The 113,473-nt window shown below is 60.8% G+C and carries 102 protein-coding genes, 1 other RNA gene and 2 pseudogenes (2 of these 105 cut by a window edge); 60 read left to right on the forward strand and 45 right to left on the reverse strand.

The features are described 5' to 3' along the window. From ACS5Q8_RS24845 to ACS5Q8_RS24870, 6 genes are all read left to right on the forward strand, one after another. Window positions 1–370 carry the 3' end of a LutB/LldF family L-lactate oxidation iron-sulfur protein gene (locus ACS5Q8_RS24845; protein ID WP_276194939.1) on the forward strand. The gene continues 1,085 nt to the left of window position 1, outside the view, so 370 of the gene's 1,455 nt are visible here — the last part of the coding sequence; its start codon lies off the left edge, out of view; it ends in the stop codon at window positions 368–370. Further along, window positions 370–1,041: a LutC/YkgG family protein gene (locus ACS5Q8_RS24850; RefSeq protein ID WP_276194940.1), complete on the forward strand. Its 672-nt coding sequence runs from the start codon at window positions 370–372 to the stop codon at window positions 1,039–1,041. The genes ACS5Q8_RS24845 and ACS5Q8_RS24850 overlap by 1 nt, the downstream gene beginning before the upstream one ends. Next, entirely contained in the window at window positions 1,038–3,848 is a 2,811-nt protein-coding gene (locus tag ACS5Q8_RS24855; protein WP_247395662.1) for an FAD-binding and (Fe-S)-binding domain-containing protein, read from the forward strand. Before ACS5Q8_RS24850 ends, ACS5Q8_RS24855 begins: the two co-directional genes overlap by 4 nt. 137 nt (window positions 3,849–3,985) lie before the next feature. Next, entirely contained in the window at window positions 3,986–4,270 is a 285-nt protein-coding gene (locus ACS5Q8_RS24860; protein WP_247395660.1) for a PA2433 domain-containing protein, read from the forward strand. A 102-nt stretch (window positions 4,271–4,372) separates the two neighbouring features. Beyond that, window positions 4,373–4,766, forward strand: a transfer-messenger RNA (tmRNA) gene (gene ssrA, locus ACS5Q8_RS24865). Window positions 4,767–4,939: 173 nt separating this feature from the next. Next, window positions 4,940–6,196: an integrase domain-containing protein gene (locus ACS5Q8_RS24870; protein WP_426100626.1), complete on the forward strand. Its 1,257-nt coding sequence runs from the start codon at window positions 4,940–4,942 to the stop codon at window positions 6,194–6,196. 122 nt (window positions 6,197–6,318) lie between these two features. On the opposite strand, the gene ACS5Q8_RS24875 is transcribed toward ACS5Q8_RS24870, so the two are convergent. Further along, window positions 6,319–6,618, reverse strand: a complete 300-nt coding sequence (locus tag ACS5Q8_RS24875; protein WP_465159532.1) for an MFS transporter — start codon at window positions 6,616–6,618, stop codon at window positions 6,319–6,321. Window positions 6,619–6,635: 17 nt separating this feature from the next. Then, window positions 6,636–7,009: pseudogene (locus ACS5Q8_RS24880) on the reverse strand (transposase); the annotation flags it as partial. 210 nt (window positions 7,010–7,219) lie between these two features. On the opposite strand from ACS5Q8_RS24880, the gene ACS5Q8_RS24885 reads away from it, so the two are divergent. From ACS5Q8_RS24885 to ACS5Q8_RS24895, 3 genes are all read left to right on the forward strand, one after another. Then, entirely contained in the window at window positions 7,220–7,996 is a 777-nt protein-coding gene (locus ACS5Q8_RS24885) for an AraC family transcriptional regulator (RefSeq protein WP_276194943.1), read from the forward strand. Window positions 7,997–8,098: 102 nt separating this feature from the next. Beyond that, window positions 8,099–9,004 carry an aromatic amino acid exporter YddG gene (yddG, locus tag ACS5Q8_RS24890; RefSeq protein WP_276194944.1) on the forward strand — a complete coding sequence of 302 codons (906 nt, stop codon included), beginning with the start codon at window positions 8,099–8,101 and terminating at the stop codon, window positions 9,002–9,004. 130 nt (window positions 9,005–9,134) lie between these two features. After that, window positions 9,135–10,832, forward strand: a complete 1,698-nt coding sequence (locus tag ACS5Q8_RS24895; protein ID WP_465159533.1) for a B12-binding domain-containing radical SAM protein — start codon at window positions 9,135–9,137, stop codon at window positions 10,830–10,832. Between the two features lie 176 nt (window positions 10,833–11,008). Here ACS5Q8_RS24895 and ACS5Q8_RS24900 read toward each other — a convergent pair whose 3' ends face one another. Continuing rightward, entirely contained in the window at window positions 11,009–11,344 is a 336-nt protein-coding gene (locus tag ACS5Q8_RS24900; RefSeq protein ID WP_465159534.1) for a restriction endonuclease, read from the reverse strand. Window positions 11,345–11,365: 21 nt separating this feature from the next. On the opposite strand from ACS5Q8_RS24900, the pseudogene ACS5Q8_RS24905 reads away from it, so the two are divergent. From ACS5Q8_RS24905 to ACS5Q8_RS24925, 5 genes and pseudogenes are all read left to right on the forward strand, one after another. After that, window positions 11,366–11,965, forward strand: a pseudogene (locus ACS5Q8_RS24905) (NAD(P)-dependent oxidoreductase); the annotation flags it as partial. A gap of 407 nt (window positions 11,966–12,372) precedes the next feature. Beyond that, window positions 12,373–13,305, forward strand: a complete 933-nt coding sequence (locus ACS5Q8_RS24910) for a chemotaxis protein CheV (RefSeq protein WP_276194947.1) — start codon at window positions 12,373–12,375, stop codon at window positions 13,303–13,305. 75 nt (window positions 13,306–13,380) lie between these two features. Further along, entirely contained in the window at window positions 13,381–14,520 is a 1,140-nt protein-coding gene (locus ACS5Q8_RS24915; protein ID WP_465159535.1) for an HD-GYP domain-containing protein, read from the forward strand. 129 nt (window positions 14,521–14,649) lie between these two features. Then, window positions 14,650–16,812 (forward strand): methyl-accepting chemotaxis protein, encoded by a 2,163-nt coding sequence (locus ACS5Q8_RS24920; protein ID WP_276194949.1) that lies wholly within the window; start codon window positions 14,650–14,652, stop codon window positions 16,810–16,812. A gap of 168 nt (window positions 16,813–16,980) precedes the next feature. After that, window positions 16,981–18,420, forward strand: a complete 1,440-nt coding sequence (locus tag ACS5Q8_RS24925) for an ArnT family glycosyltransferase (protein WP_465159536.1) — start codon at window positions 16,981–16,983, stop codon at window positions 18,418–18,420. A 15-nt stretch (window positions 18,421–18,435) separates the two neighbouring features. Here the strand turns inward: ACS5Q8_RS24925 and ACS5Q8_RS24930 are convergent, their stop codons facing one another. Then, window positions 18,436–18,924 carry a TIGR00645 family protein gene (locus tag ACS5Q8_RS24930; protein ID WP_276194951.1) on the reverse strand — a complete coding sequence of 163 codons (489 nt, stop codon included), beginning with the start codon at window positions 18,922–18,924 and terminating at the stop codon, window positions 18,436–18,438. A 163-nt stretch (window positions 18,925–19,087) separates the two neighbouring features. Here ACS5Q8_RS24930 and ACS5Q8_RS24935 point away from each other — a divergent pair, with 163 nt between their 5' ends. Then, window positions 19,088–20,911 (forward strand): hypothetical protein, encoded by a 1,824-nt coding sequence (locus ACS5Q8_RS24935; protein ID WP_426100612.1) that lies wholly within the window; start codon window positions 19,088–19,090, stop codon window positions 20,909–20,911. Between the two features lie 7 nt (window positions 20,912–20,918). On the opposite strand, the gene ACS5Q8_RS24940 is transcribed toward ACS5Q8_RS24935, so the two are convergent. Both ACS5Q8_RS24940 and ACS5Q8_RS24945 read right to left on the reverse strand, forming a co-directional pair. After that, window positions 20,919–21,236, reverse strand: coding sequence for a PA4575 family protein (locus ACS5Q8_RS24940; protein WP_276194953.1), 318 nt, complete (start codon window positions 21,234–21,236; stop codon window positions 20,919–20,921). Between the two features lie 179 nt (window positions 21,237–21,415). After that, on the reverse strand, window positions 21,416–23,854 hold the full coding sequence (locus ACS5Q8_RS24945; RefSeq protein WP_276194954.1) for a Lon protease family protein: 2,439 nt from the start codon (window positions 23,852–23,854) through the stop codon (window positions 21,416–21,418). Window positions 23,855–24,121: 267 nt separating this feature from the next. Here ACS5Q8_RS24945 and ACS5Q8_RS24950 point away from each other — a divergent pair, with 267 nt between their 5' ends. The 5 genes from ACS5Q8_RS24950 to ACS5Q8_RS24970 all read left to right on the forward strand — a co-directional run bounded on the left by ACS5Q8_RS24950 (window position 24,122) and on the right by ACS5Q8_RS24970 (window position 28,081). Then, window positions 24,122–24,610 (forward strand): DUF3015 domain-containing protein, encoded by a 489-nt coding sequence (locus ACS5Q8_RS24950; RefSeq protein ID WP_276194955.1) that lies wholly within the window; start codon window positions 24,122–24,124, stop codon window positions 24,608–24,610. Window positions 24,611–24,702: 92 nt separating this feature from the next. Then, entirely contained in the window at window positions 24,703–26,556 is a 1,854-nt protein-coding gene (locus tag ACS5Q8_RS24955) for an Lnb N-terminal periplasmic domain-containing protein (RefSeq protein WP_276194956.1), read from the forward strand. 137 nt (window positions 26,557–26,693) lie between these two features. Next, window positions 26,694–26,999, forward strand: coding sequence for a chorismate mutase (locus ACS5Q8_RS24960; RefSeq protein ID WP_443694726.1), 306 nt, complete (start codon window positions 26,694–26,696; stop codon window positions 26,997–26,999). 157 nt (window positions 27,000–27,156) lie between these two features. Next, window positions 27,157–27,513, forward strand: a complete 357-nt coding sequence (locus ACS5Q8_RS24965) for a hypothetical protein (RefSeq protein ID WP_276194957.1) — start codon at window positions 27,157–27,159, stop codon at window positions 27,511–27,513. Between the two features lie 70 nt (window positions 27,514–27,583). Further along, the gene (locus ACS5Q8_RS24970; RefSeq protein ID WP_247397071.1) at window positions 27,584–28,081 is read left to right on the forward strand and encodes a GreA/GreB family elongation factor; all 498 of its coding nucleotides are present in this window, start codon (window positions 27,584–27,586) and stop codon (window positions 28,079–28,081) included. On the opposite strand, the gene gdhA is transcribed toward ACS5Q8_RS24970, so the two are convergent. Together gdhA and ettA are read right to left on the reverse strand one after the other, a co-directional pair. Next, the gene (gdhA, locus tag ACS5Q8_RS24975; RefSeq protein WP_465159537.1) at window positions 28,078–29,415 is read right to left on the reverse strand and encodes an NADP-specific glutamate dehydrogenase; all 1,338 of its coding nucleotides are present in this window, start codon (window positions 29,413–29,415) and stop codon (window positions 28,078–28,080) included. The genes ACS5Q8_RS24970 and gdhA overlap by 4 nt on opposite strands. Before the next feature lie 315 nt (window positions 29,416–29,730). Beyond that, window positions 29,731–31,395 carry an energy-dependent translational throttle protein EttA gene (gene ettA, locus ACS5Q8_RS24980; protein ID WP_276194959.1) on the reverse strand — a complete coding sequence of 555 codons (1,665 nt, stop codon included), beginning with the start codon at window positions 31,393–31,395 and terminating at the stop codon, window positions 29,731–29,733. A gap of 285 nt (window positions 31,396–31,680) precedes the next feature. On the opposite strand from ettA, the gene ACS5Q8_RS24985 reads away from it, so the two are divergent. Together ACS5Q8_RS24985 and glyA are read left to right on the forward strand one after the other, a co-directional pair. After that, a complete protein-coding gene (locus tag ACS5Q8_RS24985; protein WP_426100606.1) occupies window positions 31,681–35,532 on the forward strand; it encodes a sensor domain-containing protein in 3,852 nt (1,283 codons plus the stop codon). A 231-nt stretch (window positions 35,533–35,763) separates the two neighbouring features. Further along, complete coding sequence (gene glyA / locus ACS5Q8_RS24990; RefSeq protein ID WP_426100604.1) at window positions 35,764–37,017, forward strand: serine hydroxymethyltransferase; 1,254 nt, start codon at window positions 35,764–35,766, stop codon at window positions 37,015–37,017. Between the two features lie 185 nt (window positions 37,018–37,202). Here the strand turns inward: glyA and yjiA are convergent, their stop codons facing one another. The 3 genes from yjiA to ACS5Q8_RS25005 all read right to left on the reverse strand — a co-directional run bounded on the left by yjiA (window position 37,203) and on the right by ACS5Q8_RS25005 (window position 40,591). Then, window positions 37,203–38,162 carry a GTPase gene (gene yjiA / locus ACS5Q8_RS24995; RefSeq protein WP_426100602.1) on the reverse strand — a complete coding sequence of 320 codons (960 nt, stop codon included), beginning with the start codon at window positions 38,160–38,162 and terminating at the stop codon, window positions 37,203–37,205. 149 nt (window positions 38,163–38,311) lie between these two features. Beyond that, window positions 38,312–38,509 carry a YbdD/YjiX family protein gene (locus ACS5Q8_RS25000; protein WP_003176208.1) on the reverse strand — a complete coding sequence of 66 codons (198 nt, stop codon included), beginning with the start codon at window positions 38,507–38,509 and terminating at the stop codon, window positions 38,312–38,314. 15 nt (window positions 38,510–38,524) lie between these two features. Next, window positions 38,525–40,591 (reverse strand): carbon starvation CstA family protein, encoded by a 2,067-nt coding sequence (locus ACS5Q8_RS25005; protein WP_443696212.1) that lies wholly within the window; start codon window positions 40,589–40,591, stop codon window positions 38,525–38,527. A 174-nt stretch (window positions 40,592–40,765) separates the two neighbouring features. On the opposite strand from ACS5Q8_RS25005, the gene ACS5Q8_RS25010 reads away from it, so the two are divergent. Beyond that, a complete protein-coding gene (locus tag ACS5Q8_RS25010) occupies window positions 40,766–41,134 on the forward strand; it encodes a PilZ domain-containing protein (RefSeq protein WP_247396566.1) in 369 nt (122 codons plus the stop codon). Window positions 41,135–41,278: 144 nt separating this feature from the next. Here ACS5Q8_RS25010 and radA read toward each other — a convergent pair whose 3' ends face one another. From radA to katB, 3 genes are all read right to left on the reverse strand, one after another. Continuing rightward, complete coding sequence (radA, locus tag ACS5Q8_RS25015; RefSeq protein WP_017848272.1) at window positions 41,279–42,646, reverse strand: DNA repair protein RadA; 1,368 nt, start codon at window positions 42,644–42,646, stop codon at window positions 41,279–41,281. Between the two features lie 35 nt (window positions 42,647–42,681). After that, window positions 42,682–43,221, reverse strand: coding sequence for an ankyrin repeat domain-containing protein (locus ACS5Q8_RS25020; protein WP_465159538.1), 540 nt, complete (start codon window positions 43,219–43,221; stop codon window positions 42,682–42,684). Window positions 43,222–43,296: 75 nt separating this feature from the next. Further along, the gene (gene katB, locus ACS5Q8_RS25025) at window positions 43,297–44,838 is read right to left on the reverse strand and encodes a catalase KatB (protein ID WP_465159539.1); all 1,542 of its coding nucleotides are present in this window, start codon (window positions 44,836–44,838) and stop codon (window positions 43,297–43,299) included. 287 nt (window positions 44,839–45,125) lie between these two features. On the opposite strand from katB, the gene mscL reads away from it, so the two are divergent. Beyond that, window positions 45,126–45,542 carry a large-conductance mechanosensitive channel protein MscL gene (gene mscL / locus ACS5Q8_RS25030; RefSeq protein WP_247396571.1) on the forward strand — a complete coding sequence of 139 codons (417 nt, stop codon included), beginning with the start codon at window positions 45,126–45,128 and terminating at the stop codon, window positions 45,540–45,542. 44 nt (window positions 45,543–45,586) lie between these two features. On the opposite strand, the gene ACS5Q8_RS25035 is transcribed toward mscL, so the two are convergent. Then, window positions 45,587–46,363 (reverse strand): ferredoxin--NADP reductase, encoded by a 777-nt coding sequence (locus tag ACS5Q8_RS25035; protein WP_247396573.1) that lies wholly within the window; start codon window positions 46,361–46,363, stop codon window positions 45,587–45,589. Window positions 46,364–46,763: 400 nt separating this feature from the next. On the opposite strand from ACS5Q8_RS25035, the gene ACS5Q8_RS25040 reads away from it, so the two are divergent. Together ACS5Q8_RS25040 and ACS5Q8_RS25045 are read left to right on the forward strand one after the other, a co-directional pair. Further along, a complete protein-coding gene (locus tag ACS5Q8_RS25040) occupies window positions 46,764–47,474 on the forward strand; it encodes a helix-turn-helix transcriptional regulator (RefSeq protein WP_276194964.1) in 711 nt (236 codons plus the stop codon). Between the two features lie 171 nt (window positions 47,475–47,645). After that, window positions 47,646–48,770 (forward strand): methyltransferase, encoded by a 1,125-nt coding sequence (locus tag ACS5Q8_RS25045; RefSeq protein WP_443696921.1) that lies wholly within the window; start codon window positions 47,646–47,648, stop codon window positions 48,768–48,770. 71 nt (window positions 48,771–48,841) lie between these two features. On the opposite strand, the gene ACS5Q8_RS25050 is transcribed toward ACS5Q8_RS25045, so the two are convergent. From ACS5Q8_RS25050 to ACS5Q8_RS25060, 3 genes are read right to left on the reverse strand one after another with little or no spacing between them, the layout of a single operon-like run. Next, the gene (locus tag ACS5Q8_RS25050; protein ID WP_247396582.1) at window positions 48,842–49,009 is read right to left on the reverse strand and encodes a DUF2474 domain-containing protein; all 168 of its coding nucleotides are present in this window, start codon (window positions 49,007–49,009) and stop codon (window positions 48,842–48,844) included. Window positions 49,010–49,021: 12 nt separating this feature from the next. After that, window positions 49,022–50,029 (reverse strand): cytochrome d ubiquinol oxidase subunit II, encoded by a 1,008-nt coding sequence (cydB, locus tag ACS5Q8_RS25055; protein ID WP_276194966.1) that lies wholly within the window; start codon window positions 50,027–50,029, stop codon window positions 49,022–49,024. Window position 50,030: 1 nt separating this feature from the next. Then, window positions 50,031–51,470, reverse strand: coding sequence for a cytochrome ubiquinol oxidase subunit I (locus ACS5Q8_RS25060; protein WP_276194967.1), 1,440 nt, complete (start codon window positions 51,468–51,470; stop codon window positions 50,031–50,033). A gap of 317 nt (window positions 51,471–51,787) precedes the next feature. Here ACS5Q8_RS25060 and ACS5Q8_RS25065 point away from each other — a divergent pair, with 317 nt between their 5' ends. Continuing rightward, a complete protein-coding gene (locus ACS5Q8_RS25065) occupies window positions 51,788–53,026 on the forward strand; it encodes an MFS transporter (protein ID WP_465159540.1) in 1,239 nt (412 codons plus the stop codon). A gap of 39 nt (window positions 53,027–53,065) precedes the next feature. Here ACS5Q8_RS25065 and ACS5Q8_RS25070 read toward each other — a convergent pair whose 3' ends face one another. Beyond that, window positions 53,066–53,512, reverse strand: coding sequence for a DUF4879 domain-containing protein (locus ACS5Q8_RS25070; RefSeq protein ID WP_276194969.1), 447 nt, complete (start codon window positions 53,510–53,512; stop codon window positions 53,066–53,068). A gap of 222 nt (window positions 53,513–53,734) precedes the next feature. On the opposite strand from ACS5Q8_RS25070, the gene ACS5Q8_RS25075 reads away from it, so the two are divergent. Next, the gene (locus tag ACS5Q8_RS25075; RefSeq protein WP_276194970.1) at window positions 53,735–55,030 is read left to right on the forward strand and encodes an NCS2 family permease; all 1,296 of its coding nucleotides are present in this window, start codon (window positions 53,735–53,737) and stop codon (window positions 55,028–55,030) included. Continuing rightward, entirely contained in the window at window positions 55,027–56,106 is a 1,080-nt protein-coding gene (gene trmA, locus ACS5Q8_RS25080) for a tRNA (uridine(54)-C5)-methyltransferase TrmA (protein ID WP_276194971.1), read from the forward strand. Before ACS5Q8_RS25075 ends, trmA begins: the two co-directional genes overlap by 4 nt. 6 nt (window positions 56,107–56,112) lie before the next feature. Here trmA and ACS5Q8_RS25085 read toward each other — a convergent pair whose 3' ends face one another. Further along, complete coding sequence (locus tag ACS5Q8_RS25085) at window positions 56,113–56,550, reverse strand: DUF2442 domain-containing protein (protein ID WP_276194972.1); 438 nt, start codon at window positions 56,548–56,550, stop codon at window positions 56,113–56,115. Further along, window positions 56,547–56,975, reverse strand: a complete 429-nt coding sequence (locus ACS5Q8_RS25090; protein ID WP_276194973.1) for a DUF4160 domain-containing protein — start codon at window positions 56,973–56,975, stop codon at window positions 56,547–56,549. The genes ACS5Q8_RS25085 and ACS5Q8_RS25090 overlap by 4 nt, the downstream gene beginning before the upstream one ends. A gap of 274 nt (window positions 56,976–57,249) precedes the next feature. Between ACS5Q8_RS25090 and aroQ the strand changes: the two genes are divergently transcribed. Next, entirely contained in the window at window positions 57,250–57,690 is a 441-nt protein-coding gene (aroQ, locus tag ACS5Q8_RS25095; protein ID WP_276194974.1) for a type II 3-dehydroquinate dehydratase, read from the forward strand. Window positions 57,691–57,695: 5 nt separating this feature from the next. Next, a complete protein-coding gene (locus ACS5Q8_RS25100) occupies window positions 57,696–58,544 on the forward strand; it encodes a shikimate dehydrogenase (RefSeq protein ID WP_276194975.1) in 849 nt (282 codons plus the stop codon). A 61-nt stretch (window positions 58,545–58,605) separates the two neighbouring features. Here the strand turns inward: ACS5Q8_RS25100 and ACS5Q8_RS25105 are convergent, their stop codons facing one another. Continuing rightward, window positions 58,606–59,271 carry a TetR/AcrR family transcriptional regulator gene (locus ACS5Q8_RS25105; protein ID WP_276194976.1) on the reverse strand — a complete coding sequence of 222 codons (666 nt, stop codon included), beginning with the start codon at window positions 59,269–59,271 and terminating at the stop codon, window positions 58,606–58,608. An 81-nt stretch (window positions 59,272–59,352) separates the two neighbouring features. Next, complete coding sequence (quiC, locus tag ACS5Q8_RS25110; RefSeq protein WP_276194977.1) at window positions 59,353–61,251, reverse strand: 3-dehydroshikimate dehydratase QuiC; 1,899 nt, start codon at window positions 61,249–61,251, stop codon at window positions 59,353–59,355. Window positions 61,252–61,474: 223 nt separating this feature from the next. On the opposite strand from quiC, the gene ACS5Q8_RS25115 reads away from it, so the two are divergent. Continuing rightward, on the forward strand, window positions 61,475–62,809 hold the full coding sequence (locus tag ACS5Q8_RS25115) for an MFS transporter (protein ID WP_321849096.1): 1,335 nt from the start codon (window positions 61,475–61,477) through the stop codon (window positions 62,807–62,809). A gap of 1 nt (window position 62,810) precedes the next feature. Here ACS5Q8_RS25115 and ACS5Q8_RS25120 read toward each other — a convergent pair whose 3' ends face one another. Next, window positions 62,811–63,689 carry a DMT family transporter gene (locus tag ACS5Q8_RS25120; RefSeq protein WP_426100586.1) on the reverse strand — a complete coding sequence of 293 codons (879 nt, stop codon included), beginning with the start codon at window positions 63,687–63,689 and terminating at the stop codon, window positions 62,811–62,813. 185 nt (window positions 63,690–63,874) lie between these two features. On the opposite strand from ACS5Q8_RS25120, the gene ACS5Q8_RS25125 reads away from it, so the two are divergent. The 4 genes from ACS5Q8_RS25125 to ACS5Q8_RS25140 all read left to right on the forward strand — a co-directional run bounded on the left by ACS5Q8_RS25125 (window position 63,875) and on the right by ACS5Q8_RS25140 (window position 67,714). Continuing rightward, on the forward strand, window positions 63,875–64,288 hold the full coding sequence (locus ACS5Q8_RS25125; RefSeq protein WP_276194980.1) for a lipoprotein: 414 nt from the start codon (window positions 63,875–63,877) through the stop codon (window positions 64,286–64,288). 44 nt (window positions 64,289–64,332) lie between these two features. Then, a complete protein-coding gene (gene ypfJ / locus ACS5Q8_RS25130) occupies window positions 64,333–65,223 on the forward strand; it encodes a KPN_02809 family neutral zinc metallopeptidase (protein WP_247396615.1) in 891 nt (296 codons plus the stop codon). Then, window positions 65,224–66,207, forward strand: coding sequence for an alpha/beta hydrolase family protein (locus tag ACS5Q8_RS25135; protein ID WP_276194982.1), 984 nt, complete (start codon window positions 65,224–65,226; stop codon window positions 66,205–66,207). It abuts the gene before it with no gap. Between the two features lie 131 nt (window positions 66,208–66,338). Then, window positions 66,339–67,714 (forward strand): IS3 family transposase gene (locus ACS5Q8_RS25140; RefSeq protein WP_465159541.1). Its coding sequence is split into 2 segments (ribosomal slippage): window positions 66,339–66,839 and window positions 66,842–67,714, totalling 1,374 coding nucleotides; the frame shifts between segments, so codons are not numbered across the junction. A gap of 71 nt (window positions 67,715–67,785) precedes the next feature. On the opposite strand, the gene ACS5Q8_RS25145 is transcribed toward ACS5Q8_RS25140, so the two are convergent. From ACS5Q8_RS25145 to ACS5Q8_RS25155, 3 genes are read right to left on the reverse strand one after another with little or no spacing between them, the layout of a single operon-like run. Then, the gene (locus tag ACS5Q8_RS25145; RefSeq protein ID WP_276194983.1) at window positions 67,786–68,385 is read right to left on the reverse strand and encodes an HAD family hydrolase; all 600 of its coding nucleotides are present in this window, start codon (window positions 68,383–68,385) and stop codon (window positions 67,786–67,788) included. Then, entirely contained in the window at window positions 68,382–69,251 is an 870-nt protein-coding gene (tesB, locus tag ACS5Q8_RS25150; protein WP_247396622.1) for an acyl-CoA thioesterase II, read from the reverse strand. Before tesB ends, ACS5Q8_RS25145 begins: the two co-directional genes overlap by 4 nt. 38 nt (window positions 69,252–69,289) lie before the next feature. After that, complete coding sequence (locus tag ACS5Q8_RS25155; RefSeq protein WP_276194984.1) at window positions 69,290–69,859, reverse strand: GNAT family N-acetyltransferase; 570 nt, start codon at window positions 69,857–69,859, stop codon at window positions 69,290–69,292. Between the two features lie 76 nt (window positions 69,860–69,935). On the opposite strand from ACS5Q8_RS25155, the gene ACS5Q8_RS25160 reads away from it, so the two are divergent. Both ACS5Q8_RS25160 and ACS5Q8_RS25165 read left to right on the forward strand, forming a co-directional pair. Beyond that, the gene (locus tag ACS5Q8_RS25160; RefSeq protein WP_276194985.1) at window positions 69,936–70,856 is read left to right on the forward strand and encodes a histone deacetylase family protein; all 921 of its coding nucleotides are present in this window, start codon (window positions 69,936–69,938) and stop codon (window positions 70,854–70,856) included. Window positions 70,857–71,027: 171 nt separating this feature from the next. Beyond that, entirely contained in the window at window positions 71,028–72,266 is a 1,239-nt protein-coding gene (locus ACS5Q8_RS25165; RefSeq protein WP_465159542.1) for a TIGR03862 family flavoprotein, read from the forward strand. A gap of 111 nt (window positions 72,267–72,377) precedes the next feature. On the opposite strand, the gene rhlE1 is transcribed toward ACS5Q8_RS25165, so the two are convergent. Both rhlE1 and yedA read right to left on the reverse strand, forming a co-directional pair. Further along, window positions 72,378–73,712: an RNA helicase RhlE1 gene (gene rhlE1, locus ACS5Q8_RS25170; RefSeq protein WP_126588946.1), complete on the reverse strand. Its 1,335-nt coding sequence runs from the start codon at window positions 73,710–73,712 to the stop codon at window positions 72,378–72,380. A 60-nt stretch (window positions 73,713–73,772) separates the two neighbouring features. Further along, complete coding sequence (yedA, locus tag ACS5Q8_RS25175) at window positions 73,773–74,669, reverse strand: drug/metabolite exporter YedA (RefSeq protein WP_276194988.1); 897 nt, start codon at window positions 74,667–74,669, stop codon at window positions 73,773–73,775. A gap of 160 nt (window positions 74,670–74,829) precedes the next feature. Here yedA and ACS5Q8_RS25180 point away from each other — a divergent pair, with 160 nt between their 5' ends. Next, complete coding sequence (locus ACS5Q8_RS25180) at window positions 74,830–75,291, forward strand: Lrp/AsnC family transcriptional regulator (protein ID WP_247405006.1); 462 nt, start codon at window positions 74,830–74,832, stop codon at window positions 75,289–75,291. 101 nt (window positions 75,292–75,392) lie between these two features. Here ACS5Q8_RS25180 and ACS5Q8_RS25185 read toward each other — a convergent pair whose 3' ends face one another. Both ACS5Q8_RS25185 and ACS5Q8_RS25190 read right to left on the reverse strand, forming a co-directional pair. Beyond that, window positions 75,393–75,665: an acyl carrier protein gene (locus ACS5Q8_RS25185; protein WP_276194989.1), complete on the reverse strand. Its 273-nt coding sequence runs from the start codon at window positions 75,663–75,665 to the stop codon at window positions 75,393–75,395. Window positions 75,666–75,882: 217 nt separating this feature from the next. After that, window positions 75,883–76,221 carry a hypothetical protein gene (locus ACS5Q8_RS25190; protein ID WP_276194990.1) on the reverse strand — a complete coding sequence of 113 codons (339 nt, stop codon included), beginning with the start codon at window positions 76,219–76,221 and terminating at the stop codon, window positions 75,883–75,885. A gap of 499 nt (window positions 76,222–76,720) precedes the next feature. On the opposite strand from ACS5Q8_RS25190, the gene ACS5Q8_RS25195 reads away from it, so the two are divergent. Further along, a complete protein-coding gene (locus ACS5Q8_RS25195) occupies window positions 76,721–77,017 on the forward strand; it encodes a DUF3077 domain-containing protein (protein WP_276194991.1) in 297 nt (98 codons plus the stop codon). A 37-nt stretch (window positions 77,018–77,054) separates the two neighbouring features. On the opposite strand, the gene ACS5Q8_RS25200 is transcribed toward ACS5Q8_RS25195, so the two are convergent. From ACS5Q8_RS25200 to ACS5Q8_RS25210, 3 genes are all read right to left on the reverse strand, one after another. Next, entirely contained in the window at window positions 77,055–77,666 is a 612-nt protein-coding gene (locus ACS5Q8_RS25200; RefSeq protein WP_276194992.1) for a 3'-5' exonuclease, read from the reverse strand. A 46-nt stretch (window positions 77,667–77,712) separates the two neighbouring features. After that, a complete protein-coding gene (locus ACS5Q8_RS25205; protein ID WP_017848308.1) occupies window positions 77,713–78,189 on the reverse strand; it encodes a LabA-like NYN domain-containing protein in 477 nt (158 codons plus the stop codon). Window positions 78,190–78,318: 129 nt separating this feature from the next. Next, window positions 78,319–79,071, reverse strand: coding sequence for a DUF2076 domain-containing protein (locus tag ACS5Q8_RS25210; protein WP_426100577.1), 753 nt, complete (start codon window positions 79,069–79,071; stop codon window positions 78,319–78,321). Between the two features lie 180 nt (window positions 79,072–79,251). Here ACS5Q8_RS25210 and ACS5Q8_RS25215 point away from each other — a divergent pair, with 180 nt between their 5' ends. Next, window positions 79,252–79,911, forward strand: coding sequence for a DUF7847 domain-containing protein (locus ACS5Q8_RS25215; RefSeq protein WP_276194994.1), 660 nt, complete (start codon window positions 79,252–79,254; stop codon window positions 79,909–79,911). Window positions 79,912–79,951: 40 nt separating this feature from the next. Next, window positions 79,952–81,040, forward strand: a complete 1,089-nt coding sequence (locus ACS5Q8_RS25220; RefSeq protein WP_276194995.1) for an endonuclease/exonuclease/phosphatase family protein — start codon at window positions 79,952–79,954, stop codon at window positions 81,038–81,040. 32 nt (window positions 81,041–81,072) lie between these two features. Here the strand turns inward: ACS5Q8_RS25220 and hrpB are convergent, their stop codons facing one another. After that, window positions 81,073–83,580 (reverse strand): ATP-dependent helicase HrpB, encoded by a 2,508-nt coding sequence (gene hrpB, locus ACS5Q8_RS25225; RefSeq protein ID WP_465159543.1) that lies wholly within the window; start codon window positions 83,578–83,580, stop codon window positions 81,073–81,075. 140 nt (window positions 83,581–83,720) lie between these two features. Here hrpB and ACS5Q8_RS25230 point away from each other — a divergent pair, with 140 nt between their 5' ends. Both ACS5Q8_RS25230 and ACS5Q8_RS25235 read left to right on the forward strand, forming a co-directional pair. After that, complete coding sequence (locus ACS5Q8_RS25230; protein WP_017848313.1) at window positions 83,721–84,140, forward strand: hypothetical protein; 420 nt, start codon at window positions 83,721–83,723, stop codon at window positions 84,138–84,140. A gap of 15 nt (window positions 84,141–84,155) precedes the next feature. Further along, window positions 84,156–85,049 (forward strand): cation diffusion facilitator family transporter, encoded by an 894-nt coding sequence (locus ACS5Q8_RS25235; RefSeq protein WP_443697355.1) that lies wholly within the window; start codon window positions 84,156–84,158, stop codon window positions 85,047–85,049. Here ACS5Q8_RS25235 and ACS5Q8_RS25240 read toward each other — a convergent pair. Further along, window positions 85,046–86,134 (reverse strand): DUF6515 family protein, encoded by a 1,089-nt coding sequence (locus tag ACS5Q8_RS25240; RefSeq protein ID WP_276194997.1) that lies wholly within the window; start codon window positions 86,132–86,134, stop codon window positions 85,046–85,048. The two genes, ACS5Q8_RS25235 and ACS5Q8_RS25240, sit on opposite strands and share 4 nt — an antisense overlap. Before the next feature lie 415 nt (window positions 86,135–86,549). On the opposite strand from ACS5Q8_RS25240, the gene ACS5Q8_RS25245 reads away from it, so the two are divergent. Together ACS5Q8_RS25245 and ACS5Q8_RS25250 are read left to right on the forward strand one after the other, a co-directional pair. Beyond that, complete coding sequence (locus ACS5Q8_RS25245; RefSeq protein ID WP_003194418.1) at window positions 86,550–87,029, forward strand: Lrp/AsnC family transcriptional regulator; 480 nt, start codon at window positions 86,550–86,552, stop codon at window positions 87,027–87,029. Window positions 87,030–87,232: 203 nt separating this feature from the next. Continuing rightward, on the forward strand, window positions 87,233–87,442 hold the full coding sequence (locus ACS5Q8_RS25250) for a DUF2788 domain-containing protein (RefSeq protein ID WP_276197999.1): 210 nt from the start codon (window positions 87,233–87,235) through the stop codon (window positions 87,440–87,442). Here the strand turns inward: ACS5Q8_RS25250 and ACS5Q8_RS25255 are convergent. The 4 genes from ACS5Q8_RS25255 to ACS5Q8_RS25270 all read right to left on the reverse strand — a co-directional run bounded on the left by ACS5Q8_RS25255 (window position 87,437) and on the right by ACS5Q8_RS25270 (window position 93,932). Then, entirely contained in the window at window positions 87,437–88,072 is a 636-nt protein-coding gene (locus tag ACS5Q8_RS25255; RefSeq protein WP_247406944.1) for a pseudouridine synthase, read from the reverse strand. The genes ACS5Q8_RS25250 and ACS5Q8_RS25255 overlap by 6 nt on opposite strands. Window positions 88,073–88,143: 71 nt before the next feature. Then, window positions 88,144–89,616, reverse strand: a complete 1,473-nt coding sequence (gene amn, locus ACS5Q8_RS25260; protein ID WP_164886999.1) for an AMP nucleosidase — start codon at window positions 89,614–89,616, stop codon at window positions 88,144–88,146. A gap of 198 nt (window positions 89,617–89,814) precedes the next feature. After that, entirely contained in the window at window positions 89,815–91,470 is a 1,656-nt protein-coding gene (locus tag ACS5Q8_RS25265; RefSeq protein ID WP_443694035.1) for an acyl-CoA dehydrogenase family protein, read from the reverse strand. Between the two features lie 68 nt (window positions 91,471–91,538). After that, window positions 91,539–93,932, reverse strand: a complete 2,394-nt coding sequence (locus tag ACS5Q8_RS25270) for a hybrid sensor histidine kinase/response regulator (RefSeq protein ID WP_426100564.1) — start codon at window positions 93,930–93,932, stop codon at window positions 91,539–91,541. 287 nt (window positions 93,933–94,219) lie between these two features. On the opposite strand from ACS5Q8_RS25270, the gene ACS5Q8_RS25275 reads away from it, so the two are divergent. The 4 genes from ACS5Q8_RS25275 to ACS5Q8_RS25290 all read left to right on the forward strand — a co-directional run bounded on the left by ACS5Q8_RS25275 (window position 94,220) and on the right by ACS5Q8_RS25290 (window position 97,739). Then, window positions 94,220–95,017 (forward strand): hydroxymethylpyrimidine/phosphomethylpyrimidine kinase, encoded by a 798-nt coding sequence (locus tag ACS5Q8_RS25275; RefSeq protein ID WP_276195000.1) that lies wholly within the window; start codon window positions 94,220–94,222, stop codon window positions 95,015–95,017. Window positions 95,018–95,035: 18 nt separating this feature from the next. Further along, a complete protein-coding gene (thiE, locus tag ACS5Q8_RS25280; protein WP_247403756.1) occupies window positions 95,036–95,665 on the forward strand; it encodes a thiamine phosphate synthase in 630 nt (209 codons plus the stop codon). A gap of 11 nt (window positions 95,666–95,676) precedes the next feature. Further along, window positions 95,677–96,960, forward strand: a complete 1,284-nt coding sequence (gene hemL, locus ACS5Q8_RS25285; protein WP_465159544.1) for a glutamate-1-semialdehyde 2,1-aminomutase — start codon at window positions 95,677–95,679, stop codon at window positions 96,958–96,960. 224 nt (window positions 96,961–97,184) lie between these two features. After that, on the forward strand, window positions 97,185–97,739 hold the full coding sequence (locus ACS5Q8_RS25290; RefSeq protein ID WP_247403760.1) for a tetratricopeptide repeat protein: 555 nt from the start codon (window positions 97,185–97,187) through the stop codon (window positions 97,737–97,739). A gap of 144 nt (window positions 97,740–97,883) precedes the next feature. Here the strand turns inward: ACS5Q8_RS25290 and ACS5Q8_RS25295 are convergent, their stop codons facing one another. Then, the gene (locus ACS5Q8_RS25295; RefSeq protein WP_003194436.1) at window positions 97,884–98,210 is read right to left on the reverse strand and encodes a DUF1820 family protein; all 327 of its coding nucleotides are present in this window, start codon (window positions 98,208–98,210) and stop codon (window positions 97,884–97,886) included. A gap of 131 nt (window positions 98,211–98,341) precedes the next feature. Here ACS5Q8_RS25295 and miaB point away from each other — a divergent pair, with 131 nt between their 5' ends. From miaB to lnt, 5 genes are all read left to right on the forward strand, one after another. Then, a complete protein-coding gene (gene miaB / locus ACS5Q8_RS25300; RefSeq protein WP_276195002.1) occupies window positions 98,342–99,667 on the forward strand; it encodes a tRNA (N6-isopentenyl adenosine(37)-C2)-methylthiotransferase MiaB in 1,326 nt (441 codons plus the stop codon). Between the two features lie 184 nt (window positions 99,668–99,851). After that, complete coding sequence (locus ACS5Q8_RS25305; protein WP_017848326.1) at window positions 99,852–100,853, forward strand: PhoH family protein; 1,002 nt, start codon at window positions 99,852–99,854, stop codon at window positions 100,851–100,853. Further along, window positions 100,846–101,304, forward strand: coding sequence for an rRNA maturation RNase YbeY (gene ybeY / locus ACS5Q8_RS25310; RefSeq protein WP_465159545.1), 459 nt, complete (start codon window positions 100,846–100,848; stop codon window positions 101,302–101,304). The genes ACS5Q8_RS25305 and ybeY overlap by 8 nt, the downstream gene beginning before the upstream one ends. A gap of 42 nt (window positions 101,305–101,346) precedes the next feature. Then, the gene (locus tag ACS5Q8_RS25315) at window positions 101,347–102,186 is read left to right on the forward strand and encodes a CorC family transporter (RefSeq protein WP_247403765.1); all 840 of its coding nucleotides are present in this window, start codon (window positions 101,347–101,349) and stop codon (window positions 102,184–102,186) included. Between the two features lie 8 nt (window positions 102,187–102,194). After that, the gene (lnt, locus tag ACS5Q8_RS25320) at window positions 102,195–103,718 is read left to right on the forward strand and encodes an apolipoprotein N-acyltransferase (RefSeq protein WP_276195005.1); all 1,524 of its coding nucleotides are present in this window, start codon (window positions 102,195–102,197) and stop codon (window positions 103,716–103,718) included. A 124-nt stretch (window positions 103,719–103,842) separates the two neighbouring features. On the opposite strand, the gene ACS5Q8_RS25325 is transcribed toward lnt, so the two are convergent. Continuing rightward, complete coding sequence (locus ACS5Q8_RS25325; protein WP_465159546.1) at window positions 103,843–104,604, reverse strand: YdcF family protein; 762 nt, start codon at window positions 104,602–104,604, stop codon at window positions 103,843–103,845. A gap of 108 nt (window positions 104,605–104,712) precedes the next feature. Further along, window positions 104,713–105,030 (reverse strand): hypothetical protein, encoded by a 318-nt coding sequence (locus tag ACS5Q8_RS25330; RefSeq protein ID WP_253399409.1) that lies wholly within the window; start codon window positions 105,028–105,030, stop codon window positions 104,713–104,715. 262 nt (window positions 105,031–105,292) lie between these two features. Here ACS5Q8_RS25330 and leuS point away from each other — a divergent pair, with 262 nt between their 5' ends. The 5 genes from leuS (at window position 105,293) to ACS5Q8_RS25355 (ending at window position 111,382) form a co-directional block, all read left to right on the forward strand. Beyond that, window positions 105,293–107,899, forward strand: coding sequence for a leucine--tRNA ligase (gene leuS / locus ACS5Q8_RS25335; RefSeq protein ID WP_276195007.1), 2,607 nt, complete (start codon window positions 105,293–105,295; stop codon window positions 107,897–107,899). Between the two features lie 89 nt (window positions 107,900–107,988). Further along, the gene (locus ACS5Q8_RS25340) at window positions 107,989–108,594 is read left to right on the forward strand and encodes an LPS-assembly lipoprotein LptE (protein WP_426100556.1); all 606 of its coding nucleotides are present in this window, start codon (window positions 107,989–107,991) and stop codon (window positions 108,592–108,594) included. 39 nt (window positions 108,595–108,633) lie between these two features. After that, complete coding sequence (holA, locus tag ACS5Q8_RS25345) at window positions 108,634–109,671, forward strand: DNA polymerase III subunit delta (protein WP_046381932.1); 1,038 nt, start codon at window positions 108,634–108,636, stop codon at window positions 109,669–109,671. Between the two features lie 159 nt (window positions 109,672–109,830). Continuing rightward, window positions 109,831–109,995 carry an alternative ribosome rescue factor ArfA gene (gene arfA, locus ACS5Q8_RS25350; RefSeq protein ID WP_276195010.1) on the forward strand — a complete coding sequence of 55 codons (165 nt, stop codon included), beginning with the start codon at window positions 109,831–109,833 and terminating at the stop codon, window positions 109,993–109,995. A gap of 61 nt (window positions 109,996–110,056) precedes the next feature. After that, entirely contained in the window at window positions 110,057–111,382 is a 1,326-nt protein-coding gene (locus ACS5Q8_RS25355) for a lytic murein transglycosylase (RefSeq protein ID WP_276195011.1), read from the forward strand. Between the two features lie 128 nt (window positions 111,383–111,510). Here the strand turns inward: ACS5Q8_RS25355 and ACS5Q8_RS25360 are convergent, their stop codons facing one another. Beyond that, on the reverse strand, window positions 111,511–112,431 hold the full coding sequence (locus ACS5Q8_RS25360) for a S66 peptidase family protein (RefSeq protein ID WP_443694038.1): 921 nt from the start codon (window positions 112,429–112,431) through the stop codon (window positions 111,511–111,513). Between the two features lie 151 nt (window positions 112,432–112,582). After that, window positions 112,583–113,473 carry the 3' portion of a lipoyl synthase gene (gene lipA / locus ACS5Q8_RS25365; RefSeq protein ID WP_276198000.1) on the reverse strand. 111 nt of this gene lie beyond the right edge of the window, so only the last 891 of its 1,002 coding nucleotides appear in the window; its start codon lies off the right edge, out of view — the gene reads right to left on this strand; it ends in the stop codon at window positions 112,583–112,585.

Below are 113,473 nucleotides of genomic sequence, written 5' to 3' on the forward strand. Positions count from 1 at the left end.
GCCGGACCACCCCAGTGCGTCTTCGTTGTGCGGTGCCTGTGGAGAAGTGTGCCCGGTAAAAATCCCGATCCCGGCCTTGCTGCGCCGTCTGCGGGAAGAGAACGTAAAAGCGCCGGATAGCCCACACCCCGTGATGCGCGGTCAAGGCAGCAAGTATTCGCGCCAGGAGCGGTTTGTCTGGAACGCCTGGGCCAAGCTCCACAGCTCACCGACGCTATACCGCGTGTTCACATTCGCCGCCACGCGCCTGCGCGCCCTCGTACCGAGCAATGTCGGGCCATGGACGCAAAACCATAGCGCGCCTAAACCCGCCGCCCGTTCGCTGCATGACCTGGCACGCGAGCATTTGGCCAAACAGGGAGCGCGTTGATGAGCGCCAAGCAAAATATCCTCGGCAAATTGCGCCACAGCCTGACGGGCACAACACCGGTGCCCGACAACTTCGATGAGACTCTGGTCACACAGATCTACACCTATCCGCCAGAGCAGCGCATCGCACAATTGCGCAAGCTGATGGAAGCGGTGCATACCGAGATCCACCTGACCCGCAGCGCCGAATGGCCGGCCTTGCTCGCGCAACTGCTGCAAAAGCGCGAACTGCCCAGCCTGCTCATCGCGCCGACAACCGAGCACGGTCGGCGCATCACCGAACACTGGTCGAACAACCCGCAATTGCCACGGCTCAAAGCCTATGACCGCCCAGTGGAAGAATGGAAAGCCGAGCTGTTTAATGACACACCGGCCAGCCTGACCACCACCCTCGGCGCCATCGCCGCCACCGGTAGCCTGATTCTGTGGCCCTCGCGGGAAGAACCGCGCCTGATGAGCCTGGTGCCACCGGTACATTTTGCACTGCTCAAGGCCAGTGAGATTTACGACAACTTTTATCAGGTCCAGCAGCAATTCGCCTGGGCCCAAGGCATGCCCACCAATGCCCTGCTGGTGTCCGGCCCGTCGAAGACGGCTGACATCGAACAAGTTCTGGCTTATGGCGCCCACGGTCCGAAGGACCTGGTGGTGCTGATCCTGGAGGACCAATGAGTCTGCCTGCCGCTTTCCTTGCTGACGTCACATTGCTGATCCCGAAAAGTCGTCGCTTCGACGACCCACTTTCCACCTTGGCATTTGGCACAGACGCCAGTTTTTACCGACTGATCCCACAGTTGGTGATCCGCGTCGAGTCGGAAGACGAAGTCGTGGCGCTGCTGCAACTGGCCCAGCGCGATCATGTTCCGGTGACCTTCCGCGCAGCGGGCACCAGCTTGTCCGGGCAGGCCATCAGCGATTCAGTGCTGATCGTACTGGGGGACAACTGGAACGGCCGCGAAATTCGCGGGCAAGGCACGCAGATCCGCCTGCAACCCGGCGTGATCGGCGCCCAGGCCAACGCCTGGCTGGCCCCCTTCGGGCGCAAGATCGGGCCGGATCCGGCGTCGATCAACGCCTGCAAAATCGGCGGCATCGTCGCCAACAATGCCAGCGGAATGTGCTGCGGTACGGCGCAAAACACCTACCACACCCTCGCTGGGATTCGCCTGGTACTGGCCGACGGCAGCCGCCTGGACACCGAAGATGCCGCCAGCGTCGCGGCATTTCGTCAGCAGCACAGCACGCTGCTTGAGCGCTTGGCCACACTCGGCCAAGAGACGCGGGCAAACGCTGAACTGGCCGCCAAAATCCGCCACAAATACCGCCTGAAAAATACCACCGGCCTGTCACTCAACGCCCTGGTGGATTTCGATGAGCCGCTGGATATTCTCAGCCACCTGCTGGTGGGCTCCGAAGGCACCCTGGGTTTTATCAGTGCCGTGACCTACGACACCGTCATCGACCACCCGAACAAAGCCTCGGCGCTGATCGTATTCCCCGATGTCGAGACCTGCTGCAATGCGGTAACCGTCCTGAAAACCCAACCGGTCTCAGCCGTTGAGCTGCTCGACCGACGCAGCATGCGTTCGGTGCAGGACAAGCCCGGCATGCCGGCCTTCGTACAACATCTATCGGAAAATGCCTGCGCGCTGCTGATCGAATCCCGCGCCGCATCGCCCTCTTTGCTCCACGAGCAACTGGCGCTGATCATGGCGTCCCTGGCGGCGTTTCCGGTGGAAAAACAGGTCGACTTCACCGAAGACCCCGTGGAAAACGCCCGCCTGTGGGCGATCCGCAAAGATACCTTCCCCGCCGTCGGCGCCGTGCGCAAAACCGGCACCACGGTGATCATCGAAGACGTAACCTTCCCGGTCGAACAACTGGCCATCGGCGTTAACCGCTTGATCGAGCTGTTCGACAAACATCACTACGACGAAGCCATCCTTTTCGGACACGCCCTGGAAGGCAATCTGCACTTTGTGTTCACCCAAGGCTTCAACAGCAGCGAAGAAGTCGCACGCTACCAAGCGTTCATGGACGACGTCGCGCAACTGGTGGCGGTGGAGTTTGGCGGCTCGCTGAAAGCCGAACATGGCACCGGCCGCAACATGGCGCCGTTCGTCGAGCTGGAATGGGGCAGCGACGCCTACCAACTGATGTGGCAACTCAAACGCCTGCTCGACCCCAACGGTATTCTCAACCCGGACGTGGTGCTCAGCGAAGACCCGCAGATCCACCTTAAACACCTCAAGCCGCTGCCCGCCGCCGACGAGCTTGTGGATAAGTGCATCGAGTGCGGGTTCTGCGAGCCGGTGTGCCCGTCGAAAGGCCTGACCTTGAGCCCGCGCCAGCGCATCGTGATCTGGCGCGATATCCAGGCGAAAAAACGCGCCGGCATCGACACGACTGAACTGGAAACGGCCTACCGCTACCAGGGCATCGACACCTGCGCCGCCACCGGGCTATGTGCCCAGCGCTGCCCTGTGGGAATTAACACCGGCGACCTGGTGAAAAAACTCCGGGCCCGCGACGCCGACCATACGAAAACCGCCGAATGGCTTGCCACCCACTTCGCCACTGCGCTGCAAGGCGCACGCTTTACCCTGCACGTCGCCAACGGTGCACGCATGCTGTTGGGCGCGCCGCGCCTGGCTAAGTTGTCGGCCACAGTGACCAAGCTGTCCAAGGGACAAATCCCACAATGGACCAACGCTATGCCGCAGCCGGAAAAAGCCATTCGCTTCAGCCCGGCGGTGACCGATGAGCGACCACGCGTGGTCTACCTCGCGGCGTGCGTCTCACGCGCCATGGGGCCGGCGGCTGGCGATAAAGAGCAGATGTCGCTGTACGACAAAACCCGTGGCCTGCTGGAAAAAGCCGGCTACCAAGTCGTCTTCCCCGACAACCAGGACAACCTGTGCTGCGGCCAGCCCTTTGCCTCCAAGGGCTACGCCGAACAGGCCGAACACAAGCGCCAGGAACTGATCGGCGCCTTGCTCCACGCCAGCCGTGGCGGCCTCGACCCGATCTACTGCGACACCAGCCCCTGCACCCTGCGCCTGGTGCAAGACCTGGGCGAAACACGCCTGGACCTCTACGACCCGGTTCGGTTTATCCGCACGCACCTGATGGACCGCCTCGACTTCACGCCGCAGGAGGCACCGATCGCCGTACACGTCACCTGCAGCACCCAGCACCTTGGGGAAAGCCAGGCATTGATCGACCTGGCCCGCCGCTGCTCCAAAAACGTGGTGATTCCGGAAGGCATTCATTGCTGCGGCTTTGCCGGCGACAAAGGCTTTACCACACCGGAGCTCAACGCCCACTCCCTGCGCTCGCTCAAGGACGCCGTGCAATATTGCAGCGAAGGCATCTCCACCAGCCGCACCTGCGAGATCGGCCTGAGCCAGCATGGCGGCATCGATTACCACGGGTTGGTGTACCTCGTGGACCGCGTGACCCAGCCGAGGGCACATTAAAACCCGCAAAAAACAGAACCCCTGCGCACCGGCGCAGTCATCTGCATAGGCCTCGGCGATCGAGGCTCATCAGTGATGTCGCTGGCAGCACGTGAACGCCAGCAGCGTCGAGCCCTTTTTCGCAAGGAGATACCCCTATGAAGCATTCCGCTCTTGCTGGCTTGTTCGTTACCGCCGCGATGCTGGCGTCACCGGTGTTTGCAGCCGGAAAAACCGACCAGCTGTGTCAGATTAATCTCGACAAAATCAACAACGGCAAAGCGCTGCTCGCCACCGACACCAGTGGCAAACGCGGCGAAATCGATACCGCCGTGTCTCAAGCGCAGGCCGCCCACGCGGCAGGCGATGACAAGAAGTGCATAGAGATCACGTCCAAAGCCCTGCAAGACCTACAGAACGGTGACAAAGGCGGCAATCAGTAACGTCCCGACGTTCAAGGCCAACCTTCGGGTTGGCCTTCTGTGACCGTTTGACGTACACTGCATAGGCTTGTCACTCACTAAGAAACAACGAGTTACAAGCACGGGGCCGTTTAGGATTCGACGCCGGTCGCGAAACTTTAGGTGCATGCCGAGTTGGTAACAGAACTCGTAAATCCACTGTTGCAACTTTCTATAGTTGCCAATGACGAAACCTACGGGGAATACGCTCTCGCTGCGTAAGCAGCCTTAGCCCTTCCCTCCTGGTACCTTCGGGTCCAGCAATCATCAGGGGATGTCTGTAAACCCAAAATGATTGTCATATAGAACAGAATCGCCGTGCAGTACGTTGTGGACGAAGCGGCTAAAACTTACACAACTCGCCCAAAGCACCCTGCCCGTCGGGTCGCTGAGGGTTAACTTAATAGACACGGCTACGCATGTAGTACCGACAGCGGAGTACTGGCGGACGGGGGTTCAAATCCCCCCGGCTCCACCACTTCATCATCTAAAGACGTCCACGGACGTCTTTTTTTGTGCCTGAAATCCAGTAAATACAGGGGTTTCAGCGCTTATGGGAGCTTTGGAGAGTTTCTGAGTTCCAGCCGCTTTGGTATCCCGGACTATCAAATACTATTTTCAGGATACCAAAACGGTGCTGGAGGTAGCCCCATGCCTACTAACGCACCCCGCCTCTCCGATCGCCAACTGAAAGCAGTGAAGGCAACTGGCAAAGATTTCGTCCTCAGCGACGGCGATGGCGTACAGCTTCGAGTCCGCGCGAGCGGCTCAATGATGGGGAATTTCAATTACCGCGAGCCCCTGACCAGAAGCCGTATCAATATGGCGCTTGGTCCATACCCCGACCTCTCGCTAGCCAACGCCCGAAAGAAAGCCGCAGAGGCGCGTGCGCTGCTCGCTATGGGCATTGATCCTAAAACCCAGCGTGATGAGGTAAGGCAAGCCAAACTTGCTGAGACTGAACACACTTTCGAGAAGGTGGCCACCGCCTGGTTCGAGCTGAAGAAAGACTCCGTAACCAAAGCCTACGCCGAAGACATTTGGAGATCGCTGACGCTCCATGTGTTCCCAAGCATGAAAACAACGCCGCTCTCTCAAATCACTGCTCTGATGGTTATCAAGATCCTTCGCCCAATCGAGGCCAAAGGGAGCGTCGAAACCGTGAAACGATTGAGTCAACGACTCAACGAGATCATGACCTATGGGGTCAACTCCGGGCTGATATTTGCGAACCCCCGCAATGGAATTCGGGCGGTATTCAAGAAACCCAAGAAAGAAAACATGGCTGCGCTACCACCTGAGGAGCTTCCCGAGCTCATGATGGAAATCGCGAATGCCAGCATCAAACGCACGACCCGCTGCCTGATCGAATGGCAGTTGCATACGATGACCCGCCCTGCCGAAGCAGCCACCACACGATGGGCAGATATCGACTTCGACAAGCGCATTTGGACCATTCCGCCAGAGCGCATGAAAAAGCGTCGACCGCACACAATCCCCCTGACCGATCAGGCACTTTCGTTACTGGAGACGCTCAAGCAACTCAGTGGTAACAGAGAGTACGTGTTCCCTTCAGATAGAAATCCCCGCACCCATGCCAATAGCCAGAGCGCCAACATGGCGTTGAAGCGCATGGGCTTTCAGGACCGTTTAGTCAGCCACGGCTTGCGCTCGATGGCGAGCACCATCCTGAATGAGCATGGCTGGGATCCGGAACTGATCGAGGTCGCGCTGACGCATGTCGACAAGGACGAAGTTCGTAGCGCCTACAACAGGGCGTATTACATCGAACGCCGGCGCCCGATGATGGCCTGGTGGAGTGAGCATATCCAGCGAGCAGCTACTGGAAGCCTGTCGGCATCTGCCATCAATCAAACTAGGGACCGCAATGTCGTCCCGATATGCTAAGGGATTACTGGATGTCGATAGACTTGGCGACTGTCGCCAAGTCATCTGCTTGCCTGCGCTACTCATGCCAAGCCTCTGCACAGGGGCTGGTTCCATCCGAGCGCGAACTCCTGCGGCAATCATCAGGACGATGGCAGGGGCAATAACCACGCGGGCCGATAGCATCGCCCCTCAAACCCGGCCACATTCAGTGCTCCTCCGCCGATAATCACACACAACCCGATCGCGCTATTCAGTACAGCTGTATGGAATGCCGTGGCCGGTATCGTGTGATCACCGGCAATCCTCAAGAGCCAGGTCTGCAGGCCAGTAAACAAAGCGAAAATGGCGACACCCCAGATCACCAGCAAGGTACCCAACGGCGCGATACCCAGAAGAGGACCGTAAATGCCCAAGGTCACCAAGGCCAATGCCAATGCCATCAAGGGTCGCCCAGCTAGCCATTGATCACAGCAAGGATTCCGGCAGTTAGTTCGTGCTTCACCAGCAAAAGACGGTAGTTAAGGGTGGCGGTTTCGTCCGGGATACGCTCCAGACTCACCCCCGCGATCTGGCGCAGGACGGTCGTTTCTTACAGTGCCTCTTCCATCGCCGGATCGCTGTAACCGGACCAATTTTGCATCATGTGTACGTGCAGCACCGCCATAAACGCTAAGGCCGGACGACCACCTTTGCCTTTTGGATAGTGCGGTTCGATCAGCACGATCAAGCTCTTCCAGGGCAGCACTTGATCATCTCGGTCAGGAACAATTCTTTGCGGGTCTGCTTGCGCTTGCCGACGTACTCGATGTCGACGAAAGTCATCTGCGTCATCACCGAAAGACTCGGCGATTAGTGTTCAGTGACTTCGCCAAATCAAGAAGTCTTTTTCAGAGTTTCCTTAGGTTCTTCAGCGATGTTGATCGCCAATCGCGAATTTGAATTCAATGATAAGTAACCGGCGGCAATCACCGCAGGCAACGGACTGGTCCTCGTGCGTATCGGTGACGTAGGATAAATGCCTCGACACAAGGAGAGTCACGGATGAGCGCTACCGACCCCCAATCGTTTTCCCTGGCGTTGCGCTCTTATTCAGGTGAGGTTGAGCTGCACGAACATGACTTTCATCAAATAGTCCTTTCTCAGTCCGGCTCAATGGAAATTGAGGTCGACGGACGAGGTGGCAAAGTCGACGCGAGCCAAGGCGTCGTGATTTGCGCGGGTTCCCGGCATACGTTTCTGGCCAACACCCATAACAATTTTCTGGTGTTGGATGTATCGACCGACCGTGGCGAAGCGCATAAAAGCACTTCTGCGTCACTTGACCCCCTCAACGACAAACGCTTTTTTGCGGTCAGGCCCGATATACGGCATTTGCTCGATTACGCCAGCAGCAACGGGCCACAGTTGGTCGGCTCGCTCGCGATGGCCGAGTCCTGGAGTCGGTTGCTGTTGTGTTCTTTATTGCAGCCCGAGGTTGCGCGCAGCGACCCTGGCCAGTTCATTCTCGCTCGCGCGCTGGCCTACATCGAGCAGCACCTGGCCACCGCCCTGACGGTGCATGATATTGCGCGTTATGCGGGCACCAGCGAGCGGCGCTTGTATGCCCTATTCGGGCAGCACCTGAACACAACCCCGTTCTCGCATATCGCGAACTTGCGCCTGAATCTGGCCATTGATCTGCTGCGCCAAACGTCCTTGTCGATCATTGATATTGCGCATCGCACCGGTTACGCCGACCAGAGTGCGTTAACCCATGCCCTGAAGAAAGCCCGCCACCTGACACCGGCCGTTGTGCGTAAACAAGTGCCAGACCACTGAAAAATAGCAGTCCCGAACAATTCTTTGGCGGGACTGATCAATACTCGCTCTCTCGACCTTTCTATTGTTCCCGCTTGAGGATAATCCGCAGACGGGGCTTGCATGAGCACTTCCAACCCATCCATCACCCTTGCCAAGGGCGCCGCCAGTGCGACGCTGATCGGGGTGATTGCCGTGTTTTTGTGGGCGTGCCTGGCGCTTCTGACCACCTTGACCGCCGGGATCCCGGCCTTTCAGTTGCTGGCTTCGAGCTTCGCGGTCGCGTTCGTGGCCAGCCTGTGCATGCTGGGGATGCGTGGCGCTGCCGGGTTCAGCAGCTGGCGCCAGCCCTGGCCTGTATGGGCAACGGGGTTTGCCGGCATCTTCGTCTATCACGCGTTGTATTTCTTCGCCCTGAAGGCCGCGCCTGCGGCTGAAGCCAGCCTGATTGCCTACCTGTGGCCACTGCTGATCGTTCTGCTGTCGAGCTTTGCCACCGGCGAGTCGCTGCGCAAGCGCCAGTTGCTGGGCGCGTTGCTCGGCCTTGCGGGGACGGCCTTCATCATGCAACTGCGGGCCCAGAGTGACAGTGTGGCGATGCCGGTTATCGGTTACGCCGCAGCCTTTGCGTGTGCCTGGGTCTGGGCGATTTATTCGGTGTTCAACCGGCGTTTCAGCCATGTTCCGAGCAGCATCGTCGGGGGTATTTGCGGGCTGGTGGCAGTGGCCGGAGGGCTCTGCCACCTGGCGTTCGAAACCACGGTGCAGCCTGAACCGGGCCAGTGGGCGGCAATCATTGCCCTGGGGCTGGGCCCGGTAGGCCTGGCTTTTTTCGCCTGGGACCACGCGACCAAGCACGGAAATCTATCGATGCTGGGCGCCTTGTCTTACCTGGCGCCGCTGTTCTCCACGCTGCTGCTGATTGCCGTGGGGCAAAGCGATGCCAAGCCGATCCTGATGATTCCCGCCGTGTTGATCATTGCGGGGGCGGTCATCGCCACTTCACGCTCACGCACGACCTCACGGTGATTTCGACGGGTAAGGAGACAGGGAAATGAACTTGATAGCTTCGCAGGGAACCATGAGGATCGAGAGCGACGGGCCGAGTTTTTCGGTCGCACCTACGCGGCCCTTACTCAGTCATCTGGGAAAGCCATCGTTGCTGAACAGCCGAACCGGCATCCGCCGTCGCGCCAATGGTGAGGCGCCTCGTGTGCTGCTGTTTGTGCCGCCTTACACACGCCTGATCGAGCCCACGTCATACGACAGCGCATTCGCCCGCATCGGCATTGATACGTTCGAAGTGATGAAGCGTGCCGGTACGCCTATCGGCCTGTTGCGCATCGCCACGGTAGCCCGGCGTGCCGGTTATGACGTGCAGATTGTCGATTCGCCCTTTGCCGGTTGGTCCCAGGAGCACAGCCTGGTCAAGGTCGACCAAGGGCATCTGATCCGCTACGGCCTGACCGATACGCAGATACGCGAGATCATCGAAACCGCGCAGCCCGATATTGTCGGGATCCAGTGCAACTACACCGTGCAATGGGGCAATGCACGGGCGTTGGCCGAGCTGGTAAAAACCCTCGACCCCAATCTGGTGCTGGTCACTGGCGGCGCTCACTCCAGTGGTGACTGGAAGAATGCACTGCTGGATTCGGCCTTCGACTTCGCGCTGATCAACGAAGCTGACCGGGCCTTTACACTGCTGCTCGATGCCTTGATTCACGAAGGGACAGACATCAATGCCGTACCCGGGGTGGCGTACCGCGACAGCCGAGCGCAACTGATCCGGCCCACCCAGAAATCCAGCTACCTGAGCATCATCCCCAAGCGGCAGGACCTCGAGGAGAGGCTCGGAGTGATGCCCTTGCCGGACTTCAGCTTTCTGAACATGAACCATTACCTGCAGCCTTATCACTCCTCAGGTGCGCGAGTACGCAAGCATGGCGCGTGGGCGCAGATATTCTCCACGATTGGCTGCAACGTGAACTGTAACTTCTGCTACATCCCGAAAATCAACGGCCCCTGGCGCGCACTTGGCCTGGACTGGTTTGACCTGCACCTGGCCGATCTGGTGAAACAGGGGGTCACCGAAGTCCTGATCGAGGACGATCACCTGATGCACGACCCGTTGTATGCGATGGAGGTTGGCAAGCTCCTGAAAAAACATGACTTGCCCTGGGTCGAAGAAGGCGGGTTGAGCCTTTTCAACCTAATCCTGCTGCATTTGGGCGAAGGCTTCATAGACCAGATGGATGAGAAGGAGCGCAAGAACCCGCAATATCGCAATGTGATCGAGGCGGTGAAAGGCGGACTTACGGCAAGGGAGTTCATTCGGTCGATTGCCGAAAATGGCTGCTACAACATCTACCTCGCGGTGGAGAGCGCGAACGAAGACAGCCTGGTCAATTCCAACAAATCCAGACTTAACGCGATCCAGCACTCGACGTTTGAGCTCATAGAAATTTTTACCGAGCACGGCATTCAGGTCACCGGCGGGTTCATGCTGGGGTTCGTCAATCCCCCGGGGGGGCCTGGGCAAAAGCCGTTTGTAGAGAGCCTGGAACTGATCGACCGCACCATCGATTACGCGGTCAACCTCATGGGCGCCGGCATGGCGTATGCCAACCCGTTTATCGTCACGCCGATTCCCGGAACTTCGATGTGGGAATACCAGCAGCAGTATGTGGTGCGTCACTACGACAATGGTTGGTCCCATGAGAAAGCCACCATGGCGACCGACCAGTGGAGTGCCGAGGACATCGAAAAAGCACGCATGGAGTTGCTGGTTCGGGCCAACGGGGCTGATCGTGTCAGGGAGATGGTGCGTCGCGGCACTTGGCCCGTGGACGCTTGATTGCACCCTATGAAGCGGTATTTACCCGATTGCCCTCAAGTATTCATATTTTCACTAAAGCTAAGATCTGCGTGCAGCATCCCGATCTAGAACAACGCTATACCAAGGTCGAGGACCGAGCGGTCCTCGTAGTGACCTCCAGATTTGAAACGAAGGAAAGTTTTGGACGTTGTGAGTCACTCCTCCGCGAAGTAATCACTGTCTAGCTGTTTAACCTCGTACACCTGCTTAACGCTCACGCCCAGGTTGTTCTCCACCATCAGTCGCGCCAGCTCAACACCGTCGATCAGCACCACTTTGATATCCAGCCCCAGCGCTGCGGTAAGGGCATCATCGGAGAACTCCGAGGTGGTGATAAACACGCCCTTGCGCGCACGCTGGCGAGTCAAAGCACCGATGAATTTGTCGATCTCCGGACGATGCACCGTGTTGGTCCAGCGCTTGGCCTGGAGATAGATCACGTCCAGGCCAAGCCTGTCCTCTTTGATGATGCCGTCGAGGGGCTCAGGCACTCTTCCAAAAGGACCACGCGCATGGCATTCACCACCCTGATACTGGACGCCCCTGGCCCGCCGCTGCTATGTGAGGAAGTCGACCGATTCCTTGAACTCGGGCTGGCCGTCACCCTGAACCTTCACTACTTCACCGATAAGGACAGCATCAGGAACCACTACGGCGAGCGCATTCAATATGCCCAGATCAATTGCCACGACAAGCCCGCCTTCATCGCTGCGCTGACCCAGGCCGGAGGCTACGGCGTGTTCAAGACGCGCTTGAACATCCCCCTCGATGGCGAACTGATCAACGCCGCCGCCTGCCTGGCAACACCGCTGCGCGCCATCGCCCAGGCAGGCGTAGGGCTTAACCACATCGACCGGCAAGCAGCCGGGCACGCTGGCGTGACGATACTGAACACACCAGGCGCCAACGCCCCAGCCGTCGCGGAATACGTGGTGGCCCAAGCGTTGTTTTTATCCAGGGACCTCGGCCACTACAACGCCGAAACCCACAAAGGTCATTGGTCCAAGGGCAGCCTGCCTCCCGTCCAGGAGTTCTCCGAGTTGACGCTGGGGCTGGTGGGCACTGGCGACATCGCGCTAATCCCAGAGGACACAAGGAAGACCTCAGCGATGCCATGGGCCGCCCGAACATTGTGTGTCAGTGCGCCGACATGAGGCACTGGAGCGCTCGTTCAACTTGACGGGCAAAGCCTGGACATTGCGCGACAGCCCTATCGGCGTGGAGGGAGGCTCGGCCGGAGATTAGACTGTTTAGCCTCCCCGGCTCCTCGAACGACATGAATTGCCGGACTTCGCAGGCAGTCTAAAAGACATCGATCTAAATAATTCTCAACAATAAGAAATAGCAAGTTAGCCAACTAACTATTTAAAGTATCCGCGCGGATAGACACTCATCTGCTCTCATATCGTTTTAACCATAAATCCGCCCAGTATATTTTTTCACATATATTTTACATTCCGTTGCATATGCTAATGTCATTACGACACTAACGCTGTTTAACCAGGCTCAGGGAGTGTGTATGACCGGTGTATTGGCATCTGTTAACAGCCGCACACAACTGGTTGGGCAGAATAGGCTCGAACTGTTGCTATTCCGTTTCAATAACCACCAACTGTACGGGATCAACGTATTTAAAGTTCGGGAAGTTATTCGCTGCCCGAAGCTATCTTCGATACCAAAGTCTAATAGCAATATTTGTGGCGTGGCCAATATCCGAGGTGTCTGCATCCCTATTCTTGACCTTGCCATGGCAACGGGACTGCCCGGCGTCGAAGATCAGGAAAGCGCTTTTATCATACTTACGGAGTACAACAATCGCGTTCAGGGCTTCCTCGTCTACGCAGTCGAGCACATCGTCAACTTGAACTGGGAAGACATTCATCCGCCGCCCAAGGGCAGTGGTGAAAACAATTACCTGACCGCAGTGACCCGCACGGACGATCGCCTGGTCGAGATCATCGATGTTGAAAAGGTCCTGACAGAAATATCGCCATCGTCCGAGGAAATATCCAGCGGCGTGATCGATCACGACGTCACCCAACAAGCCCGACACCTGCGTGTATTGACCGTGGACGACTCGATGGTCGCGCGCAAACAGGTGACCCGCTGCCTGGAAACCGTGGGCGTCGAGGTGGTGGCCTTGAACGATGGCCGGCAAGCACTTGACTACCTGCACGCCATGCTCGACGAAGGGCGCAAGCCCGATGAGGAGTTTCTGATGATGATCTCCGACATCGAGATGCCAGAGATGGACGGTTACACCTTGACCGCCGAGATCCGTAACGACCCGCGCATGGCCAACCTGCACATTGTGCTGCACACCTCGCTCTCGGGGGGCTTCAACCAGGCCATGGTCAAGAAAGTCGGCGCCGATGATTTCCTGGCCAAGTTCCGCCCCGATGACCTGGCCGGCCGTGTCATCTCACGTATCAAAGCCGTCAATCCGAACTGAAGTTCTATTACTACAAGACTCAAGCCAAGGAGGCTGTAAGGAAGCGAATAAGAAAAAATCAACAGAGGGCAGATCATGTCGAAATGTAGTGAGCTCTATCATCTGGTGTCAGACAACGAAGCCAGGCCATTCTGGAAGGACTGCGCGCGTGACGCGCAAGCGGACATCCGGTGCGCCATGGGCTGTGGCGCGCAGCTGGCCGAGACGCCCCAATTATCAGACCCGGCCCCCGCGCCCGCAGCGGCTGCGATCGCCCCCACCGGAATGAACGACGAGTTGGTCGCCGCCCAGGAAATCTGCGCCCGCGCCAAGACCGCCGTGGTCGAGATGTTCAGCCATGCCCGCATGGGCCGCGCCCTGGAGCTGGAACATATCGGCGCGCTGATAGACGACATTTCCTCTTCGATCGCACGTCATCCCAACGCTTTTATCAGCCTGGCACGCCTGAAAAGCTTGGACGATTACACCTATATGCATTCGGTCGCCGTGTGCGCACTGATGATTGCCCTGGGCAACCAGCTGGACCTGCCTGCTGCGTTGATTCGCCGGGTGGGAATGGCCGGCCTGCTGCATGACGTCGGTAAAATGGCCATACCGAGCGCCATCCTCAACAAGCCTGGACGCTTGAGCAGTGACGAATTTGAGCTGGTCCGCACCCACCCGCTGGAAGGCGAGAAAATCCTGCAGGCGACCTCGCCGCTGTGCGACATGGTCGTGGATGTCTGCCTGCACCACCATGAACGGGTCGACGGCAGCGGCTACCCCCATCAGTTGGTGGGCGACCAGATCAGTCTTTTTGCGCGAATGGCCGCCGTTTGCGATGTCTATGACGCAATCACCTCGGACCGATCCTACAACCGAGGCTGGGACCCCGCCGTCGCGATTCAGCAAATGTCGACATGGGACGGGCATTTCGATGATGAGGTGTTCCGTGCGTTTTTGAAGTCCGTGGGCATTTATCCAGTCGGGTCTATCGTTCAATTGAAAAGTGGCAGTATCGGCGTAGTGATCGAACAACATCCCGACTCATTATTGACGCCAAAAATAAAGTTATTCTTCTTGCCGGTGTTAAATATCTATATCACCCCAAGAATAGTCGACCTGAGTGATCCCGAACAAACCGATCGCATCATTGCGCGCGTGCCGGCACAGCGCTATGGCTTTAAAAATACCGAACGTTTATGGCTCGACGATGAGGCGTCAGAACAGAACTAAGCGACTACCCAGCTGTACCGCATTTATATGCTTAAGCAGCCCATGATCAAGCAGTAAGCCTTGTAAACAAAAAACTGGAATGCCGACATCCAATTATTTCGGCAACTACTAGCGTGGGCAGGAAATATCATGAAATTCAACTCATTACAGACTCGAATTTGCTTCACCGCCGGACTCTGCCTATTAATCTCTTGCGCGAGTTTGGTGTCATATGGGTTGTACTCCTCAACCGCCAATCAAGCCTACGTGGGTACTGAAGTTTCAGCATTGATTGAAAGTGGCACCATCCGCGAAGTGCAAAACCTGGCGGAGTCCCGTGCCAACGCCATCAAGGCGAAGCTGCAAAATGCCTTGGACTCGGCACGCACGCTGGCCAATACGCTGGGCGCGAGTAAAAGTGCGCAAAGCCCGCTGGCGCTGGGCCGCGATCAAATCAATACGATGCTGCTCAGCGTGCTCAAGGACAACCCCGAGTTCAACGGCACGTATTCGTGCTGGGAGCCAGATGCGCTGGACGGCCAGGACCAAGCGTTTCGTAACAACGAGGGCGGCAACAACCCGTTGACCGGCCGCTTCACGCCCTATTGGACGCGCAGCTCGGACGGTCATGTCGCGGTACAACCGCTGGTCGAGTACGACTCCGATGCCCGCCACCCCAATGGTGTGCTCAAGGGCGGCTGGTACAGCGGCCCCCGGGATACCCAGAAAGAAAGCGTGCTCGACCCCATTCCCTACGTGGTGCAAGGCAAAAATGTGTGGCTGACCACGCTCTCGGTGCCGATCACCGCCAATGGCAAGTTTTACGGCGTAGTCGGTGCGGACTTCGACATTTCGTTTATCCAGAAACTCAGCGAGCAAATGTCCGCCGACCTCTACGGCGGCAAAGGCTCAGTGTCGATCCTGAGCAATCAGGGGCTGGTGGTGGCCGACAGTAAACGGCCAGAATTGATCGGCCAGCCACTGAAGGCGTTGCTACCCAACACCTGGGATAAGGTGCTGGCCAATGTGCAGAAAGGCCAGGGCGACAGCCGCCTGAACCAGGACACCCAGGAAATCGAAGTGCAGATGCCGATCACCCTGGGCCGCACCGAAAAACCCTGGGCCATCTTGATCCACCTGCCCAAGGCGGTGGTCATGAGCCAGGCCATTACCCTGGAGAAGGAACTGCAATCGCGTGGCGTCAGCAGCAGTATCTGGCAGGTCTCGGTCGGCCTGGGCATCTCATTGCTGGCATTGCTGGCGCTGTGGTTCGCTACCGCAAAAATCGTCGGGCCGATTCGTGAAGCCGCCGCCTTGGCTGCCAACATCAGCCTGGGAGACTTCTCCCGTCGCCTGGTGCAAAAATCCGAAGATGAGGTCGGCCAGTTGTCCTTGGCTTTGAACGAGATGTCTGAAAGCCTGCAGCGTCAAGTCCGCGTGGCTGAACGTATCTCCGAAGGCGATCTGGACCTCGAAGTGCGTTTGTCCTCACCCAACGACACGTTGGGCAAGTCCCTGGAGAAAATGGTCGGCAACCTGAACACCTTGATTTCCCAGGTGCAGGCCAGCGCCACGCAAATCACCGGCAGCTCCGCACAGGTCACCGAGTTGAGCCAGTCGTTGTCCGACGGCGCGTCCAATTCGGCATCGTCCATCACTGAAATCAGTGCCGTCATGACGCAAATGGCCGCGCAGACCTCCGACAACGCCGCCAATGCGAAAAAGGCCGACGAACAATCCCAGGCCTCACGCGCCGACGCCGGGGAGAGTGACAAGCTGATGAGCGAATTGATCGCCGCCATGGCGGAAATCGACAATTCGGGCAAAGACATCACCGCCATCATCACCACCATCGACAATATTGCCGCGCAGACCAACCTGCTGGCCTTGAACGCAGCGATCGAGGCCGCGCGCGCCGGGGAATTGGGCCGCGGCTTTGCCGTCGTCGCCGATGAAGTCAGGAGCCTCGCCGCCCGCAGCGCCGAAGCAGCCCAGCAAACCGCAGCGCTGATCGCCGACTCGTCGACCAAGACGCAGCGCGGCATGGTCATCGCCGGTCGCACGGCCGACTCGTTGCGAAACATCGTCACCGGCACCAGCACCGTTTCCAGCCTGGTGTCGTTGATCTACCAAGCCTCGAGTGAACAGGCGTCCGGCTTACAGCAAGCCAGTATCGGTCTGGAGCAGATCGACGAAGTCACCCAGCAGAATCAGGCCAACTCCCAACAATGCGCGGTGGCCGCCCGCAACCTGTCGGAACGGGCCAGTTCCATGCAGCAAGGGTTGAGTCGTTTTAAAGTCAAAGCCACATAACGCCCATTTGCAGCCATCGAGAGTGAAGCCGGGGGTGGGTTTACCACCACCTCCGGCCCGGCCGCATAAATTCCGCCTCTATTCACGAAATATTAAGAAGCGCCCCCCTATACTCACCGATTACGAGCCGTTCCCCCGAACGGTCCCCTGCCCCGGTATCCTGCCCCCATGACGCGTCCCGTTCGTCTGCTGCTCCTGCTTGCTGGCCTGTTGTTCTTCTTCGCCCTTGGTAGCCATGAGCTGCAAGGCTCCACCGAAGCCCGCGTCGCCGGGATCGCGATGGCCATGCACCTGGACAACGACTGGGTGGTGCCACGGCTGTTTCGTGAGCCGTTCCTTGAAAAACCGCCCCTGAGCCTGTGGCTCGACGCCGGCGCGATCCGCTTGTTTGGCGGCACAACCTGGGCCGTGCGCCTGGCCTCAGCGTTTGCCGGGTTGTTCAGCGTGATGCTGCTCTACGGGATGCTGCGCCGGTTCGGACGACCGCAGATCCTGGCGTTCTGCGCGGCACTGATCCTGGCGACCATGGCCAGTTACTGGGGCAACGTGCGCGGCGTGGGTGAAGATGCGTTGCTCAGCCTGGGCGTGACTACCGCGCTGCTGGCGTTCTACCAGGCGATGCGACCGGCGTCCGAGCGCCAGGGCTCAACCACCTGGGCCTGGGCCCTGTTTACGGCCGGGATGGTGGTCGCCACCCTGAGTAAAGGCGTGCTGGGCCTGGCGATGCCGGGCATCGTGATCTTTGTGTACCTGGCGTGTACCAGTTGGATGGACAAACGCCTGCGCATCGGCGACTGGCTGCGACCGGCACTGTTTACCCTGCTGGCCTTGGTGCCGCTGCTGATCTGGCTGGGATTTCTGTTCCAGCGCGGCGGGATGCAGGCGGTGGGCGAAGTGCTGTGGACCAACAGCGTCGGGCGGTTCAGCGGTTCGTTTGTCGAAGCCGGGCATTACGAGCCGTTCTACTACTACATCGCCAAACTGCCCGAAGCCTTTTTGCCGTGGAATATCCTGGTGTACCTGGGGCTTTGGCACTTCCGCAAAAGCCTGGTACACAACCGCTACCTTCTGTTTTTCTGCGTCTGGCTGGTGGCGCAATTTACCCTGCTGACCCTGGCCTCCAGCAAGCGCACGGTGTACCTGATGGCGCTGACGCCAGCCGCCGCCGTACTGGCTGCGGAGTACGCGCGGGTACTGCTGCAATGGCTGAAAGATCACAAACCGGCGCTGTATGCGCCGCATAAAATCGTGATCGGCGGCGTGTTCACCCTGCTCATCGCCTGCTACCTGGGCGCGGCATTCTGGTTCGCGCCAAAAGCCGACAAAAAACAGTCGTTCGTGCCCGTAGTGAGTCAGATCCAGGCACTGCAGGCCGAAGGCAAAAAAGTCGCATTGTTCCGGCCCAACGAGCGCATCGACGGCGCCAGCATGTTCTATCTGCAGGCCTACTTGCCAATTCTGCAAACCGAGCCAGAACTGCGCAGTTACCTGGCCGCCGCCCCCGGCAACGTCGCGCTGCTGGATAACACGGACCAACTGACCGGCAAGGTCACGGTGATCAAGGAAATGGCAATCAGTCGCCAACCTTACTACTTCATCGAGCAGTAAGGCGGGCGCGGGGGATCAGTGCTTAGTGAGCTTGTCCAGGTAACCCATGGCGAACGCCGATACCACAAAGGTCATGTGGATGATCACGTACCACATCAAATGCTGCGGATCGACGTTCTTGGCGTCCATGAAGATGCGCAGCAGGTGGATGGAGGAAATCGCCACGATGGACGCGGCCACTTTCATCTTCAGCGACGAAGAGTCCATGGTCCCCAGCCAGTTGAGCTTTTCCTTGTTTTCATCGATGTCCAGCTGCGAGACGAAGTTCTCGTAGCCGGAGATCATCACCATCACCAGCAGGCCGCCGACCAGCGCCATGTCGATCAACGACAACAGCAGCAGGATCACTTCCGATTCGAGCATGCTGAAGATGCCGGGAACGACGTGAATGATTTCCTGGAAGAATTTCAGTGCCAGGATCAGCAGGCCCAGGGAGAGCCCCAGGTAGATCGGCGCCAGTAACCAGCGCGAGGCGTACATCGTATTTTCGATAAAGCGTTCCATTGAATCTCACACAGCTTGGCTAAAAATGGCGGCGAGTATACCAGCGGCTCCCGAACACCTGTAACCATGAGAAAACTAACCTGGGCGGCATCTGTAAGAGAATTTTTCTGCTAGTGTCGAGCCCATCAACTCGGCTCAAAGACGTCGGACAGGAAAACTCAAGATGATGGATGTGCGTTCCCCTTGGGCCAGCATCGGCCTGTGTGCGGCATTGCTGCTGGCCGGCGGCTGCTCTCCCAGCGATGAGAAAAAGCAGACCACCCTCGAAGAGAAAACCACGCAGTTCGAACAGTCGCTCGACAGTATCCAGGACCCCAAACTGCGTGACGCCATCGCCGACCTTGGCGGTTCGCTGCTGTTACTGGAACGGGCGCGGGTCAAGCTCGCCACCAAGCCTATCGAAGCCGAATACGGCGAAGACAGCCTGGCGCTGCTCAAGCACTACCCCACGCCCCAGGCGCTGGTCGACACCTATATCAACGGCCTGTTCGTACTGCGCAAGACCTCCCACTCCGACTACCTGACCGATCTGCAGCCGGTGTTCCCGTTCAACTTCAATATGCCCGACCAGTTCCCCTTCCCCCACGGCCTGGAATGGCAGTCGGTGACCTTGAGCAACAACAAAGTCATCCCCTTCCAACCGGAATGGTCGGAAACCGATCCCGGCATCCAGTTGAGCCCCAGCAGTTCCAACCTGACCAACCCCGATGACCTGACGGTGACCTACCCGTTCATCGACGGCATCGAGACGGAAAACAAAAGCCAGCCGCAGCCCGTCAGCCTCAAAGGCACGGTTGAGGTCATTGCACCGGGCAAGGTGCTGACGTTCGATTTGTCGAAACAAGACCTGGGCCACCCGCGCACCGAGGGCAATATCACCCTCAAGCTGCTGAGCCTGGAAAAAAACTACGCCGAGATCGAACTGACCAACCACGAACCGCTGGCAGCGCAAGCCGCCGACGAATCGCCGAACCCTTTGCTGGTCCAGGCGCGCGACAGTACCGGGCAATTCCTCACGCGCTCCGGCTCAATCAATGAAAGTACCGCGCAGGTGGCGTTCTACGAAAAACAACTGGCGCAGATGCAAAAGCAGAAAGCCTGGTCGGACACGCTTGAAAAACAACTGACGGACGAACAAAAAGCCTTCGAACACCAGCAAAACAGCCATTACGCCAAGGTCTACTTCAACGGCCTGATCGACACGCTGCAGGTCGACGTACTGGACTTTTCCACGGCCACGGTAACCCACAAGGACCTCGACCTGCCGGTGCTGCGCTTCGACAAAAACAGTCTGCAGAAAACCGTACAAGCCTTGCCGATGGCGGTAACGGTGTATGACGACGGCGCTGCCAACTGGCTCAAAAACGCGACAATGACCGAGGACCAGCTAAAAAACAGCGTGACCATCAGCCAGTCCGTCGAAGATGCCAGCGCCGCGCATATCGTGTTTGACCACCCCTTTACCTTCAACGACGAACTGGCAGGTGCCGAACGCAACAGCAGCGAAGCCCCGGTGACGTTTTTCACGGCAGATGAAAAAGGCGCGCGCGGCGAGCCCATCGAGTTGCCGAGCGAAGCCTTCGAACTGAACCCGGCACGCGGCACCCTCACCTACGACCTCAACCTGTTCCCGGAGAACCCGGCGTTTGTGGTGGGCTCGATTCCGCTGTTCCTGGCCACCATCGACAAAGCCACGATCGACGTGGCCAAGCTACCCAAGGGCCTATCGCTCAAGGACAACGCGCTGATCATCGACCAGACGCAGTTCCCGTCCGACAGCTGGCGCTTCTATGCCAAGGACGCCAGCGGCAACTATCTCAAGGAAATTCTCGGGGTCAGCCACCGCGCCGAGGAATACGGCACGGCGTTGTTTGACGTGCATTACTTCTATGGCCAGCCGACCCTGCTGGAAAGCTACCAGCGCACCGACCTCGGCACCGTGCAGTACGGCTTCGAGGTCAAGCTGGACAAGCCCGAAAGCAAATGATTGGGGCTTACAGGGCCAGGCGTTCCTGCCCATTGTTGAGCAGTCGCAGGTGGGCCTGCACATGCAGGCACCAGATCGGCGGCTCGTCCGCCAGCTCGTAGCCGTGCTGTGTCAGGTTATCGACGATCGTTTGCAGAACGGTCTCGGCCACGAAAGGCCCATGAAACGGACCTTCGGACTTGACGGTGGAAGGCTGCTCGCCGGCCATTCCAGCGGCAAACAGCAACGTCCACATCCCGTTATCCCCCGCAAGAGGGCGAACGGAACATTCGATACGGGTGCCCAAGCCCAGGCACTGGCGGGTGAGGCAAAGGTTGCGCGGCATGGCGGCGACCCTCGGTAGATCAGTGTTCAGCCTCAAGCACGGCGAGACTGTCTCTATCCTGCGACTCCTGTGGATATCCCTAATGCTCAGAATAGAAGAAAACTGCGACAAACCAAGGTTGTAGGGACCAACGGGCGTTGGCCCCGAACCCGGAGTCAATTTTGTGGCGGGTTAACGCTTCAGCTCGGCTTGGTTTCCGCCAACGCCTGCTGCGCCAGTTCTTTCTCTGCTTCCTTCAAGTCTTCCTCGCTGATCATCTCGGCAATCGCACGCAAACGCTCTACCACACGCGCATTCACCGTGCCTTCGGGGAATTGCCCTTGCGCGTCCGGTTCACCGGCCGGCTCGCCGACCAACAGGCTCAACGCCTCATCCGCCTGGCGCACCGCATAGATATGGAATTGCCCGGCACGCACGGCCTGCAACACCTTCTCATCGAGCATCAGCGTCGCCACGTTGGCTTGCGGAATGATCGCGCCTTGTTCGCCGGTCAGACCGCGCGCTTCGCAGAGGCGGAAGAAGCCTTCGATCTTCTCGTTGACCCCACCTACCGCCTGCACTTCACCAAACTGGTTGATCGAACCGGTGATGGCAAAGCACTGCTTGAGCGGGGTTTTCGACAAGGCCGAAATCAAAGTGCAGGCCTCGCCCAGGGATGCGCTGTCACCGTCCACGTAACCGTAGGACTGTTCCAACGCGATACTCGCAGAAATCGCCAGCGGGAATTCCTGGGCATAACGGCTGCCCAGGTAACCGGTGAGGATCATCACGCCCTTGGAGTGAATCGGCTGGCCGAGGTTAACCTCGCGCTCGATGTCGACGATACCGCTGCCGCCCGGGTACACCGTGGCGGAAATCCGCGCCGGCACGCCGAACGCCGAATCACCGACTTCCAGCACCGTCAGCCCGTTGCACTTACCGACCGCCGCACCGGCGGTGTCGATCAAGATCACCCCGGCGAGCATGTCGTCGAGAATCCGCGCCGACACTCGCCCGGTACGCGTAGCCTTGGCCTTCAGCGCGCGTTCGATGTGGCCGGCGTCGGTCATTTCGTCGCCCGCCAGGTGGCGAATGAAATCCGCCTCGCTGACCAGTTGGAACAAATCGCCAATGCGTGCCGACAAACGCCCCTGGTGTTCGGCCAGGCGTGCGCTGTAGGTAGCCAACCGCGCCACCGCGTCCGAGGTCAGCGGCGCCATGCCTTCTTCCGAGGTGCGGGTTTTCAGCAACTGCGCGAACTGCTCCAGGCTTTCGTCGACCATCGGGATGTCTTCGTCGAAATCCACCAGCACCCGGAACATTTCCTGGAAGTCTGGATCGGCGTCCTGCAAGGCGTAGTACAGCTGACGCGAACCGATGATGATCACCTTGACCTGCAACGGGATCATTTGCGGGTTGAGCGTCACGGTGGCCAGGCGGCCCAGTTCGCCCAGCGGCGATTCCATCTTCAGCTTGCGCGACTGCAGGGAACGCTTGAGGGCGTCCCACACAAACGGCTCGCTGAGCATTTTTTCGGCTTCGAGGATCAGGAACCCGCCGTTGGCCCGGTGCAAGGCGCCCGGACGCAACTGGCGATAGGTGGTGTAGAGCGCGCCCTGGTCGGTGCTGTATTCAATACGGCCGAACAGGTTGTCGTAGGTCGGGTGCGGTTCAAACACCACCGGCGCGCCGCCGCTGACCGGATGGCCGACCACCAGGCTCGGGCAGTACTGCTCTTCGAGCAGCTTGCGGGCCTGGGCGTCGGTCTTGGCGTCGTCCACCAATTGCTCGACCACGGTTTTCAGCAAGTACACCTGCATGGCTTGCAGGTAACCGCACACCGCAGCGTTCTCCGCGTACTTTTCCGACAACGGTGACAGCAATGGCTGGAGGGCCAGGGTGATGGTTTCTTCGTTGAAATGACGCAGTTGGTTGTTCGACTCACGCTTCCACTGCGGCAGGCTGGCCAACTCTTCGTTGAGGCGCTCTTCCAGTTCGGAAATATCGGTATGGAACCGTTCGCGATCGACTTCCGGCAGTTGCGAGAACTCGGCCTCGTCCAGCGCCTTGCCGTCGAGCATCGGGGTAAACGCGATGTTGGTACTGTCGCGGTACAGCGCCACGTCCTTTTCCAGGGCCAGGCGCTCGATCACGTCCAACGCCTTGTCGTAACGCTGGTTGAACGCGCGGTCGATGGCGCTTTTGCGTTGTTGATACGTCGGGTGTTCGAAGACGGCCGGGAAGGTCGCCACCAGGTTATCGACCAAGCCATTGATATCGGCGATGAACGCCGCACCGCCGCCTGCCGGAAGTTCCAGCGCGCGCGGTTCGCGGGGCTCATCGAAATTATTCACATAGACCCAGTCCGCCGGGGTCTGTAGGCGTTTGCCTTCGGCCTTCAGGTAACGTTTGACGAACGAAAAGCGACCGGTGCCCGGCTCGCCCATGACAAACACGTTGTAACCGGGGCGTGGCATGGCCACACCGAACTGCAAGGCTTCAACCGCACGTTCCTGGCCAAGCACACCGCGAAAGGGCTCCAAATCATTGGTGGTCGAGAAGCTGAACTGTTCAGCGGAGAAAGGACGAGTCAGCGCGTCAGGCGCTAGACGCAAGCTGGCAGCAACAGGATCAGGCATCGGGCTTCCTTACATCAGGCGGGGCAGATGGCGGCATTCTGGCTCTCCGTTGCGCGCTCTGGCAAGGCGAGCCTGAGGGAAAGCATAGACACGGCATGCGTCCTACAAAAAAAACACGACATCTCTGTTTGTTTTATAAAAAATCACGGAACCCCTGGAACCTGCCTAAACTCCAAACTGCGCGGGCTAGACTAATAACTGGCCCCTAAGGCGCTATGAAGTGCCTGACCCCTTGTCCATTGGTTTGCACACAAAGAGAACAAAGCTATGAAACGGATCCTTCTCGGTACTCTCTTCACCGTCGTTTCCCTCAATGCAATGGCTGAATCACCCGGTGGCCCGAACTGCGGTTGGGGCAACATGCTGTTCGACGGCCAGCGCGGTACTCCGGCGCACTTCCTGGCTTCCACCACCAACGGCACCTCGGGCAACGCCACTTTCGGCATGACCTCGGGCACCAACGGTTGCAGCACCAACAGCGCCCTGACCTACGGCGGCAAGTCGTGGATTGCCATGAATGGCATGATGAACGAGCTGTCCGAAGACATGGCCAAAGGCAATGGCGAAGCGCTGACCACCTACGCCGTGGTACTGGGCGTTGCACCTGAAGATCGCGAGCACTTCGCTGCAGTGACTCATGAGCACTTCCAGCAAATCTTCAGCAAGGCTGATGTGACCGCTGACGATGTGCACAACAACACCCTCGCTGTACTGAAAAGTGATGCGCGTCTGGCGAAGTACGCAACCCAGGCTTAAGCTCGACCTGCCCGCGCCCTCCACGGCGCGGGTTTTACTTTTGGACCCGCCTCCCCGTTTGGGTCTCACTTTTTCCGACTTAAGTTGCCCCTATGCTCAAACGCCTTGCCTCGATGGCACTCTTCGCCTGCGCCCCGCTGTACGCAGCGCCGCATCTTGATGATCAACGTTTGCAGCAATTGGCCAACGATCCGTTCTGGTTGTCCCTGGGCCATTACGAAGCCGGCAAAGTCAGTGGCTGGCGCAGCTATGTCAGCGACAAAAAATTCTTCCTCGCAGCCGACGGTGCTCACCACCCGGATGCGGAGCTCAAGGCCACCGTCGACGCGCTCTACGCGCCGGCCAGCCTGGGTGAAAAACACGCCCAATGCGTTTACCCCGCACGCACCCGCTGGCTCAAGGATCAGTTGCACCTGAACGACCTGCCCGCCGTGGACTGCAACGAATTCAAGCAATGGTTCAAGGACGTCGCGCCCCATAGCGCGGTGTTGATCTTCCCGGCGGCCTACCTCAACAGCCCCTCCTCGATGTTCGGCCACACCTTGCTGCGCATCGACCAGGCGGACGTGCAGAGCAACAACACCGCGCTGCTCAGCTATGCGATCAACTTCGGCGCGTATATCGAGGGCTCGGACAACAGCATCCTCTACGCCTGGAAAGGCCTGATGGGCGGCTACCCCGGCCTGTTCGCCCTGGTGCCTTACCAGGAAAAACTCTCGGAATACCGCAGCCTGGAAAACCGCGACCTGTGGGAATACCGCCTGAACCTGACCCAGGTCGAGACCGAACGCATGGTCGAGCATGTGTGGGAGCTCAAGCAGATCCAGTTCGACTACTTCTTCTTCGACGAAAACTGCTCCTACCGCCTGCTGGAATTGCTGCAAGTGGCCCGCCCCGGCCTGCGCCTGACCGAGCAATTCCCGCTCACCGCGATTCCGACTGACACGGTCAAGGCGGTGAAAGACGCCGGCCTGGTCGAAAAAATCGACTACCGGCCCTCCCGTGAACGCGAGTTGCTGGAACGTGCCAAGCCGCTGGACAGCAACGAGCAGCAATGGGTGCTGAACGTCAGCGACGACCAGAAACAACTGCAGGCACCCGCGTTCAAGGCCATCGCCAAGGATCGCCAGGCCCTGATCATCGACGCCGCCTACCGCCTCGGCCGCTACCGCGCCAATGGCCTGGAGCGCGACACCGAACGCTCCCAACGCAGCTTCGAACTGCTGCGTGCGATCAACCAGAACCCGGCGCCAGACCTTAAAGTTACCCCTCCTGGGTTGCCGGAAAACGGCCACGAATCGCGCACCTGGCAAGCCGGCATCGGCACCCGTGGCGACAAAGCCTTCGGTGAATACGGCCTGCGCATGGCCTACCACGACCTCAACGACAACGCCGAAGGCTTCCCCCTCGGCGCGCAGATCGAAATCCTGCAAATGAAACTGCGCCAGTACGAAGGCAATCACTGGCAATTGCAGCAATTGGACCTGGCCACTATCCGCTCACTGACCCCGCGCAACGCGCTGCTACAACCCTGGTCATGGCAAGTCACTGGTGGCCTGGAACGTGTGCCGGGCAAACACGACGACGAAACCCTGGTCGCCCACGTCAACGGCGGCGCCGGCGGCACCTGGCAACTGCGCGACGACATGCTCGGCTTCGCCCTCGGCACCGTGCGCGTGGAACACAACAACGACTTCAACGAAGCCATCTCCCCCGCCGCTGGTTTTAACACCGGCGTGCTGTGGAAAAACCCACTGGGCAACCTGAGCCTGGAAGCCAAGGGGGACTTCTTCACCAATGGCGAAGTGCGGCGCAGCATCAGCCTGAACCAGCAGTGGGAATTGTCGCGCAACCTCGGCCTGCGCCTGAGCGCCCAGCGCGAGTACAGCCACTTGGCGACACCGGTGAATGAGGTAATGCTTGAGATGAAGTGGTATCACTACTGACTAAAAGTGTGGGAGGTGGCTTGCCCCCCGATTGCGGTGGACCAGCTATAAATAGGCTGACCGACACGCCGCAATCGGGAGCAAGCCCCCTCCCACACTTTGTTAGCATTGCCCGCACAATCAGGAGCTCACTCAACATGGCCGTTAACTGCACCACGCTTGAACAAGTCCGAAGCAACATCGACCGCCTCGACCAGCAAATCGTCACCCTGCTGGCCGAACGCGGCCAGTATGTTTCCCAGGCGGCGCGTTTCAAAAAAGACACCGACGGCGTCAAAGCGCCGCAGCGGGTCGAACAGGTGATCAGTAAAGTGCGCGACCTATCCCACACAGTCGGCGCCAATCCAGACGTCACCGAACAGGTGTACCGCGCGATGATCGCGGCGTTTATCCAACAGGAATTGGCTGAGCATGCTGCGCTGGCGATAAACCAGACGGCTTAGCTTCCGGTGGCGAGGGAGCAAGCTCCCTCGCCACAGGTATAGCGTTCGCCTTAAGCATCGCGATGCTCCACACCTTTCTCACCCCCCTTTCACATCCCTCCGACGAATCCCCTTCTAGACTTCCCCTATCAGCCGTGAAACGGCCAGGGAGCAAGCAATGTGGCGGTATGCAGTAATGCTGTGTGCGATGGTATGGCTGTCGGGTTGCCAATCGACCCACCAGGAGTTACTGGCCAAGGGCTACCCACCGGCGTTTGCCGATGGTTTCGATGACGGTTGCAGCAGCGGTCGCCAGGCGGCGGGAGTGATCACTGGGGAGTTTCGCAAGAATGTGCCGCGTTATCTGAAAGAGCGGGAATACGCCGAAGGCTGGGAAGATGGCTTTCGCCAGTGCAAGGCCATGCGCGAAAGCGAAGCGCTACGTGACTACAAAGACAGCCATTGGAACGACCGCGAGCGCGCCTGGCAGCAGGAGAAGGATCGCGACGCGGCCAAGGCTTATCGCTCGCGATAGGTCGCTTTCAGACATTCGTCGAAACTAAAGTGCGGCGAACATGGCCCAAACTCCATAGAGGGAGACTGTCATGAGCCGAGCTTTTGTAAATGAAGACAGCGCCGCCGCGCAGGCCGACACACCGGTCGAGCGTCAGGTCAGCGAGCAACCCAATCGCCTCACCGCGCGCGGGTTGGCGCAGTTGCAGGCCAAGGTCGCGCAGTTGCAGCATGAATACAGCGTCGAATCCGCCAAGGGCGAACAGGCCGACAAACAGCGCCAGGCCGACCTTGAGCGGGATTTGCGTTACTTCAACCAGCGGGTGCAGAGCGCCCAGGTGGTGGCGCCCGCCGTTTCCACCGACCAGGTGCAGATCGGCAGTTGGGTGACCTTCGCCAATGAGCAGGACGAGCAGCAGCGCATTCAGTTGGTCGGAGAAGACCAGGCCGATGCCGGCGCGGGCCTGATCAACTGGGGTTCACCCCTGGGTCGGGCGCTGCTCGGAGCCCGGGTGGGCGACGAGGTGCTGTGGCAGCGCCCCGTCGGCGACCAGGTGATCGACGTGCTGCGTATCGAGGCCGAGGCCTAGACGATACCTTGGGCCAGCATCGCGTCGGCGACTTTGACGAAGCCCGCGATATTGGCGCCCTTCACGTAGTTGACCCGGCCGTTCTCCTCACCGTAATGCACGCACGCATGATGGATCGACTGCATGATGTTGTGCAGTTTGCTGTCCACCTCCCCGGCGGTCCACAGCAGGCGCATGGCGTTCTGCGACATTTCCAGGCCACTCACCGCCACGCCGCCGGCGTTGGACGCCTTGCCCGGGGCGAACAGAATGCCCGCGTCGATAAAGATATCCACAGCCTCCAGGGTGGTCGGCATGTTGGCGCCTTCGGCCACGCAGATGCAGCCGTTGCGCAACAGGGTGCGGGCAGCGTCGGCGTCGAGTTCGTTCTGGGTGGCGCACGGCAGCGCGATATCGCACGCCAGCTCCCACGGGGTTTTACCGGCGCGGAACTCCAGGCCGTAACGCGCTGCCAGTTCGCTGATGCGACCGCGCTGGACGTTTTTCAACTCCAGCAGCGCCGACCATTGCGCCTCGGTCAAACCGCTTTCGGCATACAGGGTGCCTTCGGAGTCGGACAGCGAAATCACCTTGCCGCCCAAATCCATGACCTTGCGCGCAGCGTATTGCGCCACGTTGCCGGAGCCGGAGACCGCCACGCGCTTGCCTTCAACCCGCAGGCCATCGCGCTTGAGCATTTCTTCAGCGAAGTACACACAGCCAAAACCGGTGGCTTCGGGGCGGATCAAGCTGCCGCCGTAGGTCATGCCCTTGCCGGTCAGCACCGAGGTGAACTGGTTGCTCAGGCGTTTGTACTGGCCGAACAGGAAGCCGATCTCGCGGGCGCCCACCCCGATATCGCCGGCGGGTACGTCCACGTCCGCGCCGATATGGCGGTACAACTCACTCATGAATGCCTGGCAGAAGCGCATCACTTCGGCGTCGCTCTTGCCCTTGGGGTCAAAGTCCGAGCCGCCTTTGCCGCCGCCCATGGGCAGCGAGGTCAGGGAGTTTTTGAAGGTCTGTTCAAAGGCGAGGAATTTCAGCACACGCAGGTTGACCGACGGGTGAAAGCGCAGACCGCCCTTGTAGGGGCCGATGGCGCTGTTCATCTGGATACGGAAACCGCGATTGACCTGCACCTTGCCGTGATCATCGACCCACGACACCCGGAAAGTAATCGCACGTTCCGGCTCGCAGATGCGCTCCAGAATGCCCGAGGTCAGGTAGTGGGGGTTGGCTTCAAGAAACGACCACAGGCTGCGTAGGACTTCTTCTACGGCCTGGTGGAATTCCGGCTGGTCGGGGTCGCGTTTCTTGAGACGGGCGAGGAAGGATTCAACGGATTCGATCATGAAAAGTCTCGGCAAATTTATTGTCGTTAAGGGCGATTGAGCCGGACTTTATCAATTCATTTCGCACCGCGACAGGGCAAAATGTCGCTTTTGTGAATTTAAATGGTGCATTGGATATAAATAAACCTGAAAAACAGGCATTTATCGCACTTAAAAAGGGATTTCAAAACAGCGTCATGCACCAACTGAAAAACTGCTATCGGGGGCAAGTCGAATCGTCGCGCCGCCCCTCTCACATTTGATCGATGTTCGGCAGAAATTAATGGGCAAAAAAAACGGAGCCCGAAGGCTCCGCGTTTTCCAAACCGACCCAAATCAGGCCAATTTTTTGTGCCGTACACGGTGCGGCTGGGCAGCGGCTTCGCCCAAGCGTTTCTTGCGATCCGCTTCGTACTCGGTGTAGTTACCTTCGAAGAACACCGCCTGGGAGTCGTCTTCATACGCCAGGATGTGGGTCGCGACGCGGTCAAGGAACCACCGATCGTGAGAGATCACAATGGCGGCGCCCGGGAAGTCCAGCAAGGCCTCTTCCAGGGAACGTAGGGTTTCAACGTCGAGGTCGTTGGACGGTTCGTCGAGCAGCAGCACGTTGCCGCCCTCTTTCAGGGTCAGGGCCAGGTGCAAGCGACCGCGTTCACCACCGGACAGGTCCTTGACGAACTTCTGCTGGTCGCCACCCTTGAAGTTGAAACGGCCGACGTAGGTGCGCGACGGGATTTCATAGTTGCCGATGCGGATCTGGTCGGAACCGTCGGAAATCTGCTGAAACACCGTTTTGCTGCCGTCGAGGTCTTCGCGGCTCTGGTCGACGCAGGCCAGTTGCACGGTTTCACCGACTTCGATGGTGCCGGAGTCCGGGGTTTCCTTGCCCATCAGCATGCGGAACAGTGTGGATTTACCCGCACCGTTACCGCCGATAACGCCGACGATTGCACCTTTTGGCATCGAGAACGACAGGTTATCGATCAGTACGCGATCGCCGTAGCCTTTGGAAACGTTCTTGAATTCGATGACCTTGTCACCCAGGCGCGGACCGGCCGGGATGTAGATCTCGTTGGTTTCGCTGCGTTTCTGGAATTCCTGCGACTGCATTTCTTCAAAGCGTTGCAGGCGGGCCTTGGATTTGGACTGGCGGGCCTTGGCGCCTTTGCGCACCCACTCCAGTTCTTCCTTCATGGCTTTTTCATGGGCCGACTGCTGCTTGGATTCGGCGGCCAGACGGTCGGACTTGGCTTCGAGCCAACCGGAGTAGTTACCCTCGTAGGGGATACCGGCACCACGGTCGAGTTCGAGAATCCAGCCGGCAACGTTGTCCAGGAAGTACCGGTCGTGCGTGATCGCAACCACGGTGCCCGGGAAATCGTGAAGGAAATGTTCCAGCCAGGCGACAGAATCGGCGTCCAAGTGGTTGGTCGGTTCGTCGAGCAGCAGCATGTCGGGGGCCGACAGCAGCAGGCGGCACAGGGCCACACGGCGCTTCTCACCACCGGACAGGAATTCGATCTTGGCGTCCCACGCAGGCAGGCGCAGCGCATCGGCGGCGACTTCCAGCTGGCGCTCCAGGTTGTGACCGTCGCCGGCCTGCAGGATCGCTTCGAGCTTGGCCTGTTCGGCAGCCAGTTTGTCGAAGTCGGCGTCCGGTTCGGCGTAGGCGGCGTAGACCTCATCCAGGCGGGCCTGAGCGTTCTTGATCACGCTGACGGCTTCCTCGACCACTTCACGCACGGTCTTGGTCGGGTCCAGGATCGGCTCCTGTGGCAGGTAGCCAATGTTCAGTTCGGGCATCGGGCGAGCTTCGCCCTCGAACTCGGTGTCGACGCCGGCCATGATTTTCAGCAGGGTGGATTTACCCGAACCGTTGAGGCCGAGCACGCCGATCTTGGCGCCAGGGAAGAAGGACAGCGAAATATTTTTCAGGATTTCCCGCTTCGGCGGAACAACTTTTCCCAGCCGATGCATGGTGAAGACGTATTGAGCCATGGTGAACCTAGCGTCAGTGACTGATGAATTGAGCGGGCGAAGCCCGTGCCAGGCCATGCGCCGCGCGGGCCGTTGACCGTGGTCAATGCCTGCGAGCGGAAAAAGCCTGATTGTCTGGGGCTGGAACGCCCCCGCGTAACAGGCAAAGCTACCTGAATGCGCCAAGGCAGTCCAGCCAGGCGGGACTGGCACTTTGCCACAAGTCAAGGCATGCTAGCCGCCCTTCGGGCGCCCGGCTTATAGTGCATGTCGCGCGCCAGTCCAGCCAAACCGCAGGATCACAGCTTGTCCAAAGTCACGCCGCCCACTCCCCTGCGCGCCGCTCATATAGCGCCGGGAGCGCCCCTGCACGGCACCCTCAAAGGCGCATTGGCGACGCTCGTCCTCATGTTGCTCGCGCTATTGTTCTGGCAATTGCTCGACCAACTGCAGCAGAACCAGAAAAACCAGCAGCAATACACCATCGACTACAGTGCCGACCTGGCGGAGCAAATCAGCCTGAACATGGGCCTGAGCGCACAGATCGCCCTGAATCTGCTGCCGATGGTCGAGCCGCCGCGCAATGATGAACAGCAACAGGCCTTGATGCGCACCTTGCAGCGCTCCCTACCGGAACTGCGCAGCTTCGCACTGCTCGCCCCCAGCGGCGCAATGATCCGTGACACGGCCAACGACAGCCAGGACCGCGACTTGCTCGAGGAACTGGTCAAGCGCAGCCATTCCCAGCCCTACTACCTGAGCAACGACAACGACGGCACCGTCATCTATCTGTTGCTGCATCAGCCCAGTGGCGATTCGAAAATGTACTGGGCACTGCGCCTGGCGCCGAACTACCTGGCCAGCCTGACCCGCCAGGACGGCCAAGGCCAGCGGCCGATGTGGGCCATCGAGAATAGCCTGAACCACCGCGTAGTCAGCCGTGACAGCGGCATGTCGACACACTGGGCCGCCGCCCTGACCCCGGACGAACTGAATAAAAGCGTACTGGTCACGCCCCTGAGCAAAAGCGACTGGCAACTGCGCGGCCTCTTCGACCGTAACGCCGTCCTGGAACAACTGCTGCCGGCGTTTATCGGCAAGTGCCTGCTGGGCCTTGCCTTCTCGTTGGTCCCGGCGATCGTGCTGTTGAATATGCGCCGCCGTCAGCGCCAGGTGAACGAAGGCCGGCGGCGCTATCAGGATATTTTCGAAGGCACCGGCGTGGCCCTGTGCGTGCTTGACCTGTCGGAGCTCAATGCGTTCTTCGACAAGGCCAAGATCCACACAAGCGAGCAATTGCACGAGTGGCTGCAGGGCAACCCCGAAGCGCGGCGCCAGTTGCTCAGGGAACTGCGCGTCACCGAGGTCAACCAGGTGGCGGTGCGCCTGTTAAACGTCAGCTCGTGCGAGCAAGCCTGGGAACGCCTGATCGACGATTGCCCGCGCAACGCCACGGCCATCGGCTATCAGGTGCTCGAGGCGGTGCTGACCCAACAGAGCCAGTTGGAGCTGGAAATCCAGCTCAACGACGTCGCCGGCAACCTCCAATACTTGTGGCTGGTGATGCGCCTGCCGGAACAGCGCGACGACTTCAAGGCGGTGATCCTCAGCATCAGCGACATCACCAGCCGCAAACTGGTCGAACTGTCGCTGGTGGAGCGCGAGAGTTTCTGGTCGGACGTGGTGCGCACCGTGCCTGATCACCTGTATGTGCAGGATGTGATCAGCCAACGGATGATTTTCAGCAACCACCACCTGGGCCACACCCTCGGCTACAACAAGGCCGAATTGGAGCAAATGGGCGAGTACTTCTGGGAAATCCTGCTGCACCCCGAAGACGCCGAGCATTACCATGACTTGCGCCAGCAGCAGCGCCAGGCCGGCTATTCGAGCCAACTGCACTGCCAGTTACGCTTTCGCCACCGCAATAACCAATGGCGCCGCTTCGATATCCGCGAGCAAGCCCTGGCCGGGGACAAGACCGCGCAGGTCACGCGCATCATCGGCGTGGCCAAGGACATTACCGATCAGATTGAAGCCAGCGAATCCCTGCGGGACAGCGAACAGCGCTACCGCATGCTGGCCGAAAGCATCAGCGACGTGATCTGCTCCACCGACAGCCGGCTCGCCCTCAACTACATCAGCCCCTCGGTCAGCGCCGTGCTGGGGTATGACGTGGACTGGGTGTTCAAGAATGGATGGCAGTCGATCATCGCCAATCCGCAGCAATTGGCCGGCATCTACAGCCTGGTCGAGCAAGTCAGCCGGGCCTTGGGCGACGTGCAGGCGCTGGCCAAGTTGCGTGATGACATCCATACCCAACTGTTCCTGTTCGACTGCCTGCGCGCCGACGGGCGCAAAGTACCGATCGAGTTGCGCCTGGTGTTGGTGTGGGACGAGCACGGCGCCTTCGAGGGCATCCTCGGCGTGGGTCGCGATATCAGCCAGCAGCGCCGCGCCGAGAAAGACCTGCGCATGGCCGCCACGGTATTCGAGCACTCCACGTCGGCGATCCTGATCACCGACCCGGCGGGCTATATCGTGCAGGCCAACGAGGCGTTCAGCCGCGTCAGTGGCTACGCCGTAGCGGACGTGCTCGACCAGTTGCCGAACATACTCACCGTCGACGAGCAACAGGAAGCCCACCTGCGCTACGTGCTCAAGCAGTTGCACCAGCACAGCACCTGGGAAGGCGAAGTGTGGCTCAAGCGCCGTAATGGCGAGCATTACCCGGCCTGGGTCGGCATTACCGCCGTGTTCGACGATGAAGGCGACCTGGCCAGCTATGTCTGCTTTTTCAGCGATATCAGCGAGCGCAAGGCCAGCGAACAGCGCATCCACCGCCTGGCCTATTACGACGCCCTGACCCACCTGCCCAACCGCACGCTGTTCCAGGACCGTCTGCACACCGCGCTGCAGTCGGCCGAACGGCAGAAGTCGTGGGTGGTGCTGATGTTCCTCGACCTCGACCGCTTCAAACCGATCAACGACTCCCTGGGCCACGCCGCCGGCGACCGCATGCTCAAGGAAATGGCCACCCGCCTGCTCGGCTGCGTGGCCGAAGACGACACCGTGGCGCGCATGGGCGGTGACGAGTTCACCCTGCTCCTGCAGCCGCGAGCCAGCCGCGAACTGGCGCTGAACCGCGCGATTAACGTGGCCGAGCAAATCCTCGCCAGCCTGGTCAAACCCTTCGTGCTGGAAGGCCGCGAGTTCTTCGTCACCGCGAGTATCGGCATCGCCCTCAGCCCGCAGGACGGCAACGAGCTGAGCCAGTTGATGAAAAACGCCGACACCGCGATGTATCACGCCAAGGAACGCGGCAAGAACAACTTCCAGTTCTACCAGGCCGACATGAACGCCAGCGCCCTGGAGCGGCTGGAGTTGGAAAGCGATCTGCGCCATGCCCTGGAGCAGAACGAATTCGTGCTCTATTACCAGCCGCAATTCAGCGGCGACGGCAAACGCCTGACCGGCGCCGAAGCCCTGCTGCGCTGGCGCCACCCGCGTCGTGGCCTGGTGCCGCCGGGGGACTTTATTCCGGTGCTCGAAGAGCTGGGCCTGGTGGTGGACGTGGGCGACTGGGTGATCAGCGAAGCCTGCCGTCAGCTCAAGATCTGGCACGAGAACAAAGTGCGGGTGCCGAAAGTCTCGGTGAACATCTCGGCGCGGCAGTTCTCCGACGGTCAGTTGGGTGAGCGTATCGCCACCATCCTCAAGGACACCGGCCTGCCGCCGGCGTGCCTGGAGCTGGAGCTGACCGAAAGTATCCTGATGCGCGAAGTCAACGAAGCCCTGCAGATCCTCGCCAGCCTGAAAAACCTTGGCCTGAGCATCGCGGTGGACGACTTCGGCACCGGCTATTCGTCGCTCAACTACCTCAAGCAATTCCCCATCGACGTGCTCAAGATCGACCGCTCCTTCGTCGACGGCCTGCCGTCCGGCGAGCAGGATGCGCAAATCGCACGAGCGATCATTGCCATGGCCCACAGCCTCAACCTGGCGGTGATCGCCGAGGGCGTGGAGACCCATGAACAGCTGGACTTCCTGCGCGAGCATGGCTGCGATGAGGTGCAAGGTTATCTGTTCGGGCGGCCGATGCCGCCGAATCGGTTCGCGGCGCAGTTCAGTAACGACGCACTGTTCATGTTCGACTGAAGATCTGCGGTGAAGCCGCCGGCCTCATCGGGGGCAAGCTCCCTCCCACATTTTGACGTGTGAACACGTTCAAGTGTGGGAGGGGGCTTGCCCCCGATGGCGCCGGTACAGTCACCGCCCGTTCACAGATGAAAGCCACTTGTCCGCGACATGACGTCCTTTCATATGCCATCTAAAACCCGTTGGGTTAGAATGCCTTCCTTTTCTGCCCCCCGATCCTTGAGGACCGCCATGTTCAGCCGTGATTTGACTATTGCCAAGTACGACGCCGATCTCTTCGCCGCCATGGAGCAAGAAGCCGTGCGCCAGGAAGAGCACATCGAGCTGATCGCTTCGGAAAACTACACCAGCCCTGCGGTCATGGAGGCTCAAGGTTCGGTTCTGACCAACAAGTACGCCGAAGGCTACCCAGGCAAGCGCTACTACGGCGGCTGCGAATACGTCGACGTGGTTGAGCAACTGGCCATCGACCGCGCCAAGCAACTGTTCGGCGCCGATTACGCCAACGTCCAGCCACACGCCGGCTCCCAAGCCAACAGCGCCGTGTACCTGGCCCTGCTGCAAGGCGGCGACACCATCCTGGGCATGAGCCTGGCCCACGGCGGTCACCTGACCCACGGTGCCAGCGTTTCTTCCTCCGGCAAGCTGTACAACGCCGTTCAATACGGTATCGATGCCAACGGCCTGATCGACTACGACGAAGTCGAGCGCCTGGCGGTCGAGCACAAGCCGAAAATGATCGTGGCCGGTTTCTCTGCCTACTCGCAGATCCTCGACTTCCCACGTTTCCGCGCAATCGCCGACAAAGTGGGCGCGTACCTGTTCGTCGACATGGCCCACGTGGCCGGTCTGGTCGCTGCTGGCGTCTACCCGAACCCGGTTCCGTTCGCTGACGTCGTCACCACCACCACGCACAAAACCCTGCGCGGTCCACGTGGCGGCCTGATCCTGGCTCGCGCCAACGCCGAGATCGAGAAGAAGCTCAACTCCGCGGTATTCCCAGGTTCCCAAGGCGGCCCGCTGGAGCACGTGATCGCCGCCAAAGCGATCTGCTTCAAAGAAGCCCTGCAGCCTGAGTTCAAGACTTACCAGCAACAAGTGGTGAAAAACGCCAAGGCCATGGCCGACGTGTTTATCGCACGCGGTTTTGACGTGGTGTCCGGCGGGACTGAAAACCACCTGTTCCTGCTGTCGCTGATCAAGCAGGACATCTCCGGTAAAGATGCTGACGCGGCCCTGGGCAAAGCCTTCATCACCGTGAACAAAAACTCCGTACCGAACGACCCACGTTCGCCGTTCGTCACCTCGGGCCTGCGTTTCGGCACCCCGGCCGTGACCACTCGCGGCTTCAAGGAAGCAGAGTGCAAGGAACTGGCCGGCTGGATCTGCGACATCCTGGCTGACCTGAACAACGACGCCGTGATCGATGCGGTGCGTGAGAAGGTCAAGGCCATCTGCAAAAAGCTGCCGGTGTACGGCGCTTGATTGCAGTTGCTTGACTAAGAAGCCCGGCTCTTGAGCCGGGTTTTTTTATGCCAATCAGGATTTGGAATGCAACCCAATGTGGGAGGGGGCTTGCCCCCGATAGTAGTGTGTCAGCCACTTATATGTTTGCTGACCCACCGCCATCGGGGGCAAGCCCCCTCCCACATTTTTGATCGCATTTCAGATCAGAGTTGGTGGACCTTCGCAAAGCCCTCGCGAATCTTGTCTTCCGGCAACTCGTCGGCAATAAACACAATCACACTCTCCCGCGCTTCGCCCTCGGCCCATTCGGTGTCCCAATCGAAGCCGTACAGTTTCAGCACGCCCTGAAACACCATGCGCCGATCGTCTCCGGCGATGTTCAATACGCCCTTGTAGCGCAGCAGTTGCTTGCCGTGGTCTTCCAGCAGTTCGTTCATGAACTCGCTGAGGCGGTCGATATCCAGCGGCTGCTCGGTGCGCAGCACCAGGCTGGAGATACGGTCGATGGACGGCGCGGCGCTGACCGGGCGCAGGTTCATGCCGGCGTTGAGGTTGAAGCCGCGCACATCGAGCAATTCGGCCAGGTCGATGGCGCCGTGGTCGACCACGCGAATCGGCGCGCGGCGGTTGATGCGGGTCAGGCGCTGGCTGAGGGCGTCGAAGGTTGCGTCGTCCACCAGGTCGCGCTTGCTCACCAGCAGGCGGTCGGCAAACCCGATCTGCGCCTGGGCGATGGTTTGGCTCAGGTGGTGCTCGGCGTGGGCCGCGTCCACCAGGGTGATGATGCCGTCGAGGATGTAGCGCTCGCGCAGCTCTTCATCGATGAAAAAGGTCTGGGCCACGGGGGCAGGGTCGGCCAGACCGGTGCATTCGATCACCAGGCGGTCGAAGGCGATCTCGCCGCTGTCCAGACGCTCCAGCAGCAGGTACAGGGCTTTGCTCAGGTCGGTGTGGAGGGTGCAGCACACGCAGCCGTTGGACAGGGTCATGACTTGCACGGGCTCGGCGCCCAATAGCTGGGTGTCGATACCGGCGTCGCTGAATTCGTTTTCGATCACGGCGATTTTCAAGCCGTGCTCGGCTTTGAGCAGGTGGCGCAGCAACGTGGTCTTGCCGGCGCCGAGGAAGCCACTAAGGACGGTGACGGGGATGGGAGAGGACAAAGAAATTCTCCTTGAAGAAACACAGAAACAAATGTGGGAGGTGGCTTGCCCCCGATAGCAGTGTGTCAGGCACTGGTATGTCACTGACACATCGCTATCGGGGGCAAGCCCCCTCCCACAGTAGATCACCGCCAGCCCGAATTACCGGGTCAGCAGCATTTGGGCCCACCCTTGCCGCCGTAACGGGCTTCCTGGCGTTCCCGGAAGAACGCCTTGTAGTCCATCATCGGTTTGTCCGGGTGTTTGGTTTGCATATGCTCGACGTAAGTGTCGTAGTCGGGCATGCCGACCATCAGGCGCGCGGCCTGACCGAGGTATTTACCGAGGCGACTGATGTCATTGAACATGGCTGCAATCCTCGATCATGCGTCCGGTACGGCCTGGAACGGGGCTTCTTTATCCGTGCGTTCTTTGTTACCCCAGGCGGCAATGCCGACCTTGAGCGCATAGAACAGGATGCTGAAGACCACGAACAGGAACAGCGCCGTCAGCGTTGCGTTGGTGTAGGCATTCCAGATCACATGCTGCATCTGGTCGATACTCTTGGCCGGGGCCAGGATCTGACCGTTGGCCAGCGCATCGCTGTACTTCTTCGCCAGCGACAGGAAGCCGATCGCCGGGTTAGCGTCGAACAGCTTGATGAAGCCCGCGGTGGTGGTGCAGATCAGCAGCCAGACAGCCGGCAGCATGGTCACCCAAATGTAGCGTTGGCGCTTCATTTTGATCAGCACGACAGTCGCCAGCATCAGCGCGATACCTGCCAGCATCTGGTTGGAGATACCGAACAGCGGCCACAAGGTGTTGATGCCGCCCAGTGGGTCGATCACACCTTGATACAGCAGGTAACCCCACATGGCCACGCAACCGGCGGTCGCGATCAGGTTGGCGGTCCAGGACTCGGTACGTTTGAGCGCCGGCACGAAGGAACCCAGCAGGTCTTGCAGCATGAAGCGCCCGGCACGGGTACCGGCGTCGACCGCCGTCAGGATGAACAGCGCTTCGAACAGGATCGCAAAGTGGTACCAGAACGCCATGGTGTTTTCACCTGGCAGGACACTGTGCAGGATCTGCGCGATACCCACAGCGAGCGTCGGCGCACCGCCGGCACGCGCCAGGACGGTGGTTTCGCCGATGTCACGGGCAACGGCCGACAGCGCCTCAGGCGTAATCGCAAAGCCCCAACTGCTGACGGTTTGAGCGACGGTGACCACGTCGGAGCCGACAATCGCCGCCGGGCTGTTCATGGCGAAGTACACGCCAGGCTCGATCACCGAAGCGGCAACCATCGCCATGATGGCCACGAACGACTCCATCAACATGCCGCCATACCCGATGTAACGGGCGTGGCCTTCACTGGCCAGCAACTTCGGCGTGGTGCCCGAAGCGATCAGCGCGTGGAAGCCCGAGACCGCACCGCAGGCAATGGTGATGAACAGGAACGGGAACAGGCCGCCCTTCCACACCGGGCCGGTGCCATCGATGAATTGGGTCAGCGCCGGCATTTTCAGGTCGGGCATGGTCACCAGGATGCCGATGGCCAAGGCGACGATGGTGCCGATTTTGAGGAAGGTGGAGAGGTAATCACGCGGGGCCAGGATCAGCCACACCGGCAGTACCGCCGCGACGAAACCGTAGCCGATCAGCATCCAAGTGATCTGGATGCCGGTGAAACTGAACACCTTGGCCCAGACCGGATCGGCGGCAATCTGCCCGCCCAGCCAGATCGAACCGAGCAGCAACAGCACGCCGACGATCGAAATCTCACCGATGCGGCCCGGGCGGATGTAGCGCATGTAGACGCCCATGAACATCGCGATCGGGATGGTCGCCATCACCGTGAAGATGCCCCACGGGCTCTCGGCCAGGGCCTTGACCACGATCAGCGCCAGCACCGCGAGGATGATGATCATGATCAGGAAGCAGCCGAACAGCGCGATGGTCCCCGGAATGCGGCCCATCTCTTCGCGAACCATATCCCCCAGGGAACGGCCGTTACGACGGGTGGACAGGAACAGGACCATGAAGTCCTGCACCGCACCGGCCAGCACCACCCCGGCGATCAGCCACAGAGTGCCGGGCAGATAACCCATTTGCGCCGCCAACACCGGGCCGACCAAGGGGCCTGCACCGGCAATCGCCGCAAAGTGGTGACCAAAAAGAATGTGTTTGTTGGTCGGCACGAAGTCCAAACCGTCGTTATTGACCACTGCCGGGGTGGCCCGTAGTGGATCGAGCTGCATCACGTTGTTGGCGATGAACAGACTGTAGTAACGATAGGCAACCAGATAGATCGCCACTGCGGCGACCACGATCCACAAGGCGTTAATCGCCTCGCCGCGGCGCAAAGCCACTACGCCTAGGGCGCACGCACCTACTATTGCCAGTACCAGCCAGGGTAAGTGGCGTAGCAGGCTATTATTATTCTTCATTTTTATATTCCAGCCAGGGTGGACAGAAAGGACGACCAGCTCGAGTTTAGCGCTACTGGCCTTAAAGGCCAGCCCCCTACGTTGGTCTAGAGCCTTCCCATGGCAAAAAAAGCAGAAATAAAGCCTCAATAATGGCGCAAGGCTACAATCCCTTCATCCACAGAGGGTTTCACCATGACCGAACATGCGTCTGATCGCCGTCGTTTTCGCCGGATCGCCTTTGATGCCAAGACCAAACTCCGGCAAAACGGTCAGGAATGGCCAGTGCAGTTGGTGGATTTATCGCTCAAGGGCTTGCTGGTGCTGAGACCGACACCCTGGCTTGGCATCGGCACTGAGTCGTTCCATGTGGATATCCACCTGGACGCCACTACCGATGTGCAGATGCAGGTCAGGCTGACCCACGACCAACCTGGCCAACTGGGGTTTGAGTGCGAGCACATCAGCCTGGAGTCGATCAGCCATTTGCGCCGCTTGGTCGAGTTGAACCTGGGCGATCAGGAAGAACTGGAGCGGCAGTTGGGCGCCTTGCTGGAGCTCTGACCACCTGTGGGAGGGGCGGTGCGACGATTCGACTTGCTCCCGATAGCGGTGTGTCAGGCACTTATACGCCACTGACACACTGCAATCGGGAGCAAGTCGAATCGTCGCACCGCCCCTCCCCCATTTGTCTTGCCCCGTTGCTGGCTACTCGAAAAGTGCATCCAACGCCTGCTCCAGCCGCGTCACCGCAATCACCTGCAACCCCGGCGGCGCTTCCTTCGGTGCGTTGCCCTTGGGCACGATCGCGCGTTTGAAGCCGTGCTTGGCCGCTTCCTTTAAACGCTCCTGACCACTGGGCACCGGGCGCACTTCGCCCGACAGGCCGACTTCGCCGAACACCAACAGGTCGTGGGGCAGCGGGCGGTTGCGCAGGCTGGACATCACCGCCGCCATCAACGCCAGGTCGGACGCGGTCTCCAGCACCTTGACCCCGCCCACCACGTTAAGGAACACGTCCTGATCATGGGTCGGGATACCGCCGTGGCGGTGGAGTACCGCAAGCAGCATCGCCAGACGGTTCTGGTCCAGGCCCAGGGTCACCCGGCGCGGGTTGGCCAAGTGGCTGTCGTCCACCAGCGCCTGCACTTCCACCAGCATCGGCCGGGTGCCTTCCCACGTTGCCATCACCACACTGCCTGGGACTTCCTCCTGGGCACGGGTCAGAAAAATCGCCGAGGGGTTGGAAACTTCTTTCAGCCCGCGGTCGGTCATAGCGAATACGCCCAGCTCGTTCACCGCACCGAAGCGGTTCTTCACGGCCCGCAGCAAGCGTAAACGGCCATCGGATTCGCCTTCGAAATACAGCACGGTGTCGACCATGTGCTCCAACACCCGTGGCCCGGCCAGCGCGCCTTCCTTGGTCACGTGACCGACCAGGAAGATCGCCGTGCCGCTTTGCTTGGCATAACGCACCAACAGCGCCGCGCTCTCACGCACCTGGGACACACCGCCCGGGGCCGATTGCAGTTGCTCGGTGAAGATCGTCTGGATCGAGTCGATCACCATGACCTTGGGCTTTTCGATCCGCGCGGTGGCGATGATGCTTTCGATGCAGGTTTCGGTCATCACCCGCAACTGGTCCTGGGGCAGGCCCAGGCGGCGTGCGCGCATGGCCACTTGTTGCTGGGATTCTTCGCCGGTGACGTACAGCGCCGGCATGCGGCTGGCGATGCTGCACAGGGTTTGCAACAGGATGGTCGACTTGCCGATACCGGGGTCGCCGCCGATCAGGACCACCGAGCCGTCCACCAGGCCGCCGCCCAGCACCCGGTCGAGTTCACCAGAGGCGGTGGAGAAACGCGGGACCTCCTCGACGCTGACTTCGGCCAGGGTCTTGATCTGCGCCTGTTGCCCGGTCCAGCCGGCGCGGCCGCTGGGGGCCGCAGCGCCGCCGCTTTCGATCATGGTTTCCGTGAGGGTGTTCCACGCCCCGCACTCGGTACACTGGCCGGCCCACTTGGGAAAGGTCGCGCCGCACTCGGTGCAGCCGTACATGCGCTTGGCCTTTGCCATTTGAGAACCTCCAACCGAAAAACCGCGATGATAGCTCAGCGCGGCGCCGGGGTCCGGATTTCACCGCTGGCCAATCGTGAAGCACTGTTGCCGATCGGGTCTTCGGCATTCAGGTCGGCGCCTTTGGCTTTCAACTCGTCAAGCAGTTCGAGGCGCTTGAACAGCCCGGCGTACATGGCGGCGGTTTGCCCGGCGCCGTTGCGTTGATCGGCGTTGCAGGCGGTGGCCAGCAAGCGCCGGGCGATGTTCAGTTCACCCTTGAAGATCGCGCCCATCAGTGCGGTGTTACCACGCTGGTCCTGCACGCAGGCGTCGGCGCCGGCACTGAGCAAGCGCTCCACGAAGGGCCCCTGGCCGTGATACGCGGCGAGGATCAGCGCGGTGTAGCCCTTGTCGTCCTGGGTATTGAGGCTGTAGCCGGCGTCGATAAAGGTGTTGAGCATGTCGAGATCGCCACGGCGAGCGGCGTCGAAATAGTAGTCCTGCAATTGCGCCTTGAGCGCAACCGGGTCCGGGGACTCGGCATAGGCGACGAAGGCCAGCATGGCCATCAGCAGCCCGATGGAAATACGCATGGTCATTCTCCTGCCAGGGGCAAAGCCCCCATTGAAAGCGTCGACGCCCATGTAGGGCGTCGACCGGAACCAACGTCAGTCAGTCAGTTTTTCCGCCAGCGCTTTCACGCGGGCCAGGTCACCCTTGGCGACCTTGGTCACGCCGGTGCCGTATTCCGGGTCGGCTTTATAGAGGAACGACAGGATGATGTGCTTGCTCTCGTCGTCGGTGGTGGCCAAGGAGCCGCCGAAGTTCTCGATCAAGTCCTGACGTTCCTTCTTGCTGTAGGAGCGATACAGATCACCGGCCTGCTTGAAGTTCTGCTCACGCAGGATCTTCGCCTGCTGGGTACTGCCCACCAGCGGCAACTGGCTGTAACGCGCGGTTTGCGGCTCTTCGCGTGGCAGCAGGCGGCTTGGCTGGTAGTTAACACCGGTGGTGGTTTTGCCGAGATTCATCGCACCGTCCTGGTTACCGTTGTTGACGGTGACCCGAGGGGCGTTGATCGGCAGTTGCAGGGCGTTGGCGCCCAGGCGGTACATCTGCGTGTCGGCATAGGAGAACACCCGGCCTTGCAGCAGGCGATCTTCCGACGGTTCGATGCCCGGCACCAGGTTGGCCGGGGCCATGGCTACTTGCTCGGTTTCCTGGAAGACATTGGCCGGGTTGCGGTTCAACACCATCTGCCCGACTTTGCGCTCGGGAACATTGGGCCAGATCTTGGTGGCGTCCAACGGGTCAAAGTCGAACTTGGCCAGTTCCTCAGGCTTGAGCACCTGCACGTACAAGTCCCACTTGGGGAAGTCGCCCTTGTTGATATGCGTGACCAGGTCATTCGTCATATGGCTGTAGTCACGGCCCTGCACCTCAGTGACTTGCTTGGGATCAAGATTCTTGATGCCTTGCAGGCTCTTCCAGTGGAACTTGACGTAATGCACTTCGCCTTTGGCGTTGATCAACTTGTAGGCATGTACGCCATTGCCGTCCATTTCGCGGTAACTGGCCGGCGTGCCGGCGTCGGAGTACAACTCGGTCAGTGTGCGGGTGGCTTCGGGAACATGAGAGAAGAAGTCGAAACGACGCGAGTCATCATCCAGGTTAGTGCGTGGGTCCGGCTTGAAGGCGTGGACCATGTCCGGGAACTTGATGGCATCGCGGATAAAGAACGTCGGGAAGTTGTTGCCGACCAAGTCCCAGTTGCCGTCGGCGGTGTAGAACTTGGTGGCGAAACCGCGAGGGTCGCGCAGGGTTTCCGGGGAATGGTTGCCGTGTACCACCGCCGAGAACCGCACGAATACCGGGGTTGCTTCGCCGGCGGCGAAGACTTTGGCCTTGGTCAGATCGCTGAGGTTATCGGTGACGGTAAACGTGCCGTGGGCGCCGGTACCACGGGCATGTACCACGCGCTCGGGGATGCGTTCGCGGTCAAAGCGTTGCAGTTTCTGAATCAGTTGCACGTCTTGCAGCAGCACCGGGCCGTTGGCGCCAGCAGTTTGCGAGTTCTGGTTGTCGCCGACGATGGCGCCGTTATCGCGGGTCAGGTTGGCGGCGTGCACAGACAGGGAAAGCAGGCTGACGGTCGCCAGCACCAGCGCATGGCGCGCCAGAACGGGCGCGCGGTTCATGGGGTTGTTCATCGAGGTTTCCTCTGGTTTTTTTAATGCACATTCAGTTGTGCTTGCCAGAGGCTAGTGACCCGCGAGTCAGAAGATAAATAGAAAAACACCACCGGGGCGATTGAGAAAATAATCTGGTAACCCACTGAAATTATGGGTAATTCGCGCGCGAATGATGGCACTTTGCAAACTATTTACGATTTAATGTGTCGATAAGAAGCAACAGTGTTAACAGTTGTGTCAGGCAAGCCGGTTACGACTGACTTACACTGAGCTCCACCCTTCTCATCTGTAACAAGGAATAACCTATGGGCGTGATCAGTGAGTTCAAGGCCTTCGCGGTCAAAGGTAATGTGGTCGACATGGCCGTCGGTATTATCATCGGCGCCGCCTTCGGCAAAATTGTTTCATCGTTTGTAGGCGACGTGGTGATGCCACCGATCGGTCTGTTGATCGGCGGTGTCGACTTCGCTGATTTGGCCGTGACGCTCAAGGCTGCCCAGGGCAATGTCCCGGCGGTCGTGCTGGCCTACGGCAAGTTCATCCAGAGCGTGATCGACTTCCTGATCGTCGCGTTTGCGATCTTCATGGGTGTGAAGGCCATCAACCGCCTGAAGCGCGAAGAAGCGGTGGCCCCAAGCCTGCCGCCGACGCCGAGCAAGGAAGAAGTGTTGCTGGGTGAAATCCGTGACCTGCTCAAGGCACAGAACGAAAAGCCGCTGTAAGCCGTATCGATTTGAAAGAAGGCGCCTCCAGGGGCGCCTTTTTGTTACCAGTAGTTTTCCACCGCCACCTGGCCAGGGCGCCGGGACAGGCTCAATTGCATGTCGCGTTGTTTGAGCAATTGGCGGGTGTCGTCGATCATCTGCGGGTTGCCGCAAATCATCACGCGCGAATGCTCCGGGGTCAGCTCGACGCCGGCTGCGCGCTCCAGTTCGCCATTCTCGATCAGGGTGGTAATGCGCCCATGCAGGGCGCCGGGATGCTGCTCGCGGGTGACCAGCGGCAGGTACGTCAGTTTGTGGGCGTACTCGGCCAGGTACTCTCGCTGCGCCAGCCCTTGGATCAGCGACTGATAGGCCAGCTCCCTGGCCTCCCGGGCGCTGTACACGAGGATGATGCGCTCGAATTTTTCCCAGACCTCAAAGTCCTGCAGGATCGACAGGAACGGCGCCACCCCGGTGCCGGTGCCCAGCAGCCACAGGTCACGGCCGTCGACAAACCGGTTCAGGGTCAGGAAGCCTGTGGCCTGGCGCTCGACCATCAGCGTATCGCCCACGCGCAAGCGGCTCAGCTCGCTGGTGAACTCGCCGCCGGGCACCACAATCGAGAAGAAATCCAGATACTCATCAAACGGCGACGACACCACAGAGTACGCGCGCCATACCGTGCTGCCATCGGCCTTGGTCACCCCCAGGCGCACGAACTGGCCAGCGGTAAACCGGAAGCCCGGGTCACGGGTGGTGCGCAGGGTGAAGAGGCTGGGCGTCAGCGATTGCACGTCGAGCAGGGTCTGGCGGGTAAATTTCTCAGCACTGGCCGTCATGGGGAGCTCCGTTCTACAGGTGCCCTAGTGTCCCCCAAAGTCACACGCGGAAACACCTACAGTCGGCAGTAGCATCGTTTGGCCACCCAGGGCTTGCCAAAATAGTAGCACTTTGACTTCACCCTTAATCATTTCGCTATTACCCCACATCGTTCCATTACATTGGCACGCAGTGTCTTTGTTAGTTGAACGTTACAGGCGTCACAACCCACTAAAAAATCTGAAAAAAAATACCGGCATTTGAATAGCGAACTAATGCTTGATTGAAAAACTATTAGAACACTCGGTACAAGAGCGAAAATTTCATCTGCAAATGTAACCGATATCCTACACTCCATTCCGTGCACCGTTGGGGGCCAGGACGTACCCAAGTCACAAAAAAATCCATGGAGAGTTACAGATGGTCAACTGGCGCAATACACGACTCCCCAAGCTGGAGGGCGAGGACAAGATCACCAGCGTATTTGAAATGGTCATCAACCAAACATACGAGCTTGGCTTCCAATTCTGTTCCTTTACGATGAGCGCTCAACGACCCACACACCCAAACAAACCGATTCGCCTCAATAACTATCCAAATGAATGGAACACACTGTACGACCAGGCCCACTTCTTCGATGTAGACCCGGTCGTCACACACTGCAAACGTTGCGTACTACCGATTGTCTGGGAGGAAAAAGTGTTCGGCGCCGCGCCGAACTTATGGGAACTGGCCCAGTCTTCTGGCGTCCATCTGGGTTGGACCCAGTCGGTCCACGACTTCCAGGGGGTGTTCAGCATGCTGACCCTGGGACGCGGTAAGGGTGAGGTCAGCCCGCAGGAGCTGTACGAGAAGGCCGGCCAGGTATTGTGGCTCTGCCATGCCATGCATGCAGTGGTCGCGCAGAAATACGCCGAAAGCCCCGGCGCAGAGACACCCAACACCTTGACCCCACGGGAAACAGAAATCCTCAAATGGTCCGCTCTGGGCAAGACCGCTTCAGACATCGCCCGCATCCTGTGCCTGTCGGAGCGCACGATTGGCTTTCACCTCGCCAGTTGTTTCAGGAAGCTGGGAGTCAACAATAAGATCGCTGCCGTACTCTGCGCCTCGAAGGCGGGTTTGTTTTAACCGGCGCGGAATCACCGCATGTAATCCTTGCGAAAAAAAAGTAACATTTATCGCCAACTCTGAGTGTTGACGCAGCCCCCCAAGGTGCCGCCTCGCAGTTCACTCAGACGGTTGCGCCGGTCCCCATGCAACCCGCCGAACACTCATCGACTACCCAGAGCCTCCCCCTCCATGCCCCTGCTTGAAAGCCCGTTCGCCCAGCTCGATCTGATCCGCCAACCCGAGCAGCACAACGATCCGCTGCAAGCGTTCGACGCCGCCGACGAGTACCTGCTCAGCTACCTGGCCGAGCAGCAACCGAACGCCGCGACCCGCGTGCTGGTGCTGAACGACAGCTTTGGCGCATTGGCCGCCAGCCTTGAAGGTCATGTGCAGGTAACGTCCAGCGGCGACTCGTTTCTCGCCGCCCAAGGCCTGGAGAAAAACCTGGTGCGCAACGGCAAGACGTTTGATGCCGTGCCGTTCATGCCTGCCAGCCACGTGCCACGTGGGCCGTTCGACCGGGTACTGATCCGCGTGCCGAAAACCCTGGCGTTGCTCGAAGAACAGTTGATCCGCCTGCAGGGCCAACTGGCGCCGGGCGCTGAAGTCATCGCCGGTGCGATGGTCAAGCATCTGCCACGGGCGGCCGGTGAATTGCTGGAGCAGTACATCGGGCCGATGCACGCGTCCCTGGCGGTCAAAAAAGCGCGACTGTTGATTGCCACCGCCGGGGAGCGCCCGGCCGCCGTCTCGCCCTACCCCACCCGTTACGCCCTGGACACACCGGCCATCGCCCTGCTCAACCACGCCAACGTGTTCTGCCGCGAAGGCCTGGACATCGGCACCCGCGCATTCCTCCCACACTTGCCCACAGGCCTTGGCAGTGCGCGGGTTGCCGACCTGGGTTGCGGCAATGGCGTACTCGCGATTGCCAGCGCCCTGCAGAACCCGGACGCGCACTACACGTTGGTGGACGAGTCCTACATGGCCGTGCAATCGGCCGCCGAGAACTGGCAAACCGCACTGGGTGATCGCGACGTCATCGTCCGCGCCGACGATGGCCTGGCCGGCCAGGCGCCGCAATCGTTGGAGGTGGTGCTGTGCAATCCGCCGTTCCACCAGCAGCAGGTGGTTGGCGACTTCCTCGCCTGGCGCATGTTCCAGCAGGCGCGCGAAGCGCTGGTGGTCGGCGGCGCGCTCTATATAGTCGGCAACCGTCACCTGGGCTATCACAGCAAGTTGGCGCGGCTGTTCCGTGGCGTCGAGCAAGTGGCCGCCACGCCCAAGTTCGTGATTCTCAAAGCGCGCAAATAAAAAAAGACCCCGCCCCCTCCAAAGAAGGGGCAGGGTCAAAAAACCGTGCCGCGAGGCACCGGGATGGGATATCAGTGTGTGGTCAGGCCGGCCGCGCTCATGAACAGGCGCATCAGGCTGGCCACGATGAACAGGGCCAGCACGCTGCCGGTCCAGATCATCGCCAACCAGCCAAGGCGCCGCCACAGTGGCTGTTTCTCGGCCTGTTCAATCTCGTGCAACGAAGGTTTGCCGGACATTAAACGACCCTCCTAGTGATAACCGTCTTCGTGGGTAACCTTGCCGCGGAACACGTAGTAGCTCCAGAAGGTGTAGCCCAGGATGAACGGGATGATGAACAACGTGCCCACCAGCATGAAGCCCTGGCTTTGCGGCGGCGCGGCGGCGTCCCAGATCGACACCGATGGCGGGATGATATTTGGCCACAGGCTGATACCCAGGCCGCTGTAGCCGAGGAAGATCAGCACCAGCGTCAGCAGGAACGGCGTGTAGTGCGCATTACGCGCCACGGCGCGGATCAGCCCGTACATGGTCACCAGCACCAGGATCGGCACCGGCAGGAACCAGAACAGGTTCGGCAGGGTGAACCAGCGCGAGGCGATTTCCGGGTGCGACAGCGGCGTCCAGAGACTCACGACACCGATCACCGCCAGCACCACGAAGGCTAACGGCCGCGCCAGGTTGTGCATCTGCTCCTGCAACTTGCCTTCGGTCTTCATGATCAGCCAGGTGCAACCGAGCAACGCGTAGGCCACGATCAGCGCCACGCCGCAGAACATCGTGAACGGCGTCGCCCAATCGAGTGAACCACCGGCAAACTGGCGATTGACCACCGGGATGCCGTCGATGAACGCCCCCAGCGCCACGCCCTGGAAGAAGGTGGCCGCCAACGAACCACCGATGAACGCCTTGTCCCACAGGTGACGCTTGTGGTCCTTGGCCTTGAAGCGGAACTCGAAGGCTACACCGCGAAAGATCAGCCCGATCAGCATCAGCATCAGCGGCAGGTACAGGGCCGAGAGCACCACCGAATAAGCCAGCGGGAAGGCACCGAACAACGCCGCGCCGCCGAGTACCAGCCAGGTTTCGTTGCCGTCCCAGACCGGAGCGACGGTGTTCATCATCACGTCACGGTCAGTCTTGCCGGGGATAAACGGAAAGAGGATGCCGATGCCCAGGTCGAAGCCGTCCATGACCACGTACATCATGATGCCGAAGATGATGATCACGGCCCAGATCAGCGGAAGATCAATACCCATCTCAATTCCCCTTGTGCTGGATGTCGACGTGATTGTCATCGCTGCCGTCATCGGCCGCCGACAACGGACGCGCCGGTGTGCGTTTCTGGCCTGGGCCACCGTGGGTAGGCTCGATGCCTTCGTGGATCACCGGGCCTTTGCGCACCAGGCGCATCATGTAGCCCAACCCAGCGCCGAACAGCGTGAAGTACACCACCACGAACAACACCAGGGTGATGCTCATCTGCACCAGGCTATGCCCGGAGGACGCATCCGCCGTGCGCATCAACCCGTAGACCACCCACGGCTGGCGACCGATCTCGGTGGTGAACCAGCCGGCGAGAATCGCGATCAGGCCGGACGGGCCCATCCACAACGCCAGGTACAGAAACGGCCTGGACGTGTACATCTTGCCGCCCCGGCGCAGCCAGAGGCTGAACAGGCCGGTGAAGATCATCAGGAAGCCCAGGCCGACCATAACCCGGAACGACCAGAACACGATGGTCGAGTTGGGGCGGTCCTCAGGCGGGAAGTCCTTGAGTGCCGGCACCTGTTTGTCCAGGGAGTGGGTCAGGATCAGGCTGCCGAGATAAGGGATTTCCACCGCGTACTTGGTTTTTTCCGCCTTCATGTCGGGCCAGCCGAACAGGATCAGCGGTGTCGGCTCGTTGCCGATATTTTCCCAGTGGCCTTCAATCGCAGCGATTTTCGCCGGCTGGTGCTCCAGGGTGTTGAGGCCGTGGAAGTCACCGATCACCGCCTGGATAGGCGCGACGATCAGGGCCATCCACATGGCCATCGACAACATCTTGCGGATGGCCGGGTTGTCCTTGCCGCGCAGCAAATGCCAGGCCGCAGAGGAACCGACGAAGAACGCCGTCGCGACAAACGCCGCCGTGGCCATGTGCATCAGGCGGTAGGGGAACGAGGGGTTGAAGATCACGGCCAGCCAGTCCGTAGGGATCACGCGGCCGTCGATGATTTCAAAGCCCTGGGGTGTCTGCATCCAGCTGTTGGAGGCGAGAATCCAGAAAGTGGAAATCAGCGTGCCGACGGCCACCATCACGGTCGCAAAGAAGTGCAGCTTGCGCCCCACCTTGTTCCAGCCGAACAGCATCACCCCGAGGAAACCGGCCTCAAGGAAGAAGGCCGTGAGCACTTCATACGTCAGCAGCGGCCCGGTGACGGCGCCGGCGAAGTCCGAGAAACGGCTCCAGTTGGTGCCGAACTGGTAAGCCATGACCAAGCCGGAGACCACGCCCATGCCGAAGTTGACGGCAAAGATCTTCGACCAGAAATGGTAGAGGTCACGGTAGGTGTCGTTATGGGTCTTGAGCCACAAGCCTTCTAGCACCGCAAGGTAACTCGCCAGGCCGATGGTGATCGCCGGGAACAGGATGTGGAACGAGATGGTGAACGCAAACTGAATTCGGGCGAGATCTAACGCCTCCAAACCGAACATAAGTCTTCCTCTGTCAGGTAATACCGAATGCTGGCTGGAGGCCGCATCCACTGCCCCCACGGATATGGAGTGTGGCGAATTTCAATTCGTTTCTTTTTTTACCTACCACGTAGGGAATCAGGCCTTGCGGCCACCAGAACAAATCCTGAAATAGCTTTGATCTGGATCAATCACAGTCAAAAGAGTAGTCCCATTTTGGCGATTGACCTGTGTGGTCTTTTGCCGCGTGACAGCTTGCCTCAGCGCAGTTTCTGCAACTGTTTGTTACAGCTTGATGCTAATCTCGAGCTCCCCTCCCGCTTTGATCCGAACGTCCGATGCCCAGTGAACCCGCGCTGCTGTTACGCCACCACCGCCCTTTCATCGCGTTCTGGCTGGCGCGGATCTTCACCGCCAGCGGCTTCCAAATGCTCACCGTGGCCATCGGCTGGAACCTCTATCAACTGACCGGCAATGTGCTGGACTTGGGCTTGGTCGGTCTGGTGGAGTTCGTCCCGCGCGTGCTGTTCATGCTGCACACCGGGCATGTGGCCGACAGCTATGAGCGGCGCAAGGTGGCGGCCATCTGCCAGACCGTGCAGGCGCTGATTGCCTTGTCCCTGGCCATTGGCGGCCTGACCGGCAACGTGACCCGCGAGATGATCTTTATCCTCGCCTTCGTGCTCGGCGCCGCACGCTCCTTTGAAATGCCCACCACTCAAGCGCTGCTCCCAAGCATCGTACCCAGCGCCCTGTTCCCAAGGGCCGTGGCCTCATCGCAATCGGCCCAGCAACTGGCAACCATCGTCGCCCCGGCCCTCGGCGGTTTGCTCTATGCGTTTGGCAGCGTGTGGGTGTATGGCCCGACCGTGGTGCTGTACCTCATTGCTTGCGTGCTGACCCTCAACCTGCCCGCCCGCCAGACCCCGCTGAATAAAGCCAAGGCCACGATGGACTCGCTGCTGGCCGGGATTCGCTTTATTCGCAGCCGCCCGGACATCCTCGGGGCAATTTCCCTCGACCTGTTCGCCGTGTTGCTCGGTGGTGCCACCGCGTTGCTGCCGGTGTTCGCCAAGGACATCCTGCTGACCGGCGCCTGGGGCCTGGGCCTGTTGCGTTCGGCGCCGGCAGTGGGCGCGTTGTTGATGTCGTTGTGGCTGGCGCGCTTTTCGGTCGACCGGCACGTGGGCCGCGTGATGTTTACCGCCGTCGGTGTGTTCGGGGTGGCGACCATCGCCTTCGGCCTGTCCACCTCGTTCTGGTTTTCCCTGGCGGTGCTGGTGGTGCTGGGCGCGGCGGACATGATCAGCATGGTGATCCGCGCCTCTTTCGTGCAGTTGGAGACACCGGACGACATGCGCGGGCGGGTCAGTGCGGTCAACGGCCTGTTTATTGGCGCGTCGAATCAACTGGGCGAGTTCGAGTCCGGGATCACCGCCCACTGGTTCGGCACCGTGCCCGCCGTGGTCATGGGCGGGATCGGCACGCTGGTGGTGACCGGGGCGTGGATCAAACTGTTCCCGACCCTGGCCAACCGCGACCGCATGCATGTGCCGGTGGACGAAACCACAGCCTGAACCTCACCGCCGGGTATCCGTGGCGTTCAAGGCCATTGATCAGCGGATATTGAGCTGGGTTTTCAGGGTATTTCGCGGCGCGTTGATCGACGTGTTGCTGTATTCGAACCAGCCTGGGGCGGCGACGTTCAGGTCGAACACATAGATGTAGCCCATCAGCGTGCCCGCGCCAGCGCAGGCCTGGCTGACGCTACCGACCTGGCACACCGCAGTGCGTTGCCCGTTGAGTTCGGCGCCATTGAAACGGCCTATCGGGTTGTTGCCCAGCCCGACTTCCATCACCGACACCTGGGTGGGCCCACGGTGCGTACACATCTGCGTGCTCTGCGAGCGCTCCGGAATCGTTTCCACACACCCCGTCGACTCGACCTTGAACACCCGCACCTCGCTCAAGGCCGGTGCAGTCGCGCCCCACGCCGGTGCCGCGCCTAGCCACAAGCTGATACAAGCGATCAGAGCTAGACTCCACGCGTTGGCTATTTTCATGCTGTCGATGACCCTGAATTAAACGTCGGCGCAGTATGCCTCAAGGCCATGATTCACAGCCATGCGTCACAAAGCCAACCCCGTGCGCCACACGGGCCCGGCTGCTGGTATGATGCGCCGCTTTTTCCGATCCTCTCTGAAGCCACAGGCGCTTGGCGCAATTTGTGCTTTGACTTAGAGGTCAACAAATCACGACGCAACATAGCGTCACAGGGAGCAGGCATGCTGGAAAAGCTGTTTCAACTCAAAGCACACAACACGAACGTGCGCACCGAGATCCTCGCGGGCATCACGACATTCCTGGCCATGGCCTACATTTTGTTCGTGAACCCGAGCATCCTCGGCGAGACCGGCATGGACAAGGGCGCGGTGTTTGTCGCGACCTGCCTGGCCGCAGCCATCGGTTCGACCGTGATGGGCTTGATCGCCAACTACCCGATCGCGCTGGCGCCGGGCATGGGCCTCAACGCCTTCTTTACCTACACCGTGGTCCTGCACATGGGCCATACCTGGCAAGTAGCGCTGGGGGCGGTGTTCATTTCGGCGGTGCTGTTCTTCATGCTGTCGATCTTCCGCATCCGTGAATGGATCATCAACAGCATCCCCCTGCCCCTGCGCTCGGCGATTGCTGCCGGTATCGGCCTGTTCCTGGCGCTGATCGCCCTGCACAACGCCGGAATCGTGATCGGCAACCCTAATACCCTGGTGGGCTTGGGCGACCTGACAAAACCGGCGCCGATCCTGGCCATCCTGGGCTTCATGCTGATCGTTGCGCTGGAAGCCCTGGCGGTACGAGGCGCGGTATTGATCGGCATCCTGGCCGTGACCATCGTGTCCATCCTGCTAGGCGTCACTGAGTTCGGCGGCGTGATGTCCATGCCACCGTCCCTGGCCCCCACCTTCCTGCAGTTGGATATCAAAGGCGCGTTGGACATCGGCCTGGTCAGCGTGATCTTCGCGTTCCTGTTCGTCGACCTGTTCGACAACTCCGGCACCCTGATCGGCGTGGCCAAGCGCGCCGGGCTGATGGGCAAGGATGGTCACATGCCGAAAATGGGCCGTGCGCTGATCGCCGACAGCACCGCCGCCATGGCCGGTTCGCTGCTGGGCACCTCGACCACCACCAGCTACATCGAGTCCGCTGCTGGCGTGAGTGCCGGTGGCCGCACCGGCTTGACCGCTGTCGTGGTCGCGATTCTGTTCCTGCTGGCGCTGTTCTTCTCGCCACTGGCCTCCAGCGTACCGGCCTTCGCCACCGCGCCTGCGCTGCTGTTCGTCGCGGTGCTGATGACCTCAGGCCTGGCGGAAATCGACTGGGATGACATTACTGTTGCAGCGCCGGTGGTGATCACCGCCCTGGCGATGCCCTTCACTTACTCCATCGCCAACGGCATTGCCTTCGGTTTCATCGCCTGGACCGCCATCAAGCTGCTTTCGGGCCGCTACCGTGAGCTGAACCCGGCACTGGTGATTCTGTCGATTCTGTTTGTGATCAAGCTGGGCTGGTTCAACGCATGACTTTTGACGCCACACGCTACACCGCTCAACTGCAAGACAAGGTCACGCGCTTGCGTGACCTGCTGGCACCGTTTGACGCACCCGAGCCCCAGGTCTTCGACTCGCCCCTGCAGAACTTCCGCCTGCGCGCGGAGTTCCGCCTGTGGCGCGAAGGCGGTGAACGCCACTACGCGATGTTCTCCCAGGACGACAAGCGCACGCCGATCCTGATCGAAGAATTCCCCATCGCCAGCCAGCGCATCAACCAGTTGATGCCGCAGCTCAAGGCCGCCTGGCAAGCCAGCGCCGCCCTGAGCCACAAGCTGTTCCAGGTGGAGTTCCTGACCACCCTGGCCGGCGACGCGATGATCACCCTGTGCTATCACCGCCCGCTGGACGAGCACTGGCACACCGCCGCGAACCAGCTTGCGGCCGACTTGAACGTGAGCATCATCGGCCGCTCCAAGGGCAAGCGCGATGTGATCGGCCACGACTATGTGGTGGAAAAACTCGACGTCGGTGGCCGCACCTTCAGCTACCGTCAACCCGAAGGCGCCTTCACCCAGCCCAACGGCACGGTGAACCAGAAGATGCTCAACTGGGCATACGAAGCACTCGGCGATCGCCCGGATGATCTGCTGGAGCTGTACTGCGGCAACGGCAACTTCACCCTGCCGCTGGCCACCCGCGTGCGCAACGTGCTCGCCACCGAAATCAGCAAGACCTCGGTGAATGCCGCCTTGAGCAACCTCGATGAAAACGCGGTGGATAACGTCACCCTGGTGCGCCTCTCCGCCGAAGAACTCACCGAAGCGCTCAATGAAGTGCGTCCGTTCCGCCGCCTGCACGGCATCGACCTGAAAAGCTACGCGTTCGGCAGCGTCTTCGTCGACCCGCCGCGTGCCGGCATGGACCCGGACACCTGCGAATTGACCCGACGCTTCGACAACATCCTCTATATCTCCTGCAACCCGGAAACCCTGGCGGCGAACATTGCGCAACTGCATGACACGCACCGGATCAGCCAATGCGCGTTGTTCGACCAGTTCCCGTGGACGCACCATATGGAGTCCGGGGTGCTGTTGACCCGTCGATAACCCCCCTCACGGTTCCTTGCGTGGTCGACCGCCCTTCTTGCCATTGGCTCGGGCGGCGGCGGATTTGGCCGCGCTGCTTTTACGGCCGTTATGCGACGCCACCAGGCTCACGGCCAACTCCATCAAGGGTTGGCTGGTCGCAATCAGGCCGGTGATGGAAACATGCAGGTCGCGGGCTTCACAGCACAGCGCCTTGCCGCCAAAACCGACCTCCAGTTGCTGGAAGTCCTGCGCGGAAAACCCTTCGAACTCCGGGAGACCGACCACCGGTAACAGGATGCGACTGCCGTCGCTGAAGCCGATGGAGAGGCAGTCGTCCTCGTAACGCACCGAGCAAGCATTGGCGTACAAACGCTTCAGTTTGCGCCCCCGCACGATGGCCTTATCGATATCGGCCTCAGTGATCGGTACATCGGGCAAGGTTTTGGCTTTTACGATTTTCATAGATCAATCTCCACACTATCTGGCGCCCTGACCAGACTCAAAAGGGTTCGCTGCCTCGCCACATCGTGCCGGGCGTTTGCAATCACATACACACCACGCCGAATGACCAACCCCGGCACCACCTCATCGGCGTCCCAATCCCAGGAATGGTTCTCCAGGCAAACCGTTTGCAGTTTTTCCCACCAGATCCTTCGTACATGAGCCAAGACGTGCCGCTGCATTAACGTCTGGCGTATGCCTTCCAGAATCCCACGGGGTGGCCGCCGCCGTTCGGGGTCTACATCCCAAAGCGCCACTCGCCCATCCAGAAAGCTGAAGCGAAAGCGCGCATCCCATTGCTTTCCCCTGACATGTACGTGAGGCGGGCAATGCTCATCCCTGAGAAACACCGAAATCACATGTCCTTTGTAAGTGCCTACTTTCATCGTAACCCATCCGTTAGGTTATTTTCCGCCGTGTAACACTTTTCCAAGCGTCACCCGACAACCGGCTCCTTGATCAGGGCGTTTTTTCACAGCGTAGTAACGACGGGCAAACCGTCGAATGCGGTCTTGTAACTACTCATGGCGGCGCCTGGAAATGCCCGGTCTCACTGATTAACGGTTCGATAATCGAACACATCTACCGCCATCGATTGACCAAATTAACCATTCAGTACATTTTATCCCCACAACGAATAATAACTGTGGAGATCCCCTTATGCAGCCCATCGTGCTGGTGCTCAACGGCCCCAACCTCAACCTGCTCGGTACCCGCGAACCTGCCACCTACGGGCATGAAACCCTGGCCGACGTCGCTGCCCTGTGCGGCCGCAGCGCGGAACAACTGGGGCTGAGGATCGAGTTCCGCCAGACCAACCATGAAGGCGAGTTGCTCGACTGGATCCACGGTGCCCGCGCCCGTTGCGCCGGTATCGTGATCAACCCGGCGGCCTGGACCCACACCTCGGTGGCGATTCGCGATGCGCTGGTGGCCAGTGAAGTGCCGGTGATCGAGGTGCATTTATCCAACGTGCATGCGCGCGAGGCGTTTCGTCATCACTCGTTTGTGTCGCCCATCGCCAAGGCGGTACTCGCCGGGTTTGGCAGCCACGGCTATCACCTGGCCCTGGAACATTTCAGCCACACGGTGAAAGGATGAGCCCGATGAAACCGCGCATCCTCGCCGGCCTGATCGGCGCCGGCATCCAGGCCTCGCGCACGCCCGCCCTGCATGAACAGGAAGGTGACGCCCAAGGCCTGCGCTACTTGTATCGCCTGATCGACCTGGAACCGCTGCACCTGGACATCAATGCCCTGCCCGACCTCCTGAAGGCTGCCGAGCAGATGAACTTCACCGGGTTGAACATTACTTACCCGTGCAAGCAGGCGATCCTGCCTTTACTCGATGAATTGTCCGACGAGGCCCGGGGCATTGGCGCGGTCAACACTGTGGTGTTCAAGGAGGGCAAACGCATCGGCCATAACACTGACTGCCTGGGGTTTGCCGAAGGCTTTCGCCGTAACCTGAATGACGTGGCACGCCAACGCGTGGTGCAGATGGGCGCCGGGGGTGCCGGCGCGGCTGTGGCTCATGCGCTGCTGGCAGAGGGCGTTGAACGCTTGAGCATTTTCGACGTGGACGCCAGCCGCGCCCGCGACCTGGTGGATAACCTCGCCCGGCGTTTCGGTAACGGGCGCGCCCAGGTTGGCAACGATCTGGAAAACGCCATGGCCGAGGCCGACGGCCTGGTGAACACCACGCCGATGGGCATGGCCAAGCTGCCGGGCACGCCGGTGCCCGCCGCGCTGTTACGCGCTGAACTGTGGGTCGCGGAAATCGTGTATTTCCCCCTGGAAACCGAACTGCTGCGTAACGCCCACGCCTTGGGTTGTCGCACCCTGAATGGCGGCAACATGGCGGTATTTCAGGCGGTGAAAGCGTTTGAATTATTCAGTGGCCTGGTGCCGGACGCACACCGGATGCTGGCGCACTTCCAGAGCATGAATACCTGACGGCCGAAACCGAATCCAAATGTGGGAGCAAGCCCCCTCCCACATTGAGCCCGCGCCAGCCTCAGGCCTGCAGGTAACGCAACACCGACTCACAAATCATCTCGCGATGCCGCTGTTTAACCGCCTCATCCGACAGGTCCGTCTGAAAAATCTCACTGAACGTATGGCGGTTGGATACGCGGTAAAAACAGAACGAGTTGATCAGCAGGTGAACGTCCAGCGGCACCAGCCCCGCACGGAACAGCCCCATCTCGGCGCCACGACGCAAGGTCGTGCCCAACGCATCCAGAATGTTGCTGTTCATCGCCTTGATCGAATCGGAGCGCTTCACGTACTCGGCATTGTGGATATTTTCGATGCTGACGATGCGCACGAAATCCACGTTCCGGTCGTGGTGATCGAAGGTGAACTCCACCAGCCGAAGGATCGCTTCGCGCGGTTCCAGGGCCGTGAGGTTCATGCGTGTTTCAGTGTTGCGGATATCGCCGTAGAGCTTCTCCAGCACCTCGACGTACAACTGCTCCTTGCTGCCGAAGTAGTAATAGATCATGCGTTTCGAGGTGTGGATACGCTCGGCGATCGCATCCACGCGAGCGCCGGAGAGACCCTGCTGAACAAACTCGACAATGGCTTCTTGCAGTATGTTTTCGCGGGTCTTTTCCGGGTTGTTCTTACGACTCTTGCGCGGTGCGTCTGACACTGCGGAGAGATCGGGAGTTAAGGTCATGGTGCGCTCACGGCCGGTTTTTATTGTGCAGGCCGCGATTATGGGCCGCAGCGTTCCCCGAAGGAAGCACCAGGCCCGCTGTCATAACCGTGCCTGGCGTACCGCACCGCTGCGCGACTTGGCCATCGCCGCCAGGCGCACCGCCACGTTGGCCGCGCCGTAGCCGGCATAGCCATTCTTGCGCTGGATGATCTCGAAGAAAAAACGCCCCTCGAACGGCTCGGTGTACACATGAAACAACTCACCGCCCTGGGCGTCGCGGTCGTACAGCACGTTGTAGTACGCCAGCTCGCTGAGGAACTCATCGTCGAAATCAAAGCGCGCCGCCAGGTCGTCATAGTAGTTGAGCGGGATATCCAGCAACGGCACGCCCGCCTCCTTGGCCCGGCGCACCTCGGCGAAAATATCCGCGCAGTCGAAGGCAATGTGATGCACGCCCGAGCCTCGATAGCTCGACAGCGCGTGGGAAATCGCGGTGTTGCGGTTCTCGGAAATATTCAGCGGCAGGCGAATCGAGCTGCAGCGGCTACGCAGCGCACGGCTTTTCACCAGGCCATACGGATCAGGCAGCACCACTTCGTCATCGGCTTCGAAATCCAGCAGGCTCTTGTAGAACAGCACCCAGCTGTCGAGGCTGTCGGCGGGCAAGGCCATCGCCATGTGGTCAATGCGCAAAAGCCCGCCGCTGGAGGCAGCGCTCGGTTGCAGATTGAAATCGGTGTCGTATACGCCTTCGCTTGGGTCCACCAAATAAATCAGGCTGCCGTCCGGCGCGCGCACCGCCGCCAATTCCAGCTCATTCGGCCCGACCAGGCCACGATAAGGCTGGCCCTTGTAGGCCACCGCCCGCTGCAGGGCCTTGGCGCTGTCCTTGACCCGCATCGCCGTGGCACACAACGACGGCCCGTGGGCCTCGAAAAAGTTGTGGGCGAAGGAATACGGTTCGCAGTTGAGGATCAGGTTGATATCACCCTGGCGCAACAGGCTGACGCTCTTGGAACGATGCTGACCGACCTTGACGAAGCCCAGGCGCTCCAGCCATTGCGTCAGTTTGGCGCCGAGGTTTTCATCCACGGCAAATTCAAGGAATTCAATTCCGTCGTATTCGCTGGCGGGCGGGGTGTCGAAGAGGATCTCCACCGGCACGGCAGGCTGTTCATGCGCCAGGCGCTGGCGGGTTTTCTCTTCCAGGTAGAGCAGCGAGCGCAAGCCATCCGCCGCGTTGGCTCGGGTTGGTGCGGCGCGGAAGCCGTCGTTGAAGATCTCCAGGGACAACGGCCCGGTATAACCGCTCTTGATGATCGGCGCGAGAAAGCCCGCCAGGTCGAATTCACCCTGGCCGGGGAAGCAGCGGAAGTGACGGCTCCACTCCAGCACATCCATGGCCAGGATCGGTGCGTCGGCCATTTGCACAAAGAAGATCTTGTCGCCGGGAATCTCGGCGATAGCACTCGGGTCGCCCTTGAGCGACAGGGTATGGAAGCTGTCGAGCAACACCCCAAGGCTCGGGTGATCGACCTGGCGCACCAGGTTCCACACCTGCTGCCAGGTGTTCACATGCTTGCCCCAGGCCAGCGCTTCATAGCCGATGCGCACGCCACGGCGGCCAGCGTGTTCGGCGAGCAGGCTGAGGTCATCGAGCAAAATACGTTCATCGCCCACGCAATCGGCCGAGGCATTGCTGCACACCAGCACCAGGTCGGTGCCCAGCTCCTGCATCAGGTCGAACTTACGCTCAGCGCGCTCCAGGTTACGTGCCAGGCGGTCGCGGCGGCAGCCTTCAAAGTCGCGGAACGGCTGAAACAAGGTGATGGCTAGGCCCAAGTCAGTGCATATTTGCCTGACTTCCCGTGGGCTGCCATCGTAATACAATAGGTCGTTCTCGAAGATCTCAACCCCATCAAACCCGGCGGCGGCAATGGCTTCGAGCTTTTCTGGCAGGGTGCCGCTCAAGGAAACAGTGGCGATGGAACGTTGCATGGGGCGACTCCCGGCAGTTGTTATTTACAGTAAATTATTCGCCCCCAGCCTACACACAGCAATTCAAATGTACGAACCAGTTAGTTTTTAGGGCGATTATCGAACACAATGGCCATCGGCGAATTGACGATTTTTTAGCCACTGCGCACCATCGTTCCTGTAGCAACGTCCAAAATAAAACCCAGAACACACCCTAAAAATTCCAAAAAACGGGTAAAACCTCATGCCTTCGCAAAACTCCGTCCTGGCTGCGCGCCCGGCCAACCCGCATGCCGGCATCGGCGACAAGATTCGCGGCGCACTGGCCGTCGGCAAAACCCGCTGGGGCATGCTGGCCCTGGTGTTCTTCGCCACCACGCTCAACTACATCGACCGCGCCGCCCTGGGCGTGATGCAACCGATCCTTGCCAAAGAAATGAGCTGGACGGCGATGGACTACGCCAACATCAACTTCTGGTTCCAGGTCGGCTATGCGATTGGCTTTGTGCTGCAAGGCCGGCTGATCGACCGCGTGGGTGTCAAGCGCGTGTTCTTCTGCGCGGTGCTGCTGTGGAGCGTGGCCACCGGCGCCCACGGCCTGGCCACCTCGGCCGTCGGCTTTATGGTCTGCCGCTTTATCCTCGGGCTGACCGAAGCCGCCAACTACCCGGCCTGCGTCAAGACCACCCGCCTGTGGTTCCCTGCCGGCGAACGCGCAGTGGCCACCGGCATCTTCAACGCCGGCACCAACGTCGGCGCGATGATGACGCCGATGCTGCTGCCGTTGATCCTGCATGTGTGGGGCTGGCAAGCGGCGTTCCTGTGCATGTCGGCACTCGGTGGGATCTGGCTGCTGTTCTGGGGCTTGAAGTACTACAACCCGGAAGACCATCCAACCGTTAAGCAATCCGAATTGGACTACGTGCAACGGGAAGTCGAACCGGAACAGCCCCGCGTCCCCTTCAGCCGTATCCTGCGCATGCGCGGCACTTGGGCCTTCGCCATCGCCTACTCGCTGACCGCACCGGTGTTCTGGTTCTACCTGTATTGGCTACCGCCGTTCTTGAACCAGCAATACAACCTGGGCATCAACGTGACCCAGATGGGTATCCCGCTGATCATCATTTACCTGACCGCCGACTTCGGCAGTGTGGGGGGTGGGATTCTGTCGTCGTTCCTGATCGGCCGCGGGTTGAACCCGATCAAGGCGCGGCTGCTGTCGATGCTGCTGTTTGCCTGCTGCATCGTCGGCGTGATCTTGGCCGCCGGTTCCAGCCAGTTGTGGGTCGCGGTGTTCGCCATCTCCCTGGCGATTGGTGCGCATCAGGCCTGGACCGCCAACATCTGGAGCCTGGTGATGGACTACACGCCCAAGCACATGATGAGCACGGTGTTTGGCTTCGGCGGCATGTGCGCGGCCATCGGCGGCATGTTCATGACCCAGATCGTCGGCCACATCCTGACCGTGACGAACAACAACTACACCGTGCTGTTCACCCTGATCCCGGCGATGTACTTCATCGCGCTGACCTGGATGTACTTCATGGCGCCGCGCAAGATTCCTACAGTCGACGCCTGATTCAGCGCCGCCGCTGCTGCCAGGCAGCGGCCAACCCGCTCATGCAGATCACCCCGATGCCGACCACCGTGGTCAAGTCGGGGGTATGCGCAAACACCAGCCAGCCCAACACCCCCGCGAACACGATCTGGCAATAGCCGAACGGCGCCAGCAAGGCCGGCGCCGCAAAGCGGAAGGCCTGGGTCAGCATCAAGTGCGCGGTCATCCCACAGGTGCCCAACGCCAGCATCAATACGCCGTGCCACAGGGTCGGCACTTGCCAGAAGAACGGCACCATCGCACTCATCACCAAGGTATTGCACAGGCCGGCGAAGAAGTTACTGGTGGTGGGCGTGTCGTATTGGCTGAGGATGCGCGTGAGCAGTTGGTAGAAGCAGAAGAACAATGCCGAGCACAGCGGCAGCAGCACCGCAGGGGTGAACAATTCACCGCCTGGGTGGATGATCACCAGCACCCCGACAAACCCGCAGATCACCGCCAGCCATTGGCCACGCGTGACATGCTCACCGAGCAGGGGCACCGACAGCGCCGTTACCAGGATCGGCGCGAGGAAGTTCACCGCCGTGGCTTCCGCCAGCGGGATGTAATGCAGCGCAGCGGTAAAAAACAGGCTGGTGCCCAACAGGCACAAGGCCCGCACTGCCTGCATCCCCGGCCGCTTGCTGCGCAGCACACGCAAGCCTGATTGCGGCAGGAAAATCCCGGCCATCAACAAGGTATGCACCAGGTAACGCGCCCACACCACCATCACGATCGGGTAGAACCCGGCCAGGAATTTGGACAAGGCGTCGTGGCTGGAGAACAGAAAAGTCGCCACCACAATCAGCAGAATGCCTTTGAAGGGATGGTTGACGCCGGAAAGGGGGGTGCTGACAGTCATTGAATTCTCTTGCGTGGCGGGCTGAACGCGGTGGTACTCAACCCGGTAATCTAGCAGCCGGGCATGCGTCTGCCCCAAGAGCATAACCAAACACCGTGCGAACAGCGCACTAAATCACTGCAATCGAGTCCAACGCTGCACGTTCGCCCCTGCGTTGCACACTTTTTAACCAAGGCCTTGCCGCTATGAAAAAAACTGTCTTTCTTCTGTCTGCCCTTGCCCTGCTCGCCGCGTGCAACCAAGAGTCCAAGGCACCGGCCAAACCGGCGCCGCCTTCCGTGCAAGCGACCCTGGTGCCGCAAACCCCGCCCACCGACAACTGGGTCGGTAAATGGATCGGCGTCGAAGGCCTGCACCTGACCATCGCCAAGGACGACAGCATCGGCCGTGGCCACTACCTTCTGACCATGCAGTACGGCCTCGACGCCGACGCCGCCGGCACCTTTAAAGGTGAAACGACTGAAGACGGCATCGCGTTCACCCGCCCGGACGGCCCGCAACGGCTGCGCGCCGGTGACGGTGCGGCGACCGGATTGAAATGGCTGGCGGATAAAAAGGACTGCTTGATTGTTGCTACCGGCGAAGGCTATTGCCGTTAATCACGACCATAATCAATCACGGTTAGCACTTCGAGGATTGCCCCATGCTATGGAAAAAAGGCCGACGCAGCGACAACGTGGTGGATGCCCGCGATGACAGTGGCGGCGGCGGTGGCGGTGGTATGCGCTTTGGCGGCGGCAAGGGCCTGAGCTTGACCGCGATTGTGTTGATCGTCGGCATCGGCTGGCTGACCGGCCAGGACCCGCTGCAGATCCTCGGCCAATTGACCGGCCAGATGGACCAGGCGCCCTCGGTGAGCACTCCATCGCGCCAGGCGCCGCCGGCCAATGACGAGCAAGTCGACTTTGTCCGCGCGGTATTGGGCGATACCGAAGACACCTGGGGCCAGGTGTTCAAGGAAAACGGCTTGGCCTACAAGAACCCGCAACTGATTCTGTTCCGCGGCCGGGTCAATTCCGCCTGCGGTGGCGCCACTTCCGCCAGCGGCCCGTTCTATTGCCCGGCGGATCAGCAGGTGTACCTGGACCTGGATTTCTTCCGGGAAATGTCACAACGGTTCAAGGCCGCTGGCGATTTTGCCCAGGCCTACGTGATCGCCCACGAAGTCGGGCACCACGTGCAGACCTTGCTCGGCATCTCGTCGAAGATCCAGGCTGCGCGCCAGCAAGGCCGGCAAATGCAAGGCGACGGCGGCCTGCTGGTGCGCCAGGAGCTGCAAGCCGACTGCTTTGCCGGGGTGTGGGCCTATCGTGCGCAAAAACGCCTGAACTGGCTGGAGCCCGGCGATATTGAAGAAGCGCTGAATGCGGCCAACGCGATTGGCGATGACCGTTTGCAGCAACAGGGCCAGGGCCGCGTCGTGCCGGACTCGTTTACCCACGGCACCTCGGCGCAGCGGGTGCGCTGGTTCAAGACCGGCTTTGCCCAAGGCCAGATCACTCAATGCGACACCTTTACGGCCAAGAGTCTTTAGATGAATACGCGATTGGGCATGCTGCTGGGTTTGTTGGTCACCTGTTGCGCCCCCGCCTGGGCCGCCGAGCACGGGGTCAAGGTGGTCAGTCCCGAGCGCTTTCACCTGGATGCCGGCGACCTCAGCCTCGGCTTGAGCCAGGATTGGGGTAAACCGCTGCCCAACGTCACGCGTGCGTTGATCATCGTGCATGGTCGCCTGCGCAACGCACAAACCTACCTGCAGAGCGGTGAAGACGCCGCCGAGCAGGCAGGGGTTGGCGGCACGACGCTGGTGATCGCGCCGCAGTTTCTGAATCAGTCCGATGTGAAACGCAATCACCTGGACAAGCAACTTCTGCGCTGGAAGGGCAATGACTGGATGGCCGGCGAGCCCTCAGTGGAGCCGGGCGCTGTCAGCTCCTTCGGTGCACTCGACCAGATCATCAAGCACCTGGGTAACCGCACGCTATTTCCGGCGCTGAGAGCGATTGTGGTGGCCGGCCATTCCGGCGGTGGCCAGGTGGTGCAACGCTTCGCCCTTACCGGCCACGACCATCCGACCCTGCAAACCGCGGGCATCAGCCTGCGTTTTGTGGTGGCCAACCCGTCGTCCTACGCCTACTTCAGCCCGCAGCGGCCGGTGCCATTCAAGGTCGCCGACTGCCCTGGCTTCAATGACTGGAAGTACGGCATGCAGCACCTGCCCGCCTATGCCAAGGGGCAAAGCGCCGAGCAACTGGAGCAGGCCTATGTGTCGCGTGACATCACCTACCTGCTCGGCCAGCAGGACACCGACCCGAACCACCCCGCGCTGGATAAAAGCTGTGAAGCCGAGACCCAGGGCGCGTATCGCCTGATTCGTGGGCACAACTATTTTGACAGCCTCAAGCAACGCCATCCGCAACTGACCCAGAAGCTGGTGGAAGTGCCGGGGGTTGGGCATAACGGGGATGGGATGTTTACCTCGCCCGAGGGCCAGAACGTACTGTTTTCCCGGTATTAACTGAAGAAACCGGCTCAACATGTGGGAGGGGGCTTGCCCCCGATTGCGGTGTAACAGTCAGCCAATTTTTAACTGACAGACTGAAGTGCGCCCCAGAAGTTGGACACCCATCCAACTCCTGGGGCTTTTTCATGAGCAAGTACACAACGCAGTTCAAGCTTTCCGCCATTACCGCCTTCCTGGAACGAGGCCGAGGCTTTCGCCATATTGCTGCTCGATTTCATATGGACCCCACTTTACTTCGCCGTTGGGTGGAAGCTTACCGGCTGCACGGTGAGGCCAGTCTGAGTAGTACCGGTGGACGTTACAGTGCTTTGTTCAAGTTCTCCGTTCTGCAACGCATGTGGCGTGACTCCCTTTCTTTTCGCCGCGCAGCGGCACTCTTCAATCTGGGTGACTCTACCCAAGTGGGCAGATGGCAGCAGCAGTATTACAGTGGCGGTATTGAAGCCCTGGCCTCAGGGGAAAAAGGATCGAATACCGCTATGTCCAAGCTACCTGCTAAACCTCGAAAAACGGCCATTCCACTCACCGACCAAGAACGTGCTCACAAGGCTTTACTTGATGAACTCCAGTATTTGCGCATGGAGAACGCCTACCTAAAAAAGCTTGGGGAGTTAGGCGAGGCAGTGATGAGGCGCGAGAAAGAAGCGAAGAAAAAGCCCAATTAGTCTCTGAGTTGAGGCACAGCTTCCCCTTGGACCATTTGCTCAAGCTGGCTGGGCTCGCCCGCAGCACGTACTACTACCAACTCAAGGCGATGGACGGAGCAGACCGGTTCGTTTCGCTAAAAGCCTCTATCCAGAGCCTTCAAGACGAGCATAAGGGGCGATTCGGCTATCGCCGTATGACTTTAGCTCTGCGGAGCGACGGACAGTTGATCAACAGTAAAACTGTGCGGCGACTGATGGGGGAGTTGAGTCTGAAATGTACGGTGCGACCGAAGAAATACAGATCGTATCGAGGACCAATGGGAGAAGTATCGCCTAACATCCTGGCTCGTCAGTTCGAGGCTGAGCAACCGAATCAGAAATGGGTAACGGATGTCACCGAGTTCAAAGTGGCAGGCGAAAAGCTATATCTGTCTCCAGTTTTAGACTTGTACAACGGAGAAATTGTGGCCTATCAAACCGCCACGCGCCCCCAATATGCCCTGGTGGGCGACATGCTGGAACAAGCTCTTGAGCGCTTGCCTGAGGGCGTCAAGCCCATGTTGCACTCGGATCAAGGTTGGCACTATCGATACCCGAAGTACCGGGATCGACTAGAAAAAGCAGGGTTGGAACAGAGCATGTCACGCAGAGGAAACTGCTATGACAACGCCACAATGGAGAGCTTCTTCGGCACGTTGAAGTCAGAGTTTTACTACCGGGAAAGCTTCGAGAGTGTGGCTCAGTTGCAGGCTGGACTGGCTGAATACATCCATTACTACAACCATAAGCGAATCAAAACGAAACTTGGCGGACTGAGCCCTGTAGCGTACAGAGCCAGGTCCGCTGTAGCCTAACAATCACTGTCCAACTTTTGGGGCGCACTTCACACCGCTATCGGGGGCAAGCCCCCTCCCACATTTGATCTCTATTGCCCGGGCTGGATCATCCGGCGCAATACCGTGCAATCCTCGGCATGCCAGTCGGCCAACTCCGGCCATGGGTTCTCCGGCAAGTTGACCAACACGGTCCGCGTGCCTGCGGCGCGGCCGCAATCCAGGTCAAAGCGGTAATCCCCCACCATCACCATCGCACTGGGCGATACGTCCCAGGCCGCCGCCAGTTTGAGCAAGCCACCCGGATCAGGCTTGGGTGGCGCATCATCACGCCCCAACACATCCTCGGCGGCAAAGCAGTCCGCCAGGCCAATCGCTTCCAGGGTGATGTGCGCCAGCTCCCGCGCATTGCGGGTCAGGATGCCCAGGCGACAACCGCGCCCGGCCAATTCCCGCACCAGTTCCACCGCGCCTTGCGCCGCAACCGAACCCAGCGCCAGCTCGCGCTCATGCTCAAGCAACCAGGCATGTTTGGCCGCCGCGACATCTGCCGGCAACGCCGCGAGGTGGCTGAGGATGTCGTCCTCGGGCGGTATCCCCAAGGCCACGCGAATCGCCGCAAAGTCATGCACGGCCACCGTGAGGGTGCCGTCCATGTCGAACACCCAATGTTTAATGTCCGCCAGGCTCATGCCCAATCCTTGCGGTGGCGGATCAGGCCTTCCTGGGTGACCGAGGCCACCAGTTGCCCGGCGCGGTTGTACACGCTGCCCCGGGAGAAACCACGGGAATTGCCGGCCCACGGGCTGTCCATGGCGTAGAGCAACCAGTCGTCGGCGCGCAGGTCGGCGTGGAACCACAGCGCGTGGTCGAGGCTGGCGACCTGCATGTCTTTCTGCCATACGGTCTTGCCATGGGGCAGCAGCGACGTGGTCAGCAGGCCGAAGTCCGAGGCGTAGGCCAGCAGGTATTTATGCAGCGCCGGCGTGTCGGCCAGGGCACCGTCAGCGCGGAACCACACGTACTTGACCGGGTCGGACGGCTGCGGGTTAAACGGGTCTGTTTCGGTCACCGGGCGCACTTCGATCGGTTTGGGGCACAACAACTTGTCGCGCATGTGCTCGGGGATCAGGTGGGCGCGCTGCTTGGTCAGCTCCAACTCCGACGGCAGGTTTTCCGGGCCGACCACCTCCGGCATGCTGGTCTGGTGTTCAAAACCGGCTTCGTCGTACTGGAACGACGCGCTGCAGGTAAAAATCGGCTGGCCCTTCTGGATCGCTGTCACCCGGCGCGTGCTGAAGCTGCCGCCATCGCGCACGCGATCCACCGAATACACCACCGGCAATGCCGCATCGCCGGGGCGCAGAAAATAACCGTGCAGGGAATGCACGTGTCGCTCGGCTTCGACGGTCTGGCTGGCAGCCGACAGCGACTGACCGAGCACTTGCCCGCCGAACAGTTGGCGAAAACCCAGGTCCTGGCTGCGGCCGCGAAAGAGGTTTTCCTCGATCGGCTCCAGGGTCAGCAAGTCCACCAGATCTTCCAATACTTGGCTCATAGAGCAACTCCTACAATCTATGGGGCATTCCGGGCTGCTTATCCGTGCAGCGTGTCCAACCATTGGGCGCGGGTGATGCGGTACAAAACATGCGGGCGCAGCGGGTCATCAACTGCGACCTTGGGGTGTTCAAAATCTGCCTGGGGATCGTAATGCATCCCGATGGCTTGCATGACTTTTTGTGATGGCAGATTGGTTTGGGTGGTGAAGGCGACGATTTCGTCCAGTTGCAAGCGGTCGAAACCACAGCGCAACGCAGTCCATGCCGCCTCGTTGGCATACCCGAGGCCCCAATGCTCGCGAGCCAGGCGCCAGCCGATTTCCACCGCAGGGGTGAAGCCGGCTTCAAAGCTGACATTCTGCAACCCGGCCAGGCCGATAAATGCGCCACTGTCCTTGCGCTGCAAGGCCCACAGGCCAAAGCCGTATTCGGCGAAATGCCCACGAATCCGGCCGATCAATGCGGCGCTTTCCAGGCGGTCCAATTGGGCCGGGAAATAACGCATCACCTGCGGGTCGGCGCACATGTGCGCAAACTCCGTCAGGTCGGCATCGCGCCATTGGCGCAGCACCAGGCGTGCGCTTTCCAATTCCAGTATCGGCTCCATGGGTCCCCCTCCCTTGCCATGTGCGTGAGTGTAACGCGCTGTTAAGATCCGTCGCAGGTTCCCGTCAGAAAATCCCATGCCTTTGCCATTGATCTACCACGATGACTACAGCCCCGAATTCCCGGCGGACCACCGCTTCCCCATGGACAAGTTCCGCCTGTTGCGTGACCACTTGGTGTCCACCGGGCTGACCCAGGACAGCCAATTACTGCGCCCACCGCTGTGCCCGGCAGAGATTCTGGCCCTGGCCCATGAACCTGGGTATATAGAACGCTACATGAGCGGCGAGTTGTCCCGCGAAGACCAACGGCGCCTCGGCCTGCCCTGGAGCGAAGCCCTGGCGCGACGTACCGTGCGTGCGGTGGGCGGTTCGATCCTAGCGGCAGAACAGGCACTGGAACACGGCCTGGCCTGCCACCTGGCGGGCGGCACCCATCACGCCCACTACGACTACCCGGCGGGCTTTTGCATCTTCAATGACCTGGCCGTGATCAGCCAATATCTGCTGGCCAGCGGCCGGGTCGACCGCGTGCTGATCTTCGACTGCGACGTCCACCAGGGCGACGGCACCGCACGTATCCTCCATGACACGCCAGACGCGATCACCGTGTCGCTGCACTGCGAAAAGAACTTCCCGGCGCGCAAGGCCCAGAGCGACTGGGACATCCCGCTGCCCATGGGCATGGGTGATGCCGAGTACCTCAAGGTGGTGGACGACGCGCTCAACTACCTGCTGCCGCTGTACCAGCCGGACCTGGTGCTGTACGACGCGGGCGTCGACGTGCATAAGGATGACGCCCTTGGCTACCTCAAGCTGACAGATGAAGGCCTCGCCGCCCGCGATGAAAGCGTGATACGCCATTGCCTGGGCCGCGACATTCCGGTGATGGGCGTGATCGGCGGCGGCTACAGCAAAGACCGCCCGGCCCTGGCTCGCCGCCACGGCATCCTGCACCACAGCGCGCAACGGGTGTGGACGTCATCAGGTTGTCATTGAAGTGTGGGCGTTACCCACAATGCCTGTGGAACGGCCTGTGGATAACTTGAGCGTAAAGCGTTGAAAGCCAGTAACTGCATAGCCTGTAGGAAGCTGTACGTTTTTTGATCAGGAACTTGCGGCGTCCTCGGGTAGAATGCTCGGCCTATTCACGCGACCGTAGCCCTGCCCATGCCTCACACCCCTGCTCAACACGTCACTATTATCGGCGGCGGCCCTGCCGGCCTGATGGCCGCTGAAGTCCTGAGCCAGGCAGGCCTGCGGGTGGACGTGTACGACGGCATGCCCTCGGTGGGGCGCAAGTTCCTGCTGGCCGGCGTGGGCGGTATGAACATCACCCACTCCGAAGCTTACCCGGCGTTCCTCTCACGCTACGCCGAACGTGCACCGCAGATGGCGCCATTGCTGCGCGCGTTTGGCGCGCAAGCGCTGTGCGAATGGATTCATGGCCTGGGCATCGAGACCTTTGTCGGCACCTCCGGCCGGGTGTTTCCTACCGATATGAAAGCCGCCCCGCTGTTGCGTGCCTGGCTCAAGCGCCTGCGCGACCACGGTGTGGTTATCCACACCCGCCATCGCTGGCTGGGCTGGAGCGCGAACGGTGGTTTACTTATCCACAGCCCGGACGGCGAAAAAACCATCCACAGCGACGCCGTGCTGCTGGCCCTTGGCGGCGGTAGTTGGTCGCGCCTGGGCTCCGACGGCGCCTGGCTCAAACTGCTGGAAGATAAAGGCGTGCCCTGCGCGCCGTTACAGCCCAGTAATTGTGGCTTCGAGGTGTCGGCCTGGAGCGAACTGATGGTCAGCAAATTCGCTGGCGCGCCGTTGAAAAACGTCGCCATTGGCCTGGGTGATGACAAGCCACGCCTGGGCGAATGCGTGATCACCGCCACCGGCATCGAGGGCAGCCTGATCTACGCGCTGTCGGCGCCGATTCGTGAAGCGATCAATCGCGAGGGCGTGGCCACGGTGCATATCGACCTGCTGCCGAGCAAACCGCTGGACAAGGTCCAGGCCGCGCTGGCTAAACCGCGTGGTTCGCGCTCGATGAGCAAGCATTTGCACAGTCAGTTGGGGTTGGATGGGGTCAAGGCGGCGTTATTGCGCGAACTGGCACCCGCCGGACACTTCAACGACCCGGCGCAATTGGCTGTGGATATCAAGGCATTGCCCCTGAGCCTGGCGAAAACCCGGCCGATGGATGAAGCGATCAGTACGGCGGGGGGCGTGCCGTTTGAGGCGCTGGACGAGCGGTTGATGCTCAAGCAATTGCCCGGGGTGTTCTGCGCGGGGGAAATGCTGGATTGGGAAGCGCCGACCGGCGGGTATTTGCTGACGGGGTGTTTTGCCAGTGGCAGAGCCGCCGGGCGGGGCATGTTGGAATGGTTGAACACTTCAGATTTGCGGTGAACTCTAGTCCGCCATCGGGGGCAAGCCCCCCTCCCACATTTTGAATGTATTCACAGATCAAAACTGTGGGAGGGGGCTTGCTCCAGATAGGCCATCAGCCGCGCCGAAAAATCACTTCTTCTTACGCGGCCCGGTGTTGAACACCGGCACTTTGCGCACCGGCTTGATCGACGGCTCCGCCGGCGCCACTTCGCCACTGTCCACCCACTTGCCCAGGTTGCGCTTACCGCCACCACCGGACGCCTTGGGTTTCTTAGGCTTTTTCGGCTTCTTCACCACCTGCCCACTGGCATCGGTATCCGGCACTCGGTGTTCCGGTTCGAAATCCTGCTCCATATGCCGGGTCAAGGTCTGACGGGTCAGCATCTCGATGGCCGACAGCATGTTCACTTCATCGGCACACACCAGGGAAATCGCTTCACCGGTGTTGCCCGCGCGGCCGGTACGGCCGATACGGTGGATGTAGTCCTCAGCCACGATCGGCAGGTCGAAGTTGACCACCAGCGGCAGGTCTTCGATATCCAGGCCACGGGCCGCCACGTCGGTGGCCACCAGGATCTGCACATCGCTTGACTTGAAGCGGTCCAGCGCACGTTGGCGGGTCGCCTGAGGCTTGTCGCCGTGGATGCCGTCGGCATTGATACCCAAGCCCTGCAGCTTATCCACCAGTGCATCCACGCCGTTACGGGTCTTGGCGAACACCAGCACCTGCTTCCAACGGCCCTTGCGCATTAGGTGGACAAACAGCTCCGGCTTGCGCTTCTTGTCGACCGGCACCACCCATTGCTTGACGGTATTGGCGGCGACGTTGCGCGGGCTGACTTCGATGCTCAGCGGGTCGTTGAGCATTTGCCCGGCGAGCGTGCGGATTTCATCGGAGAAGGTCGCGGAGAACAGCAGGGTCTGGCGCTTTTTCGGCAGCATGCGGTAAATATTCGCCAGCTCCTCGGAGAAGCCCAGGTCGAGCATGCGGTCGGCTTCGTCGAGCACCAGGGTTTGCAGTTGATTGAGTTTCAGCGCGTTCTGGCGAAACAGGTCGATCAGGCGGCCAGGCGTGGCAACCAGCACGTCGACGCCTTTGCGCAGCTTCATCATCTGCGGGTTGATGCTCACGCCGCCGTACACCGCGTAGGTGGTGAGCGGCAGGTTTTGGGCGTACTCAGCAACGCTGGCGTGAACCTGCTCGGCCAGCTCGCGGGTCGGGCACAGAATCAGCGCACGCGCCGAGTTGGCAGCGACTTTCGGCCCTTCCATGGTCAGCAGTTGCAGGAGCGGCACGGCGAAAGCGGCGGTCTTGCCAGTGCCGGTCTGGGCGGCGGCCATCAGGTCGCGGCCGGCCAGCACCGCCGGAATGGCTTGCGCCTGCACCGGCGTCGGAGTCTGGTAGCCGAGCGTCTCAAGGGCGCGCTGCAAGGGTTCGATCAGGCCAAGGGTGGCGAAAGTCATGTGTTTACCGTAGGGAAAATTCAGCGCCTAAGGGGGTAAAAAGGCGTTATGCGCGGCAGTTTACCTTATTTTCGGCCCAGGCTTTCGCCACTGGGGCAGGCTGATCAACAGCACGGCGCTGATGATCACCAACATGGCCAACGCCTCCTCGATACCGATGGACTCGCCGACAAACACAATCCCCAACAACACCGCCACTGCCGGGTTGACATACGCATAGCTGGTCGCGGCCGCCGGGCGCACGTGCTTGAGCAAGTACATATAGGCGTTGAAGGCGATGATCGAGCCGAACACCGTCAGGTAGGCCAGCGCCAGCCAGCCTTCCAGCGGCGGCATGGCTTGCAGGCGCTCACCGGACACCGCACTGCCAATCAACAACGCCACACCGGCCACCAGCATTTCCGCTGCACTGGCCATGGCGCCCTGGGGCAGCGACAGTTGCCGGCTCCAGACCGAACCGAATGCCCACGAGGCGGCGGCAAACAACAGCAAAGCCGCGCCCATCGGGCTCGATTGCAGGGTGCTGCCCATGTTGAGCATGGCGATGCCGACAATGCCCAGAATCACCCCGGCCCATTCCAGCCGGGTATTGCGCGCGCCCCAGAAGTAACCACACAGCAAGGTGAACAGCGGCACGGTCGCCACGGCCAGCGCGGCGACCCCGGACGACACGCCCGCATGCTCCGCCAACGTGACACCACCGTTACCGAAGGTGAGCAGCAAAATCCCGATCATCCCGGCAGCCTTCCACTGCGCCCACGTCGGCGCCGGCACCCCGCGCCAGCGCAAAAACGCGTACATCAGCGCACCCGCCGTACAAAACCGAATCCCCGCCAGCAACAGCGGCGGCCAGTACTCCACACCGATCCGGATCACCAGGTAGGTAGATCCCCAAATCACGTACAACGCAAAAAAGGCGGCGATCAACGGTAAGGGAAAGCGACGTGGGCCAGGCATTGGGCAGCTCTGTGGCAAAAAAAGAGAGGCTTATTCTAAAAAGGCAGGCGCATAAACATAAGTTACAAAACCTGTTTAAACCGCCCATACACTTTTCAAAGCATGGTTATGAAGGCTATAAACCATGTTTTCGAAAGCCGCTTAGCGCTGGAGCCTTTTCATGGACAAATACGACCGCATGCTCCTCAGTGCCCTGCTCGAAGACGGCCGCGCCTCCTTCGCGCAACTCGCACGCACGGTCAACCTCTCCGCCCCCGCCGTGGCTGAACGTGTGGCCAAGCTGGAAGCCAGCGGCGTGATCACCGGCTACCAGGCCAAGGTGGACCTGTCCAAAGTGGGTTTGCCGATCCAGTGCGTGATTGAACTGCGCCTGACCAACCATGGCAGCCAGAAGGTGTACGACGCCCTGGCCGAAATCCCCGAACTGACCGAATGCCACCGGGTGACTGGCGACCCGTGCGTCATCATGCAAGCGGCGGTGGGCTCGATGCCGGAGCTGGAGAGTTTGATTAATCGGATAGCGAAGTTCGGGTTCAGCAAGACCTCGATCATTTTATCGAGCGCGATAGAACGGCGGGTGCCGTTGGGGCAGTTGGAGGGGAATGGCAAAAGTGGTGGCTGATCTACCGTCATCGGGGGCAAGCCCCCTCCCACAGTTTGCATGTATTCGCACATCAAAATGTGGGAGGGACGGTGCGACGATTCGACTTGCCCCCGATGGCGTCAGAGGCCGCACTGCTGATTTGAACGCTGAACGATCAAGTCGACAATTTGCTCGAGGGTGGTGATGTGATCCCAATCTGCCTGCGTCGCGCGCAGCTTGAATTGCCACTTGATCTGCATGACGAAGCAAGTCAAATCGTCATCGATGATCTTGAAGTCATGGATGAAATCCGTTTGCTCCGTCACCTGGCTGCGGTCGATGAAGCCGATGATATCGACGAACAGTTGAATGACCTTTTCGCTGATCTCGGCTCGGGTCAGATTACTTTGCATTTCTTGCCTCGTAGGCACACTTACCAATACTGATTAGATCAAAAACAGCCAACCCCGCAGCCACGAAGGGAATGCCTCGCCCGATAATGCCAAATACCCTGACAGTTCCAAATGTTGCTTTCGCCATTCTGGCCACGGTTGGCTGCCTGATCAATGTACGAGGGAAGAAGCGCATTCCGATGAGGCTAGCCAGGTTCGTCGTTTTGCTGGAGCCGACTTAAACCCAAGTGCCCAAGGCAATTTTGCTTATCGGTATGCCCGCCGCACCAATGAGAACCGTTGCAGCCGTCAAGCCGTAGTGTTGCTTTGTACACTTCCAGAGTTCGTCAAAAGTAGTGCTCGGCACCGAGGATTCCGCATGAATGGGCTTGAGTAACTGATAACTGGCGCCATGGGTCCAGCCTGGCGAATTAGGCAAAGCCATGACTGCCGGGCAGCTTGTCATTGTGTTTCCCATATGAAACGCCATGCTTGAAGTTGAGCCGAAATCGATGCCCTTGCTTTCGAGCTCAAACTTGCTTCGCATGATTGCTGTATGAAGATCGCTTTCCTGCATGCCGTAGTCCCTGTACGTAAATGACAGGCGGATAGTAAGTTTCAGCAAAGGGCGATTGGTGGTTGGCGGGAAAAACCAGAAAGGTCCGACGAAGCAGTAGCGCTTAGCCTACTGACGTTTCAGAAGACCGCTAAAAGCCTCCACAAAGAACTGATGTTTTAGTGGCCAGCAAGACCAATCCCTTTCATTTGCGGGACGTTTCCTAGAGAATTCCACGGCCTTGTTTCCGTCGGATCAGGTCGCTAGTCTCGCTCAGTCATCGAATGTTCGGTGGCCGGACGTGCAAGTCCGACGGCAAGTAGAATCCACAAATCAACATACAGCTTATTAATGCCCAGCTTGATGCTTGGCGTTCGCCCATTATGGCGGCTGTGCGTGGGAGGCCTTCGGGCCTGCTGGGTTTCGCTCCTTGCCCCGGTCTTGCACACCTACGTACAGTTGCCACCCCAATTCGCGTGCAAGCGGACGGTTGCAACTTCTTCCTGCAAGGAGTTCCACCATGGTCAAAGTCACCCCCGATCCACCCAACTTCCTCAGCGAAGACGCCCTACTCAACCGCCGCGCCATCGACTACTACCTCAAAGCGTCCGCCCCGGATGGGCCCACCTTCATCCTGAATGACAACCTGAGCCTCGAAGATGCCCTCGCCCATGCGGCGGACTTGCTGCATTGCGCGGTGAAAACTGCGCACTTGCCGGGAGAGGCGATGAACGCGCAGCAACGGGCGGTGATGCATTTGGTGGAAATGGCGAAGGGCGTGGTGGATCGGGCGCTGGAGTGTGTGCAGCCTCGATAGGCACCGCCCCTCCCACATTTTGAACGGCGTTGTTCTATCAGAACCCGCGATGCTTCTTCAAATGCTCATTGATCTTCGCCGCCGGGACTTTCTGCAACGTGCACAGCAAGTCATGGGACAGCTCGCGCAAGCCATGGGTCCGCCGCAGTTGCTCGGCCAGGTGTGCCGTCAGGTTGGCGGCCATTTCCGCATCCGCCATGGCCCGGTGCGCCTTGCCGGTGTGGGGCAGTTGGGCGAACGAATTAAGGGTGCCGAGTTTATGGTTGGGTGCCGCCGGCATCAGGCGGCGGGCCAATAGCAGCGAGCAGGCGAATTTTTGCAGGCGGGTGCGGCGGATCAGGCCCAGTTCGAAGTCCCAGAACTTCTGGTCGAACGCGGCGTTGTGCGCCAACAGCGGTGTGGTGCCGACGAACTCATTGACTTCGTTCATCACCCGCTCTGCCGCTGGCGCGCTACGCAGCATGGCGTTGCTGATGCCGGTGAGCTGTTCGATAAAGCCCGGTACGCGCACACCTGCGTTCATCAGGCTCTGGTAACGGTCCACGATTTGGCCGCGCTCAAGGATGACCACCGCGATTTCCGTGGCCCGGCAGTGGCTGCTCGGGGTGATGCCGGTGGTTTCAAAGTCGATGACCGCTATACGTTCCAAACCTGTTCCAACTCCGTCTAAGCATTTATTTATTGAGCCGCCGCGCTTATTTGAGCAGCAACGCGCCTTCGATCGGCACGTAGCGGCTGGCGGCGCGTATCAATGAGTTGGCCGTCAACCCCGGCACGCCGTAGGCCACGGCTTCGACGCCATGCTTGTGGATGATGCGGTCGAGCAGCATGTCGAAGTCACCGTCGCCGGAAGCCAACACCACTTCGTCAACGTTAGCGGCGGCGTCCATGATGTCGATAGTGATGCCCACGTCCCAGTCGCCCTTGGCCGAGCCGTCGCTGCGCTGGATGTAGGGCTTGAGCTTCACGGTAAAGCCCAGGTTGCGCAGGATCTGCTGGAATTGCTGCTGCTTGCTGTCGCCACGGTCGATGGCATAGGCATACGCCTCGACGATCTGCCCGCGCGAGCTGATGTCAGCCCACAGGGCGGCGTAGTTAAAGTGACAGCCATACGCCTGGCGCACGGTGTAGTAGAGGTTTTGTACATCGGCGAACACTGCAATTTTCTTCACCGCACTTCCCCATGACTGCCGCTTAGACCCCGGACGCGAAGGTCCGCAAAGGTTGCCAGTATGCCAGTCACGGGAAAGTTTCCGGGAAAAATCAGCCCGGGGCGGCAAAGCGCCCCGGGCCTGGGTGCGTCAGACGAAGGAATCGTCGTCGTCGAAGGAAGAGGAATCGCTATCGGCGAAGCTGTCCGAGGCGTTGTCGCTGCCCCAGCTATCATTGCCCGCGAATTTCTGGTCATCGTTGCCCCAGTTGCTGTTGTCACTGGCGGGCGCCGGCTCTTCACGGATGATTTCTTCCACCACTTGCGGCTGTTGCGAGTTGTGGTTGAACAGGCTGCTGATGCCTTCCGCCAGCATCACGCCACCGGCCACACCCGCTGCGGTTTTCAGGGCGCCACCGAGGAAGCCACTGCCAATCGGGGCGGCGGGTTGTTGTGGCTGTTGATAGTTCTGCTGCGGGGCGCCGTAGTTCTGCTGCGGCGCCGGCTGTCCGAAAGACGGCCGCGCCGGTTCACGCCAACCGCCGCCGGAAGAGGCCGGAGCGCTCTGTGCCGGTTGTGCATCACGTGGACCGCCGCCAAAGATGCTCGACAGAAAGCCACCGCTGCTCGGCGCCGGTTGTGCCGCCTGGGACTTGGCCCGCTGCAGTTCATCCTGCAATTGCTGGATCTGTTGCGCCTGTTGCTTGTTCTGCGCGTCGAGACTCTTGAGCGCGTGTTCCTGCACCAGGATCGACTGGGTCATGTAGTACCCGGCCGCCGGTTGGCGCGTCATATGCTCCTTGATCCGCGCTTCGGCCTGTGCGTCGCGGGGGGCTGTGTCCGTTTCGGCTTGTTGCAGCCGTGAAAACAGTCCATCGATCAGGGTTTGCTCTTCGCTGTTCATGGCGACCTCGTTAGATTGCCGGTAGAAATCATGGTCCGGTCTGTGATCAGGCCCGGTCCTTCTAGTTATGGGGGTGTTACCAGTTGTTTCAATGGTCTTTACTCAAGGTTTACGTTTGCTTGCTCACGGCACCTATCGGTTAAAGTGTGCCCCTGCTTTTTTCGGCCTGTGATGACTCTGATGAATCCGTTAGACGTACTGCGCGACTCCTTCCGCTTCACCCGGCACAACCTGGGCGCCATCGTCCAGCTATGCCTGCCGCTGGTGATCCTCGAAGCCCTGCTGCAACAGGTGCTCGACCACACGCTCGGCCCGGACGCATTCCCAGGCTACAGCGTGGTGGTGGGGTTGCTGGTGTATCCGCTGTACACCGGCGCGCTGATCCTGTTTCTCGATGCCCGCACCCGTGGCGAATCGCCGCGCCCCCAGGATGTGTGGGCCATGGCCCTGACCCTGTGGCCGCGCTTCGCCCTGCTGACGGCGATGAGCACGCTGCTGATATTGCTCGGGCTGTCGCTGTATTTCCTACCCGGCCTGTGGCTGATGGTGGTGCTCGCGTTTGCCGAGTACCTGCTGGTGCTGCGCGGTATGCCCGCACTGCAGGCGATGAAGGAAAGTTTACGTCTGACCCGTGGGCATTTCTGGCGAATCCTGGTGTGCATGCTGTGCGTAATGACGCCGCTGTGGCTGCTCAAAGGCGCCAGCGTGGCGGCGTATCCCGAGCCCGCGCCGTTGCTGGGGGTGCTGATCGACAGTGCACACAGCTTCCTGCAGCTGTTTACCAGTGTGGTGCTGTTCCGTTTATTCATGCTGATCGGTGGCGATGCCGACGCGCGGTGATATGCTCGGTGCCACTCCTGACACGCTATAAGCCGAGCCGATGACCCGTTTCTTGCGCATCACCTTGCTGGGCCTGCTGCTTATTGCAGGCCTGCTGACGGCCCTGATCTACAGCCTGACCTGGCGCCCCGCCGACAAGCAAACCCTGCCCGTGAGCTGCATCGCGCCCCGTGCGCCGACCCTGCTGCCCGGGCAGGCGCTCAAGGTGATGACCTGGAACGTGCAGTACCTGGCCGGCAAGAACTACGTGTTCTGGTACGACACCGCCGACGGCAGCGGCCCGGACGACCGCCCCACCGTCGAAGACATGGCCTTCAGCCTCGACGAGGTGGCCCGGGTGATTCGCGACGAACAACCCGACATCCTGCTGTTGCAGGAACTCGACGAAGGCGCCAAGCCGTCCCACTATCAAGACCAGGTAACGCTGCTCCAGGAACGCCTGGCCGACCTCTACCCCTGCAGCGCACAGGCCTTCGACTGGAAAGCCGACTTTATCCCCAACCTGCATATCTTTGGCAGCGTCGGCCGCAAGCTGGTAACCCTCAGTCGCTACCAGATCGAACACGCCGAACGCCTGCAACTGCCCGTGCCGCCCGCCAACTTCATCAGCCGTCAGTTCCAACCCAAACCGGCGTTGCTGCTGACCTACCTACCGCTGAGCGACGGCGGCCAACTGGCGGTACTCAACACCCGTCTGGAGGGCGACGAGCCGGGGCGTAGTGCGGTGCAAGAACAAGTCCAGGCCACAGTGAAACTACTCGACAAATTCGAAGGCCGCGGGACGCCCTGGTTGATCGGCGGGGATTTCAATGTGCTGCCGCTGGGGCAATTCCTGCGCCTGGATGCCGGTAAACGCGGGCAGTATTCGCCAGACAGCGAACTGCATCTGCTGTGGGACAAATACCCGATGATCCCGAGCAACAGCGAATCCAGCGGGATTGATCGTGAGCAGTGGCTGACGCACTTTCCGAATGACCCGAGCCTTGACGGGCCGGATCGCACCGTCGATTACCTGTTCTACAGCTCGCGGATCAAACGGGTGGAGGCGAAGGTGCGGCAGGCGGATACGTTGCGCATTTCCAACCATTTGCCGGTCATCGCACGGTTCCTGCTGCCGGCCGCGCAATAACCGCCCCTCCCACATTTGAATCGCTGTCACGCTTACTTACGCGGTTTGATTCGGGCGGTGGCCTCGGCCACCAACGGGTCATCCGGCCAGTAATGCTTGGGATAGCGCCCCTTCAGATCTTTCTTCACCTCGGCGTAGGTACTGCGCCAGAAGTTCGCCAGATCCTGGGTCACCTGCACCGGCCGTCGCGCCGGGGATAACAGGTGCAGCTTGACGACCTGGCGCCCGCCGGCAATGCGCGGTGTATCTGCCAGGCCGAACAATTCCTGCAGGCGCACCGCCAGAATCGGCGGATGCTCGCTGTAGTCCAACCGCACCGAAGAACCCGACGGCACTTTCAAATGCTGCGGCGCCAGTTCGTCCAGGCGTTGGGGTAGCGGCCAGGGCAACAGGTTGTGCAGGTAGCTGGAAATATCCAGGTTGGCAAAATGGCTGAGGCGCGAGACCTTGCCCAGGTAGGGCATCAGCCAGTGTTCCAGGCTTGCGAGTAAGGCGCTGTCGCTGACGTCGGGCCATTCGCTGGTTTTGCCGGTATCGAGCTGGCGCAGTAGCCTCACGCGGGCCTGCCATTGGCGCAGTTCCGGGGTCCAGGGCAACAGCTCCAGGCCTTTGCGCCGGACCAGGTTGACCAGCGCCTGGCTGCGCGCGTTTTCGTCGAGGCCGCTGAGGGGTTCGCGGCTGAGCACCAGTTCGCCGACTTTGCGTTGGCGTTCGGCGCGCAGCACGCCTTCGCGTTCGTCCCAATCCAATTGATCGACGTTGCGCACTTGTTCGGCGAGCACCGTGTCGAACAGCGTCGGATCAAAATCCGCCGCCAGGTAGATGCGTTCTTCGCGCTGGCCCTGGCGGCTGCCCAGGTCGGCAATCACCAGCCAGGCTTGCTTCATCAGGCTGTCAGCCTCGGCGAAGACTGCAGCGCGGCCATTGGCCAGGCGGTATTCGGCGCCGCCGGGTCGGCGTTGTTGGGCGACGCGGTCGGGGTAGGCCAACGCCAACAAGGCGCCAAGCCAGCGCGGGTGCTCGGGGTCGGCCACCGGCTGGGTCGCCCGGCCGCGCAAATAGCCACGGTATTGCCGCGCCAACTGCTTGGCGCGCTGCACACCGCCCTGGGTGCCCCGCGCGCGCTCTTCGCCAGACAGCAGGGCCAGGCGAGAGTGCAAATCCGCCCCGCCCCCGCGCAGGATATCGCGCTCGCCCAGCAGCGCCGCGACATCACACGCGGTGGCCGCAAGCCCCAAATCCTGCCCGCGCAACAGCAGATGGGCGATCCGCGGATGGGCCGGTAGCTCGGCCATCTTCTGGCCGTGGGCGGTCAGTTTGTCGTCATTCAAGGCGCCAAGGCGTTGCAGCAGGTCCTGGGCCTGGGCATACGCGGCAGTGGGCGGCACGTCGAGCCACACCAACTGCGCAGGCGTAACGCCCCAACGCGCCAGTTGCAAGGCCAGCCCGGCGAGGTCGGCCGCGAGGATTTCCGCGCTGCCATAGGCGGCCAGGCCTTCGTGCTGGTCCTCGGACCACAGGCGATAGCACACGCCCGGCTCCAGGCGCCCGGCCCGACCGGCACGCTGGGTGGCACTGGCGCGGGAGATGCGCTGGGTGTCGAGGCGAGTCATGCCGCTGCCGGGGTCGAAACGCGGCACGCGTGCCAGCCCGGCGTCGATCACCACACGCACGCCATTGATGGTCAGGCTGGTCTCGGCGATGTTGGTGGCCAGCACCACTTTGCGCTTGCCGGCGGGCGCCGGGTCGATGGCGGCACGCTGGGCGTTCAGGTCGAGCTCGCCATGCAGCGGGCAGAGCAGTACATCGGCGCGATCACCCAGAGCGTCCGCCAGTTGCTGGTTGACCCGGCGGATCTCCGCCTGGCCGGGCAGGAACACCAGCACGCTGCCGGTTTCGTCCTGCAGCGCGTCGAGGATGGTCTGCACCAGGCGCGGCTCGATAAACTCACCGACCTGGTACGGCCGCCCCCAGCGCATCTGCACCGGGAACATGCGCCCTTCGCTGCGCAGGATCGGCGCGTCATCCAACAGCGCGGCCAGGCGCTCGCCTTCGAGGGTGGCGGACATCAGCAGGATTTTCAGCGGCTGCTCGTCGCGAAACAGGTCGCGGCCATTCAGGCTCAGGGCCAGCGCCAGATCGGCGTCGAGGCTGCGTTCGTGGAACTCGTCGAAGATCAGCAGGCCCACGCCGTCCAGCGCCGGGTCGTCCTGCAGGCGGCGGGTGAGGATGCCTTCGGTGACCACTTCGATGCGCGTGTTGGGGCCGACTTTACTGTCGAGGCGGATGCGATAACCGACGGTTTCACCGACTTTCTCCCCCAGCTCGCTGGCCAGGCGCTCGGCGGCGGCGCGCGCGGCCAGGCGTCGCGGTTCGAGCATCAGGATGGTCTGCCCGGCCAGCCAAGGCTCATTCAACAAGGCTAACGGTACGCGGGTGGTTTTACCGGCGCCGGGCGGCGCTTCCAGCACGGCTTCATGGCGATTCGCCAAGGCGTCACGCAAGGCGGGTAAAACATCATCGATCGGCAACGAATTCATACTGGCTCCAAAGCAGAGCGGCGAGTATAACGGCGAACTGCTGAAGGCCGGTGGTGGTCTCACAAGCACCTCACCGGATCATCGTCGCCTGGCGGATCTGGCTTATAGTCACCTTTCAACCCTGTTCAGGAGTTTTTCTCATGCGTATCGCTTCCCGAGTCATCGGCGGTGTCCTCGCCGTCACGCTGCTGAGCCAACTGACCGCTTGCGGTTCGATTTTCTACCCTGACCGCCGCGGCCAGATCGACGGCAAGATCGACCCAACGATTGCCGTGCTCGATGCCGTAGGCCTGCTGTTCTACGTGATCCCTGGCCTGATCGCCTTCGGCGTCGACTTCGCCACCGGCGCGATCTACTTCGAACCGGGCAAGACCGCACAAGTCGCCCCGGAGAAACTGCAGCAAGCCATCGGCGCCGACGGCAAGGTCGACACGGCCAAGCTGCAGACCATCATCCAGCAGGAAACCGGCCGCACCTTGCCGCTGGACGACCCGCGCATGATCCAGTTCAAGGGCAGCGTGCAACAACTGGCTGCCCTCGGCTTACAACCGTCCGCCTAAGGATCTGACCCACTTATGAGCACCAGTCCCGAACACGCCCGGCTCTTGCGCCTGGCCACCCGCGCTTCAGTTGGCGTGGCCTCTGTGCTGATTGTGACCAAGGCGATCGCCTGGTGGCTCAGTGGCTCGGTGAGCATGCTCGCCGGGTTGACCGACTCACTGCTCGATGGCGTCACCTCACTGCTCAATCTGCTGGCGGTGCATTACGCCCTGCGCCCGGCCGATGACGATCACCGTTACGGGCATGGCAAAGCGGAGTCGCTGGCCGGTATGGCGCAGGCGTTGTTTATCGCTGGCAGTGCGGTGCTGATTGCGTTGCAGGCATTCGAACGGATCAAGCACCCCGAGCCCGTGGGCGCGCCGTGGCTGAGCATTGGGGTGATTATTTTGTCCCTGGCGCTGACCGTGGCCCTGCTGTTCCTGCAACACCACGTGGTGCGGGAAACCGGCTCAAGCGCCGTGCGCGCCGACTCGCTGCACTACCGCTCGGATTTGCTGCTCAATGGCAGTATTTTGATTGCACTGGTCTTGGCCGGTTTCGGCTTCCATCAGATCGACGCCTGGTTTGGCCTGGGCATCGCGGCCTACATTCTGTGGAGCGCGATTCAGATCGCCCGGGAAAGTTTTGCCGTGTTGATGGACGAAGAACTGCCGCCGGACGTCAGCCAGCACATGCTGGAATTGGCCCGTGGCGTACCCGGCGTGCTGGGCGCCCACGACTTGCGCACGCGGATCTCCGGCAACCACTGGTTTGTGCAGTTGCACCTGGAATTGCCGGGGGAGTTGACGCTGTCTGTTGCCCACGGCATCAGCGACCAGGCCGCCGATGCCATTCACGCTGCCTACCCACGGGCCGAAGTGCTGGTACACGCCGACCCGTTGGACGTGGTGAGCGGCGCCCAGGCCTAGTACTGCACCTGGTAGCCGCGACTGCTCAGGCAGTTGCCCTGGGCCTGGCGGTAGGTTTGCACCACTGCCGGGGCCGGGGCGTAGGTGACCGCTTGCGGGTCAAAGCCACTTTGCTGCACAGCCCAGCGATAACAGTCATAACCGTCCTGCTGCACCTGCGCCGGTGACTGGCCATTGGCGGGATAGGCCACCACGTCATAGCCGTTGCCCTGGGGCGCCGGCTGCGGTGCCGGTACTGCGGTCGGCGGCTCCACCACCACGTACTGCTGGGAACTGCTTTCGTAGGTGTAATAGGCACCCGCCGCGAGGAAGAACAGCGCGCTGCCCACCCACACTTCCCGCGCGTAATCCGGCAGGTAATGCACGCGGATGCCATACGGCGGCGCCACCACTACATAGCGCGGGCCTTGCGGGCGATACCAGTAGCCGCCGGAGAAGAAATAATCCTGACCACGGTAAGGCACACGGTAATTGCGCTCGGGAAAACGATCCACCATATAGCCCGGGCGATACTGCGGGCCTGGGCCCCAGCCGTTGCCGTGCCCATCGGGGCGACCTGGCCAGCGATTATCACCGGGACGCTCATTGTGGTAGCCGCCGCCGTTGTTGCCTGGGCGTGAACCGGGGCCGCCAGCCTCCCAATGTTGATTGCCGTCGTTGCGGCGCGGGATGTCGCGGTAGTCACCCTGACGCGGCTCCTGGGTCTGGCGCACAGTATCGGGGCGACCTTGGATCGGCAGGCTGTTCGACGGTTGTGGCTGCGGCGCCGGGCGGCCCGGCTCATTGCCCTGGGGCCGGCCTTGCCCCTGACCGCCACCGTTCGGGCCGCCGCGATCAAAATGCGGGTTCTCCGGGCGCGGTTGATTGTTCTCAGGCCGTGACGGCGCGGTCTGCGGGCGCGGCTGATTATTCTCGGGCCGCCCGCCACCTTCAGGGCCGCGTTCATGCTGCCCGCCGCCGCCCTGCGGCCGCTGCCCCTGGCTCTGGCCCTGACCGGGTGAATTATCACGTTCGTCGGCCGTTACCTGCGCGCTGACGCTGACCACCAGCAAACCAACACCTGCCATTCGCCAGATGCGCTTCATGCTCTTCCTCACTGCGGTTTAGGGCTTATCAATGAGACTGGAAAAGCCTCGCCCGGTTCTGGCACAGGTTATCAGTCACGAGAAGAATTTTCTTAAGGCAAAAAGAAAGGGGCGACCCGTCGGCCACCCCTTGAGAACTTCGTCCGGGCTCAACGCTTATGACGTTGGCTCACCTCACGCCGTCTTGTGGACAGTGTGCAGCCTGGAGGCCGGCTCAACCCTGCTGGGGTGGCGGCCGCAGCAGGCCTGATTGGGCGAGCTGCTGTGGACTATGTCCAGGCGGTGATTCTGTTGGTAATCATAGGCGCAGCGCCCCGACAGATGATTGCGAAGATTGCGTCAATAAACAGTGCTTGCGCAATTTTTAACCCTTAAGGGATAATTCACCGCAATAGTTACGACAAAGGCCAGCCCCATGAGCAAACTTGACCGATACGACCTGAGTATTTTGGCGGAATTGCAGCGCGACGCGAGGATCTCCAACCAGGAGTTGGCCGAGCGTATCGGGCTGTCGCCGTCGCCCTGCTCGCGCCGGGTCAAGCAATTGGAGGACGACGGCTACATCGCCCGCCAGGTCGCCCTGCTCGACCGCAAGATGCTCGGCCTGAGCCTCACCGCCTACGTGCTGATCGGCATGGACCGACACACCCCCGAGCGCTTCGAGAACTTCGAAGCGGCCATCCGCACCCTGCCGCAGGTGCTGGAATGCAGCCTGGTGACCGGGATGGATGCCGACTATCAATTGAAAGTCGTGGTGCCGGACATGGACCACTACCAGAAGCTGCTGCTGGGCCACCTGACCCGCATTGAAGGCGTCACCAGCGTGCGTTCGAGCTTTGTGCTGAACCAGGTGCTCAACAGCACCGAGTTACCACTGACCCACCTGCGTACTTAAGATCGGTGAAGGTCAAATGTGGGAGGGGGCTTGCCCCCGATAGCTGAGTGTCAGTCAGTATATTTTCAACTGATGCACCGCTATCGGGGCTTGCCCCCTCCCACATTTAAGTCTGCGTGCGACGCACCGACGCAGGGCAATGCCCAGCCCGAGCACTGCCGTATACTTGCCACCTGCCCCGTCGGAAGAAACCAATGAACTCGATTGACCCCGCGCTACTTGAAGAATGGATGATGACCGGCCTGGTCACGATCCTGATCATTTTCATGGGCTTTATCGTCTGGGACCTGGCGAAGAAATCCAAGGCCGGGCGTTTCGGCTCGTTCATCCTGTTTTTCGTGCTGGGCCTGGGCGTGGCCGCATTCGTCATCAAGAGCGTGGTGATCGGCCTGATCGAGTCCGGCGTCTTATAAGCGCGCCGGTACGGCCTTCCATTGGCCCTGATCCAGGCCGTCGATGGACCAATCGCCAATCCGCACGCGCACCAGGCGCAAGGTGGGCAACCCCACCGCCGCCGTCATGCGCCGCACTTGGCGGTTTCGCCCTTCACGAATCACCAACTCCAACCAGTGGGTCGGCACGCTTTTGCGAAAGCGCACCGGCGGGTTGCGTGGCCATAACTCAGGCTCGTCCAACCGCCGGGCTTCGGCGGGCAAGGTCATGCCGTCGTTGAGTTGCACACCGTCGCGCAGGCGTTGCAGTTGTTCTTCAGTGGGTTCGCCTTCCACCTGCACCCAGTAGGTTTTCGCCAACTTGTGCTTGGGGTCGGCAATGCGCGCCTGCAATTGACCATCGTTGGTCAACAACAACAGACCTTCGCTGTCACGGTCCAGGCGGCCCGCCGGGTAGATACCGGGGATGTCGATAAAATCCTTGAGGGTCGCCCGCCCGCCTTCGTCGCTGAACTGGGTCAGTACGTCGAAGGGTTTATTGAACAGGATCAGCTTCGGCTCGGCCGGTGGCGCCTTGGCGACGCGACGAGCTGCGGAATACGGGGCTTTCACGCCAGGGCGGCGCGAATCGGGACGGGTGGGACGGGACATGGCGAAGGAACATCTAACGGTCAGGACCGACAATGCTAGTGGCCTGACCGCTAAATGACCATCCTAACCGCTTAGCGGAACGGCGGCTCGTCGAAGCTGCGCAGTTTGCGCGAGTGCAGCGAGTTGAGCTCGGTGCGCAACAGGTCGACCGCCTCGATGCCGATTTTCAAGTGCTGGCTGACCGCACGCTCATAGAACGCGTTGGCCGAGCCCGGCAGCTTGATCTCGCTGTGCAACGGCTTGTCCGACACGCACAACAAGGTGCCGTAGGGCACACGCAAACGGTAGCCTTGGGCGGCGATGGTGCCGCTTTCCATGTCCACGGCGACGGCGCGGGACAGGTTGATCAGCGGACGCTCCTGGGCCCAGCGCAGTTCCCAGTTGCGGTCGTCGTAGGTCAGCACGGTGCCGGTGCGCAGGCGTTTTTTCAGTTCTTCGCCCTTTTCGCCGGTGACGTTGGCCGCCGCTTGCTGCAAAGCCATTTGCACTTCGGCCAGGGCCGGGATCGGAATGTTCGGCGGCACCACGCGGTCGAGAATGCCATCACGGCGCATATAGGCGTGAGCCAGGACATAGTCGCCAATGGTCTGGGATTGGCGCAGGCCGCCGCAGTGGCCGATCATCAGCCAGCAATGCGGACGCAGCACGGCCAGGTGGTCGGTGATGTTCTTGGCGTTGGACGGGCCGACGCCGATGTTGACCAGCGTCACGCCGTGACCGTCAGTGGCCTGCAGGTGGTAGGCCGGCATCTGGTAACGGTGCCAGACCACGCCTGCGGCAATGGCGGACGCTTCGCCGTGGTCCATGCTCTTGTCGATGATCACGTTGCCCGGCAGCACCATGCGGATAAAACGCGGGTCGCTGCGCAATTGCTCCAGGCCATGCAGGATGAACTGGTCGACATAGCGGTGGTAGTTGGTCAGCAGAATCCACGGTTGCACATGGCGCCAGTCGCTGCCGGTGTAATGCACCAGGCGGCGCAGGGAAAAGTCCACGCGGGCCGCATCGAACAGGGCCAGTGGCAGCGGGTCAGTGTTTTCCCAGTCATACAGGCCGTCGGCGATGCCATCGGTGGCGGCCGACAGGTCGGTGCTGGGGAACACACGGGCCAGGGTCGCGGCGGTCACGCCGGAGCCGGCCAGTTCGTCGCCCTGCTCGACCACATACGGGTAAGGAATATTCTGCTGGCTGACGCCGACTTCCACCGTCACGGTGAAGTCGTGCATCAACGGCACCAATTGTTCCAGCAGGTATTTACGGAACGCCGACGGATGGGTGACGGTGACGCTGTAAGTCCCCGGCAGTTGGACCTTGGCATATGCCCGGGTAGTCTGTGGGACTTCGCCGTGGCACTGGTAAGTCAGGCGCAGCTCCGGGTAACGAAACATCGCGCGTTGTTCGGCGTCGGGCTCGACGCGGTCCTTGAGGTATTGCTTGAGGGCTTGATTGAGCGCGCCGGTAGCACGCTCATGCAGAGCCGCCAGCCGGTCGACGGCTTCTTCGGCGGTTTGAACGACAACAAAAGCTTCGGTCACGGTAAGCATCCTGTGTGCTGACTTGCAGACCTTTATCTTGCCTGTATCCCGGCCTCACTGAAACAGCCGAAGTGCAATGCGCTGAATAATGTGGGAGGGGCGGTGCGACGATTCGACTTGCTCCCGATGGCGGTGGTGCAGTTAACGCATGGGCTGACCGACACACCGCTATCGGGAGCAAGCCCCCTCCCACCTTTTGGAGCGTATTTATTCAGACACTTGGGGGGTGGACCGCGCAACGATGGCCCGCACGTCCACCCCACGTGGCAAGGCGCCATACACGCGCCCCGACGACTCACCCAGCCGGCTGGCGATGAACCCATCGCTGACGGCTGCATTCCCGGCCTCCAGCAACAACTTGGCCTGCAACGCCACGGCAATGTCCTCGGTCAGTTGCCGCGCGCGGTATTGGATGTCCTGGGTGTCCATGAACGCCGATTTCAGTTGCTCGATATGCTGCGCCAACTGCCTGTCGCCATGCCCGTCGCCCAGTTCGACAAACAGCGCTTCCAGCACACCCGGCTCTTTGGACAATGCGCGCAGCACGTCCAGGCACTGCACATTGCCGGAACCTTCCCACGTCGAATTCACCGGCGCCTCGCGATACAAGCGCGGCAGGATGCTGTCCTCCACATAACCGGCACCGCCCATGCACTCGGCGGCTTCGTTGATCATCGCGGGCGCGCGCTTGCAGATCCAATACTTGCCCACCGCGGTCACCAGCCGGGAGAACTTGGCTTCCTGTTCATCGCCCAAATGATCGAGGGCGCGGCCCATGCGCAGGCTCAAGGCCAGCGCGGCTTCGCTTTCCAGCGCCAGGTCGGCCAGAACGTTTTGCATCAGCGGTTGTTCGCTGAGTACGCGACCGCTGACCGAACGATGGGCGCAATGGTGACTGGCTTGCGTCAGCGCCTGGCGCATCAAGGCGCTGGAGCCGACCATGCAATCGAAGCGGGTCATGGCGACCATTTCGATGATAGTCGGCACGCCACGGCCTTCTTCGCCGACCATCCAGGCCAGGGCGCCGCGAAACTCGACTTCGCTGGAGGCGTTCGAGCAATTGCCGAGTTTGTTTTTCAGGCGCTGGATATAGAACTGGTTACGCGTGTCGTCCGGGCGGTGCCGGGGCAGCAGGAAGCAGGTCAGGCCCTTGTCGGTCTGGGCCAGGGTGAGGAACGCATCGCACATCGGCGCCGAGCAGAACCACTTGTGCCCCACCAGTTCATAGGCTTGGCCGGGGCCGCCCGCGCCCACGGGGTAAGCGCGGGTGGTGTTGGCGCGCACGTCGGTGCCACCCTGTTTCTCGGTCATCGCCATGCCGATGGTGGCGCCGGCCTTGTGGGCGATGCCGACGTTGCGCGGGTCGTAGTCGGTGCTGAGGATTTTCGGCAGCCAGGTCTGCGCCAGGTCCGGTTGCAGGCGCAGGGCCGGGACGCAGGCGAAGGTCATGGTCAACGGGCAGCCGGTGCCGGCTTCGGCTTGGCTGTGCAGGTAAGTCAGGGCGGCACGGGCCACATGCGCGCCTGATTGTGGATGCGCCCACGGCAGCGATGGCAGGCCATGTTCGACAGCGGTGCGCATCAGCTCGTGGTAGGCCGGGTGAAACTCCACCAGGTCGATACGATGGCCATAGCGGTCATGGCTGCTGAACTGTGGTTTGTTCTGGTTCGCCAGGAACCCGGCCGCCATCAGCGGCCCGCCGGCCAGCGCGCCGTAGGCATCGATGCGCGGCGCGGCCCAGCCGGCGCCGAAGCGGCGCGACCAGTCTTGCAGCGGCACGTCGATGCGGTACAGGTTGACGCCGTCCAAGGAGGGCGGCTGGTTGGTAACGTCGTGGGTTTCGGCGAACTGATGCAAGTTCATGACGGGCCTCCTGGAAAAAGGCCACCGGGGGTTGCGGCCCAAATTTCAGTTAAGCACCGTCACCTCGCTTAAAAAAGTGGCATACGCGCCGAATGTCCGGCGCTTTCACCCTCTAGCGGGCACAGCAGCCGGCGCTCCAATACCGCCTGCAGCGCGTCGAAACGTACCGGCTTGACCAGGCGTTCGGTGATGCCGATGCCATGGCTACGCTCACGTTCAGACACATTCAGCGTGGCGCCCAGGGCGATCACCGGTAACTCGCCGCAGCCGGGCAACGCACGAATCTGACAGCACAACGAGAAGCCGTCTTCAGGTGTATCCAGCAGCACCGCGTCGAAGGTTTCCCCCTGCAACGCCGCCAACGCCGCCGGCCCGCTGTCCACGGTTTTCACCCGATAACCGAGCTTGAGCAACATGCCACGCACCGCCCACTGGCCGACGCTGTTGTCGTCCACCAACAGCACCGTGCACTGCGCAGGCGTGCGTTCGCGCTCAGGGCTCGCCGGGCGTGGCTCGAGCTGCAGCGCGGTGACCGCCAGTTCCAACTGGAAGCGACTGCCCTTGCGCGGTTCGGAATGATGGGTGAGGCGCCCGCCGAGTAATTCGATCAGTTGCCGGCAGATCGCCAGACCAATCCCCAGGCCGCCGTATTCGCGCGTCGTCGAGCCATCGAGCTGGAAGAAACGCTGGTACAGGGTGGCCTCGTCGAGGAAAGCAAAGCCGATGCCCGTGTCGGTGACGATAAAACTCAGGCGCACTGCGCCGTCGCTCAGGGGTACGCCGACCACCCGCAGACGCACGGCGCCTTCGTGGGTGAACTTGAAGGCGTTGTCCAACAGGCAATCCAGGCACTGGCTGAGTTTGTCGGCGTCGCCGTGCAGGCGGTCGGGCAACTCGTCGGCGACATCGATGGAAAAGGCCAGACCTTTGCTCTGCGCGCTGGCGCTGAACTGCTGGCGCAAGGTGCCGAGCACCCCGCGCAGGCTGAACACCTTGGGCTGGGCGCTCAGGCGTCCGGCCTGCAATTCGGTGAGGGTGAGGATGCCATTGACCATGCGCATCATGTCCCGCGCCGAGCCGGCGGCGGTTTGCTGGTACTGCGCCAGGTCGTCGTCCAGGGGCACGGTCTGCATCAGCTCAAGGGAGCCGATCACGCCATTCATCGGCGTGCGCAGTTCGTGGGTCAGGGTGGCAAGGAACTCGTCCTTGAGCCGGTTACTGCGGGCCAACTGCTGGTTGAGTACTTCGAGTTTCTGGCTCGCGTCGTAGAGGATCTGCGCCTGTTGCTCACGCATGCTGTTGATGCGATCCGCCAGGGCCAGGGACAACAGCGCCACTTCGATCGCCGAGCCGATCTGGCTGGCGTACATGGTGAGGAACACGTTGGGCAGGTAGCCCAGCACCATCAGGGTGTTGACCACACCGCCCAACAGGAACGCCGACCAGGCAATGATGAAATAGCGCGCCACCCGCTGCCCGCAGTACCAGGCCTTGATGGCGGCGACAAAGATGGTCACGGTAAACACCAGCGCCAAACCCGTGGCCAGGCGCAGCGCCAGGGCGTAGCTGGTCATCAGCGAGAGCAGCATCACCACCGCGCCGCAGGCCACCAACCCCAGCAACAGGCGATTGATCCAGCGGCTGTGCTGGGCGGTGTGCAGGAAGCTGCGGGCGAACAAGCTGCCGAACAACGCCGCCGAGCCGATCAGGAAGGGCGTCGCGGCATTCGCCCACCAGGGGTTGTTCGGCCAGAAATACTCCACCGCCGCGCCGTTCACCGACAACTGGTATAGGCCAAACGAGGCGATGTAGAAGATGTAATAAAGGTAGCTGGTGTCGCGCACGCTGAGGTAGATGAACAGGTTGTACACCAGCATCCCCAGCAACACGCCATAGATCAGGCCCAATACGTACAGGCGCAGCGGTTGCTGCTCAAGGTAGGCGGTGCTGGACCACAGCGTCAGCGGCGCCTGGATCGAGCCTTCGCTTTGCAGGCGCAGGTAGACGGTCTTGGTTTCGCCCGGTGTGAAGTCGAGCTTGAACAGGTAGTTGTTCTGGCGAATCTCGCGACTGGAAAACGGCAGGGCATCCCCGGTGCGACCGGCCAGGCGATAGTTGCCGGTGCTGTCGGGCAGGTACAGGTCAAGGTGATCGAGGGGCGGATAGGCTAACTCCAGCAGCCAGGTGCGCTGGGTTTCAGGCTGCTTGGGCAGGTAGCGCAGGTTGACCTTGAGCCAGAACACCGAGCGCGAATAGCCGGCGTTGAGGGTGTCTTTGTCGTGGGGTTTGAACTGTGTGGCGGCGGTGGGAGCACTCACATCGGCGATGGTCAGGGCGTTAGTTGGGTCTTCGAGCACTTGCATGGCACGGCCCAAGGGCAGGCTTCGAGTGTCTTGGGTGAACTCAATGGCGTTGGCGAACAGCGGTAGCCCGCACAACAATAAAATCAGCAAATAGCGCATAGAGCCCCAGCGTGGCCTGTCCGGTTATGTCAAATAGCCCCCATTCCTTTTGAGAAGACGTATACCGGCGATACAGTAAGTTATTTGAATCCACTTTAGCATAGCCGCTAAAGGCCATTGGACACCATCAAGATAATTTTTAAAGAGGCTCTAGAACAAGGCTTTCAGCGGCTTATTCAACTAAAAATCGATACTAGCAAACAGCCATAAACACCCACGAATACCGACAAAATTCAGCCATCGCCAGACGGCCACGCCAAAAGCGTTTGGTGGTAAGCTCGCGCACCATGAATATCTACAGCTCTCGCCCCGTTGTCCTCTGTCTCTCCGGCCATGATCCCAGTGGTGGCGCCGGCTTGCAGGCAGATATCGAAGCCCTGCTCGCCCAGGGTTGCCATGCGGCTCCGGCCGTTACCGCGCTGACGGTGCAGAACACCGTCAATGTCAGCGATTTCCGCGTGCTCGACCGCGAGTGGGTACTGGCCCAGGCCAATGCCGTGCTCGGCGATTCGCAAGTGGCGGCGGTCAAGCTGGGTATGCTCGGTTCCACCGCGATGGTCGACACCGTGGTCGAACTGCTGCAGGCGCACCCGCACTTGCCGGTGGTGTGCGACCCGGTGCTGCGCGCCGGCGGCGGTGGCAGCCTGGGCAAGGACGAAGTCGGCTACGCCATGCGCGAGCGGCTGTTGCCGCTGTCGCTGATCGCCACGCCCAACCTGCCAGAAGCACGCATCCTTGCCGAACTGCCTGAGGGCACGGCGGACGAATGCGCTGAAAGGCTGTTGCCGTTTATCAAGCACCTGCTGATTACCGGCGGCCATGGCGATGAGCATCAAGTCCACAACCGCCTATACAGCCGCGACGGCACGCGCCAGACCTTTACCTGCCAGCGTCTGCCCGGCAGCTATCACGGTTCGGGGTGTACGCTGGCCAGCGCGCTGGCGGGCCGGATCGCCCAGGGTGAAGGCTTGGTCAGCGCCGTGCAATCGGCCCTCAACTACACTTGGCGCACCCTGCGTGACGCCGAACAACTCGGCCAGGGCCAGTTCGTGCCTCGCCGGCTGCCGCTGGATTTCTGCTCGTAACACCAAGAGGCCTGCCCGATGAAACTACGTGGCCTTTATGCCATTACCGACAGCCAATTATTGGCCGGTAAATTCCTCGCCTACGTCGAAGCGGCACTGGATGGCGGCGTGACCCTGCTGCAGTACCGTGACAAAAGCAGCGACGAGGCCCGGCGCCTGCGTGAAGCTGAAAAACTGCGGGAACTGTGCTCGCGCTACAAGACCCGACTGATCATCAACGATGACGCCGAGCTGGCCGCACGCCTGGGCGTCGGCGTACACCTGGGCCTGACCGATGGCCCTCTGACCACTGCCCGTGCGTTGCTGGGCTCCAAGGCGATCATCGGCGCCACCTGCCACAGCCAGATCGAACTGGCCGAGCAGGCCGCGAAAGAAGGCGCCAGTTACGTCGCCTTCGGCCGCTTCTTCAACTCCAGCACCAAGCCCGGCGCCCCCGCCGCCAGCGTCGAAATGCTAGCCCAGGCCCGCGCGCGCTTGCAGTTGCCGATCTGCGTGATCGGTGGCATCACCCTGGAGAATGCCGAACCGCTGGTGGCACACGGTGCCGACCTGCTCGCGGTGGTCCACGGCCTGTTTGGTGCCGACAGCACCCAGGAAGTCACGCGCCGCGCCCGCGCCTTCAACGATCTTCTTAAATATCAAGTTTAGAGAGCCCGACCATGTCCCGTTCCGAAACCCTGTTTGCCAATGCCCAGAAACACATCCCCGGTGGTGTTAACTCCCCCGTGCGTGCGTTCAAGAGCGTGGGCGGCACGCCGCTGTTCTTCAAGCATGCCGAAGGCGCCTACGTCACCGACGAAGACGACAAGCGCTATGTGGATTACGTAGGTTCCTGGGGCCCGATGATCCTCGGCCACAGCCACCCCGACGTATTGGATGCGGTGCGCAAGCAACTGGAACACGGCCTGTCCTACGGCGCTCCGACCGAGATGGAAACCGAGATGGCCGATCTGGTCTGCGCGATCGTGCCGTCGATGGAGATGGTGCGCATGGTCAGCTCCGGCACCGAGGCCACCATGAGCGCGATTCGCCTGGCCCGTGGTTTCACCGGTCGCGACAGCATCATCAAGTTCGAAGGTTGCTACCACGGTCACTCCGACAGCCTGCTGGTGAAAGCCGGTTCCGGCCTGCTGACCCAGGGCGTCCCAAGCTCGGCCGGTGTGCCGGCGGCATTCGCCAAACATACCCTGACCCTGCCGTTCAACGACATCGCGGCCGTCGAGCAGATGCTCAATGAAGTAGGCCAGGAAGTGGCGTGCATCATCGTCGAACCGGTCGCTGGCAACATGAACTGTGTACCGCCGGCCCCGGGTTTCCTCGAAGGCCTGCGCGAGCAATGCGACAAGCACGGCGTGGTGCTGATTTTCGACGAAGTGATGACCGGTTTCCGCGTGGCCCTCGGTGGCGCTCAGGCGCATTACGGCGTGACGCCGGACCTGAGCACCTTCGGCAAGATCATCGGCGGCGGCATGCCGGTGGGCTGCTTCGGCGGCAAGCGCGAAATCATGCAGCACATCGCACCGCTGGGCCCGGTGTACCAGGCCGGCACCTTGTCCGGTAACCCGCTGGCCATGGCCGCCGGCCTGACCACGCTGCGTCTGATCAGCCGCCCGGGCTTCCACGCCGAGCTGACCGACTACACCTCCCGCCTGCTCGACGGCCTGCAACAGCGCGCCGATGCCGCCGGCATTCCGTTTGTCACCACGCAAGCAGGCGGCATGTTCGGCCTGTATTTCAGCGGTGCCGACAATATCGTCACCTTTGAGGACGTGATGAGCAGCGACGCCAACCTGTTCAAGCGCTTCTTCCACTTGATGCTGGACGGCGGCGTGTACCTGGCACCGAGCGCCTTTGAAGCCGGCTTCACCTCGATCGCCCATGGCGACGCCGAGTTGAAACTGACCCTGGACGCTGCCGAACGCGCTTTCGCCGCCCTGAAATAACTGACACAAAAATCTGACGCGGCCCCCGGCGGCGTCAGATTTGCTACTTTGCTTACAGATTTTTCCTAACTTTTTCGAGAAAACTCCTGCAATCCGGCAGATAACTTGCCCAAGCAGCAGAAAAACGAGTAAAGACTTTGTAAGCAGAGGCCTGCTTATTTCATAATGCGCGCTTATTGGACCCCCGAGGGTCCGCGCGCCCCGTCAGAGGTAAGTCGATTCCCATGAAACGCACCGGCCGCACCCTGGTCCTGGGCTGCCTGTTGCTCCTTCAGCCGCTGCTGGCACATGCACAAGCAGGCGGCAACTCGTTGTTAATCCCAGCGATGGGTCGTTGCACCCTCAATACCCAGCCAGACAGCCAGGCCGAAGCGCTGAGCGCGTGCCATAAACAGGCCGACGGCGGGGATGCGCAGGCGCAATACGAGTTGGGCGAGTACTACCACGACAGCAAGAACCCCGCGCGCGACCTCAACAAAGCGTTGAACTACTTCGAGAAAGCCTCGCTGCAGGGCCACGCCCAGGCACAATTCCAGCTGGGCACCATGTTCTTCCATGGTGAAGGCGTGCCGGCCAATAACGTCCAGGCGTATATCGTGCTGAAAATGGCGGCGGTCAACGGCGCCGAGGACGCGCTGGACACGGCCGACGAAGTCGCCGAGCACATGCAGCGCGATGAACTGGAACTGGCGACCCAGGTGCTGGGCCAGATCTTCCGCAACTACCTGCAGGAACTGCAGAGCGCGGATGGGCGTTCGCCGTTCTCGCCCCTGCCCTGATCGACCTGTGGCGAGAGAGCTTGCTCCCGCTGGGCTGCGAAGCGCCCCCCACAACCCTTCAATGATTTCTATCTGACACATCTGTAAATTGCATTAGGGCCGCTTCGCGCCCCAGCGGGAGCACGCGCCCTCGCCACAAACGCCCTACTTCTCAGGCATCGGCATCGGAAACGGCATGACATTGCTCGTGCCACGGGCTTCGCTGATCTTCGGCGTGCCCAGGCGCTCGACTTCATCGATGCGCACAATCGAATGCATCGGCACAAAACTGCGCACCACGCCTTCGAACTGGGCCTTGAGTTTTTCCTCGCCCGGGTCGACGACCAGTTGTGTGCGCTCGCCAAAGACGAACTCTTCCACTTCCAGGAAGCCCCACAGATCACTTTGATAGATCTGCTTGGCGTACATTTCGAACACCTGGCCCTGGTTGAGGAAAATCACCTTGTAGATTGGAGCTTCACGTTTGGTCATGGTGGGCGGGGAACACATCGGGGATTTAAAAGAGGGCGCGAACTATAGCATGGCACCCGATGCACAGCGCTAGGAACCGATGGACATGACCCCTATAATGCGCGGTTCTTTACCACCAGTTGACGATTCCCATGGCCAAGAAGCTCTACATTGAAACCCACGGTTGCCAGATGAACGAGTACGACAGCTCGCGCATGGTCGATCTGCTGGGTGAACATCAGGCCCTGGAAGTCACCGCTCGCGCCGAAGATGCCGACGTGATCCTGCTCAATACCTGCTCGATCCGCGAACGGGCCCAGGACCGCGTGTACTCGCAACTGGGCCGCTGGCGTGAATTGAAACTGGCCAACCCGGACATGGTGATCGCCGTCGGCGGTTGCGTCGCCAGCCAGGAAGGCGCCGCCATCCGCGACCGCGCGCCCTACGTGGATGTGGTCTTCGGCCCGCAAACCCTGCACCGCCTGCCGGAAATGATCGACGCTGCGCGCCTCACCAAGCTGCCTCAGGTCGACGTCTCATTCCCGGAAATCGAAAAATTCGACCATTTGCCCGAACCGCGCGTCGATGGGCCGAGCGCCTACGTGTCGGTGATGGAGGGTTGCAGCAAGTACTGCACCTTCTGCGTGGTGCCCTACACCCGTGGCGAAGAAGTCAGCCGGCCGTTTGACGATGTGCTGTCAGAAATCATCCACCTGGCCGAAAACGGCGTGCGTGAAGTGACCTTGCTGGGCCAGAACGTCAACGGCTATCGCGGCCAGACTCACGACGGGCGCCTGGCAGACCTCGCGGAGCTGATCCGTGTCGTCGCCGCAGTGGATGGCATCGAGCGCATTCGCTACACCACCTCACACCCGCTGGAATTCTCCGACAGCCTGATCCAGGCCCATGCCGAGGTGCCGGAACTGGTCAAGCACCTGCACTTGCCGGTGCAATCGGGTTCGGACCGCATCCTGTCGGCAATGAAGCGCAACCACACCGCCCTGGAATACAAATCCAAACTGCGCAAATTGCGTGCGGCGGTGCCGGGCATCTGCATCAGCTCGGACTTTATCGTCGGCTTCCCCGGCGAGACCGAGAAAGACTTCCAGCAGACCATGAAGCTGATTGAAGACGTCGGTTTCGACTTTTCTTACTCGTTCGTCTACAGCCAGCGCCCCGGCACCCCGGCAGCCGATTTGGCCGATGACACCCCGGAAGCGTTGAAAAAAGAGCGTTTGAACGCGCTGCAACATCGCCTGAATCAGCAAGGCTTCGAGATCAGCCGACAAATGGTGGGGTCTACCCAGCGCATCCTGGTCACCGACTACTCGAAAAAAGACCCGGGCGAACTGCAAGGCCGCACCGAGAACAACCGCATCGTCAACTTCCGTTGCGACAACCCGACGCTGATCGGCCAATTTGCCGATGTACATATCGATGCGGCGCAACCGCACTCGTTGCGTGGGTCTCTGGTGTAATAAATGTGCGAGGGGGCTTGCCCCCGATTGCGGTACATCAGCAGCACATGAGCTGCCTGACACTCCGCTATGGGGGGCAAGCCCCCTCCCACACTGGATCGGGTTGGATAAGTGCTTTCGCACACCGGCGCGTGGCGTTATCCTCTCTTTCACCTCAACAGCCAAAGGGCGGCTAAAAGCGACCTTGAACGCACCCATCGAACCCCATCGTTTTCTCCTCGAGCCGTTTGAGGCTCGCCGTTTCGCCAATCTGTGCGGACAGTTCGACGAGCACCTGCGCCTGATCGAACAACGCTTGAGCATCGAGATCCGCAACCGCGGCAATCAGTTCGAGCTGATTGGTGAACCCCAGCACACCACGTCTGCAGAAAATCTGCTCCGCCGCCTCTACCGCGAAACCAAGGGTAGTGAGCTGTCGCCGGAGACGGTCCACCTGTACCTGCAGGAATCTGCCGTGGAAGACTTGGCCAACAACCCGGTGGCCGAAGCCAGCGTGGCCCTGCGCACCAAAAAAGGCATGATTCGCCCGCGCGGCTTGAATCAGCAGCGCTACGTCAAGGAAATCCTCGGTAACGACATCAACTTCGGCATCGGCCCTGCCGGTACCGGCAAGACCTACCTGGCCGTGGCCTGTGCGGTCGACGCCCTGGAGCGCGAGCAAGTGCGCCGCATCCTGTTGGTACGCCCGGCGGTCGAGGCCGGCGAAAAGCTCGGCTTCCTGCCCGGCGACCTGGCCCAGAAGATCGACCCATACCTGCGCCCGCTCTACGACGCACTCTACGAGATGCTCGGCTTTGAATACGTGGCCAAGCTGATCGAGCGCCAGGTGATCGAAATCGCACCGTTGGCCTATATGCGCGGCCGGACCTTGAACAACAGTTTCATCATTCTCGACGAAAGCCAGAACACCACCGTCGAGCAGATGAAAATGTTCCTGACCCGTATCGGTTTCGGCTCCACCGCCGTGATAACCGGCGACGTCACCCAGGTCGACCTGCCCAAGGGCACCAAGTCGGGCCTGGCCCAGGTGATCGAAGTGCTCAAAGACGTGCCAGGCATCAGCTTCACGCACTTCATGCCCAAGGACGTGGTCCGCCACCCGCTGGTCCAGCGCATTGTCGAAGCCTACGAGCGCTTCGAACATCGCGACGACGCCCCGGCCAAGGACACCCGCCGCGATGCTTGAGCTTGACCTGCAACTGGCAACCGACGCGCACGCCCCCAGCGAAGAGCAGTTCCGTCAATGGTGCGCCCTGGCCCTGCGCCAGCGCACTGCCGACTCGGAGCTGACCATCCGCCTGGTGGACGAACCCGAAGGCCGCGAACTGAACCACACCTGGCGCCAGAAGGATTACGCGACCAACGTGCTGTCGTTTCCCGCCGACGTACCCGACGAACTGCTGGATATCCCACTGCTGGGCGACCTGGTGATCTGCGTCGAAGTCGTCGAACGTGAAGCGAAGGAGCAAGGCAAGGCCCTTGAGGCCCATTGGGCCCATCTGGTCATCCACGGCTGCTTGCATCTCTTGGGTTACGACCATATAGACGATGACGAAGCCGAAGAAATGGAAGCACTGGAACGATCGTTGCTTGCAGAACTGGGTCACCCTGATCCGTATGCAGATGACGAAAACTGATTAACACTCAACTGAAACATCAAAGGATTTAGAGTAATCGCTATGAGCGAAGACCGATCGAGCAACGGGCAAAAGTCATGGCTGGGTAAACTGACCCAGGCTTTTGCCCACGAGCCGAAAAACCGCCAGGAGCTCCTGGAGCTGCTGCGCGAGGCGCATCAGAACAAGTTGCTGGACAGCGAAGCGCTGGCCATCGTCGAAGGCGCCATCCAGGTGGCTGACCTGCAGGTCCGGGACATCATGGTCCCGCGTTCGCAGATGATCAGCATCAAGGCGACCCAGACCCCACGGGAATTCCTCCCGGCCGTGATCGACTCGGCGCACTCGCGCTACCCGGTGATCGGCGAAAGCCATGACGACGTCATGGGCGTCCTGCTGGCCAAGGACCTGTTGCCGCTGATCCTCAAGGAGAACGGCGACAGCTTCAACATCAAGGACCTGCTGCGTCCGGCCACCTTCGTCCCGGAATCCAAGCGCCTGAATGTGCTGCTGCGCGAGTTTCGCGCCAACCACAATCACATGGCCATTGTGATTGACGAGTACGGCGGTGTCGCGGGCCTGGTGACGATCGAAGACGTGCTGGAACAGATCGTCGGCGATATCGAAGACGAGCACGATGTCGAAGAAGACAGCTACATCAAGCCGCTGCCGAGTGGTGATTTCCTGGTCAAGGCGCTGACGCCGATCGAGAACTTCAACGAGTTCTTCGACAGCGAATTCTCCGACGACGAGTTCGACACCGTCGGCGGCCTGGTGATGAGTGCGTTCGGGCACCTGCCCAAGCGTAACGAGACCACCGTGATCGGCGCTTATCGCTTCCGCATCCTAAATGCCGACAGCCGCCGGATTCATCTGATTCGCCTGACACCTATTGCCCGCTAAGGACTGACATGCGCCGTTTCATCGCTCCCGGCTGGCCCGGTAACTTGCTGGCCGTGGTGGCCGGCGCCATCACCACCCTGGCGCTGGCGCCATTCGATCTGTGGCCGTTTGCGCTGGTGGCAGTCGGATTGTTCTATATAGGGCTGCGGGAACTGACCCCACGCCAGGCCCTCGGCCGTGGCTGGTGTTTCGGTTTCGGCCTGTTTGGCGCCGGCACTAGCTGGATCTACTACAGCATCCACCACTTCGGCGGCGCTTCGGTGCTGCTGGCCGGCTTGCTGATGCTGGCGTTCACCGCCGCCATTGCCTTGTTCTTCGCCCTGCCCGCCTGGCTGTGGGCGCGCTGGCTGCGCCGCAATGAAGCGCCATTGGCCGATGCCCTGACGTTCGCAGCGTTGTGGGTCGGCCAAGAAGCGTTCCGTGGCTGGTTCCTGACCGGTTTCCCCTGGTTGTACTCCGGCTACAGTCAACTCGATGGCCCCCTCACCGGCCTCGCGCCGCTGGGCGGAATGTGGCTGATTTCCTTCGCCCTGGCCCTGACCGCCGCCGTGTTGTGCAACCTGCCGCGCCTGCTAGCAACCAAGCGCAATGCCTTCATCGGCGCCGGCCTGTTGTTGCTGGTAGCGCCCTGGGCCATCGGCCTGGCCCTCAAGCATCACGCGTGGACTTCACCGTCCGGCGCACCGCTGAGCGTGGCGGCGATCCAGGGTAACGTCGAACAAAGCATGAAGTGGGACCCCGAGCAGCTCAATGCGCAGTTGGCGCTGTACCGCGACATGAGCTTCAGTTCCAAGCGTGTCGACCTGCTGGTGTGGCCGGAAACGGCCGTGCCGGTGCTCAAGGACTCCGTCGAGGGCTACCTCGGGATGATGGGCAGGTTCGCCGCCGAGCGGCACACCGCGCTGATCACTGGCGTGCCGATTCGCCAGGAAGTGCATCACCAGAAGCGCTACTTCAATGGCATCACCGTGATGGGCGAAGGCGACGGCACCTACCTCAAGCAGAAGCTGGTGCCCTTCGGCGAATACGTGCCGCTGCAAGACATGCTGCGTGGCTTGATTGCCTTCTTCGACCTGCCCATGTCGGACTTCGCACGCGGCCCGTCCGACCAGGCGATGTTGCAGGCCAAGGGCTATCAGATCGCGCCGTTCATTTGCTATGAAGTGGTCTACCCCGAATTTGCCGCCAGCCTCTCAGCCCAGAGCGACCTGCTGCTGACCATCAGTAACGACACTTGGTTCGGCACCTCCATTGGCCCGTTGCAGCACCTGCAAATGGCGCAGATGCGTGCGCTGGAAGCCGGTCGCTGGATGATCCGCGCCACCAACAACGGCGTGACCGGGCTGATCAACCCGTATGGGCAGATCACCGCGCAGATCCCGCAGTTCGAGCGCGGCATCCTCTACGGCGAAGTGGTGCCGATGCACAACCTCACGCCGTATCTGCAATGGCGGTCGTGGCCGCTGATCGTGGTGTGCCTGGTGTTGTTTGGTTGGGCGCTATTGGCCGGCCGGATGTCCAAAACCGTCTAACAGAATCAAACCGAACCAAATGTGGGAGGGGGCTTGCCCCCGATAGCAGTGTGTCAGTCAGTAGATTTGATACTGATACACCGCAATCGGGGGCAAGCCCCCTCCCACATTTTGATTTGCGGTGCTATCGGTAGAACAACCGATACCCCACCTGCCCCACCGCCTCATTGAGCAACTGCCCGCTCTGCCACACCGACTTGAACTCCGGCATCCAGCCACCCAGCGGCCGGGCGTTATCCTGGCCAAGGAAGCCGACCGGCGCCGGCACCACGCTGAAACCGGCTTTTTCAAAGCTCCAGACCGCACGCGGCATATGCCAGGCCTGGGTCACCACCACGACGCGTTTGATCCCTTCGGGCAACAGAATCTCGGCGCTCATCTGTGCATTTTCCCAGGTGGTGCGGCTGCGCTCTTCCTTCCAGCGCACCGTCACACCGAAGTCGTCCCGCATCGACACCGCCATCAACTCAGCCTCGCTCGGCGGCGTACCGTAGTGCAAACCGCCGCTGGTCAACACCGGCAGCCCGGAGGCCTTGGCCAATCGCGCGGCATAACGTTGACGCTCCAGCCCGATGCCAGTTGGCTGGTCCGAACCCCAGGCCGGGTCCCCACGCTCGCGCCCCGAACCCAGTACCACAATGGCATCGGCGTGCTGAGCCAGGCTCGACCAATCCTCCCGGGCCAACGGCGGCGCCGTCTCGAGGGCGCGCGCACCCCACTCCACCATGACCGGTAGACTCATCAGCCACATCCCGCCCAACCCGAGAGCAAAGCAACACCCCGCCAGGCGCGGGCGGCTGCGCCGAAACCACCAGGCAAGGGCCAGCAACAGCAAGAGAATGCCGGGCGGCAGCAACAATTGTTTGATGAAATAACGAATAGGCATCGAGCATCTCCATAGATGCCCGAAGCCTAAGGTGTAACGGGGTTTAGCGACAATCTTTACAAGAACTAAGCAGTGTCAGCGATGATCAGGCCGCGAAGGGGGCATGTATTACTTAAACCGCACGGCCCGATGTTTTTCCGGACCGCGAGCGGCTGATACATCCTTGAGCCACACCACCTTGGCCGACCGCACAGGCTCATTGGGTGGCGTGCAAGCCACGCCGACAGAGGCCAAGCGTTCGTTCCTTGCCAGGTAAGCCTTGATCAGTTCCATCTCCGCGTGGCTCAAGCCTCGCAGTTCCAACTCGACGGGCTGTTCATCACGCAACCGGCCCGCTGTACTGGCTGCATCCAATGCGCGACCCAAGCGGTCGATGAGTCCTTGGTAAACATCCGATTTAGATAACATTCGCTGCGATTCCACCATCCCCTCACCTCATTGAAGATAAGTCTTGCTCCCCAATAAACAGCGTAGCCCCCATGGCTGCGCCTGCCCGGCGCCGCGACAGACGGCCTCGACCGAGCAATCAGGGTTTCCCTCGATAGAGTGGGGTCATGTATGCTACGGCGCTTCCTGTAACTCCACTTCCCGCAGGGTTTGGGCACGGACGCGGCGCTTTTTGGTGCCGCTCGACCCGGACAATGTACCGAAGAGGATTAGGCCACCCCTATTCAGTTCAAAAGTAGCCATGCACGAACAATATCAGCCCCGTGAAATAGAAAATGCCGCCCAATCTTTCTGGGACGAGCAAAAGTCCTTTGAAGTCAGTGAACAGCCAGGCAAGGAGACCTTCTATTGCCTATCGATGTTCCCTTACCCCAGCGGCAAGCTACACATGGGGCACGTGCGTAACTACACCATCGGCGACGTGATTTCCCGCTTCCAGCGCATGCAAGGCAAGAACGTCCTGCAACCCATGGGTTGGGACGCCTTCGGCATGCCGGCGGAAAACGCCGCGATGAAGAACAACGTAGCGCCCGCCAAGTGGACCTACGAGAACATCGCCTACATGAAGACCCAGCTGCGCAGCCTGGGCCTGGCGGTGGACTGGTCCCGCGAAGTGACCACCTGCAAGCCGGACTACTATCGCTGGGAACAATGGCTGTTCACCCGCCTGTTCGAAAAAGGCATGATCTACCGCAAGAACGGCACCGTGAACTGGGACCCGATCGACCAGACCGTGCTGGCCAACGAGCAGGTGATCGACGGTCGCGGCTGGCGTTCCGGCGCGCTGATCGAAAAGCGCGAAATTCCGATGTACTACTTCAAGATCACCGCCTACGCGGATGAACTCTTGTCGAGCCTCGACGACTTGCCGGGCTGGCCTGAACAGGTCAAGACCATGCAACGCAACTGGATCGGCAAATCCAAGGGCATGGAAGTGCAGTTCCCGTACAACGTCGATTCGATCGGCGAAGCGGGTGCCCTCAAAGTCTTCACCACCCGTCCGGACACCTTGATGGGCGCGACTTACGTCGCCGTCGCGGCTGAACACCCGCTGGCTAGCCGGGCCGCACAGAACAACCCTGAGCTGCAGGCGTTCATCGCCGAATGCAAAGGTGGCAGCGTGGCTGAAGCCGACGTCGCCACCCAGGAGAAAAAAGGCCTGCCGACCGGGCTGTTCGTCGAGCACCCGCTGACCGGCGAAAAACTGCCGGTGTGGGTCGCCAACTACGTGCTGATGCACTACGGCGATGGCGCAGTAATGGCTGTGCCGGCCCACGACGAACGCGATTTCGAATTCGCCACCCAGTACAACTTGCCGATCAAGTCCGTGGTGCGCACCAGCTCGGGCGACACCAACCCAGCCCCGTGGCAAGACGCCTACGGCGAGCACGGTGAGCTGATCAACTCTGGCGAGTTCGACGGCCTGGACTTCGTCGGTGCCTTCGACGCCATCGAAGTGGCGCTGATCAAGAAAAACCTCGGTGCCTCGCGCACCCAGTTCCGCCTGCGCGACTGGGGCATCAGCCGCCAGCGCTACTGGGGCTGCCCGATCCCGATCATCCACTGCGAGACCTGCGGTGACGTGCCGGTGCCGGAAGACCAGTTGCCGGTGATCCTGCCGGAAGACGTGGTGCCGGACGGCGCCGGTTCGCCTTTGGCGCGCATGCCCGAGTTCTACGCGTGCAACTGCCCGAAATGCGGCCAGCCTGCCAAGCGTGAAACCGACACCATGGACACCTTCGTCGAGTCCTCGTGGTACTACGCCCGTTACGCCTCGCCGCACTACGAGGGCGGCCTGGTCGAGAAATCGGCGGCCGACCACTGGTTGCCGGTGGATCAGTACATCGGCGGTATCGAACACGCCATTCTTCACCTGCTGTACGCGCGCTTCTTCCACAAGCTGATGCGCGACGAAGGCCTGGTCAGTTCCAACGAGCCGTTCAAGAACCTGCTGACCCAAGGCATGGTGATCGCCGAGACGTATTACCGTCGCGAAGCCAATGGCAGTTACACCTGGTTCAACCCGGCCGATGTCGAGCTCGAGCGCGACAGCAAAGCCAAGGTCATCAGCGCCAAGCTGATCGCCGACGGCCTGCCGGTGGAGATCGGTGGCACCGAGAAGATGGCCAAGTCGAAGAACAATGGCGTCGATCCGCAGTCGATGATCGACCAGTTCGGCGCCGACACCTGCCGCCTGTTCATGATGTTCGCCTCACCGCCTGACATGAGCGCCGAATGGTCCGACTCCGGCGTCGAGGGTTCGCACCGCTTCCTCAAGCGCGTCTGGCGCCTGGCGCACGCCCATGTCAGCCAGGGCCTGCCGGGCAAGCTGGACGTGGCCGCCTTGAGCGACGAGCAGAAAGTCATTCGCCGCAGCACCCACCTGGCCATCAAGCACGCCAGCCAGGATGTGGGCCAGAACCACAAGTTCAACACCGCCATCGCCCAGGTGATGACGCTGATGAACGTGCTGGAAAAAGCGCCACACGTCACCGAACAGGATCGTGCGCTGGTTCACGAAGGCCTCGAGGCGGTCACCCTGCTGCTGGCCCCGATCACGCCGCACATCAGTCATGAACTGTGGAACCGCCTGGGCCACAACGATGCCGTCATTGATGCCCGCTGGCCGGTGCAGGATGACAGCGCGCTGGTACAGGACACGCTGCAGTTGGTGATCCAAGTCAACGGCAAACTGCGCGGCCAGATCGACATGCCGGCCAGCGCCAGCCGCGAAGACGTCGAAGCAGCCGCGCGCTGCAACGAGAACGTGCTGCGCTTTACCGAAGGCCTGACGATCCGCAAAGTGATCGTGGTGCCGGGTAAACTGGTCAACATCGTCGCCAGCTAAATCGGATCGGGCGCAGGGCTTGAGCGCTGCGCCGAACTAAACCTTCAGGGCCTCGATAAGGCCCGCATGGTTTCAAGGGGAGCAATAAAATGATCAAACGCAACTTGCTGGTGATGGGCCTTGCTGTGCTGCTGAGCGCTTGCGGCTTCCAGCTGCGTGGTACCGGCACCAATGAACTGACCATCAAGGAATTGGACGTCAGCGCCCGCAACGCCTATGGCGAAACCGTTGTGCAACTGCGCGACACACTGGAAAACAGTGGCGTGCATGTCTACACCGGCGCGACCTACAAGCTGTTCCTGGCAGACGAGAAAGAAACCCAGCGTAACCTCAGCTACGCCAGCGCTGGCCGTGCGTCCGATATCGAGCTGAACACCTCGTTGGTTTTTGAAATGCAGGGCCGCGACCATCTGCCATTGATGGGTGACAAGATCGAAGTGCAAAAGGTCGTAAGCCACGATGGCAACAACCTGGTGGGCTCGGACTCGGAAATGACCCAGGTACGCAAAGAAATGCGTCGTGAGCTGGTCCAGCGCGTGATGCTGCGCCTGCAACAGCTGACGCCGGAAAAACTGGAACTCCTGCAACAAACCGCCGACAACAAGGCCAAGGCTGACGCCGATGCCCTGAAAGCCGCGCAAGAGTACGAAAACAACACGCCGAAACAATCGCCTGTTGAAGTCCCTGTAGAGTAAGCCAGACGGGGCGCCCCAGGCGCCCCGTTCATCTCGCCTATGAAACTCGCCCCCGCCCAACTCGCCAAACACCTGCAAGGTGCTCTCGCGCCTGTCTATATCGTCAGCGGTGATGACCCGTTGCTGTGCCAGGAAGCGGCAGACGCCATTCGCACCGCCGCACGCCAGCAAGGCTTCGACGAACGCCAGGTGTTCAGCGCCGACGCCAGTTTCGACTGGGGCACGCTGCTGCAAGCCGGCGCAAGCATGTCGCTGTTTGCCGAGAAACGCCTGCTGGAACTGCGTCTGCCGTCGGGCAAGCCTGGGGACAAGGGCGCGGCGGCCTTCATCGAGTACTGTTCGCGGCCTGCCGAAGACACGGTGTTACTGATCAGCCTGCCCAAGCTCGACGGCAGCGCGCAGAAAACCAAGTGGGGCAAAGCGCTGGTGGAAGGGGCACAGACCCAGTTCATCCAGATCTGGCCGGTGGACAGCAATCAGTTGCCGCAGTGGATTCGTCAGCGCCTGTCCCAATCCGGGCTGTCGGCCACGCAGGACGCCGTGGAGCTGATCGCCGCCCGCGTCGAAGGCAACCTGCTTGCCGCTGCCCAGGAGATCGAAAAGCTCAAGCTGATGGCCGAAGACGGGCAGATCACCGTCGAAACCGTGCAGGGCGCCGTGGCTGATAGCGCGCGCTTTGACGTGTTCGGGCTGGTGGATGCCATCCTCAACGGCGAGCCCGCCCACGCCCTGCGCATGCTCGAAGGGTTGCGCGGTGAAGGGGTGGAACCGCCGGTGATTCTCTGGGCCCTGGCCCGCGAGTTACGGGTACTGGCCAATATTGCACTGCAATACAGCCAGGGCACGCCGTTGGACAAATGCTTCAGCCAGGCCCGGCCGCCTGTCTGGGACAAGCGCAAACCACTGATGAGCAAAGCCCTGCAACGGCACTCGGCGCAACGCTGGGCGCAATTGTTGCTGGAGGCCCAGCGCATCGACGCACAAATCAAAGGCCAGGCAGCCGGTTCGCCGTGGATGAGCCTGAGTCGTTTGTCACTGTTGATGTCTGGCCAGCGCCTGACATTACCTGCCGAATAACGCCGCGCTTAAAAACACCGCAAAACCACTGTGGGAGGGGGCTTGCCCCTCCCACATGTTGGCTGTGTTTTCATTTCAAAAAACTTGTCAGGCTTTACAGCGGCCAGACTTCGGCAGATGATTTGCAGCGCTGCATCCCACCTGAAAAGAGTAACGATCATGAGCAAAAAGCCATCTAAGCATGGCCTCAACAAGGCCAAATCCATCATCGCCCAGCCACTGTTCCGCAGCCGTCAGGAACGCGCCGGCAAGGGCAAAGGCAGCTACCGCCGCGAAGCCTTCCAGTCTAATAGCTGGGAGGCTTCTTACTTTCTGGCTGCCTGAAGGCAAGCGGCCCTCCGGCATGATAAGGTCAGCACTTGATTTGTAATCCCTGGACCTGTGCATGCCCTCTCGTCTTTCCCGTCGTTGGCACCTTCGCCAATTGATCGCTGCCTCCAGCCTCATTCTGCTTGTCGCCTGCGCGGAAAAACCCACCGCCGCAGATGCTCAACCCCTGCCAACACTGTCGACCGCACCGGTCGTTGCGCCCGCTGTCGTGGCCCCGCTGGCCGTGGACAACCTGGACATCCAGCCCACCCAGACCTTTGCCGAATGGCAGGCCGGTTTCCGTGCGCAAGCCTTGGCGGCCGGGATTACGCCAGCCGTCTTTGATACGGCCTTCGCCAATATCACCCCGGACATGGCAGTGATCCGCGCCGACCGCAGCCAGCCGGAATTTTCCCGCCCGGTGTGGGAATACCTCGACGGCGCGCTGTCGCCAGTACGCGTGCGTAATGGCCAGGCACTGTTGATCAAGTACGCCGACACCCTGCAAAGCATCGAGCAACGTTATGGCGTCGACCGCCAGGCGCTCGTCTCGGTGTGGGGCATGGAGAGTAACTTCGGTCAGTTCCAGGGCAATAACTCGGTGATCCGCTCCCTGGCGACCCTGGCCTACGAAGGTCGGCGCCCAGCCTTTGCCCAGGCGCAATTGCTCGCGGCGCTGCAGATCATCCAGCACGGCGACATCCAGGCCGACCAAATGCGCGGCTCGTGGGCGGGCGCCATGGGCCAGACCCAGTTCATCCCGACCACCTACAACACCCACGCCGTGGACTTCGACGGCGACGGTCGCCGTGATATCTGGAACAGCCCGGCCGACGCCCTCGCCTCCACCGCGCATTACCTGCAAAGCTCCGGCTGGCAGAAAGGCCAGCCGTGGGGTTTCGAAGTCAAACAACTGCCGACCAACTTCGATTACGCCCTGGCCGACGGTGGCGTGCGCAAGACCGTCGCCGACTGGCTGAAACTGGGCATCCAATTGCCGCCGGGGGCGAGCATGCCGCCTAACGTCGACCAGCTCTCCGCCGCCCTGTTGCTGCCGGCGGGTTACCGTGGCCCGGCGTTTCTGGTGCTGGATAACTTCCGCGCAATCCTCAAGTACAACAACTCGTCGTCCTACGCATTGGCCGTTGGCCTGCTGTCGGAGCGCTTCGGCGGAAGCGGTGTGATTCGGGGCGATTGGCCGAAAGATGAACTGCCGCTGAGTCGTTCCCAGCGTATTGATCTGCAGACCGTACTCAGCACCAATGGCTATGACGCGGGCAACCCGGACGGGATTATCGGCGCTAACACGCGCAAGGCGATCCGTGCGGCGCAACAGTCACTGGGCTGGCCGGCGGATGGTTATCCGACGGTGAAATTGCTGGAGTCGTTGCAGAACCGTTAGATCGGCTTATGGCAACTACCGCTATCGGGGGCAAGCCCCCTCCCACATTTGACTGCATTTCAAAGGATGTACGCGGTCCAAATGTGGGAGGGAGCTTGCTCCCGATAGCGGTTTAGCAGACGACAGATTCAGGGGTTGAACACCACATCCTGCTCCAACACCACCCGCTGCTCCCCCGCATCCAACCGCACCCACGCCCCCATCGGCAGCGTCAGGTTCGGATCGCAATGCCCACTGCGCCAGCCGGACAGTACCGGGATGCGTAGCGGTTCGAAGGTCTGTTTCAGCAGCCGCTCCAACGCGGCGTTATCCACACCCGCCACATCCCCCACCAGCACACCCGCTACCTGGGCCAGCTTGCCGGCCAGGCGCAGATGCGTCAGCAAGCGGTCGATGCGGTAGATCGGCTCGTTGACGTCTTCGATAAACAGAATGATGCCCTCGGCATCGATTTCGTAGGACGTGCCCATCACCGCTGCGATCATCGACAGGTTGCCGCCGAGCAAGCGCCCACAGGCGATACCGGGCTCGATCGTGGTCAACGGGTAGGCTGCAGGGTGAGTCAGCACGCTGCCTGCGCCGAGCTGGCCACGCAGCATGTTGAACAGCGACGATTCGGTCGGTGGCTGCTTGTCGCCGAGCAGGTCGGCATTCAGCATCGGGCCGTGGAAGGTCACAAAACCGGCATAGCGGTTGATTGCCAGGTGCAACGCGGTGATGTCGCTATACCCCACAAATGGCTTGGGGTTGGCGCGCAGCAGGTCGAAGTCCAGGCGGTCCAGCAGGCGGGGCGTGCCGTAGCCGCCGCGCAGGCAGAAAATCGCATCAATCGCGGGGTCGGCGAAGGCGGCGTGCAGGTCGTGCAGGCGCACATCGTCGCTGCCAGCCAGGTAGCCGTCGCGTTCATATACACCCGCGAAGATGCGCAGCTCATAGCCACGGGCGCGCATCCATTGCCCGGCTTTTTCCACGTCCAGCGCGGCAGGGCCGGCGGGCGCGATCAGGCCAATGGTGGCTTCAGAACGCAATGCAGGTACGGCGGCGGTCATCCACGATTCTCCCTAATCAACGCGGAACGAAATGTGGGAGGGGGATTGCCCCCGATAGCGGTGGTTCAGTCACCAGAGGCAGTGACTGACACTCTGCAATCGGGGGCAAGCCCCCTCCCACATTGGACCTGCGGTGTTGCACAAATGCCTATCAGGAAACCAGGCTAGCCTTGACCAGCTTGGCCTGCTCGTCGGCGTGGTACGAGGAACGTACCAGCGGGCCCGACGCCACGTTCTTGAAGCCCATCTTGTAGCCTTCCTCGGCGAACCAGGCGAAGACGTCCGGGTGTACGAAACGCTGCACCGGCAAGTGGCTGCGGGACGGCTGCAGGTATTGGCCCAGGGTCAGCATGTCGATGTCGTGTTCGCGCATGCGCTGCATGACTTCGATCACTTCTTCGTCGGTTTCGCCCAGGCCCAGCATCAGGCCGGACTTGGTTGGGATGTGCGGCATCATCTGCTTGAATTTCTGCAGCAGGGTCAGCGACCACTGGTAGTCCGAACCTGGGCGCGCAGCCTTGTACAGGCGTGGCACGGTTTCCAGGTTGTGGTTGAACACATCCGGCGGCTCGGCGGCGGTGATTTCCAGCGCGACGTCCATGCGGCCACGGTAGTCCGGCACCAGGGTTTCGAGCATCACGTCCGGCGACAGCTTGCGGATTTCGCGGATGCAGTCGGCAAAGTGCTGGGCACCGCCGTCACGCAGGTCGTCGCGGTCGACCGAGGTGATCACTACGTACTTGAGCTTCAGGTCGGCGATGGCGATGGCCAGGCTTGCCGGCTCGTTGACGTCCAGCGGCTTCGGCCGGCCGTGGCCGACGTCGCAGAACGGGCAACGACGGGTGCAGATGTCACCCATGATCATGAAGGTGGCGGTGCCGCCGGAGAAGCATTCGCCCAGGTTCGGGCAGGACGCTTCTTCGCACACGCTGTGCAGCTTGTGCTTGCGCAGCAAAGCCTTGATCCGGTCGACTTCCGGCGAGACCGGGATGCGCACGCGAATCCAGTCAGGCTTTTTCGGCAGTTCGGTGGTCGGGATGAT

It is taken from the genome of Pseudomonas sp. PAMC25584 (assembly GCF_058135675.1).

Excerpts from the sequence above, each read along its gene's own strand:
- ACS5Q8_RS25090 (WP_276194973.1), bottom strand. The coding sequence starts at position 56,975 with ATGAAAGTAGGCACTTACAAAGGACATGTGATTTCGGTGTTTCTCAGG.
- ACS5Q8_RS25035 (WP_247396573.1), bottom strand. The coding sequence starts at position 46,363 with ATGACGGCCAGTGCTGAGAAATTTACCCGCCAGACCCTGCTCGACGTG.
- ACS5Q8_RS24870 (WP_426100626.1), top strand. The coding sequence starts at position 4,940 with ATGCCTACTAACGCACCCCGCCTCTCCGATCGCCAACTGAAAGCAGTG.
- ACS5Q8_RS25010 (WP_247396566.1), top strand. The coding sequence starts at position 40,766 with ATGACCGAACATGCGTCTGATCGCCGTCGTTTTCGCCGGATCGCCTTT.
- thiE (WP_247403756.1), top strand. The coding sequence starts at position 95,036 with ATGAAACTACGTGGCCTTTATGCCATTACCGACAGCCAATTATTGGCC.
- ACS5Q8_RS25135 (WP_276194982.1), top strand. The coding sequence starts at position 65,224 with ATGAATACGCGATTGGGCATGCTGCTGGGTTTGTTGGTCACCTGTTGC.
- ACS5Q8_RS25230 (WP_017848313.1), top strand. The coding sequence starts at position 83,721 with ATGCGTATCGCTTCCCGAGTCATCGGCGGTGTCCTCGCCGTCACGCTG.
- ACS5Q8_RS24965 (WP_276194957.1), top strand. The coding sequence starts at position 27,157 with ATGTGGCGGTATGCAGTAATGCTGTGTGCGATGGTATGGCTGTCGGGT.
- ACS5Q8_RS24935 (WP_426100612.1), top strand. The coding sequence starts at position 19,088 with ATGATGGATGTGCGTTCCCCTTGGGCCAGCATCGGCCTGTGTGCGGCA.
- arfA (WP_276195010.1), top strand. The coding sequence starts at position 109,831 with ATGAGCAAAAAGCCATCTAAGCATGGCCTCAACAAGGCCAAATCCATC.
- ACS5Q8_RS25165 (WP_465159542.1), top strand. The coding sequence starts at position 71,028 with ATGCCTCACACCCCTGCTCAACACGTCACTATTATCGGCGGCGGCCCT.
- katB (WP_465159539.1), bottom strand. The coding sequence starts at position 44,838 with ATGAACAACCCCATGAACCGCGCGCCCGTTCTGGCGCGCCATGCGCTG.
- ACS5Q8_RS25020 (WP_465159538.1), bottom strand. The coding sequence starts at position 43,221 with ATGCGTATTTCCATCGGGCTGCTGATGGCCATGCTGGCCTTCGTCGCC.
- ACS5Q8_RS25340 (WP_426100556.1), top strand. The coding sequence starts at position 107,989 with ATGATCAAACGCAACTTGCTGGTGATGGGCCTTGCTGTGCTGCTGAGC.
- trmA (WP_276194971.1), top strand. The coding sequence starts at position 55,027 with ATGACTTTTGACGCCACACGCTACACCGCTCAACTGCAAGACAAGGTC.
- ACS5Q8_RS25045 (WP_443696921.1), top strand. The coding sequence starts at position 47,646 with ATGCCCCTGCTTGAAAGCCCGTTCGCCCAGCTCGATCTGATCCGCCAA.
- ACS5Q8_RS25005 (WP_443696212.1), bottom strand. The coding sequence starts at position 40,591 with ATGAAGAATAATAATAGCCTGCTACGCCACTTACCCTGGCTGGTACTG.
- ACS5Q8_RS24960 (WP_443694726.1), top strand. The coding sequence starts at position 26,694 with ATGGCCGTTAACTGCACCACGCTTGAACAAGTCCGAAGCAACATCGAC.
- ACS5Q8_RS25050 (WP_247396582.1), bottom strand. The coding sequence starts at position 49,009 with ATGTCCGGCAAACCTTCGTTGCACGAGATTGAACAGGCCGAGAAACAG.
- ACS5Q8_RS25245 (WP_003194418.1), top strand. The coding sequence starts at position 86,550 with ATGAGCAAACTTGACCGATACGACCTGAGTATTTTGGCGGAATTGCAG.
- ypfJ (WP_247396615.1), top strand. The coding sequence starts at position 64,333 with ATGCTATGGAAAAAAGGCCGACGCAGCGACAACGTGGTGGATGCCCGC.
- hemL (WP_465159544.1), top strand. The coding sequence starts at position 95,677 with ATGTCCCGTTCCGAAACCCTGTTTGCCAATGCCCAGAAACACATCCCC.
- ettA (WP_276194959.1), bottom strand. The coding sequence starts at position 31,395 with ATGGCTCAATACGTCTTCACCATGCATCGGCTGGGAAAAGTTGTTCCG.
- ACS5Q8_RS25270 (WP_426100564.1), bottom strand. The coding sequence starts at position 93,932 with ATGCGCTATTTGCTGATTTTATTGTTGTGCGGGCTACCGCTGTTCGCC.
- lnt (WP_276195005.1), top strand. The coding sequence starts at position 102,195 with ATGCGCCGTTTCATCGCTCCCGGCTGGCCCGGTAACTTGCTGGCCGTG.
- ACS5Q8_RS24855 (WP_247395662.1), top strand. The coding sequence starts at position 1,038 with ATGAGTCTGCCTGCCGCTTTCCTTGCTGACGTCACATTGCTGATCCCG.
- ACS5Q8_RS24940 (WP_276194953.1), bottom strand. The coding sequence starts at position 21,236 with ATGCCGCGCAACCTTTGCCTCACCCGCCAGTGCCTGGGCTTGGGCACC.
- ACS5Q8_RS25125 (WP_276194980.1), top strand. The coding sequence starts at position 63,875 with ATGAAAAAAACTGTCTTTCTTCTGTCTGCCCTTGCCCTGCTCGCCGCG.
- amn (WP_164886999.1), bottom strand. The coding sequence starts at position 89,616 with ATGCTTACCGTGACCGAAGCTTTTGTTGTCGTTCAAACCGCCGAAGAA.
- ybeY (WP_465159545.1), top strand. The coding sequence starts at position 100,846 with ATGCTTGAGCTTGACCTGCAACTGGCAACCGACGCGCACGCCCCCAGC.
- ACS5Q8_RS24875 (WP_465159532.1), bottom strand. The coding sequence starts at position 6,618 with ATGGCATTGGCATTGGCCTTGGTGACCTTGGGCATTTACGGTCCTCTT.
- ACS5Q8_RS24885 (WP_276194943.1), top strand. The coding sequence starts at position 7,220 with ATGAGCGCTACCGACCCCCAATCGTTTTCCCTGGCGTTGCGCTCTTAT.
- ACS5Q8_RS25070 (WP_276194969.1), bottom strand. The coding sequence starts at position 53,512 with ATGAAAATAGCCAACGCGTGGAGTCTAGCTCTGATCGCTTGTATCAGC.
- ACS5Q8_RS25240 (WP_276194997.1), bottom strand. The coding sequence starts at position 86,134 with ATGAAGCGCATCTGGCGAATGGCAGGTGTTGGTTTGCTGGTGGTCAGC.
- ACS5Q8_RS24955 (WP_276194956.1), top strand. The coding sequence starts at position 24,703 with ATGCTCAAACGCCTTGCCTCGATGGCACTCTTCGCCTGCGCCCCGCTG.
- ACS5Q8_RS25120 (WP_426100586.1), bottom strand. The coding sequence starts at position 63,689 with ATGACTGTCAGCACCCCCCTTTCCGGCGTCAACCATCCCTTCAAAGGC.
- ACS5Q8_RS24945 (WP_276194954.1), bottom strand. The coding sequence starts at position 23,854 with ATGCCTGATCCTGTTGCTGCCAGCTTGCGTCTAGCGCCTGACGCGCTG.
- ACS5Q8_RS25330 (WP_253399409.1), bottom strand. The coding sequence starts at position 105,030 with ATGGTGGAATCGCAGCGAATGTTATCTAAATCGGATGTTTACCAAGGA.
- ACS5Q8_RS25105 (WP_276194976.1), bottom strand. The coding sequence starts at position 59,271 with ATGACCTTAACTCCCGATCTCTCCGCAGTGTCAGACGCACCGCGCAAG.
- hrpB (WP_465159543.1), bottom strand. The coding sequence starts at position 83,580 with ATGAATTCGTTGCCGATCGATGATGTTTTACCCGCCTTGCGTGACGCC.
- ACS5Q8_RS24925 (WP_465159536.1), top strand. The coding sequence starts at position 16,981 with ATGACGCGTCCCGTTCGTCTGCTGCTCCTGCTTGCTGGCCTGTTGTTC.
- ACS5Q8_RS24930 (WP_276194951.1), bottom strand. The coding sequence starts at position 18,924 with ATGGAACGCTTTATCGAAAATACGATGTACGCCTCGCGCTGGTTACTG.
- ACS5Q8_RS25085 (WP_276194972.1), bottom strand. The coding sequence starts at position 56,550 with ATGAAAATCGTAAAAGCCAAAACCTTGCCCGATGTACCGATCACTGAG.
- ACS5Q8_RS25210 (WP_426100577.1), bottom strand. The coding sequence starts at position 79,071 with ATGAACAGCGAAGAGCAAACCCTGATCGATGGACTGTTTTCACGGCTG.
- ACS5Q8_RS24920 (WP_276194949.1), top strand. The coding sequence starts at position 14,650 with ATGAAATTCAACTCATTACAGACTCGAATTTGCTTCACCGCCGGACTC.
- holA (WP_046381932.1), top strand. The coding sequence starts at position 108,634 with ATGAAACTCGCCCCCGCCCAACTCGCCAAACACCTGCAAGGTGCTCTC.
- ACS5Q8_RS25115 (WP_321849096.1), top strand. The coding sequence starts at position 61,475 with ATGCCTTCGCAAAACTCCGTCCTGGCTGCGCGCCCGGCCAACCCGCAT.
- ACS5Q8_RS25160 (WP_276194985.1), top strand. The coding sequence starts at position 69,936 with ATGCCTTTGCCATTGATCTACCACGATGACTACAGCCCCGAATTCCCG.
- miaB (WP_276195002.1), top strand. The coding sequence starts at position 98,342 with ATGGCCAAGAAGCTCTACATTGAAACCCACGGTTGCCAGATGAACGAG.
- ACS5Q8_RS24950 (WP_276194955.1), top strand. The coding sequence starts at position 24,122 with ATGAAACGGATCCTTCTCGGTACTCTCTTCACCGTCGTTTCCCTCAAT.
- ACS5Q8_RS25100 (WP_276194975.1), top strand. The coding sequence starts at position 57,696 with ATGAAACCGCGCATCCTCGCCGGCCTGATCGGCGCCGGCATCCAGGCC.
- ACS5Q8_RS25360 (WP_443694038.1), bottom strand. The coding sequence starts at position 112,431 with ATGACCGCCGCCGTACCTGCATTGCGTTCTGAAGCCACCATTGGCCTG.
- radA (WP_017848272.1), bottom strand. The coding sequence starts at position 42,646 with ATGGCAAAGGCCAAGCGCATGTACGGCTGCACCGAGTGCGGCGCGACC.
- cydB (WP_276194966.1), bottom strand. The coding sequence starts at position 50,029 with ATGGGTATTGATCTTCCGCTGATCTGGGCCGTGATCATCATCTTCGGC.
- ACS5Q8_RS24915 (WP_465159535.1), top strand. The coding sequence starts at position 13,381 with ATGTCGAAATGTAGTGAGCTCTATCATCTGGTGTCAGACAACGAAGCC.
- ACS5Q8_RS24910 (WP_276194947.1), top strand. The coding sequence starts at position 12,373 with ATGACCGGTGTATTGGCATCTGTTAACAGCCGCACACAACTGGTTGGG.
- leuS (WP_276195007.1), top strand. The coding sequence starts at position 105,293 with ATGCACGAACAATATCAGCCCCGTGAAATAGAAAATGCCGCCCAATCT.
- ACS5Q8_RS25075 (WP_276194970.1), top strand. The coding sequence starts at position 53,735 with ATGCTGGAAAAGCTGTTTCAACTCAAAGCACACAACACGAACGTGCGC.
- ACS5Q8_RS25220 (WP_276194995.1), top strand. The coding sequence starts at position 79,952 with ATGACCCGTTTCTTGCGCATCACCTTGCTGGGCCTGCTGCTTATTGCA.
- ACS5Q8_RS25180 (WP_247405006.1), top strand. The coding sequence starts at position 74,830 with ATGGACAAATACGACCGCATGCTCCTCAGTGCCCTGCTCGAAGACGGC.
- ACS5Q8_RS25155 (WP_276194984.1), bottom strand. The coding sequence starts at position 69,859 with ATGGAGCCGATACTGGAATTGGAAAGCGCACGCCTGGTGCTGCGCCAA.
- rhlE1 (WP_126588946.1), bottom strand. The coding sequence starts at position 73,712 with ATGACTTTCGCCACCCTTGGCCTGATCGAACCCTTGCAGCGCGCCCTT.
- ACS5Q8_RS25040 (WP_276194964.1), top strand. The coding sequence starts at position 46,764 with ATGGTCAACTGGCGCAATACACGACTCCCCAAGCTGGAGGGCGAGGAC.
- ACS5Q8_RS25190 (WP_276194990.1), bottom strand. The coding sequence starts at position 76,221 with ATGCAGGAAAGCGATCTTCATACAGCAATCATGCGAAGCAAGTTTGAG.
- ACS5Q8_RS25325 (WP_465159546.1), bottom strand. The coding sequence starts at position 104,604 with ATGCCTATTCGTTATTTCATCAAACAATTGTTGCTGCCGCCCGGCATT.
- ACS5Q8_RS25215 (WP_276194994.1), top strand. The coding sequence starts at position 79,252 with ATGAATCCGTTAGACGTACTGCGCGACTCCTTCCGCTTCACCCGGCAC.
- yddG (WP_276194944.1), top strand. The coding sequence starts at position 8,099 with ATGAGCACTTCCAACCCATCCATCACCCTTGCCAAGGGCGCCGCCAGT.
- ACS5Q8_RS24970 (WP_247397071.1), top strand. The coding sequence starts at position 27,584 with ATGAGCCGAGCTTTTGTAAATGAAGACAGCGCCGCCGCGCAGGCCGAC.
- tesB (WP_247396622.1), bottom strand. The coding sequence starts at position 69,251 with ATGAGCCAAGTATTGGAAGATCTGGTGGACTTGCTGACCCTGGAGCCG.
- ACS5Q8_RS25255 (WP_247406944.1), bottom strand. The coding sequence starts at position 88,072 with ATGTCCCGTCCCACCCGTCCCGATTCGCGCCGCCCTGGCGTGAAAGCC.
- ACS5Q8_RS24850 (WP_276194940.1), top strand. The coding sequence starts at position 370 with ATGAGCGCCAAGCAAAATATCCTCGGCAAATTGCGCCACAGCCTGACG.
- glyA (WP_426100604.1), top strand. The coding sequence starts at position 35,764 with ATGTTCAGCCGTGATTTGACTATTGCCAAGTACGACGCCGATCTCTTC.
- yedA (WP_276194988.1), bottom strand. The coding sequence starts at position 74,669 with ATGCCTGGCCCACGTCGCTTTCCCTTACCGTTGATCGCCGCCTTTTTT.
- ACS5Q8_RS25185 (WP_276194989.1), bottom strand. The coding sequence starts at position 75,665 with ATGCAAAGTAATCTGACCCGAGCCGAGATCAGCGAAAAGGTCATTCAA.
- ACS5Q8_RS25065 (WP_465159540.1), top strand. The coding sequence starts at position 51,788 with ATGCCCAGTGAACCCGCGCTGCTGTTACGCCACCACCGCCCTTTCATC.
- ACS5Q8_RS25000 (WP_003176208.1), bottom strand. The coding sequence starts at position 38,509 with ATGTTCAATGACATCAGTCGCCTCGGTAAATACCTCGGTCAGGCCGCG.
- mscL (WP_247396571.1), top strand. The coding sequence starts at position 45,126 with ATGGGCGTGATCAGTGAGTTCAAGGCCTTCGCGGTCAAAGGTAATGTG.
- gdhA (WP_465159537.1), bottom strand. The coding sequence starts at position 29,415 with ATGATCGAATCCGTTGAATCCTTCCTCGCCCGTCTCAAGAAACGCGAC.
- ACS5Q8_RS25355 (WP_276195011.1), top strand. The coding sequence starts at position 110,057 with ATGCCCTCTCGTCTTTCCCGTCGTTGGCACCTTCGCCAATTGATCGCT.
- ACS5Q8_RS25060 (WP_276194967.1), bottom strand. The coding sequence starts at position 51,470 with ATGTTCGGTTTGGAGGCGTTAGATCTCGCCCGAATTCAGTTTGCGTTC.
- ACS5Q8_RS25235 (WP_443697355.1), top strand. The coding sequence starts at position 84,156 with ATGAGCACCAGTCCCGAACACGCCCGGCTCTTGCGCCTGGCCACCCGC.
- ACS5Q8_RS25275 (WP_276195000.1), top strand. The coding sequence starts at position 94,220 with ATGAATATCTACAGCTCTCGCCCCGTTGTCCTCTGTCTCTCCGGCCAT.
- ACS5Q8_RS25290 (WP_247403760.1), top strand. The coding sequence starts at position 97,185 with ATGAAACGCACCGGCCGCACCCTGGTCCTGGGCTGCCTGTTGCTCCTT.
- ACS5Q8_RS25195 (WP_276194991.1), top strand. The coding sequence starts at position 76,721 with ATGGTCAAAGTCACCCCCGATCCACCCAACTTCCTCAGCGAAGACGCC.
- ACS5Q8_RS25295 (WP_003194436.1), bottom strand. The coding sequence starts at position 98,210 with ATGACCAAACGTGAAGCTCCAATCTACAAGGTGATTTTCCTCAACCAG.
- ACS5Q8_RS25265 (WP_443694035.1), bottom strand. The coding sequence starts at position 91,470 with ATGAACTTGCATCAGTTCGCCGAAACCCACGACGTTACCAACCAGCCG.
- quiC (WP_276194977.1), bottom strand. The coding sequence starts at position 61,251 with ATGCAACGTTCCATCGCCACTGTTTCCTTGAGCGGCACCCTGCCAGAA.
- ACS5Q8_RS25315 (WP_247403765.1), top strand. The coding sequence starts at position 101,347 with ATGAGCGAAGACCGATCGAGCAACGGGCAAAAGTCATGGCTGGGTAAA.
- ACS5Q8_RS25145 (WP_276194983.1), bottom strand. The coding sequence starts at position 68,385 with ATGAGCCTGGCGGACATTAAACATTGGGTGTTCGACATGGACGGCACC.
- aroQ (WP_276194974.1), top strand. The coding sequence starts at position 57,250 with ATGCAGCCCATCGTGCTGGTGCTCAACGGCCCCAACCTCAACCTGCTC.
- ACS5Q8_RS24860 (WP_247395660.1), top strand. The coding sequence starts at position 3,986 with ATGAAGCATTCCGCTCTTGCTGGCTTGTTCGTTACCGCCGCGATGCTG.